Annotated in this window: 103 protein-coding genes and 1 pseudogene (2 of these 104 cut by a window edge); 53 read left to right on the plus strand and 51 right to left on the minus strand. The window is 71.9% G+C overall.

The features are described from left to right. A protein-coding gene (gene argG / locus ACIRR9_RS33190) for an argininosuccinate synthase (protein ID WP_123978681.1) crosses the window boundary here: on the minus strand, positions 1–153 show its start. It extends 1,296 nt beyond the left edge of the window; 153 of the gene's 1,449 nt are visible here — the first part of the coding sequence; the start codon lies at positions 151–153; the stop codon falls past the left edge of the window. A gap of 168 nt (positions 154–321) precedes the next feature. Here argG and ACIRR9_RS33195 point away from each other — a divergent pair, with 168 nt between their 5' ends. Next, entirely contained in the window at positions 322–957 is a 636-nt protein-coding gene (locus ACIRR9_RS33195; RefSeq protein ID WP_403759473.1) for a PadR family transcriptional regulator, read from the plus strand. Between the two features lie 67 nt (positions 958–1,024). Here the strand turns inward: ACIRR9_RS33195 and ACIRR9_RS33200 are convergent, their stop codons facing one another. Next, on the minus strand, positions 1,025–1,453 hold the full coding sequence (locus ACIRR9_RS33200; protein WP_089105600.1) for an SRPBCC family protein: 429 nt from the start codon (positions 1,451–1,453) through the stop codon (positions 1,025–1,027). Between the two features lie 260 nt (positions 1,454–1,713). On the opposite strand from ACIRR9_RS33200, the gene ACIRR9_RS33205 reads away from it, so the two are divergent. Both ACIRR9_RS33205 and ACIRR9_RS33210 read left to right on the plus strand, forming a co-directional pair. Next, a complete protein-coding gene (locus tag ACIRR9_RS33205; protein ID WP_403759477.1) occupies positions 1,714–2,289 on the plus strand; it encodes a Clp protease N-terminal domain-containing protein in 576 nt (191 codons plus the stop codon). Between the two features lie 46 nt (positions 2,290–2,335). Next, positions 2,336–3,319 (plus strand): EamA family transporter, encoded by a 984-nt coding sequence (locus tag ACIRR9_RS33210; protein WP_403759480.1) that lies wholly within the window; start codon positions 2,336–2,338, stop codon positions 3,317–3,319. 111 nt (positions 3,320–3,430) lie between these two features. Here ACIRR9_RS33210 and ACIRR9_RS33215 read toward each other — a convergent pair whose 3' ends face one another. Then, positions 3,431–4,123, minus strand: coding sequence for a pyridoxamine 5'-phosphate oxidase family protein (locus ACIRR9_RS33215; RefSeq protein WP_403759483.1), 693 nt, complete (start codon positions 4,121–4,123; stop codon positions 3,431–3,433). Between the two features lie 36 nt (positions 4,124–4,159). On the opposite strand from ACIRR9_RS33215, the gene ACIRR9_RS33220 reads away from it, so the two are divergent. Continuing rightward, complete coding sequence (locus tag ACIRR9_RS33220; protein ID WP_403759486.1) at positions 4,160–5,491, plus strand: aminotransferase class I/II-fold pyridoxal phosphate-dependent enzyme; 1,332 nt, start codon at positions 4,160–4,162, stop codon at positions 5,489–5,491. A gap of 17 nt (positions 5,492–5,508) precedes the next feature. Here the strand turns inward: ACIRR9_RS33220 and ACIRR9_RS33225 are convergent, their stop codons facing one another. Continuing rightward, positions 5,509–6,438, minus strand: a complete 930-nt coding sequence (locus ACIRR9_RS33225) for a DMT family transporter (RefSeq protein ID WP_403759489.1) — start codon at positions 6,436–6,438, stop codon at positions 5,509–5,511. A gap of 74 nt (positions 6,439–6,512) precedes the next feature. On the opposite strand from ACIRR9_RS33225, the gene ACIRR9_RS33230 reads away from it, so the two are divergent. Next, positions 6,513–7,433, plus strand: a complete 921-nt coding sequence (locus tag ACIRR9_RS33230; protein WP_403759492.1) for a LysR family transcriptional regulator — start codon at positions 6,513–6,515, stop codon at positions 7,431–7,433. A gap of 6 nt (positions 7,434–7,439) precedes the next feature. On the opposite strand, the gene ACIRR9_RS33235 is transcribed toward ACIRR9_RS33230, so the two are convergent. Beyond that, on the minus strand, positions 7,440–7,907 hold the full coding sequence (locus ACIRR9_RS33235; RefSeq protein ID WP_123978691.1) for a pyridoxamine 5'-phosphate oxidase family protein: 468 nt from the start codon (positions 7,905–7,907) through the stop codon (positions 7,440–7,442). 76 nt (positions 7,908–7,983) lie between these two features. Between ACIRR9_RS33235 and ACIRR9_RS33240 the strand changes: the two genes are divergently transcribed. Continuing rightward, positions 7,984–8,631 carry a cysteine hydrolase gene (locus ACIRR9_RS33240; RefSeq protein ID WP_403251560.1) on the plus strand — a complete coding sequence of 216 codons (648 nt, stop codon included), beginning with the start codon at positions 7,984–7,986 and terminating at the stop codon, positions 8,629–8,631. A gap of 3 nt (positions 8,632–8,634) precedes the next feature. Here the strand turns inward: ACIRR9_RS33240 and ACIRR9_RS33245 are convergent, their stop codons facing one another. The 10 genes from ACIRR9_RS33245 to ACIRR9_RS33290 form a co-directional block, all read right to left on the minus strand. Beyond that, the gene (locus ACIRR9_RS33245) at positions 8,635–9,147 is read right to left on the minus strand and encodes a Rieske (2Fe-2S) protein (RefSeq protein ID WP_365339996.1); all 513 of its coding nucleotides are present in this window, start codon (positions 9,145–9,147) and stop codon (positions 8,635–8,637) included. Positions 9,148–9,327: 180 nt separating this feature from the next. After that, positions 9,328–10,002 (minus strand): response regulator, encoded by a 675-nt coding sequence (locus tag ACIRR9_RS33250; RefSeq protein ID WP_403759496.1) that lies wholly within the window; start codon positions 10,000–10,002, stop codon positions 9,328–9,330. 134 nt (positions 10,003–10,136) lie between these two features. Then, complete coding sequence (locus ACIRR9_RS33255; RefSeq protein ID WP_403759498.1) at positions 10,137–10,889, minus strand: ABC transporter permease; 753 nt, start codon at positions 10,887–10,889, stop codon at positions 10,137–10,139. Further along, positions 10,882–11,562, minus strand: a complete 681-nt coding sequence (locus ACIRR9_RS33260; RefSeq protein WP_403759500.1) for an AAA family ATPase — start codon at positions 11,560–11,562, stop codon at positions 10,882–10,884. The genes ACIRR9_RS33255 and ACIRR9_RS33260 overlap by 8 nt, the downstream gene beginning before the upstream one ends. 259 nt (positions 11,563–11,821) lie before the next feature. Next, positions 11,822–12,067 carry a ferrous iron transport protein A gene (locus ACIRR9_RS33265; RefSeq protein WP_403759502.1) on the minus strand — a complete coding sequence of 82 codons (246 nt, stop codon included), beginning with the start codon at positions 12,065–12,067 and terminating at the stop codon, positions 11,822–11,824. Between the two features lie 107 nt (positions 12,068–12,174). Then, the gene (locus ACIRR9_RS33270) at positions 12,175–12,459 is read right to left on the minus strand and encodes a hypothetical protein (protein ID WP_403759504.1); all 285 of its coding nucleotides are present in this window, start codon (positions 12,457–12,459) and stop codon (positions 12,175–12,177) included. A gap of 48 nt (positions 12,460–12,507) precedes the next feature. Then, positions 12,508–16,089, minus strand: coding sequence for an ALF repeat-containing protein (locus ACIRR9_RS33275; RefSeq protein WP_403759507.1), 3,582 nt, complete (start codon positions 16,087–16,089; stop codon positions 12,508–12,510). A gap of 159 nt (positions 16,090–16,248) precedes the next feature. Then, positions 16,249–17,817 (minus strand): S1 family peptidase, encoded by a 1,569-nt coding sequence (locus tag ACIRR9_RS33280; RefSeq protein WP_403759510.1) that lies wholly within the window; start codon positions 17,815–17,817, stop codon positions 16,249–16,251. A 56-nt stretch (positions 17,818–17,873) separates the two neighbouring features. Then, positions 17,874–18,398: a hypothetical protein gene (locus ACIRR9_RS33285; RefSeq protein WP_403759512.1), complete on the minus strand. Its 525-nt coding sequence runs from the start codon at positions 18,396–18,398 to the stop codon at positions 17,874–17,876. A 289-nt stretch (positions 18,399–18,687) separates the two neighbouring features. Further along, on the minus strand, positions 18,688–20,580 hold the full coding sequence (locus ACIRR9_RS33290; RefSeq protein ID WP_403759515.1) for a trypsin-like serine peptidase: 1,893 nt from the start codon (positions 20,578–20,580) through the stop codon (positions 18,688–18,690). Positions 20,581–21,912: 1,332 nt separating this feature from the next. Here ACIRR9_RS33290 and ACIRR9_RS33295 point away from each other — a divergent pair. The 7 genes from ACIRR9_RS33295 (at position 21,913) to ACIRR9_RS33325 (ending at position 28,136) form a co-directional block, all read left to right on the plus strand. Next, positions 21,913–22,677, plus strand: a complete 765-nt coding sequence (locus ACIRR9_RS33295) for a HipA family kinase (protein WP_403759518.1) — start codon at positions 21,913–21,915, stop codon at positions 22,675–22,677. A gap of 17 nt (positions 22,678–22,694) precedes the next feature. Beyond that, a complete protein-coding gene (locus tag ACIRR9_RS33300) occupies positions 22,695–23,123 on the plus strand; it encodes a DUF3037 domain-containing protein (protein ID WP_403759775.1) in 429 nt (142 codons plus the stop codon). Between the two features lie 149 nt (positions 23,124–23,272). Beyond that, positions 23,273–24,034 carry a 3-oxoacyl-ACP reductase FabG gene (gene fabG, locus ACIRR9_RS33305; protein ID WP_384575631.1) on the plus strand — a complete coding sequence of 254 codons (762 nt, stop codon included), beginning with the start codon at positions 23,273–23,275 and terminating at the stop codon, positions 24,032–24,034. Between the two features lie 53 nt (positions 24,035–24,087). After that, positions 24,088–24,849, plus strand: coding sequence for an SDR family oxidoreductase (locus ACIRR9_RS33310; RefSeq protein ID WP_403759521.1), 762 nt, complete (start codon positions 24,088–24,090; stop codon positions 24,847–24,849). 229 nt (positions 24,850–25,078) lie between these two features. Then, positions 25,079–26,656, plus strand: a complete 1,578-nt coding sequence (locus ACIRR9_RS33315; RefSeq protein WP_403759524.1) for an ABC transporter substrate-binding protein — start codon at positions 25,079–25,081, stop codon at positions 26,654–26,656. A 94-nt stretch (positions 26,657–26,750) separates the two neighbouring features. Further along, a complete protein-coding gene (gene ung, locus ACIRR9_RS33320) occupies positions 26,751–27,434 on the plus strand; it encodes a uracil-DNA glycosylase (protein ID WP_365339982.1) in 684 nt (227 codons plus the stop codon). A gap of 201 nt (positions 27,435–27,635) precedes the next feature. Further along, entirely contained in the window at positions 27,636–28,136 is a 501-nt protein-coding gene (locus ACIRR9_RS33325; RefSeq protein WP_403759527.1) for a hypothetical protein, read from the plus strand. Positions 28,137–28,153: 17 nt separating this feature from the next. Here ACIRR9_RS33325 and ACIRR9_RS33330 read toward each other — a convergent pair whose 3' ends face one another. Together ACIRR9_RS33330 and ACIRR9_RS33335 are read right to left on the minus strand one after the other, a co-directional pair. After that, complete coding sequence (locus ACIRR9_RS33330; protein WP_403759530.1) at positions 28,154–28,615, minus strand: hypothetical protein; 462 nt, start codon at positions 28,613–28,615, stop codon at positions 28,154–28,156. Positions 28,616–28,727: 112 nt separating this feature from the next. Continuing rightward, the gene (locus tag ACIRR9_RS33335) at positions 28,728–29,237 is read right to left on the minus strand and encodes a DinB family protein (protein WP_403759533.1); all 510 of its coding nucleotides are present in this window, start codon (positions 29,235–29,237) and stop codon (positions 28,728–28,730) included. Between the two features lie 97 nt (positions 29,238–29,334). Here ACIRR9_RS33335 and ACIRR9_RS33340 point away from each other — a divergent pair, with 97 nt between their 5' ends. Then, positions 29,335–30,246: a Gfo/Idh/MocA family protein gene (locus ACIRR9_RS33340; RefSeq protein ID WP_403759536.1), complete on the plus strand. Its 912-nt coding sequence runs from the start codon at positions 29,335–29,337 to the stop codon at positions 30,244–30,246. Here ACIRR9_RS33340 and lnt read toward each other — a convergent pair. After that, positions 30,164–31,729: an apolipoprotein N-acyltransferase gene (gene lnt, locus ACIRR9_RS33345; protein ID WP_403759539.1), complete on the minus strand. Its 1,566-nt coding sequence runs from the start codon at positions 31,727–31,729 to the stop codon at positions 30,164–30,166. The genes ACIRR9_RS33340 and lnt overlap by 83 nt on opposite strands. A 76-nt stretch (positions 31,730–31,805) precedes the next feature. After that, a complete protein-coding gene (locus tag ACIRR9_RS33350; protein WP_403759542.1) occupies positions 31,806–32,291 on the minus strand; it encodes a nuclear transport factor 2 family protein in 486 nt (161 codons plus the stop codon). A 90-nt stretch (positions 32,292–32,381) separates the two neighbouring features. On the opposite strand from ACIRR9_RS33350, the gene ACIRR9_RS33355 reads away from it, so the two are divergent. After that, complete coding sequence (locus tag ACIRR9_RS33355) at positions 32,382–32,708, plus strand: MerR family DNA-binding protein (RefSeq protein ID WP_403759545.1); 327 nt, start codon at positions 32,382–32,384, stop codon at positions 32,706–32,708. Between the two features lie 25 nt (positions 32,709–32,733). On the opposite strand, the gene ACIRR9_RS33360 is transcribed toward ACIRR9_RS33355, so the two are convergent. Both ACIRR9_RS33360 and ACIRR9_RS33365 read right to left on the minus strand, forming a co-directional pair. Next, positions 32,734–33,075: a hypothetical protein gene (locus tag ACIRR9_RS33360; protein ID WP_403759548.1), complete on the minus strand. Its 342-nt coding sequence runs from the start codon at positions 33,073–33,075 to the stop codon at positions 32,734–32,736. Next, the gene (locus tag ACIRR9_RS33365; RefSeq protein ID WP_403759551.1) at positions 33,036–33,326 is read right to left on the minus strand and encodes a hypothetical protein; all 291 of its coding nucleotides are present in this window, start codon (positions 33,324–33,326) and stop codon (positions 33,036–33,038) included. The genes ACIRR9_RS33360 and ACIRR9_RS33365 overlap by 40 nt, the downstream gene beginning before the upstream one ends. Positions 33,327–33,465: 139 nt before the next feature. Between ACIRR9_RS33365 and ACIRR9_RS33370 the strand changes: the two genes are divergently transcribed. Together ACIRR9_RS33370 and ACIRR9_RS33375 are read left to right on the plus strand one after the other, a co-directional pair. Next, positions 33,466–33,699, plus strand: coding sequence for a hypothetical protein (locus tag ACIRR9_RS33370; RefSeq protein ID WP_403759554.1), 234 nt, complete (start codon positions 33,466–33,468; stop codon positions 33,697–33,699). 33 nt (positions 33,700–33,732) lie between these two features. Then, positions 33,733–34,473, plus strand: a complete 741-nt coding sequence (locus ACIRR9_RS33375) for an SDR family oxidoreductase (RefSeq protein WP_403759557.1) — start codon at positions 33,733–33,735, stop codon at positions 34,471–34,473. Between the two features lie 146 nt (positions 34,474–34,619). Here the strand turns inward: ACIRR9_RS33375 and ACIRR9_RS33380 are convergent, their stop codons facing one another. Further along, complete coding sequence (locus tag ACIRR9_RS33380) at positions 34,620–34,799, minus strand: hypothetical protein (RefSeq protein ID WP_123978710.1); 180 nt, start codon at positions 34,797–34,799, stop codon at positions 34,620–34,622. Positions 34,800–35,001: 202 nt separating this feature from the next. Next, entirely contained in the window at positions 35,002–35,886 is an 885-nt protein-coding gene (locus ACIRR9_RS33385) for a helix-turn-helix domain-containing protein (RefSeq protein WP_403759778.1), read from the minus strand. Positions 35,887–36,026: 140 nt separating this feature from the next. On the opposite strand from ACIRR9_RS33385, the gene ACIRR9_RS33390 reads away from it, so the two are divergent. The 3 genes and pseudogenes from ACIRR9_RS33390 to ACIRR9_RS33400 all read left to right on the plus strand — a co-directional run. Then, the gene (locus ACIRR9_RS33390; protein ID WP_403759560.1) at positions 36,027–36,734 is read left to right on the plus strand and encodes an alpha/beta fold hydrolase; all 708 of its coding nucleotides are present in this window, start codon (positions 36,027–36,029) and stop codon (positions 36,732–36,734) included. A 55-nt stretch (positions 36,735–36,789) separates the two neighbouring features. Beyond that, positions 36,790–37,182, plus strand: a complete 393-nt coding sequence (locus tag ACIRR9_RS33395; RefSeq protein ID WP_403759563.1) for a DUF4440 domain-containing protein — start codon at positions 36,790–36,792, stop codon at positions 37,180–37,182. A 43-nt stretch (positions 37,183–37,225) separates the two neighbouring features. After that, a pseudogene (locus ACIRR9_RS33400) lies at positions 37,226–37,531 on the plus strand (phosphotransferase family protein); the annotation flags it as partial. A gap of 181 nt (positions 37,532–37,712) precedes the next feature. Here ACIRR9_RS33400 and ACIRR9_RS33405 read toward each other — a convergent pair. Both ACIRR9_RS33405 and ACIRR9_RS33410 read right to left on the minus strand, forming a co-directional pair. Further along, positions 37,713–38,549, minus strand: coding sequence for a hypothetical protein (locus tag ACIRR9_RS33405; RefSeq protein WP_403759566.1), 837 nt, complete (start codon positions 38,547–38,549; stop codon positions 37,713–37,715). A 431-nt stretch (positions 38,550–38,980) separates the two neighbouring features. Then, positions 38,981–39,856, minus strand: coding sequence for an undecaprenyl-diphosphate phosphatase (locus ACIRR9_RS33410; RefSeq protein ID WP_403759569.1), 876 nt, complete (start codon positions 39,854–39,856; stop codon positions 38,981–38,983). A 283-nt stretch (positions 39,857–40,139) separates the two neighbouring features. Here ACIRR9_RS33410 and ACIRR9_RS33415 point away from each other — a divergent pair, with 283 nt between their 5' ends. The 3 genes from ACIRR9_RS33415 to ACIRR9_RS33425 are packed head-to-tail and all read left to right on the plus strand — an operon-like array spanning position 40,140 to position 42,939. After that, positions 40,140–41,297: a Gfo/Idh/MocA family protein gene (locus ACIRR9_RS33415; RefSeq protein WP_403759572.1), complete on the plus strand. Its 1,158-nt coding sequence runs from the start codon at positions 40,140–40,142 to the stop codon at positions 41,295–41,297. Next, complete coding sequence (locus ACIRR9_RS33420; RefSeq protein ID WP_403759575.1) at positions 41,294–42,223, plus strand: PmoA family protein; 930 nt, start codon at positions 41,294–41,296, stop codon at positions 42,221–42,223. The genes ACIRR9_RS33415 and ACIRR9_RS33420 overlap by 4 nt, the downstream gene beginning before the upstream one ends. Next, positions 42,217–42,939: a cupin domain-containing protein gene (locus tag ACIRR9_RS33425; protein ID WP_403759578.1), complete on the plus strand. Its 723-nt coding sequence runs from the start codon at positions 42,217–42,219 to the stop codon at positions 42,937–42,939. Before ACIRR9_RS33420 ends, ACIRR9_RS33425 begins: the two co-directional genes overlap by 7 nt. A 40-nt stretch (positions 42,940–42,979) precedes the next feature. On the opposite strand, the gene ACIRR9_RS33430 is transcribed toward ACIRR9_RS33425, so the two are convergent. Further along, the gene (locus ACIRR9_RS33430) at positions 42,980–43,450 is read right to left on the minus strand and encodes a winged helix-turn-helix transcriptional regulator (RefSeq protein ID WP_403759581.1); all 471 of its coding nucleotides are present in this window, start codon (positions 43,448–43,450) and stop codon (positions 42,980–42,982) included. Between the two features lie 114 nt (positions 43,451–43,564). Between ACIRR9_RS33430 and ACIRR9_RS33435 the strand changes: the two genes are divergently transcribed. Continuing rightward, positions 43,565–44,737 carry a thiolase family protein gene (locus ACIRR9_RS33435; RefSeq protein ID WP_403759584.1) on the plus strand — a complete coding sequence of 391 codons (1,173 nt, stop codon included), beginning with the start codon at positions 43,565–43,567 and terminating at the stop codon, positions 44,735–44,737. A gap of 118 nt (positions 44,738–44,855) precedes the next feature. On the opposite strand, the gene ACIRR9_RS33440 is transcribed toward ACIRR9_RS33435, so the two are convergent. Further along, positions 44,856–45,620, minus strand: a complete 765-nt coding sequence (locus ACIRR9_RS33440; RefSeq protein ID WP_385681954.1) for a TVP38/TMEM64 family protein — start codon at positions 45,618–45,620, stop codon at positions 44,856–44,858. A gap of 334 nt (positions 45,621–45,954) precedes the next feature. Between ACIRR9_RS33440 and tuf the strand changes: the two genes are divergently transcribed. From tuf to ACIRR9_RS33455, 3 genes are all read left to right on the plus strand, one after another. Continuing rightward, entirely contained in the window at positions 45,955–47,124 is a 1,170-nt protein-coding gene (gene tuf, locus ACIRR9_RS33445) for an elongation factor Tu (protein WP_403759587.1), read from the plus strand. Between the two features lie 82 nt (positions 47,125–47,206). After that, the gene (locus tag ACIRR9_RS33450; RefSeq protein ID WP_403759589.1) at positions 47,207–48,052 is read left to right on the plus strand and encodes a spermidine synthase; all 846 of its coding nucleotides are present in this window, start codon (positions 47,207–47,209) and stop codon (positions 48,050–48,052) included. Between the two features lie 69 nt (positions 48,053–48,121). Beyond that, positions 48,122–48,619 carry a hypothetical protein gene (locus tag ACIRR9_RS33455; RefSeq protein ID WP_403759592.1) on the plus strand — a complete coding sequence of 166 codons (498 nt, stop codon included), beginning with the start codon at positions 48,122–48,124 and terminating at the stop codon, positions 48,617–48,619. Between the two features lie 104 nt (positions 48,620–48,723). Here ACIRR9_RS33455 and ACIRR9_RS33460 read toward each other — a convergent pair whose 3' ends face one another. Both ACIRR9_RS33460 and ACIRR9_RS33465 read right to left on the minus strand, forming a co-directional pair. Next, on the minus strand, positions 48,724–49,737 hold the full coding sequence (locus tag ACIRR9_RS33460) for a hypothetical protein (protein WP_403759595.1): 1,014 nt from the start codon (positions 49,735–49,737) through the stop codon (positions 48,724–48,726). A 69-nt stretch (positions 49,738–49,806) separates the two neighbouring features. Beyond that, positions 49,807–50,694, minus strand: coding sequence for a hypothetical protein (locus ACIRR9_RS33465; protein WP_403759598.1), 888 nt, complete (start codon positions 50,692–50,694; stop codon positions 49,807–49,809). An 88-nt stretch (positions 50,695–50,782) separates the two neighbouring features. Here ACIRR9_RS33465 and ACIRR9_RS33470 point away from each other — a divergent pair, with 88 nt between their 5' ends. Then, positions 50,783–51,220, plus strand: a complete 438-nt coding sequence (locus tag ACIRR9_RS33470; RefSeq protein WP_365340028.1) for a DUF4442 domain-containing protein — start codon at positions 50,783–50,785, stop codon at positions 51,218–51,220. Positions 51,221–51,447: 227 nt separating this feature from the next. Here ACIRR9_RS33470 and galU read toward each other — a convergent pair whose 3' ends face one another. Beyond that, positions 51,448–52,407, minus strand: a complete 960-nt coding sequence (gene galU, locus ACIRR9_RS33475; RefSeq protein WP_403759601.1) for a UTP--glucose-1-phosphate uridylyltransferase GalU — start codon at positions 52,405–52,407, stop codon at positions 51,448–51,450. Positions 52,408–52,821: 414 nt separating this feature from the next. On the opposite strand from galU, the gene ACIRR9_RS33480 reads away from it, so the two are divergent. The 7 genes from ACIRR9_RS33480 to ACIRR9_RS33510 all read left to right on the plus strand — a co-directional run bounded on the left by ACIRR9_RS33480 (position 52,822) and on the right by ACIRR9_RS33510 (position 70,218). Continuing rightward, positions 52,822–54,705, plus strand: coding sequence for a ricin-type beta-trefoil lectin domain protein (locus tag ACIRR9_RS33480; RefSeq protein ID WP_403759604.1), 1,884 nt, complete (start codon positions 52,822–52,824; stop codon positions 54,703–54,705). Between the two features lie 659 nt (positions 54,706–55,364). After that, a complete protein-coding gene (locus tag ACIRR9_RS33485; RefSeq protein ID WP_403759607.1) occupies positions 55,365–62,216 on the plus strand; it encodes an SDR family NAD(P)-dependent oxidoreductase in 6,852 nt (2,283 codons plus the stop codon). A 91-nt stretch (positions 62,217–62,307) separates the two neighbouring features. Beyond that, the gene (locus tag ACIRR9_RS33490; protein WP_403759782.1) at positions 62,308–66,870 is read left to right on the plus strand and encodes a beta-ketoacyl synthase N-terminal-like domain-containing protein; all 4,563 of its coding nucleotides are present in this window, start codon (positions 62,308–62,310) and stop codon (positions 66,868–66,870) included. Further along, positions 66,867–67,184, plus strand: coding sequence for an acyl carrier protein (locus ACIRR9_RS33495; RefSeq protein ID WP_123978728.1), 318 nt, complete (start codon positions 66,867–66,869; stop codon positions 67,182–67,184). The genes ACIRR9_RS33490 and ACIRR9_RS33495 overlap by 4 nt, the downstream gene beginning before the upstream one ends. Positions 67,185–67,187: 3 nt before the next feature. After that, a complete protein-coding gene (locus tag ACIRR9_RS33500; protein ID WP_123978729.1) occupies positions 67,188–68,003 on the plus strand; it encodes an alpha/beta fold hydrolase in 816 nt (271 codons plus the stop codon). Further along, complete coding sequence (locus ACIRR9_RS33505) at positions 68,000–69,166, plus strand: glycosyltransferase (RefSeq protein ID WP_403759611.1); 1,167 nt, start codon at positions 68,000–68,002, stop codon at positions 69,164–69,166. The genes ACIRR9_RS33500 and ACIRR9_RS33505 overlap by 4 nt, the downstream gene beginning before the upstream one ends. Continuing rightward, entirely contained in the window at positions 69,163–70,218 is a 1,056-nt protein-coding gene (locus ACIRR9_RS33510; RefSeq protein ID WP_403759614.1) for a class I SAM-dependent methyltransferase, read from the plus strand. The genes ACIRR9_RS33505 and ACIRR9_RS33510 overlap by 4 nt, the downstream gene beginning before the upstream one ends. 4 nt (positions 70,219–70,222) lie before the next feature. Here the strand turns inward: ACIRR9_RS33510 and ACIRR9_RS33515 are convergent, their stop codons facing one another. Further along, positions 70,223–71,167, minus strand: a complete 945-nt coding sequence (locus tag ACIRR9_RS33515) for a YbhN family protein (RefSeq protein ID WP_403759617.1) — start codon at positions 71,165–71,167, stop codon at positions 70,223–70,225. Between the two features lie 250 nt (positions 71,168–71,417). On the opposite strand from ACIRR9_RS33515, the gene ACIRR9_RS33520 reads away from it, so the two are divergent. Next, positions 71,418–72,062 (plus strand): DedA family protein, encoded by a 645-nt coding sequence (locus ACIRR9_RS33520; protein ID WP_403759785.1) that lies wholly within the window; start codon positions 71,418–71,420, stop codon positions 72,060–72,062. A gap of 90 nt (positions 72,063–72,152) precedes the next feature. Here ACIRR9_RS33520 and ACIRR9_RS33525 read toward each other — a convergent pair whose 3' ends face one another. After that, a complete protein-coding gene (locus tag ACIRR9_RS33525; protein WP_403759620.1) occupies positions 72,153–72,680 on the minus strand; it encodes a gamma carbonic anhydrase family protein in 528 nt (175 codons plus the stop codon). A gap of 110 nt (positions 72,681–72,790) precedes the next feature. Between ACIRR9_RS33525 and ACIRR9_RS33530 the strand changes: the two genes are divergently transcribed. Next, the gene (locus ACIRR9_RS33530) at positions 72,791–73,555 is read left to right on the plus strand and encodes an acyltransferase (protein ID WP_123978732.1); all 765 of its coding nucleotides are present in this window, start codon (positions 72,791–72,793) and stop codon (positions 73,553–73,555) included. Between the two features lie 28 nt (positions 73,556–73,583). On the opposite strand, the gene ACIRR9_RS33535 is transcribed toward ACIRR9_RS33530, so the two are convergent. Then, positions 73,584–74,441, minus strand: coding sequence for an EamA family transporter (locus ACIRR9_RS33535; RefSeq protein WP_403759623.1), 858 nt, complete (start codon positions 74,439–74,441; stop codon positions 73,584–73,586). 115 nt (positions 74,442–74,556) lie between these two features. On the opposite strand from ACIRR9_RS33535, the gene ACIRR9_RS33540 reads away from it, so the two are divergent. After that, complete coding sequence (locus ACIRR9_RS33540; RefSeq protein WP_403759627.1) at positions 74,557–75,129, plus strand: XRE family transcriptional regulator; 573 nt, start codon at positions 74,557–74,559, stop codon at positions 75,127–75,129. 31 nt (positions 75,130–75,160) lie between these two features. After that, the gene (locus ACIRR9_RS33545; protein WP_403759629.1) at positions 75,161–75,715 is read left to right on the plus strand and encodes a YbaK/EbsC family protein; all 555 of its coding nucleotides are present in this window, start codon (positions 75,161–75,163) and stop codon (positions 75,713–75,715) included. A gap of 290 nt (positions 75,716–76,005) precedes the next feature. Here the strand turns inward: ACIRR9_RS33545 and ACIRR9_RS33550 are convergent, their stop codons facing one another. Beyond that, the gene (locus ACIRR9_RS33550; protein WP_403759633.1) at positions 76,006–77,190 is read right to left on the minus strand and encodes a cation diffusion facilitator family transporter; all 1,185 of its coding nucleotides are present in this window, start codon (positions 77,188–77,190) and stop codon (positions 76,006–76,008) included. 63 nt (positions 77,191–77,253) lie between these two features. Between ACIRR9_RS33550 and ACIRR9_RS33555 the strand changes: the two genes are divergently transcribed. Continuing rightward, positions 77,254–77,631: an ArsR/SmtB family transcription factor gene (locus ACIRR9_RS33555; protein ID WP_384566248.1), complete on the plus strand. Its 378-nt coding sequence runs from the start codon at positions 77,254–77,256 to the stop codon at positions 77,629–77,631. On the opposite strand, the gene ACIRR9_RS33560 is transcribed toward ACIRR9_RS33555, so the two are convergent. Beyond that, complete coding sequence (locus tag ACIRR9_RS33560; protein WP_403759636.1) at positions 77,612–78,022, minus strand: MarR family transcriptional regulator; 411 nt, start codon at positions 78,020–78,022, stop codon at positions 77,612–77,614. The two genes, ACIRR9_RS33555 and ACIRR9_RS33560, sit on opposite strands and share 20 nt — an antisense overlap. A gap of 88 nt (positions 78,023–78,110) precedes the next feature. On the opposite strand from ACIRR9_RS33560, the gene ACIRR9_RS33565 reads away from it, so the two are divergent. Next, positions 78,111–79,493, plus strand: coding sequence for a DHA2 family efflux MFS transporter permease subunit (locus ACIRR9_RS33565; protein ID WP_403759639.1), 1,383 nt, complete (start codon positions 78,111–78,113; stop codon positions 79,491–79,493). A gap of 3 nt (positions 79,494–79,496) precedes the next feature. Here ACIRR9_RS33565 and ACIRR9_RS33570 read toward each other — a convergent pair whose 3' ends face one another. The 3 genes from ACIRR9_RS33570 to ACIRR9_RS33580 form a co-directional block, all read right to left on the minus strand. Beyond that, the gene (locus ACIRR9_RS33570) at positions 79,497–80,720 is read right to left on the minus strand and encodes a 4-hydroxybenzoate 3-monooxygenase (RefSeq protein ID WP_403759641.1); all 1,224 of its coding nucleotides are present in this window, start codon (positions 80,718–80,720) and stop codon (positions 79,497–79,499) included. 75 nt (positions 80,721–80,795) lie between these two features. Continuing rightward, positions 80,796–82,433, minus strand: coding sequence for an APC family permease (locus tag ACIRR9_RS33575; RefSeq protein ID WP_403759644.1), 1,638 nt, complete (start codon positions 82,431–82,433; stop codon positions 80,796–80,798). 254 nt (positions 82,434–82,687) lie between these two features. After that, positions 82,688–83,101 carry a CoA-binding protein gene (locus ACIRR9_RS33580; protein WP_403759647.1) on the minus strand — a complete coding sequence of 138 codons (414 nt, stop codon included), beginning with the start codon at positions 83,099–83,101 and terminating at the stop codon, positions 82,688–82,690. Between the two features lie 214 nt (positions 83,102–83,315). On the opposite strand from ACIRR9_RS33580, the gene ACIRR9_RS33585 reads away from it, so the two are divergent. The 3 genes from ACIRR9_RS33585 to ACIRR9_RS33595 are packed head-to-tail and all read left to right on the plus strand — an operon-like array spanning position 83,316 to position 85,254. Then, positions 83,316–84,047 (plus strand): hypothetical protein, encoded by a 732-nt coding sequence (locus tag ACIRR9_RS33585; protein ID WP_403759650.1) that lies wholly within the window; start codon positions 83,316–83,318, stop codon positions 84,045–84,047. Further along, on the plus strand, positions 84,044–84,586 hold the full coding sequence (locus ACIRR9_RS33590) for a SixA phosphatase family protein (RefSeq protein WP_403759653.1): 543 nt from the start codon (positions 84,044–84,046) through the stop codon (positions 84,584–84,586). The genes ACIRR9_RS33585 and ACIRR9_RS33590 overlap by 4 nt, the downstream gene beginning before the upstream one ends. A 41-nt stretch (positions 84,587–84,627) precedes the next feature. Then, positions 84,628–85,254 carry a YigZ family protein gene (locus tag ACIRR9_RS33595; protein WP_403759655.1) on the plus strand — a complete coding sequence of 209 codons (627 nt, stop codon included), beginning with the start codon at positions 84,628–84,630 and terminating at the stop codon, positions 85,252–85,254. An 81-nt stretch (positions 85,255–85,335) separates the two neighbouring features. Here the strand turns inward: ACIRR9_RS33595 and ACIRR9_RS33600 are convergent, their stop codons facing one another. Continuing rightward, the gene (locus ACIRR9_RS33600) at positions 85,336–86,142 is read right to left on the minus strand and encodes a roadblock/LC7 domain-containing protein (protein WP_403759657.1); all 807 of its coding nucleotides are present in this window, start codon (positions 86,140–86,142) and stop codon (positions 85,336–85,338) included. 737 nt (positions 86,143–86,879) lie between these two features. On the opposite strand from ACIRR9_RS33600, the gene ACIRR9_RS33605 reads away from it, so the two are divergent. The 3 genes from ACIRR9_RS33605 (at position 86,880) to ACIRR9_RS33615 (ending at position 90,735) form a co-directional block, all read left to right on the plus strand. Next, complete coding sequence (locus ACIRR9_RS33605; protein WP_403759660.1) at positions 86,880–89,117, plus strand: transglycosylase domain-containing protein; 2,238 nt, start codon at positions 86,880–86,882, stop codon at positions 89,115–89,117. Between the two features lie 144 nt (positions 89,118–89,261). Beyond that, positions 89,262–89,699 (plus strand): BlaI/MecI/CopY family transcriptional regulator, encoded by a 438-nt coding sequence (locus ACIRR9_RS33610; protein ID WP_384566275.1) that lies wholly within the window; start codon positions 89,262–89,264, stop codon positions 89,697–89,699. A 4-nt stretch (positions 89,700–89,703) separates the two neighbouring features. Beyond that, positions 89,704–90,735, plus strand: a complete 1,032-nt coding sequence (locus ACIRR9_RS33615; protein WP_403759663.1) for a M56 family metallopeptidase — start codon at positions 89,704–89,706, stop codon at positions 90,733–90,735. 79 nt (positions 90,736–90,814) lie between these two features. On the opposite strand, the gene ACIRR9_RS33620 is transcribed toward ACIRR9_RS33615, so the two are convergent. After that, complete coding sequence (locus ACIRR9_RS33620) at positions 90,815–91,462, minus strand: phosphatase PAP2 family protein (protein WP_403759665.1); 648 nt, start codon at positions 91,460–91,462, stop codon at positions 90,815–90,817. A gap of 362 nt (positions 91,463–91,824) precedes the next feature. Between ACIRR9_RS33620 and ACIRR9_RS33625 the strand changes: the two genes are divergently transcribed. Beyond that, positions 91,825–92,988 carry an exonuclease SbcCD subunit D gene (locus ACIRR9_RS33625; RefSeq protein ID WP_403759668.1) on the plus strand — a complete coding sequence of 388 codons (1,164 nt, stop codon included), beginning with the start codon at positions 91,825–91,827 and terminating at the stop codon, positions 92,986–92,988. Between the two features lie 73 nt (positions 92,989–93,061). Then, positions 93,062–96,043 (plus strand): AAA family ATPase, encoded by a 2,982-nt coding sequence (locus tag ACIRR9_RS33630; RefSeq protein ID WP_403759671.1) that lies wholly within the window; start codon positions 93,062–93,064, stop codon positions 96,041–96,043. A gap of 10 nt (positions 96,044–96,053) precedes the next feature. Here ACIRR9_RS33630 and ACIRR9_RS33635 read toward each other — a convergent pair whose 3' ends face one another. After that, positions 96,054–96,500: an Lrp/AsnC family transcriptional regulator gene (locus ACIRR9_RS33635; RefSeq protein WP_123978748.1), complete on the minus strand. Its 447-nt coding sequence runs from the start codon at positions 96,498–96,500 to the stop codon at positions 96,054–96,056. A 145-nt stretch (positions 96,501–96,645) separates the two neighbouring features. Between ACIRR9_RS33635 and ACIRR9_RS33640 the strand changes: the two genes are divergently transcribed. Further along, positions 96,646–97,116 (plus strand): rhodanese-like domain-containing protein, encoded by a 471-nt coding sequence (locus ACIRR9_RS33640; RefSeq protein WP_403759675.1) that lies wholly within the window; start codon positions 96,646–96,648, stop codon positions 97,114–97,116. A gap of 47 nt (positions 97,117–97,163) precedes the next feature. Next, positions 97,164–97,679: an immunity 21 family protein gene (locus ACIRR9_RS33645; RefSeq protein ID WP_403759678.1), complete on the plus strand. Its 516-nt coding sequence runs from the start codon at positions 97,164–97,166 to the stop codon at positions 97,677–97,679. Positions 97,680–97,709: 30 nt separating this feature from the next. On the opposite strand, the gene ACIRR9_RS33650 is transcribed toward ACIRR9_RS33645, so the two are convergent. The 4 genes from ACIRR9_RS33650 to ACIRR9_RS33665 all read right to left on the minus strand — a co-directional run bounded on the left by ACIRR9_RS33650 (position 97,710) and on the right by ACIRR9_RS33665 (position 101,409). Beyond that, positions 97,710–98,939, minus strand: a complete 1,230-nt coding sequence (locus tag ACIRR9_RS33650; RefSeq protein WP_403759680.1) for a cytochrome P450 — start codon at positions 98,937–98,939, stop codon at positions 97,710–97,712. A gap of 46 nt (positions 98,940–98,985) precedes the next feature. Then, complete coding sequence (locus ACIRR9_RS33655) at positions 98,986–100,380, minus strand: NAD(P)/FAD-dependent oxidoreductase (protein WP_403759683.1); 1,395 nt, start codon at positions 100,378–100,380, stop codon at positions 98,986–98,988. After that, on the minus strand, positions 100,367–100,594 hold the full coding sequence (locus ACIRR9_RS33660) for a ferredoxin (RefSeq protein WP_316778342.1): 228 nt from the start codon (positions 100,592–100,594) through the stop codon (positions 100,367–100,369). Before ACIRR9_RS33660 ends, ACIRR9_RS33655 begins: the two co-directional genes overlap by 14 nt. Before the next feature lie 143 nt (positions 100,595–100,737). Next, positions 100,738–101,409, minus strand: a complete 672-nt coding sequence (locus ACIRR9_RS33665) for a hypothetical protein (RefSeq protein WP_403759686.1) — start codon at positions 101,407–101,409, stop codon at positions 100,738–100,740. 164 nt (positions 101,410–101,573) lie between these two features. Here ACIRR9_RS33665 and ACIRR9_RS33670 point away from each other — a divergent pair, with 164 nt between their 5' ends. Further along, entirely contained in the window at positions 101,574–102,386 is an 813-nt protein-coding gene (locus ACIRR9_RS33670) for an SDR family oxidoreductase (protein ID WP_403759688.1), read from the plus strand. Between the two features lie 15 nt (positions 102,387–102,401). On the opposite strand, the gene ACIRR9_RS33675 is transcribed toward ACIRR9_RS33670, so the two are convergent. The 3 genes from ACIRR9_RS33675 to ACIRR9_RS33685 form a co-directional block, all read right to left on the minus strand. After that, positions 102,402–104,093, minus strand: a complete 1,692-nt coding sequence (locus ACIRR9_RS33675) for a DUF885 domain-containing protein (RefSeq protein ID WP_403759691.1) — start codon at positions 104,091–104,093, stop codon at positions 102,402–102,404. A gap of 140 nt (positions 104,094–104,233) precedes the next feature. After that, entirely contained in the window at positions 104,234–105,922 is a 1,689-nt protein-coding gene (locus tag ACIRR9_RS33680; RefSeq protein ID WP_403759694.1) for a DUF885 domain-containing protein, read from the minus strand. A 33-nt stretch (positions 105,923–105,955) separates the two neighbouring features. Next, a complete protein-coding gene (locus ACIRR9_RS33685; RefSeq protein ID WP_365339856.1) occupies positions 105,956–106,447 on the minus strand; it encodes an Lrp/AsnC family transcriptional regulator in 492 nt (163 codons plus the stop codon). A 59-nt stretch (positions 106,448–106,506) separates the two neighbouring features. On the opposite strand from ACIRR9_RS33685, the gene ACIRR9_RS33690 reads away from it, so the two are divergent. Next, positions 106,507–107,664, plus strand: coding sequence for a trans-sulfuration enzyme family protein (locus ACIRR9_RS33690; protein ID WP_403759697.1), 1,158 nt, complete (start codon positions 106,507–106,509; stop codon positions 107,662–107,664). A 74-nt stretch (positions 107,665–107,738) separates the two neighbouring features. Here the strand turns inward: ACIRR9_RS33690 and ACIRR9_RS33695 are convergent, their stop codons facing one another. The 3 genes from ACIRR9_RS33695 to ACIRR9_RS33705 all read right to left on the minus strand — a co-directional run. Further along, on the minus strand, positions 107,739–109,178 hold the full coding sequence (locus ACIRR9_RS33695; protein WP_403759700.1) for a GNAT family N-acetyltransferase: 1,440 nt from the start codon (positions 109,176–109,178) through the stop codon (positions 107,739–107,741). Positions 109,179–109,322: 144 nt separating this feature from the next. Next, a complete protein-coding gene (locus ACIRR9_RS33700; protein WP_403759703.1) occupies positions 109,323–111,980 on the minus strand; it encodes a DUF6493 family protein in 2,658 nt (885 codons plus the stop codon). Beyond that, on the minus strand, positions 111,977–113,231 hold the 3' portion of the coding sequence (locus ACIRR9_RS33705; RefSeq protein WP_403759705.1) for an SWIM zinc finger domain-containing protein. It continues 167 nt past the right edge of the window; 1,255 of the gene's 1,422 nt are visible here — the last part of the coding sequence; the start codon falls outside the window, past its right edge — the gene reads right to left on this strand; its stop codon occupies positions 111,977–111,979. Before ACIRR9_RS33705 ends, ACIRR9_RS33700 begins: the two co-directional genes overlap by 4 nt.

A 113,231-nucleotide genomic window follows, 5' to 3' on the forward strand; every position in this document is an offset into this window, starting at 1 on the left:
GGGCTCGTCGTACTGGCCGATGTCGGCGGTGTAGGTGCACGGGACGGCGCCCTTGTCGCGCATCCACGCGACCGCGACCGAGGTGTCGAGCCCGCCGGAGAAGGCGATGCCGACGCGCTCGCCGGCGGGAAGGGAGGTGAGGACCTTGGACATAGGAAGATTATGCATGAGAACGCATGGTCATGCAACGCCCCTGCTGGGAGCCGTCCGGCGGGGAGTGTTCGGCGTTCGGAAGGGGGTTGTCATCCGAACGCTCCCGATATATCGTTGAGGCATCGCGAACGATACGCGACAGATCAACGATGGAATGGAGTGATTGCCATGCGTTCCCACGGATTCGAGCGTGGACATGGACAGGACGGCCCTCGCCCGCAGGGCCGGGGTGGTTTCGGTGGACGTGAAGGCCGCCGTGCGGCGTTCGGGCCCTTCGGTCCGGGTGGCCCCGGCTTCGGCCCCGGCGGGCCCGGTTTCGGACCCGGGCACTGGGGGCCGCGAGGGCGCGGAGGTCCGAGGGGAAGGGCACGGCGCGGTGATGTACGTGCCTCGATCCTGGCCCTGCTGAAGGATCGCCCGATGCACGGATACGAGATGATCCAGGAGATCGCCGAGCGCAGCGGCGGTGCGTGGAAGCCCAGCCCCGGCTCGGTCTACCCCACCCTTCAGCTGCTGGAGGACGAGGGCCTGATCATCAGTGAGAGCGAGGGCGGCAAGAAGCTGTTCTCGCTCACCGACAGCGGCCGCGGTGCCGCCGAGGAGGGTCCGGACGCCCCCTGGGAAGAGGCTTCCCGCGGGGTCGACTTCGAGGCGCTGGGCGAGATCCGCCAGGCCGGCTTCGGGCTGATGGAGGCCTTCGGGCAGGTCTGGAAGACGGGTACCAAGGAACAGCGCGAGAAGGCGCTGGCCGTCATCAACGAGACCCGCAAGAAGCTGTACCTCATCCTCGCGGACGAGGACTGACCCACGGTGCACAGGGCGCCCCTCGGATCACTCCGGGGGGCGCCTCCGCGTACCTGGAGGGACGGGCTCAGGCCACCAGCCCGCCCAGTTTGCGCAGCGACTCGTTCAGGGCCGCCGTCGCCGAGTCCTTGAGCTTGCCCGCCATCAGGGACACGGCCGCGCCCGTGAACTCGCCGTCGATCCGCACCCCGGTCGCGTCCCCGTCGGGGGTCAGGGTGTAGCGCGTCGCGACGGTCACCGCCATCGGGCCCTTGCCGCGGATCGCCAGCACCCGTGCCGGCTCCAGCTCCTCGATGGTCCACTCGACCTCCGCCGGGAAGCCCATCAGCTTCATGTTCTCCTGGAAGGTCCCGCCCACCGCCAGGGTCTCGGGGCCGCCCTTGGGGAAATTGGTGTGGGTCGCGTTCCACTCCCCGTACGCCGACCAGTCGGTGAGCTGTGCCCACACCTTCTCGGCCGGTGCCTGGATGCGTGCCTCCGCGCTGACTTCGGCCATGCGACCACCCCTTCGTGTCGGGCTACGGTGTCGCGGAACGTAGCCGCAGGGCCTCGAACATTCAATACTGATGAACCGTCAGGAAATGTGCGGGTCCAGCCGACGTGTCTCCCCCGTGTCGAACCGGTCGCGTGCGCGGGAACCGGCCTGATCTCATCCGTAGGGAGGAGATTCCGTCCGGCCGTGTCCACTCTGCGTGGGACGCGGAAATGCTTCCCCCCGGGGATGACTTGCGCCCTTGGGGTTGATGAGGTGGGGATGTGCAACCCCGTATTCCCCGCCAGCCCGCCCAGGACCAGGGCACCATCCACGCGGACGACGATGCCGGGCTCGGCGCCGAGCTGGCAGCGGTGGTCGCCGGTGCGCGCAGAAGGGCCGTGCGGGACGGAGACCGGCAGGTCGACACCGCCCATCTGCTGCACTCGCTGATCGAGTCCGACCCCGAGGTCCGCGCCGCCGTCGGCGACGCCCCGCAACTCGCCCGCCTGCTCGGCTACCTCGTGCAGCGCAGCATCGGTTACGGGCTGCGCTGGCAGGGCGCGGTCGAGGACTCCGGCGCGCTCCCCGTCGTCCGGCCCGCCGAGGGCAAGGGGGACGGCGCGTGGTCGCCGGTGGCGGCGGCCGCCCTGGAGTACGCCCGCTGCCGCGCCCGGCGCCGTGGAGCGGACCGTGCCGACGGCGCCGATCTGCTCGCGGGCCTGGTCGTCGACCCGGAGTCCAGGGCCGTCGAGGTGCTGGAGCGCGCCGGTGTGGCCGCCCGTGACCTGGCCGTCCGGATCGACGGGGACGGCGCGATGCGGGATCCCGGGGCGGGAAGCCGCACGTCCAGCGGCTGAGACAGGTGCCATTGGGGGTGACGCTCATGTCGCCCCCTGCCATCATGTGCCGGTGCGCACCACTGACAACAGCCATGGAAAGGGCCTCGGGCTCTCCCTCGCCATCGGATCGGCGCTCGCCTTCGGCGGGTCCGGCGTCGCCGCGAAACCCCTGATCGAGGCCGGGCTCGCACCGCTGCACGTGGTGTGGCTGCGGGTGGCCGGCGCCGCGCTGGTGATGCTGCCGCTCGCCGTCCGCCACCGCGACCTGCCGCGCCGCCGGCCCGCGCTGCTCGCCGGGTTCGGCCTGCTCGCCGTCGCCGGCGTCCAGGCCTGCTACTTCGCCGCGATCTCCCGAATACCGGTGGGGGTGGCGCTGCTCGTGGAGTACCTCGCCCCCGCCCTGGTGCTCGGCTGGGTCCGCTTCGTGCAGCGACGGCCGGTCACCCGCGCGGCCGCGCTCGGCGTCGTCCTCGCGGCCGGCGGCCTCGCGTGTGTCGTGGAGGTGTGGTCGGGGCTGAGCTTCGACGCGCTGGGGCTGCTGCTGGCGCTGGGGGCGGCGTGCTGCCAGGTGGGGTACTTCGTCCTGTCCGACCACGGCGGGGACGAAGGCGGCGAAGGAGTGGACCCGCTCGGGGTCATCGCCTACGGGTTGCTGGTGGGCGCGGGGCTGCTGACCGTGGTGGCGCGGCCATGGGAGATGGACTGGTCGGTGCTGGGCGGCTCCGCGCGGATGAACGGGGTTTCGGTGCCGGCGGCCGGGTTGCTGGTGTGGATCGTGCTGGTGGCGACGGTGGTCGCCTACATCACGGGGGTGTTGTCGGTGCGGCGGCTGTCTCCGCAGGTGGCGGGGGTCGTGGCCTGCCTTGAGGCGGTGGTGGCGACGGTGCTGGCCTGGGTGCTGCTGGGGGAGCACCTGTCTGCGCCGCAGGTGGTGGGCGGGGTGATTGTGCTGGTCGGGGCGTTCATCGCGCAGTCGTCTGCGCCTGGCAAGGGCTCTGCTGAGCCCTTGGCGCGTAGTGAGGGTGTTGTACGGGAGCCGGCTGTCTGAGCGTTGTCGGCTGCCGGTCCGTTGTGGCTGGTCGCGCCCGCGCGGCGGAGCCGCAGAGCAGATACTGCCCCGCGCCCCTGAAGGGGCGCGTTGCCCCTGCCGTGACTCCGATCAGACGCCGTTCTTCAGGTACGACGGCACCGGAACCTCCGCCGCCAGGTCGCCGTTGGCGATCGGGCTGTCGTATCCCTTCCGTACCGGGACCACGCCCGCCCAGTGCGGGAGGTCCATGTCCTCCGGGTCGTCGTTCGCGTCGCCCGTGCGGGTCTTGGCGGAGACCTCGTTCAGGTCGAGGCGTATCACCGCGGTCGCGGCCAGTTCCTTCTTGTTGGCCGGGCGGGAGTCGGCCGAGCGGCCCGGCACCACATGGTCGACCAGGGCGTCCAGCGCGATGCGCTTCTCCTCGGGGTCGGTGACCTGGTGGGCGATGCCGTGCACCACGACCGAGCGGTAGTTGATCGAGTGGTGGAAGGCCGAGCGGGCCAGCACCAGGCCGTCGACATGGGTGACCGTCACGCACACCGGGAGCCCGGGGTCGGTCTGCCCGCTCATCCGCAGCGGACGCGAGCCCGTCGAACCGTGCAGGTAGAGCACTTCGCCGACCCGGCCGAACAGCGTCGGCAGCACCACGGGCGCGCCGTCGCGCACGAAGGCGAGGTGGCAGACGTAGGCCTCGTCGAGGATCGAGTGGACCAGTTCCCTGTCGTACGACGCCCGGTCGGCGGCGCGGGTGGGAACGGTGCGGTCGGTCTTGGGGTAGGCGGTGGGCTGCGTCGGCACGGTCCCCTGTGTCGCCGTCTCCATTGCGGATCTCCATTGCACTAGTGCATAATCTTCTTTGTGCTAGGAGAATATCCGATCCAAGGTCAGGGCGCAGCAGAGATTGCCGCCAGCGTCGAGCGCGCGGTGGGCTCCGGGGGGCTGGAACCGGGCCAACTGCTTCCGCCCATGCGGGAGTTGGCGACCCGGCTCGGGGTGAATCCCAATACCGTCGCGGCCGCGTACCGCACCCTGCGGGAGCGCGGGGTCATCGAGACCGCCGGCCGGCGGGGCAGCCGGATCCGGCCCAAGCCGGCGACGACCGGACGCGACCAGATCCGGGTGGTGGTGCCGGAAGGGGTGCGCGACCTGTCCGACGGCAACCCCGACACCGCACTGCTCCCACCCCTGGTGGCGGCGTTCGCCGCGGCCGCGGCACAGAGCGAACGCGAGCCCGTGCTGTACGGGGACGATCCGGTGGAGCCGGAGCTGGCGCGCCTGGCCCGGGCCGCCCTGGACGCCGACGGGGTGCCGGACGGCCCCGTCGCCGTCGCCTCGGGCTCGCTCGACGCCGTGGAGCGGGTGCTCATGGCGCATCTCAAGCCCGGCGACGAGGTCGCGGTGGAGGACCCCGGCTGGGGCAGCCTGCTGGATCTGGTCCCCGCACTGGGGCTGCGCCCGGTCCCGGTCGGCGTCGACGACGAAGGGCCGCGCCCGGACGACGTGCGACGCGCACTGCGGTCCGGCGCCCGCGCCCTGATCGTCACGGACCGGGCGCAGAACCCGACGGGCGCCACGGTGACGGCTCCCCGCGCGCAGGAACTGCGGGCGGTGCTCCGGGATCACCCGGACGTGCTGCTGATCGAGGACGATCACGGTCACGACATCGTCGACGTGCCGCTGCACCCGCTGGCGGGGGTGACCCGGCACTGGGCCTTCGTGCGTTCCGTCGCCAAGGCGTGGGGGCCGGATCTGCGGCTCGCGGTGCTCACCGGGGACGCGGTCACCGTCGACCGGGTGTGCGGACGGCAGCGGCTGGGCCCGGGCTGGGTGAGCCGGATCCTCCAGCGGGCCGTGGTGCGGCTGTGGAGCGGCGGCGCGGTGGACCCCCGTGAGGTGGCCGGGTCGTACCGCGCCCGCCGGGACGCCCTGATCGGGGCGCTGGCCGAGCGTGGGGTGGCGGCGCACGGCGTCACCGGGATGAACGTGTGGGTGCCGGTTCCCGATGAGACGGGTGCGGTGGCGCGCCTGCTGCACGGGGGCTGGGCGGTCGCCCCGGGGGCCCGGTTCCGGCTGGACTCGCCTCCCGGTGTCCGCATCACGATCGCGACGCTGACCTCCGAGGAGGCGGACCGGCTGGCGGACGCGGTGACGAAGGCCGTCGGGCCGACCACGGGCCGGATCCGGGCCTAGTTCCCGGGCCCGGCCCCCTAGGGGCGCTTCATCTGGGTGAGCGCGGCGCCCGCGAGGACGATCACCGCTCCGACCGGTGTGCTCCACCGCAACGACTCGCCCAGCACGGCGACCCCCGCCGCTGTGGCGATCACCGGAATGAAGTACGTGACCATCTGGGCGGTGGTCGGCCCCACCTCGGCGACCAGCCCGTACTGGATCAGCACCGCCAGCCCCGTCCCCAACGCCCCCAGCGCGGCGATCGCCAGCAGCGGAACCCATGAGACGTGGGCCGGGAAGGAGGTGAACAGGGGTGTCACCACGGCCAGTTGGGCCGTCGCCAGCAGCAACTGTGCTCCGGTCATGGACAGATGCGACTCACCTCTGCCCGCAAGCGTCCGCCGGACGTAGATCCAGCCGACCGGATAGCTCAGCGACGCCAGCAACGCCATCAGCGTCCCCGTGACATCCAGCCCGTGGAAGCCCTCCCAGGCTCCCAGCACCGTCAGCACCCCGAGAAACCCCAGGCCGAGGCCGGCGACGCGGATCCGGGTCGGCCGGTCCTCCGACAGGGCCACCAGTGACAGCGCCATGCCCCACAGTGGCGAGGTCGCGTTGCAGATCCCGGCCAGCGTGGACGGGATCGTCAGCTCCGAGTAGGCGAAGAGCGAGAACGGCAGCGCGTTCAGCAGGAACGCGGCCACCGCCAGATGACCCCAGGTGCGGGCCCCGCGCGGCAGGCGCTCCCGCTTCCACACCATCGCCGCCGCCAGGACCGCCGTACCGAAGACCAGCCTCCCGAGCGTGACCTGGAACGGTGCGTACCCCTTTGTCCCCACCTTGATGAACAGGAAGCTGAAGCCCCAGATCAACGAGAGGACGCCGAATCGGAGGCGCCAGTCGAGGAGGGGGCGGGGACGGTCGGTGCCGAGCGTCGGGGTGCCGGTCGCGGCGGTCGTGGTGCTCATGCCCTCCACCATGCGGTAACCGATCTCGTAGCACAATCGAGAATTCTCGCCCGGTACCTCTTAGAATCGCTTACATGTTGAACCTGGAGCGCCTGCGTACCCTCGACGCCCTCGCCCGGCACGGCTCGGTCAGCGGAGCCGCCGAGGCCCTGCATGTCACGACGTCGGCGGTCTCGCAGCAGCTGGGCAAGCTGGAGCGGGAGGTGGACCAGCAACTGCTCGCCAGGAACGGCCGGGGGGTCCGGCTCACCGACGCCGGCCGGCTGCTCGCCGAGCACGCGTCCCGCATCCTCTCCCAGGTCGAGCTGGCCCAGTCCGACCTGGAGGCGCACCGGGGGCAGGTCGTCGGCGAACTCAGACTGTCGGCGTTCCCCACGGCCGCCCGCGGTCTGTTCCCGGCCGCACTGGCCGCCCTGCGCGCCCAGCACCCGGCGCTGCGCGTCCGCTCCAGCGAACTGGAACCGGAGACCGGCATCGCCGGAGTCGTCCGTGGCGACCTCGACCTCGCCGTCGTCCTCGACTGGTACAACAAGCCGATGCCGCTGCCCGACGGGCTGGTCAAGGCGCCCCTGCTGGACGACCCCGCCGAGGTGGCCCTGCCGGTCGGCCACCGGCTCGCCGAGTGCGACGAGGTGGACCTGGGGGAGTTCGCCGAGGACGAGTGGATCACCTGGGGCGAGGGCGAGTTCTGCCACGAGTGGCTGATGTTCACGCTGCGCTCGCGCGGTGTCGAACCGATCGTCGGTCACCGCGCGGCCGAGACACACACCCAACTCAACCTGGTAGCAGCCGGGTTGGGAGTCTGCATCGCCCCGCTGCTGGGCCGGCACCCGATGCCGGAGGGCGTCGTGATGGTGCCGCTGAAGCAGCGGGTGCGCCGCCATGTGTACGTCGTCTGGCGGGCCGACGCCGACCGCCGCCCTTCGATCCGGGCGGCGGTGCAGGCCCTGCGGGGCGCGGCCGAGGCGATGTCCCGACCCGGCGGAGTTTCCTGAACCGCCCTACGCCGAGCCCAGCTTGCTGAAGTCCCAGGACGCGATCTTCGTCGGGGTCAGCCGCGCCCAGGCGTGCCGCCCGTCGTGCGGCATCTCGTCCAGACCGAAGTTCTTCCGGGCGAACAGCGTCTCGACGTAGTCGAGTTCGGCGACCAGCTCCCCGGTACGCGGCACCTCGCCGACGAACTCGACGGCCCCTCTCAGCTCCACCCCGCGCAACTGGTCGTACTCCTCACCGGAGTCGACCACGACCGCCACCCGCGGATCGCGCGTGAGGTCCTTCCAGCGCTGGCTGCGGACCACCGAGTAGAGCCACAGGGACTTGCCGTCCCAGGCGAACCACAGGGCGCTCACGTGCGGGGCGCCGGACGCCGATACGGTCGCGACCCGGCAGGTGCGCTGTGTGGTGAGAAACTCGTCCAGCTCACCGGGTGTCATCATGATCTTCCGGCCCCGGCGCTGAGTGACGGTCATCCGGCCCCCTCTTCTTCCGTTCCCGCGCAATGCTGGTTAGTCTCGCCCGCCCCGCACCAAGGCGGAAGGGGGCGTCATGCCGTCGTCGTACGAACGGCTCGCGGAACTCCTCGACCCCGTGAGTACCGTGCTGCTCACCGTCGAGTGCCAGCAGGGTGTGGTGGGGCCGGAGAGCGCGCTGCCCGAACTCGCCCACGAAGCGCGGGCGTCCGGCGCGCTCGGCAACATCGCCCGCCTGGTCGCCGCCGCACACGACTCCGGTGTCCAGGTGATCCACGCGATCGCCGAACGCCGCCCCGACGGCCGGGGCGCGAACCACAACGCCCGGCTGTTCCGCGCCGCCGAACGGCTCCCCGTCCGGCAGCTGTCCGGCACGAAGGCCGTGCGCGTGGCGCCCCCGATCGAGGTCTCGGAGGAGGACCTCGTGGTACGACGGCTGCACGGCCTGTCGCCGATCCAGGGCACCGACGTCGACCCGCTGCTGCGCAACCTCGGCTGCCGCACGCTGGTCGTCACCGGTGTCTCGGCCAACGTGGCCGTACCCAATGCCGTGTTCGACGCGGTGAACCGGGGCTACACGGTCGTCGTCCCGGCCGACGCCATCGCGGGAGTGCCCTCTGAATACACCCCCGCGATGGTCCGCAACACCCTCGCGCTGGTCGCCACGGTCGCGACCACGGACGAGGTGCTCGGCTGTCTCAAACACCCGCGCCGGCGGGCCTGAGGGTCAGGCCAGGGAGATCTGGTCGCCGGAGACGCTGATGTTGGCGGCCGTGAGACCCGTGGTCGCCGGGCCCTGCTTCACGCTGCCGTCCGCGATGGCGAACTTGCTGCCGTGACAGGGGCAGACGATCTCGCCGTTGGCGACACTGCTCACCGCGCAGCCCGCGTGCGGGCACTTCGTCGAGAACGCCTTGTAGGTGCCCGACGTCGGCTGGGTGACGACCACGGCCTTGTCCTTGTAGATCGTGCCGCCGCCCTCGGGGATGTCCGAGGTCTTGGCGAGCGCGGTGCCGCCGGCCGAACCGGCCGCGGCGGTCGAGGTGTCGGTGGCACCGCCCGCGGCGTTGCTGTCCTGGGTGGTGGAGCCGGCCCCGTTGTTCGTGGTCGTCGTGTTCGACGAGCCGTCGTCGGACGACCCGCAGGCGGTCAGCGCGGCGGCGAGCCCCGCCGCGCCGGCCGCCGCCACGACGGTACGGCGGGCCGGTCCGGCAGAGGGGTTGAGCGGTGCGCTGGTCATGTGAGGGGTTCCCTTCAGCGAAGCTTCTGGTTGATCCGTCCAGGGGTACGGTCTTCGAGCACCACCTGTTCAGACGGCATCCAGATAGTGACCACCTCTGGATGAGGCTTTGGTAAAACGGCGCTGTCGGTTCGCTGTCGACCTGAATCGGCACGGCCGGCGAGGTCCCGGTCGACGGGTTCAGGCCGGCATGCCCGGCTCGGCCAGACCGCTCTCGTAGGCGATGATGACCAGCTGCGCACGGTCCCGGGCGTGCAGTTTGGCCAGGAGGCTGCCGACGTGGGTCTTCACCGTGGGCATGCTGATGACGAGGCGCTCGGAGATCTCCGTGTTGGACAGGCCGTCGGCGATCAGGACGAGGACCTCCTGCTCCCGGTTGGTCAGGCCGATGAGCCGCGGGGCGGGGCGGGTCGCCTCGCCGCGACGGGAGAAGGCGCCGATGAGCCGGCGGGTGACCGTCGGGGCCAGGACGCCCTCGCCTGTGGCGATGACCCGGATGCCGTTGACCAGTTCGGACGGTGAGGCGTCCTTGAGCATGAAGCCGCCGGCGCCCGCCTGGAGCGCCGGGTAGACGTACTCGTCCATGTCGAACATGGTCAGGGCCAGCACCCGGACAGCGGACAGCGCCTCGTCGGAACAGATCTCCCGGGTGGCCGCGATACCGTCCAGGACCGGCATACGGAGGTCCATCAGGACGACGTCCGGGGCGAGTTCGCGGGCGAGCCGCACCGCCGTGGCGCCGTCCCCCGCCTCGCCGACGACCACCATGCCGGGGGTGGAGTCGACCAGGACCCGGAAGCTCCCGCGCAGCAGCGCCTGGTCGTCCGCGATCAGTACCCGGATCGCGTCGGCCATCGCGTGATCCTCGATCCTCGTCCGCTCGTGGGGATGACCGCAGCTCCCACTTCCCCGTGCTGTCGTACCCTACGGCTCGGACAGCCGGAAGACGTCGATGAGGGGTCTCCTCGGCCTCGCTCCGATCCGTCCTGTCAGCCGTCCCACCGCCGCTGACGCGCCCAGCCCCAGCCGAGGGCGGCGACGGTCCACGCGAGCAGCACGGTGAACCCGAAGGCGGTGTGCGGGGACCGGACGGTGAGCAGTTCGTCTCCGGCCTGGTCGGGGAAGTAGCGGGCCAGTTCCCTGGTCGCCCCGACGAGGGACAGGAGGTGCGTTCCGGCGAGCACCATCGGCAGCAGCACCGCCAGCGGAACGACGGCGTTCCGGGCGATCGCCCCGACACCGGCCGAGAACAGGCACATCAGGGTCAGATGGACGACCGCCCCGGCCAGCGCGCGCGGGACACCGCTCGCGCCGAGCGAGGAACCGTGGGAGCCGAGCGCCGCCTGGGTGACCAGATGGCCGAGGACGGTCACCGGGACGGAGACGGCGACCGCCGCCAGGGCGGTGACGCTCATCTTGGCCGCGTAGAGCCGTCCGCGCCGGGGCACCGCGAGCAGTGAGACGCGCATCATGCCGGAGGTGTACTCGCTGGTGACCACGAGCACTCCGAACACGATCAGCGCCAACTGCCCGTAGAGGATGCCGTCGAGACCGGCCTGCTCCGGTGTGAAGTCGGAGCGCAGGCTCGGGCTGCCGGACGTCAGGGCGTGCCGGGCGGACCAGCCGTCGAGGGTTGCGACGAGGATGCCGACCACGGCGAACAGCAGCAGCGAGAGCCGGGTGCCGCGGATGCCGCGCAACTTGATGGTCTCGGCGCGGACGGCCGCGAGTGTCTCAGACACGGGTGTCACTGCCTTCCGCACCGATGACTCCGAGGTAGGCCTCTTCCAACGAGCCGGTGTGAGTGCTCAGTTCGTCGAGCGGGAAGCCGCCCGCCGCGGCGGAGCGGCCGATGTCCGCAGCCGGTATCCCGACGACGTCCAGCCCGCCGCCGGCGACGCGGGTCACGGTGGCGTCGTGACGCTCCAACTCCCGCCCGAGCGCGACGGGTTCGGGGGTGCGGACACGGACGTACGACCGCCCGTGGCGCTCGATGAAGTCCGCCGTGCCGGTGTCCGCGAGGAGCCGGCCCCGGCTGATGACGACCAGGTGATCGGCGACCAGGGCCGTCTCGGTCATCAGATGGCTGGAGATGAGCACGGTACGGCCCTCGGCGGCCATCGAGCGCAGCAGTTCGCGCAGCCGGCGGATGCCCTCCGTGTCCAGGCCGTTGACCGGTTCGTCGAGCACCAGCAAGGGCGGGTCGCCGAGCAGTGCGGCGGCGTGTCGTCGCGACCACGTACAGGGCGTGGGTGATGGCGAGGAAGACGGCCGGGCCCAGACCGGCGGCCAGCGCCGCGCAGGACGCGACGAGGACGACCGTGAACACCGGGACGGGCCACAGGCGCCGTACGACGAGCGGCAGCGCGGTGGCGAGCGAGAGCACCGCGACGGTGACCGCGTCGGGTGCGACACCGATGTCGGGCCGTACCGGCGTCAGTTGGGGGAGCAGGGCGAATCCGAGGGCGGCCGCCGCGTCGAGGAGGATCAGGCGTCGGCGCGAGACATCTCCCATGCGCCGAACCTAGGCGAGCGATCAATCGGACGTCCAACGCCCGGAACGCGACCATGACCGGCCGAGCCGCTGCGGCAATCACATGTGCCCGGCGAATTCCCGCATGCTCGCGGGCGTGTGGTCCGGCGTGCTGCCGGGCCACACGTCCACCCGTGCGTGCTAGCGATGCGAGGCCGGTTTCAGGTAGCGGTCCCAGATCTGGGCCTTGTAGTACGGGCCGCCGCCGTCACTGTCGTACTGAGGGCTGTCGAATACGACCCAGTAAGCCCACTCCCCGCTGCGCGCCGTATTGCCTCGAACCGGTGCCGGGGACTCGAAATCGTCGACCGTCCCCTGGAAGACGTCCCGCCATGGACCGACCCAGGCCGGATCCTGGACCACGGTGACTCGGGTACCGGGCGGCATTGCGCCTTCCGGCCACGTGACCCGGGGTGATGCGTCACGATTCACGATATTCCCCCGCTGCGGAGCCTCATTCACCTTCGGTCCTTGAACTCGGAGGGCCTCGGATTTCAGTCGGCCGGGCGGTTCGAGAATTCCTCGACAAGGTCGAGTGCCAAGTCCGCCAAATCGGCTTCCACCTCGTGGGGGATGAGGTCGATGGGCCTCTTCCCGTCGAGGATGTCGGGCACTCTGGTCGAGGCGATCACGTATGCCCAGTGGATGCTCGAACGTGTACCGAGGATCCTTTCGCAGACCCAGTCCTGAAATCCGCTCAGCGGGGATCCCCCAACAGCGGTGCTGAACCCTTCGATGAATGCCACCATCGTCGAGAAGCGGTCATCCAGGAGATACATTCGACGCCGATTCCGCAGGTGGAAGCAGAGTTCTTGGATTTCCATCATCTACCCCAGGTCAGATCGCCAGTCAAGGCGAATGTATTGCCAGTAGTCCCATTGTTGGCGATATGCGTCCAGTTCCATTCCTCCCGAACCGGTGAACGCGTCGTACGCTCGACCGTCTTTGATCACCAGGAAGTGGTTGTGCCACAGACCATTGGGGTCTCGTTTGGACGGGCCCAGCTTCGCTCCCAGGGTGTCCTTCATTTCGTAGATCTCGCCACCGACCTTGCCCTTGATCACCTCCGCGCACTCCAGACAGTTGCTGTGGGTGGCAACAGGCCAGCCGTTCGAGTCGATCTGGGGCCGTCCTGAAGCGGGCGTGCCCTCAGCCTCACGCAGGGCTTGTCCGAGGCCGTTGTCGAATCGGCTGATGCCGTCGGTGATTCCGTAGATCCCCGCGCCCGCCATCCCGGTACCGACGACGATCGCCGGTGCTCCCTCGAGACAGCCGATGACTGTCAGGCACAGGCCTCCGCCCGCGACGTCGATCGTGGCGCCTCCCTCGACGCCGAAGACGCCGACACCCGTCTCGAACAAACCCTTCCAGATGTCGGAGTTTCCGAGGATTGCCTGCCCGTAGTCGCCGATCGTGTCGGCGGTGTCCTTGAGCCAGCCCGGTACCCAGCTGCCGTCGTCGTCTTGTGGGCTGTGCTGCTTCTGCTGCTCGTACCACTGCCTCAACTGCGCCTGCGCCTGCTGTTGCTTGACGACTGCGGTGTGGTAGGCATCCGTTGCCGCCTGGTTGGCGGCGGTGGCGTCCTTGCCCGCGGCCGTGGCCGAAGCGCGTGCCTGCTGGGCGTCTGTCCAGGCCGAGTCGGCCGAGCCGCGTGCTGCGGTGGCCGAGTACTGGGCCTGGGCGGCAGAAGTGACTGCGGCGGCAGCGGCGTTCTCGGCATCGTGCTGGGCGTTGCGGGCTGTCTTGGCGGAGGCGGTGGCGTCCTTGGCGGACTGTTCGGCCTGGGTGGCGTAGCCGTCGGCCTGGGTCGCGTACTTCTGGGCGTCCTTGGCCGACTGCTGGGCCCGTTTGGTGTAGTTGGCGGCTTCGGCAGCGGCCTTGGCTGCGGTGGCTGCCGCCTTGCCCGCTTCGGCCGCGTTCTTCTGCGCGGTGGCGGCGACGCCCGCGGCCTGCGCGATGAGTTGCTGGATCTGCGCCTGGTGGGTGGCGGCGAGCTGGTCCTGCCGCTGGGCTTTGTACTGGCCGACGGTGATGAAGGAGTGGAGCAGGCCGAAGGGCCCCTCCAGGGCGATGCGAGCGGCGGCCTTCACCTCCGGGCCGTTGTCGCTGTTGTTGCTGTCGGCGAGTTGGGCGGCGCGGACGCGTTCGTCCTGGGTGCGTGCCTGGGAGTCGTCGGTGGTGATGAACCGGCGCAGGGCTTCTGGTGTGTCGGCGTTCAGTGCGGTGCGGCCCGCCTGCTGCTCGATCGGGCCGGCGCCGGCGATGGTGCGGGCGATGTACAGCCGCATGTCCTGCTTCATGGCCACGTACTGACCGGTGGCGAGGAACGCGCTCACCGCCGTGGAGTCGCCTTCCAGGGCCGTGGAGGCGGCGGCGCGTACGTCGGCGGATTCGGCGCCCTCCGCCAGCCGTTCGACGTCCTGACGGTCGTCCTGGGCGTCGGCCTCCTGGCGGCCGGTACGGATGTACGCGGTCACGTCCTGGTCGGAGCCGGCCAGGGCCACCAGGGCTGCGGACTGGCTCCAGGCGCGGCCGGTCTTCGCCGTCGCCAGGGCGACCTTGCGTGCTTCGGGAGCGATCTGCGCGGGATCCGCGCCCGCCTGGCCCGCCTGGCCGGCCAGCTCGGCCGCCTTGGCCTCGAGGTCCTTGGCCTGCTGCACCGCCGCCTGCCGGGCGGCCGTGCGCTGGTCCTCCTGCGCTTTGAGGTCCTGAGCCCGGTCGATGCCCTCGTTGGTACGGGCGGTCAGCTGCTCGGTGTCTATACGGGCCGCGAGGTCGTGGACCTTCTGGGCCTCGGTGACCGCCGCACCGGCGGCATCGGCGTCCTTCTTGGCCTCCGCGGCGTGCGTGGCGGCCTGCTGGGCGGCGGTCGCCGCCTGCCCCGCGTGGGCGGCTGCGTCGTCGGCCGCCTTGGCTGCGTTCTCCGCGTGCGTCGCCGCGTCATTGGCAGCGTCACGCGCCTCACCGGCCGCGGACGCGGCCTCCTGCGCCAGCGCCGAGGCGGCGCCGGCGGCCCGGCTCGCCTCCCGGGCGTGCCGGTGCGCGGCAGCTGCGGCGTTCTGCGCTGCGGCGGAGTGGGCTCCGGCCTTGTCGGCGTAGGAGTTCGCCTGGTCGGCCGCGTCCGCGGCGTCGTTGGCGTTACTGCCCGCACCGCCGGCCGCCTGGGCCGCGTCGGCAGCCGACGCGGCGGCTGTCCGGGCCGAGTCGGCGGCCTGGGCGGCGGCGTGAGCGCCTGCGGCGGCATCCCGCGCGTTTTGGGCCGCCTTGCGCGCGGCACCTGCCTGGCCTGCGTCGACGGCCGCATTCGCGGCGGCGTCGCGGGCCTGGGAGGCGGCCTCGGCGGCACCGTCCGCGGCCGCGGCGGCAGCCGAGGCGGCGCTGGCGGCGACATGGGCGGCGTCGGTGGCGGCGTCGGCCGCGTCGATCGCCGTCTGGGCGGCGGTGGCGGCCTGCTGGGCGGCGCTCGCCGCGCGGGCGGCGGCCGCGGCCGCGTGCTGGGTGTCCTGCTGCGCGGCCTGCGTCTCCGCGGCGGCCTTCTGGGCGGCTTCCTTGGCCAGTTTCGCCGCTGCCACCGCACGGGCGGAGGCGTCCTCGGCGGCCTGGGTCTGCTGCCCGGCGAGCTTGCCCGCCTTCGCCGCCTGATCGGCGAGTTGCGCGATCGTGGCGTGTTCCTGGTCGTGGGCGCGGGCCACGTACTGGCCGACCTGGAGGAACTCGTGGATGTCGTCCGCGGTGCCGTTGACCGCGATCCGGCCGGCCGCCTGGACGTTCGGGCCACCGGCTTCGATGATCTGGGCGGTCTGGAGCCGCTCGTCCTGTTCCCGCTCGGTGTACTGGTCGTTGTCGAGGAAGTTCTTGATGTCCTCGGGTGTGCCGGCGAGCGCGGCCCGGCCGGCACTCTGCACCTCGGGACCGCCCGCGTCGATGATCTGTGCGACCCGTACCCGCTGGTCCTGCTGCAGCGGCGCCTTCCAGCCGTCCTTCAGGAACGCCTGCAACTGGTCGGGAGAGTTGCTGTCCAGGGCGGTACGGGCGGCCTGTTGGAGGTAGGCGCCGCCGACACTGGCGAACTGGGCGAGGGCCACCCGCTCGTCCTGGACAGCGATGTCGGAGGCGGCCGCCAGGAAGTTCCTGACGTCGTCAGTACTGCCGGTCAGAGCGACCTCGGCGGCCGCTCGTACGCCGGGGCCGCCGGTCTCCCACAGCTGTACCACCTTGCCGCGGTCGGTGTCCGGGAGCGCACCGCCGATTCCGCTCCGCGGCGGTGCGCTCCCGTCGGCTCTGGCCGGGGAGGGTGCGGGTCCCAGCAGGCCCAGAGCGAGTGCGCCGGGCAGCAGGCCCAGACACAGCGCGCGGACCGCGTACCGTGGCCCTGCCGCCACGCGTTCCGGGCGTCGTAAACGTCTCACTGCGAAACTCGATTCGTCTCATGTGATTTTTTTGGGGTGTGTGCACCGGCTTGCCCGCGCTTCGGGACCGTTGGGCGCGGTTCCCTGTGCGACGGGGCGCCCGAGCGGAGGTCCGCTGGTTGTCCCGGGGTCGCTCCTCTGAGGCTGTGGCCGGGTACGTCAGTTGGCCGGTGCGAGCTGGACTTCGTCGTGCAGTCCCTTGGCGTCCGCGCCGGGGAAGAGGCTGACGTGGCCGTCACTCCAGCGGACGAGGATGTCGTCGGCGGTGGTGTTGGTGGTGAAGGCTCCGGCGGTGACCACGGTGGCGCCGGCCCAGTTCGACTTGGCGGGGCGGATCTTGATCTCGCCGGGCAGGGCTTTGCCGGTCAGACCCGGGTAGATCGTGGTCTCGCCGTCGATCCAGCGCACCAGCAGGTCGTCGGTGCCGCTGCCGGTGAACGAGCCCGTGCTGAGCTGGTCGGCGTCGGGCCATACCGCGTTCTTGGCAACGATCTGCGTCTGCTTGTTCAGCCCGTTGGCCGCCAGGTCGCCGAAGAGGGAGACATGGCCGTCCTTCCAGACGACCAGCAGGTCGTCGCGGTGACCTGTGGGGGTGAAACGGCCGCCGGTCAGCAGCCGCGCGTCGTTCTTCCAGATGGCGGTGTTCGGCGGGGCGAGCTGCTTCTCACCGTGGAAGCCCTTGGCATCGACGCTCGTGTACTGCGTCATCTCGCCGTCGATCCAGCGCACCACCAACCCGTCCGTACCGCCCCCGGTGTTGACAGCGGTCAGCGAGAGAGCGGCGGTCCAGATGCTCTTCGGGACCGCCAACTGGTACTCGGCGCTGAAGGGATGAGCCGGGTCGTCGCCGTCGCCGCCCTGGTAGAGGGTGACCTCGCCGTCGTCCCAGCGGACGATCAGATCCATGCGGCGTGTGCCGCCCGCTGAACCGCCGGTGTAGTAGCCCGCGGTCATCTGCACGGCGTGCTTCCACGGGGCGCTTGCGAAGGTGGTGCTGTAGACGATCTGCTGCACCCAGCCCGCGAGGTCGTCGACCCGGGCGGCCACCGCCCCGGTCCGGGTCTCGGCCGCGTCGGTCCCCAGGCAACCACCCTGCCAGGAAAGGCTGTTGACGCCCAGGATCGACGTGTGTCCGCCTGCGGCGCTCACCGCGGGACCGCCGGTGTCGCCCTTGCAGATCGCGGCGCCGTCGGACTTCGCCGCCAGGTCCACGGTGGTGGCGCCCACGTTCTGGACGGTGAACGCGGCCGCGTGCACCTGGTCGGGGACCCACTCGTCATGGGTGCGCCCGTATCCGGCGTCCTGGACCTCGTCCCCGGCGGCGGGTGCGGCGCCGGCCACCGGGACGGGGGTCACGCCGCTGACGGGCTTGGCCAGTTGGGCCATGACCACGTCGCGATCGGTGCGGGGAACGAGATTCACCACCTGCTGGGCACCGCCGCCGAGGGTGGCGGTCGTCTTCAGTTTCGGCGTACCGGACGCGACGGTTCCGCCCGGGGTGTCGGCGAAGCAGCTCGCCGCCGTCAGTACCCACTGCGGGGCGACCAGCGTGGCCGAGCAGCCGCGCTGCCCGCCGATGTCGAGCCGGGCGACGGCCGTGGCCAGGGCGGCGGAGGCCTGCGGGCCCGAGACGGCTGTCGTGGGTGTGGCGGACAGGCCGGCGGCGGTGAGCGTCGCGGCGGCGATCAGGCCGCTGGTCCACCGGGTACGCGGACGGGAGCCAGACATGAAAGATCCTCGTGATGGTGTGGAAGGGGAGGTGAGAAGGGGGGCGGCGGGGCCGGTCAGCCGGTGATGCGCAGTTCCAGCAGGACGGTGGGTGCGCCACCGGCAGTCCCCTCGCCTACGCTCTGGTAGCCGTTCTTGGCCACGTTCACCGTCGTCGCCGGTGCCGTGGGGTCACTCTGCGGCCTGAGGTCGGCGCTGATCGGGTGCTCGGCGGTCTCCAGCGCGAAGACATGCGGGAGTTCGAGGGCGAGGTAGCCGGCCTTGGCGGTCGCCTTGAAGCAGTAGGCGCCCTGCTGGTCGCCGCCCTGGCCCTGCACGGTGAGGACCTTGATCTGCTGAGCGGTGTCATCGCACGAAGCCAGGGTGATGTGCCCGTCACCCTTGATCAGCTTGATGCCCTGATCCCGCTGGATCCGGTCGGCGTCGGGGTAGGAGAAGTCCTCCACCGCGGATGGCGGTGCGGCCCCTGTCGAGCCCCCCGTCGGCTGCGGGTCGGCAGAGGCCAGCACCGGTGCGCCCACAAGCGCCGCGAGTACCACAGCCCCCACGACGGAGAGCATTCTGCGTATACGAGGAGTCACCCGTAATCCTTTCCAGGCATGGGTGACGGCATAACGGAACATCTGCAGCCCCCCACGCACAGATGAAAAACAGAAATAAATGGTCGGCCGTGAGCCTAAAACGGTGTCAGCCGCAAAACAACGTGACCGTACTCACAGGTAATTCACAGAAACGGCCGGTATTCGGGGCACGCCAAAAAGCCGCATGGCAGACGCCTCGGTGTGCGGTGCGCGATCCGGTTATTCGCCTGGTGGTGCTGAATTATCGGTTCGAGAGAAAAGCAAGGGCCCGTGTCCGGTGGGCGTGTGGTCAGGGTGCAGGTGCGACGAGGACGTGTTCCGTTCCGAATTCGGTGGAGCTGGTGTCCGAATACAGGGTCAGTCCGCCGTCGGTCCGGCGGACAACGAGGTCGTCGGTCCGGCCATCGGGGGTGAAGTCCCCTGCGGTCACCGCCATTTCGCCCGTCCATGAGGTGTTGGGGCCCTGAAGGCGCGTGGCGCCACCCAGGCCGGAGGTGGTGATGCCCGGGTACATGTCGATTGTGCCGCCGGACCAGCGGACCATGAGATTCCGCCTTCCGTTCCCTGAGGAATCAACGCCGGCAAGACTGGCCGCGTCCTGCCAGCCGGCGTTGGGCGCCTTCAGCTGGTTCTCCTTGCCGAAAGTACCGGCACGCACCTTTGTGTAGAGGGTCAGTTCACCGTCGGACCAGCGCACGACGAGATCCCCGGCATCCGCGTCCGCGGTGAAACGGCCGGCCGTTATCTGCGTGGCATGGGTCCATGTCGAGTTGGGGCCGATCATCCGGGTGCCGTCGGTGTCCAGCCCGTTCTTTCCGACATCGCCGTAGAGGGTGACCTCGCCGTCCGACCAGCGCACCATCAGGTCGGACTGGCTGGAGCCGGTGAAGTCTCCCGCGGTGAGGACCTGCGCATGAGTCCACGTTCCGTTGGGAGCCAGCAGCTGCCGCTCGGAGACGAAACCTCCCTTGCCGTCCCCCAGGTACAAAGTGGCCCGGCCGTCACTCCACACCGCGATCATGTCGCTGTGTCCGCTGCCCAGGAAGTCTCCGGAAGCCAGCAGCCGCGCGTTCCGCCAGGTGTCCCAGGTGCCCATGGAGTACGGAAGCACGGGCTGTTGGTAGGGGCCGTGATCGGTGTGGTCGCCGCGCTGGGCATCGCTGTACAACTGGAAGAAACGGTCCCCGTACACGGGGCTGTACGTGATCCGGCTGTACACCGGATCACTTGCCGGAGTATCCGGACCGCCGCCGTTCCAGCCGCCCACGTTGCCCACGATCTCCCCGGTACCCGAGCCGCTCAGGTCGACCCTGGAAAACCACGGGCCGCCCGAGACGCCTCCCCACATACCGGCACAGTCGATGCGCAGCTGATCGAACCCCGCCAGCGCACCGGTCCCCGTCGGGCAGCTCACCGCCTGGTCCGCCTTGTCGTACTTGCTCATCGGATAGCCGACGACAGTGACGTTGCCGGTGAACCCCGGCGTACGGGCCACCGTGTTCGCCCCCACCACGTCCTGGACCTCCTTGCCCTGGTAGGAGCCCACTCGCGCAAAAGCGAAGTCCAGGTCGGAGCCGGCACTCTTGTCCGCCGCCCACCGGGAGTCGCGGAACCACTCCTGGACGGGAAAGACACCGAACGGCTGAGCATCGGCGGCCTTTCCACTGTCGTACCGGGGAACGAACATGCCATGGGCGCTCTTGCAGTGCCCCGCGGTCAGGATCAGGTCGTGCCCAGGACTGTCGACCACGCTGGCAGTGCAGGAATGCGTCTCAGGGCCGCTACCGCTGTAGAGAACGCCGACGGACCTGATCCCGGCGAAGTGCTGACCGACGTCGGCCGCCGGCTTGACGGCCGGACCGCCCCGAGCCGGCACGCGGCCCACCGGCTCGGCACGGCGCCCGGAGGGATCGGTGGCCGCCGCCGTACGCTCATGTGTCCAGAACCGGATGGCGTCCTCTGCCGTCCACCCCGGATCCGCATCCGGATCGGCGGGTCGCGTCGCCCCGGACGACGCCGACGGCACCGGCACAGGACCCGAGGAGCGCTGGACGGCCGCCGGGACAGGGACGAGAACGCGTCCCGTCTGCGCGGTGAAGGAAGAGGACGCGCTCGCCACGCCAGGGGCGCCGGCCAGGAACAGGCCGCACAGCAGGGCGGCGAGCGCACTCAGAGTGCGCAATCGGTGCACAGCAGGACTCCACTCGACGGCATGTGGAAACAGTGCGCCTGCGGCGTCCCGCAACTGCCCGGCCGGACACGGCAGACGGGAAGGCGGACGGGGAGGCGTACCGGAAGGGGGAAGGAAGCAACGGTGTCGGCCACAGTGCCCGGGGCAGTGGCCGCAGCAGAGGTGCGGACGGTCAGCAGTCGGCGCTGACGCGGCTCACGGTCACCTGATGGGCACGTTGAGCCCTTGTTGCCACCACAGGTGGAAGGCCGTCGTTTCCGTTGCAGCCGAGGTGCGGTGATGCCTTCGCGAACCGATATGCGCGCAGACTCTCATTGATGGACAAGTCGTTCCCCCCAGCGGCGTCCGCCGCTCGTTCGCCGCCATGGGCGACTCACGAGTCCGGAAACGGCTGCTCCCGGACTGTGTTCAACAAGGCCCTGGTCAGAGGCCGTTCGAACATATACGTCAACGTTACAAGGCCGTAGATCGCGAAGCCGGTGCCGCGTTGATCCCCGCCGCACATTCCCGAGCGGGCCGTCAACCGCTTTGTGAACTGCGCGGACAACGCGTCCACCACCGCCCGGGAGCTGTCCACCGCATACGGGACCGCACCAGATCCTTAACTTCTCATTACCCACGCACACCGAAATCTCAACAATGGCCTCGTCCGGCCCATGGAACCCCTCGACAACGCGTTCCCGTCGTGTGTGGTCCAGCGACCACCCATCGACCTCGGCCGTAGGACCGCCCGCCCGGGCTGTGGTGAGCGGTGATCGCGGGTAGGAGCGGCGCACCCTGATGAGATCGGGGGTCCTGCGTGCCGCGACCTCGAACCGGTCTGGCCTGTTTCCGGGGCGACCGCGGCGAGCTCCCGCTCGCGCGGCGGTCGACGACAGGCGGCTTGCCTGAAAACCCCATGCGCGCGAAGTCCGTACGGCGGCCGGAAGCGGCGACTTGGCAATGCCGTCGCGGTGAACACTCGGAACACCTGTACCTGGAAGACCGCGTTGGCCGAAGCCGGTGTCATCCCGCCGTGTGCCGAGGGTGCGAGGCCCCGGCAGTGGGCGGCGGCTCCCCGGAGAGTCCGTTGTGACCTTGACGCGGTGGCTGGGGTGCGCCTCGCCCGTGATCACCCTCGGTTACTATGCTCACTTCATGCCGGAGGTCGGCGGCAAGGGGCGCGCGACGCCATCGACGGACCGCTTGGTGGAATGGGGAGACCGGCATGCTGGCCGAAACTCCCCAGATTCTCCCCGGGCCGGTCGGCGGGTGGTTTCTGTCGTCGTCCCCTTCGGGGTCGGCCGTGGACTGCAAGGTCGAAGAGATGGGTGGCCCGGGAAAGTGCTGAAAGAGGTCACCGCGACCCGCTACATCACGCCGCTGCGTGAGGGCGGGTCGCTGCCGGGGCTCGTCGAGGCCGACGACTTCGGGACGTACGTCATGAAGTTCACCGGCGCCGGTCAGGGCCGCAAGACGCTGGTCGCCGAGGTCGTCTGCGGTGAACTCGCCCGGCGGCTCGGGTTCCGGATGCCCCGCCTCGTCGCCGTCGAACTCGACACCGTGCTAGGACTCGGCGAACCCGAGCAGCAGGTGCAGGACCTGCTGCGGGGGAGCGGTGGCACCAACCTCGGCATGGCCTTCCTCTCCGGCGCCCTCGGCTTCGACCCGCTCGCCTTCTCCGTGGGTCCCGAGGAGGCCGGCCGTATCGTCTGGTTCGACGCGCTGATCAACAACGTCGACCGCTCCTGGCGCAACCCCAACCTGCTGATGCACCAGGGCGACCTGTGGCTCATCGACCACGGCGCCACGATGATCTGGCAGCACAACTGGCCGTCCGCGGAGACCTCCGCCGCCCGGCCGTACGACGCCTCGGACCACGCGCTGAGCCGCTTCGCCCCCGATGTCCGCGCGGCCGCGGTCGAGTTGGCGCCCAGGGTCACCGAAGACCTGCTGGCCGAGGTCACCGCCGAGATCCCGGATGTCTGGCTCGCCGGCGAACCCGGCTTCGACACGCCCGACGACCTCCGCCGCGCCTACGCCCGGCCGCTGCTCGCCAGGGCCGCCGTCATCCACGAGCGCATCACCGGTATCGAGGGGGCCAAGTGAGCGACACCCACATCCATATGGCCGGACATGTGACCGAGCGCCACATCACCCGGGCCGGCCAGGGCGGCGACCGGCATGTCTTCGAGTACGCCCTGCTGCGCGTCGTACCCCGCGTGGAGCGCGGCGAGTGCATCAACGCCGGCGTGATCGTGTACTGCCGGGCCAAGGCCTTCGTCGGTGCCCGCACCCATCTCGACGAGGCCCGGCTGCTGGCCCTGGACCCGGCCGCGGACGCCGCCGGGGTGCGGGCCGCGCTCGGGGCGGTGGAGAGCGTCTGCGCGGGCGGCGAGGCGGCGGGACACGCGGCCGGCGACGACCCGGGACGGCGCTTCCGCTGGCTGGTCGCGCCCCGGTCCACCGTCGTACAGCCCGGTCCTGTGCACACCGGGCTCACTCTCGATCCGGCCGCCGAGACGGAGCGGTTGCTGGACCTTCTGGTGAGGTAATGGATCACACCGCGCGGTAGGACGTTGACACCGCGTGCCAGGGCTTCTAGCGTCACGTCTGTCGAAGGTACTAAGCGGTCGCTCACCGCGGAGGAGCTCCAGGAGCGGGCTTCTCGATCAGGTTCTCTCAAGGGCGAGGAGACATACGAATGTCCACCACTGAGCAGCGGGTAGCCGTCGTCACCGGAGCCGCGCGCGGTATCGGCGCCGCCACCGCCGTACGACTGGCCGCCGAGGGCCGTGCGGTCGCCGTGGTCGACCTCGACGAGGCCGCCTGCAAGGACACCGTCGAGAAGATCACCGCGGCCGGCGGCAAGGCGATCGCGGTCGGCGCCGACGTCTCCGACGAGGCCCAGGTGGGCGCCGCCATCGCGCGGATCGTCGAGGAGCTCGGCGCCCCGACCATCCTGGTCAACAACGCGGGCGTGCTCCGCGACAACCTGCTGTTCAAGATGTCCGCGTCCGACTGGGACACGGTCCTGAACGTGCACCTGCGCGGCTCCTTCCTGATGACCAAGGCCGTCCAGCAGCACATGGTCGAGGCCGGCTGGGGCCGGGTCGTCAACCTGTCCTCCTCCTCGGCGCTCGGCAACCGCGGCCAGGCCAACTACTCCGCCGCCAAGGCCGGTCTGCAGGGCTTCACCAAGACCCTCGCCATCGAGCTCGGCAAGTTCGGCATCACCGCCAACGCCGTCGCCCCCGGCTTCATCGCCACCGAGATGACCAAGGCCACCGCGGAGCGCGTCAAGATGGGCTTCGAGGAGTTCAAGGCCGCGGCCGCGACCCAGATCCCCGTGCAGCGCGTCGGCGAGCCCGAGGACATCGCCAACGCCATCGCCTTCTTCACGAACGAGGCCGCCGGCTTCGTCTCCGGCCAGGTCCTGTACGTGGCCGGCGGGCCGCTGGACTAGCGGGCACCAGGCACTCGCCAGGGACTCATCAGGGACTATCGAGGATCACCGACATGACTGAACTGCCCGAGCTGTCCGGCAAGGTCGCCGTCGTCACCGGCGCCAGCCGGGGCATCGGCTACGGCGTCGCCGAGGCGCTGATCGCCCGCGGCGACCGGGTCGCCATAACCGGCCGCAACGAGGACGCCCTCAAGGAGGCCGTCGAGAGCCTCGGTTCCGAGCGGGTCATCGGCATCGCCGGCAAGGCGCACGACCTCGCCCACCAGACCGAGGTCGTCGAGCGCACCATGGAGGCCTTCGGCCGCGTCGACTACCTGGTCAACAACGCCGGAACCAACCCGGTGTTCGGCCCGATCGCCGACGTCGACCTGGACGTGGCCCGCAAGGTGTTCGAGACCAACGTGATCTCGGCCCTCGGCTTCGCCCAGAAGACCTGGCACGCCTGGCAGAAGGACAACGGCGGCGCGATCGTCAACATCGCCTCCGTCGCGGGTCTTTCGGCCTCGCCGTTCATCGGCGCGTACGGCATCAGCAAGGCCGCGATGATCAACCTGACCCAGCAGCTGGCGCACGAGTTCGCGCCCCGGGTGCGGGTCAACGCGATCGCCCCCGCCGTCGTCAAGACCAAGTTCGCGGAGGCGCTCTACGAGGGCCGGGAGGCGGAGGCCGCCGCGGCCTACCCGCTGAAGCGGCTCGGCGTGCCCTCCGACATCGGCGGCACCGCCGCCTTCCTCACCTCGGAGCAGTCCGACTGGATCACCGGCCAGACGCTCGTCGTCGACGGCGGCATCTTCCTCAACGCCGGCGTGGCCTGACCCGTCTCACGGCCCGCCGCGACTCCGGGCGTCGTCTTCGTCACAGACATTTCGTCATGAGAACGACGGAAACGACGCCCGGACAGCCGTACACGATCCGCACAGGAGAATGACAACGTCGTCATAGCACACTCGATCAACGCCCGTGTTTCCGGGAGGGTTCCAGGCGCTCAACGCTGCGGTATGGTCTGCCGCCGACCCCTGGTACGGCGGATCGAGGAGCGTGCGCGTGTTCAGTCGGAACCGAGGCCTGCGAAGAGCGGCCGCGGTCGCGTCCATGTCCCTGGTGGCCGGATGCGGCGTGCTCTCCGGCAGCAGCGCGGGTGACAGCGGGCCGATCGTCGTCGGGACGACCAGCGCCCCCAGCACCCTCGACCCCGCCGGGTCCTGGGACGGCTCCTGGGAGCTGTTCCGCAACATCTACCAGACACTCCTCGCCTACCCGGACGGCGCCACCACCCCCCGGCCCGACGCCGCCCAGCACTGCGCCTTCACGGACTCCGGCAGCCGCACCTACCGCTGCGAACTGCGCTCCGGCCTGAAGTTCGCCGACGGCGACGCGCTCGACGCACACGCCGTCAAGTACTCCATCGACCGGATCCGGACCATCGACGCGCCCAGCGGCCCGGCCGGTCTGCTCGGCAGCCTCGACCGGGTGCAGGTGCTCGGCGACCGCGAGGTGGTCTTCCATCTCAACAAGGCCGACGCCACCTTCCCGTTCGTGCTCGCCACCCCGGCCATGTCGATCGTCGACCCCGACGACTACCCCGCCAGATCGCTGCGCAAGGACGAGTCGGTGCACGGCTCCGGGCCGTACACACTGAAGTCCTACGAGGACGGCAAGAAGGCCGAACTCGTCCGCAACGACAACTACCGGGGCTTCGCGGACCGGCAGAACGACGCGGTGACCATCCGCTACTTCCAGGACTCGGCCACCATGGTCAAGGCCCTGCGGTCCGGCGACATCGACGTCACCTACCGCGGTCTCGCCGCCTCCGACATCGTCGCCCTCCAGGCCCACTCCGACAGTGACCTGCAACTGGTCGACGGCGCCGGCACCGACATCAGCTACCTGGTGTTCAACCCCAAGGACCCGTGGGCCAGACTGCCCGCCGTGCGCAAGGCCGTCGCCCAGCTCGTCGACCGCTCCGCGATCGTCCACACGGTCTACAAGGACACCGTCGACCCGCTGTACTCCATGGTCCCGGCGGGCCTCACCGGCCACACCACCGGCTTCTTCGACGACTTCGGCGACCCCAGCACCTCCAAGGCCCGCAAGATGCTCGCCGACGCGGGCATCACCCAGCGCGTCCCGCTCACCTTCTGGTACACCACCGACCGCTACGGCTCCGAGACCGCCAGGATGTTCCAGCTGCTCAAGCAGCAGCTGGACGACTCCGGGCTGTTCACCATCACCCTCAAGAGCCGCCCCTGGAAGACCTACGTCGTCGGCTACCAGAAGGGCGAGTACCCGGTGTTCGGGCGCGGCTGGTTCCCGGACTTCCCCGACGCCGACAACTTCATCGCCCCCTTCGTCGGCGACCAGAACGCCCTCGGCACGCCCTACCCGTCCCCCGTGATCACCGGCAAGCTGCTGCCGGACTCCCGACGCCAGAGCGACCGCGGCAAGGTCGTGAAGGACTTCGAGGACGCCCAGCAGATCCTCGTCAACGACACCCGGCTGATCCCGCTGTGGCAGGGGCGGCAGTACGTCGCGGCCAGCGACGACATCTCCGGGGGCGAACAGGCGCTCGACCCGTCGACGATCATGATGATGTGGGAGCTGCACCGCAAGACCAGCTGGTGAATCGGCCGTCCGGCACCGGTTGTCAGTGGTCGCCTGTAGGTTCTTGGGGCATCGGCAGGAACTGCAAGAGACCGCAATTCGTGAGGACGTTGACGTGACCGACATCGCCATGCTGCCCGAGTCCTGGCGCGGGGTTCTGGGTGACGAGCTGCAGCAGCCCTACTTCAAGGAGCTGACCGAGTTCGTCGAGGAGGAGCGGGCGAACGGCCCCGTCTACCCGCCCCGCGAGGAGGTCTTCGCCGCGCTCGACGCCACGCCGTACGACCAGGTGAAGGTGCTGATCCTCGGCCAGGACCCGTACCACGGCGAGGGCCAGGGGCACGGCCTCTGCTTCTCCGTCCGGCCCGGCGTGAAGACCCCGCCGTCGCTGCGGAACATCTACAAGGAGATGAAGGAGGAGCTGGGCCTGGAGGTGCCGGACAACGGCTATCTGATGCCGTGGGCCCAGCAGGGCGTGCTGCTGCTCAACGCGGTGCTCACGGTCCGTGCCGGCGAGGCCAACTCGCACAAGGGCAAGGGCTGGGAGAAGTTCACCGACGCGGTGATCCGCGCGGTCGCCGAGCGTCCCGACCCGGCGGTCTTCGTCCTGTGGGGCAACTACGCCCAGAAGAAGCTCCGGCTGATCGACGAGACCCGGCACATCGTGGTCCAGGGCGCGCACCCGTCCCCGCTCTCCGCGAAGAAGTTCTTCGGCTCCCGCCCGTTCACCCAGATCAACGAGGCCGTCGCGGCACAGGGGCACGAGGCGATCGACTGGCGCATCCCCGACCTGGGCTGAGCAGAGACAGAGGAGTAACGCGCCCCGTAAGGGCGCTGGGGGTACCCCCGGCCGAAGGCTGGGGAGGTACTGCGCGATCAGCCCCCACCGGGCCCGCAGCTGCCCACCGGCCTGTGCCCCGACGGCGCCGCCTGACCGCAAAAGCAGGCGGCTCCGCTTAACGTCGGCAACACACAACAGGCCTACAGCCCGGAGGGCCCCGTGGCGGAGCGACAGGAGCGGACGGCACCCGATGCCGTGCTCACGCGGATCGGGCAGGTCGTGATGTTGCACCACGCCGGGGACCGTGAGGAGGCCCGCCGGCGCCTGCTCGACCTGTGGACGGAACTCGGCGAGCACGGCGCCCCGCTGCACCGCTGCACCCTGGCCCACTACCTCGCCGACACGCAGGACGACCCGGCCGACGAACTCGCCTGGGACCTGAGGGCGTTGTCGGCGGCGGACGAGGCGGAGGCGTCGGCGGGCCTGCGCGGCTTCTACCCCTCCCTCCATCTCAATCTCGCCGCCGACTATGTGAAGCTCGGCCGCACCGAGGCCGCCCGCAGCCATCTGCACCGGGCGCGCGGGGCGGCCGGGGCCCTGGGCGAAGACGGCTACGGCGACGGGGTGCGGGCGGCGATCAGCAGACTGGAACTGCGGCTCGGGGACGACGACACCCCGGGCGGTGAGCCCTGGGGGCCGCCTCGGCAGCGGCCGAACTAGACGGGGGACCAGGGGCTTCAACGCCCGTACGACTGCTCGCAGATCTGCGCCTGCGGGCTGTCCGCGCTCCAGCCGCCGTACTGCTTGCCGAGGGCGCACACGTCCGGGGCCTTGGGGACGGACCGGGCGACTTCGGGGCTGCCGGCCCGCTGGTCGTGCGACCGGTGCGGGTGGGGGTGCGCAGGGGCGGCGGCGCGCGGGGCCGGTGGCCGTCGGGCGGCCGGGGGAGGCGGTGCCGGGGTGTGCGGGGCGGTGGGTGCGGGGGGCCGGGACGGGCCGACCATCTCCAGGGCCTCCTTGACCGGCGCCTGCACCACCCGGGGTTCGGTGCTGCCGTCCGGGCGGGGCACCGACGGCAGCGAGGGTGCCGTACCCGGCGGCGGGCCGGGCGCCGCCGGACGCTGGACCGTCACGCAGCCGGAGAGGGCCGAGACGGTCACGGTGACCAGGAGCGCTGCGGTGGTCGTCGTTCGATGCACCCGCGCAACTCTGCTGGGTCCGCGTGAAGGTTGACACCGCCGACGGGAGTTTGGTCCCCCGCGCGGGTGATCTCGCGCCCCGTACGGGGGGTGGGCGGGTCCGAGGCTGACGTCAGGAGCCGGTCGCGCCGTCGATGCGTTCCCGGATCAGATCGGCATGGCCGTTGTGCCGGGCGTACTCCTCGATCATATGGGTGTGGATCCAGCGCAGGTTGATCCGCTCACCGTGACGGGTGAGGCCCTTGGAGAGCTCGTCCAGGCCGACGTCGGCCGCGTTGCGCCGGGCGGTCGCGATCTCCGACTGCCAGATCTCGTACGTCTCCTGCCAGGTGTCCGCCTCGGTGAGATGGAAGTCGCCGTCCGGATCCTCGTCGGTCCAGTAGCGGAACGGCACCTTCTCGCCGGTGAGGACCCTGCTGTACCAGTTCCGTTCCACGTCGGCCATGTGCCGCACGAGTCCCATGAGGGACAGCGGGGACGGCTCCACCGAGGCGGTCCTGAGCTGGGCGTCGGTCAGACCCTCGCACTTCGTCGCGAGGGTCTGCCGGTGGAACTCCAACCAGCCCTCCAGCATGGAGCGTTCGTCGGCGTCGATCGCGGGCACACGGCGTTCGGTCGTCATGGGCGCATCCTGGCCCACCCCCGCCCGATCCCACCACGGATTATCGGCCCGTATGCTTCCGGACAGGCACGCGTAGGCAACCGCGAGGGGAGCGCCAGTGAAGGTCGGCTGCATCGGACTCGGCGACATCGCGCAGAAGGCGTACCTGCCGGTGCTGGGCGCGCAGCCGGGGCTCGAACTCCACCTGCAGACCCGCACCCCCGCCACCCTCGACCGGGTCGCCGACAGCCTCCGGCTGCCCGCCGGCCACCGGCACGCGACCCTCGACGACCTGCTCGCCCAGGAACTGGACGCCGCCTTCGTGCACGCGCCGACGGGCGCCCACCCGGAGATCGTCACCCGGCTCCTGGAGGCGGGCGTACCGACGTACGTCGACAAGCCCCTCGGCTACCGGCTCGCCGACTCCGAGCGGCTCGTGACCCTGGCCGAGACGCGGAACGTCTCCCTGTCCGTCGGCTTCAACCGGCGCCACGCCCCCGGTGTCGTCCAGTGCGCCGACCACCCCCGCGACCTGATCCTGATGCAGAAGAACCGCATCGGACTGCCCGAGGAACCCCGCACCATGATCCTCGACGACTTCATCCATGTCGTCGACACCCTGCGCTTCCTCGCCCCCGGACCGGTCGACGACGTGACCGTGCGCGCCCGCGTCGTCGACGGCCTGCTGCACCACGTGGTGCTCCAGCTCGCCGGGGACGGCTTCACCGCGCTCGGCGTGATGAACAGGCTCAGCGGCTCGGCGGAGGAGATCCTGGAGATCTCCGGGCAGGACACCAAACGCCAGGTCGTCAACCTCTCCGAGGTGATCGACCACAAGGGACAGCCGACGGTCCGGCGGCGCGGCGACTGGGTGCCGGTCGCCCGGCAGCGCGGCATAGAACAGGCCGTGCTCGCCTTCCTCGACGCCGTGCGCGCCGGCAAGGTGCTCAGTGCCCGTGACGCACTGGCGACTCACGAACTCTGCGAGCGGGTGATACGAGCGGTTCACCGGCGCTCCGGCGCAGCCTGACCGCCCGCAGCCCCTCGCCCAGGCAGTAGGCCGCCAGCACCAGCAGCGCGCCGTCCACCGCCCAGTCGCCGTACCGCACGAACGGGGTGACACCGCGGGCGATCGGCACCTCGTAGAGCCGCGCGGTGTCCGCGTCCGTGCCCAGCCAGGGGCCGATGCGCTCCCCGCTCGGCCCGTACACGGCGGAGACACCGGTCAGCGTGGCGTGGACCATCGTGCGGCCGGTCTCGGCGGCCCGCAGGGCGGCCAGTGAGGCATGCTGCTCGGGGGCCCAGCTGTGCTGGAACGTCGAGGTCGCGGACTGCCCGACCAGCACCTGCGCGCCGTCCTGCGCGAGATGCCGGCTCATGTCGGGGAACGCCGTCTCGAAGCAGATCATCGGGCCGACCAGCAGCCCGTGGCCGACGTTCATCACCACCTGCTCGGTGCCGCGCCGCCGGTCCTCGCCGGCCGCCTTGCCGACCGAGGTGGCCCAGCCGAACAGGGAGCGGGCCGGTATGTACTCGCCGAAGGGGACCAGCCGCATCTTGTCGTACCGCTCACCGGTCGGCCCGTCGGGGCCCACCAGGATGGAGCTCTTGTAGATACCCGGCCGGTCGGAGCGCCGGGCGTCGACGTTGACCAGGATGTCCGCCCCGGTCTGCCGGGACAGCGCGGCGATGCGCTTCGCCAGATCGGGCCGGTCCCCGAGGTCGAAGCCGACACTGCTCTCGCCCCAGACGATCAGGTCGGGATGCTGCCCCGCCAGCTGCCGGGTCAGCCGCTCCTCCCGGTCGAAGCGCCGGTCGCCGCCGTCGAGGACGCCGGGCTGTACGACGGCGATCCGGACGTGCCCGTCGACGTCCGGGCGCGGCGACCACACCCAGGCGGCGGAGGTCGCTGCGGCCGTGGCCACCAGCGAGGCCACCGCGGGCACCCGCGCCTCGCGCACCGCGACCAGCACGGCGACGGCCACGTTCACGGCCACCACCAGGAAGCTCAGCAGCCACACCCCGCCGACCGAGGCCAGCCGCAGCGCCGGCGCCACCTGCCACTGGGTCGCGCCGAGCATGCCCCACGGCCCGCCCAGCCCCTGCCAGGACCGCACCAGCTCCACCACCAGCCACCCCGAGGGCAGCACCAGCACCGCGATCGCGGCCCGCACCGGCGACGGCGTCCCGCCCAGCAGCCGGCGGGTCAGCCAGCCCCAGGGCACCCAGAGCAGGCTGAGCAGCCCGGCGATCAGGAAGATGAAGACGTGCAGGCTCGGCAGCAGCCAGTGATGCACGGCGACCATGAACCCGAACCCGCCGCACCAGCCGTCGTACGCCGCCCGCCGTCCGGTCGGCGCCGAGCGCGCCAGCAGCAGCCACGGGACCAGCGCGACATAGGCGAACCACCACAGCGACGGTGCCGGAAAGGCGAGCACGGGCAGCGCGCCCGCCAGCGCCCCGACGCAGGAACGCCGCCACGGGGAGGTCAGCCAGCGCTCGACGGTCCTCATCCATCGCCTCCTGCCTGCGAGTCCTTCCAGTGTGCGCGACCGGGAGGGATCTCCGACAGGGGGCATGGGCGCGGGCTCAGTCGGACCCTGCCACCGCGCGCGCGTCCGGCAGCCGGCGCCACTTCTCCTCGACGACCACCCGGCGCAGCCGCCAGCCGTCCCCGGTACGCAGCAGCGTGAAGGCGTAGCGGCCGCCGCACACGAAGTCCGGGGCGGTGGCGGTGCCGTCGCCGCCGGCGAGACGCATGGGGTTGATGTAGTCGGCCTGGAGGCGGGCGGTGTCCCCGGTGTCGTGGTCCAGGGTCCCGAACCGCACCCGGCGGTTGACGATCAGATGCTGCCGCATCGAGAACAGGGTCAGACTCTCCGCGAGCCACCCGGCCACCTGCCCGGCATCCCCCTCGATCCCGCCGGCGGAACGGTAGTCGGCCCGCCCGTCCGTGGTGAACAGTCCGCGGTACGCCGCCCAGTCACCGTCGTCGACGGCCACGGCGTACTCGGTGACCAACTCGTCCACGGCCAGCCGGTCCATCACGGTCGCGAGCTCCACACGCTGCGTCATCGGCACAGTTTTGGGCACGGGACCGGCGGAGCCAAGGGGCGCGGGCGATATTCGGCGGTGTTCGTACCGGGCACCCCCGGATCTGGTCATGTGAGCGACCGGCCGGTCGAACAGGGGTCCACGTTCCGCATCCGTGCCCGACATGCGTTTCCGCCCGAGACGGTGGCCTGGCTCCAGTACGTCCGCACCGCGCAGGCACTCGGCTTCTCCCTGGCGGAGATCGCGCGCAACGGCGAGACATTGCGCGAAGCGCCGGACACCGCGGAGGCGCTGTCCCTGCTCTTCGAGGAGAAGCTCCAGGCCATCGACACCCGTATCGCCGAACTGACCACCCTGCGGGCCGATCTGGCCCTGCGCGTCGGCACCGGGTGCCCACTGGGGCCGACCGGCGGCGTCCTGTCGGGACGCACTTCCTGAGAAGGGTGGTGACCGTGCCGAGGTGTCAGTTCTGGTTCACCGGCCACACCGCCGCCGGGTCGCAGTGGTCCGGGCACGCCAGCAGGTAGACCTCATTGCCCAGGAGCAGGTTGTAGGTGTCGACACCGACGCTGTACGGCTGCTCCGGCAGGCCGGGGTGGACAGCGAATTCCATGCCCTCCGGTACCTGGCAGATGTACACCAGGTCGGAGCCGCATGCGCACCGGTAGTACTCGGGATCCTGCGCCCAGGACGGCGTGCCTCCGACCTTGAACGTCTGGGCCCCGAGCCCGCGTGGGCCGGGGGTGTCGACAAGGGGCCGCAGCGTCAGCGGCCGGGGGCACAGGGACGGTTCGGCCTCCGCCACGGGGAGAGCCGCGTGGCGCTGGAGCAGTACGCGCCAGAACGGGCGATCTGCCGCTCGACGTCCAGGCGAACGAGGACGCCGGGGCCGGAAGTACCTTTGACCTCGACTCCGGTCAGGGCGTTGCCGCCCGGCGAAGGGGGCCGGCTGAGCAGCCCCTGGCCCTGGGCCACCGCGCTCGCCAACCACGTCAGCTCCTCCGCGGATGCGGAGAGATCCACTTCGCCGTACCCGGGGTCGGAGACCAGTCTCACGAGCGTTACTCCTTCAGCCTCGGACTCCGATGATGCCTGCCTGCCGAGACCGCCGGTCATGTCGCCCAGGCAGCGAGGACGGCCGGAACGGTCGCGGTGGCACGGTACATCTTCGGCGACGACCGGATGCGGACTTCCGGTGCAGTGGCATCCCCGGCGGGATCCGCACCCCGGCGCGCTGTCCCCACCGGTCACCGCAGCCGGCTTTTCGGGTGCGGCGGGCGCCCGGTGCGCCGACGAGCGGCTCGTCGGGATCACGGACGTGATCCCGCTGGCGGCCCGGATCCAGGGGCCGGAACGGGCGGCCGGGCTGCCGCCCGGGGAGGGGCCGGATCCGGTGGGTGACGAGGTGCTCGCGCGGCCGGGGTCGTAGGATCTTGGTCCCGTCCGGCTTCAGGAGGTTCGTATGACACGTCCCGTCACGGTCGTCACCGGGGGCAGCGGGGGTATCGGCGCCGCGACCTGTCTGCGGCTCGCGGCCGACGGACACGATCTGGTGATCGGATACCGGCGGGACGCGGACGCCGCCGAGGCGGTCGCGGAGGGGGTGCGGAAGGCGGGGGCGCGCGGTGTCGTCGTAGCGGTGGACACCGCCGTGGAGGCCGATGTGGAGCGGCTGTTCGACACGGCGGAGGAGCGGCTGGGGCCGGTCACCGGTCTGGTCAACAATGCTGCCGTGACCGGGCCGTTCGGGCGGCTGGCCGATACGGAGACCGCCGACCTGCGTCGGGTCGTGGAGGTCAACCTGCTGGGTGTGCTGCTGTGTTCACGCCGGGCGGCCCGGCTGATGGCGGCGCGGGGGAGCGGGGTGATCGTGAACGTGTCCTCCGCGGCGGCCACGCTCGGCAGCCCCGGGGAGTACGTCCACTACGCGGCGACCAAGGCCGCGGTCGACACCCTCACCGTGGGCCTGGCCAAGGAACTCGGCCCGGACGGCGTGCGGGTCAACGCCGTGGCGCCAGGCGTCATCGAGACCGGGATCCACGCGGCCATGGGCGACCCCGGCCGGGCCGAACGGGTCGGTGCCACCACGCCGTTGGGCCGCGCCGGCCGGCCGGAGGAGATCGCCGCCGCGATCGCCTGGCTGCTCTCAGCGGAGGCCTCCTACACGACGGGCGCGGTGCTGCGGGTCTCCGGCGGACGCTGAACCCCTGGGGGCCGTCCGGCGGGTCAGGCCGCAGACGCCGGGTCTGCCGCGGCCACCTGCGGAGTTGTCGTCCCTCGCCGATGTCCCTCAGCGGGTGGCGCCGCTTCGCGGAGCCGATCTGATCTGTCGGACACCTGTCGGCCGGGTCATGCCGCCTCGATGATCTGCTCGCGGATCGCCTCGGCCCACTCGACCACCAACAGCTCGTACTCCGACCGCTCCTGGGCCGACAGCGAACCGCCCGCACGCAGCCACAGCGCCCGGATGTGCTCGTTGACCTCGGCAGCAGAACGCACGGAACCAAGGATTCGGGAATCGGGGGACATACGAAACAGCGTAGGGGCAAGAACTGACCGTGCGCTACCGGGCCGCTACGCACACCGTATGGGGTTGGTCACGGGCGACACGGCCAGCAGCGGGTCAATCCTCGGCATGGCCTTGGCATTTGCCGGACCGGACGCTGTGACGCGAACAGGGCCGTACGCTCCCGCCCCGGCCTTCACCTTCGCCGGAGCAGGTCCGACGGACTCAAACCCCCGGAACGCGGGGGTCGTTGGGGGTTGGCCGAGATGAGGTGCCCGGCCGGGTCCACGGCGCGGGCAGCGTCGAGGCGAGCAGCGCCAGTTTCTCGGCGCTGTCGCTGTCCGGGTCCGGGTGGTAGACCACGAGCGTCTGGCCCGTCGTGCCGCTGACACCCAGCCGCTCCCGGTTCAGCCGCAGGAGTCCCAGTTGGGGGTGGTCGATGTGCTTGGCCGCGCCCTCGCACGCTGCCACGTCGTGACGGGCCCAGAGCCTGCTGAACTCCGGGCTGGCCAGGGAGAGTTCGCCGACGAGGTCGATGACCCGGGGGTCGTCCGTCTCGGCGCCGACGGACCGGCGGAAACCGGCGACCATGCCCGCGCCCGCGTCCGGCCAGTCCGGGTACAGGGCCTGCTCGGCGGGGTCGAGGAAGGCGTCCCGCAGCCGGTTGGCGCCCACCGCCAGGCGCGGTGACAGTGCGGTCGCCAGGGCGTTGACGGCGAGGACGTCGAGGTAGCGGCCCTCGACCAGGGCGGGGAGCGGGAGGGCGGAGACGAGCCCGGCGATCCCGGGCGGGACCGTCTCCTTGCGGGGCCGTCGCCGGCGCCGTCGCGGCCGGCCGGCGCCGAGGCTCAGGAGATACGCCGTCGCGTCCTCGTCGAGGCGCAGGACACGGGCCAGGGACTCCAGGACCTGCACGGAGGGGTTCCGGTCTCGGCCCTGCTCCAGGCGCAGGTAGTAGTCGGCGCTGATGCCGGCCAGCATCGCGACCTCCTCCCGGCGCAGGCCCGGCACCCGCCGCACCCCGAGCACGGGGATACCGGCCTGCTCGGGCGTGACGAGCTCACGGCGGGCCCGCACATACGCGCCCAGCAGGTTCGGTTCGTCGGTCACGGTCACCCGGCCACCGTAATGCGGCCCAGTGTGCCCGTGCCTGGCCCTGTCACCCCCAGGATCGCCGGGGTCCTGCCGCGGCCGGCCCGGGCGCGGAAGCGTGCTCGGTGACCGTCATGAGCACAGCGAGGAGCACAGTCATGTCGACGTATCTGCTGGTACACGGAGCCTGGCACAGCGGTGAGGCCTGGAAGCGGGTGGTCCCGCTGCTGGCGGCGGCGGGACACCGGGTGTACGCACCCTCCCTGACCGGCTGCGGCGACAAGGCGCACCTGCTCGGCCCCGATGTCGGCCTCGACACGCACGTCGACGACGTGATCCGGCTCATCATGGACGAGGACCTCACCGAGGTCGTCCTGGTGGGACACAGCTACGCGGGGCTGATCGTCTCGTCCGCCGCCAACCAAGTACCCGACCGCATCGCCCGGTTGGTCTACCTCGACGCGATGGTTCCCGCCCACGGCGAGACCGCGGCCGATGTCCTGCCCGTGACCCGGGCCATGATCGACGGTGCGCTGGCGTCCGAGAGCGGCTGGCGGGTCCCGCCGATGCCCGAACTGCCGCCGCCGCACGGCCTGTTCGGGGTCACCGATCCGGCGGACACGGCCTGGCTGCGCACACAGCTGTCCGACCTGCCGGTGCGCTGCCTCCAGCAGCCGGTACGGCTGGACAACGCGGCCGTAGGCACGATTCCCCGCACCCACATCCACTGCGTGGCCGACCGGCCGAAGGGTGTCGTCCGCCGCCCGGTCCCCGCGACCGAGCAGGTGTGGGAACTGCCCACCGGCCACGACTGCATGATCACCATGCCGGCCGAGCTCACCGAACTCCTGCTCGAACTCGCCTGATCCCGACGGCGATATTCGCTGTGCCCGGACGGCGGTGTCTCCGTACGCTCGCAACATGACGCACGTGGCGGATGTGACGGACGAGGACCAGCGGGCGGTACAGGCGGCGATCGACGGGGAGCTGCGGCTTCTCGAACCCGAGGTGCGCGCCGTCCCGGCCCTCGTCCTGGAGCTGCTCGACCCGGAGTTCACCGAGATCGGGGCGTCCGGCCGGCGCTGGGACACGACGTCGATCCTGACGGTGACCAGCGGCGGCTCGGTGTCCCCGGAGTCCCCGGTCGAGGTGAGCGAGATGTCCGGGACCGTCCTGGCCCCGGGCGTCGTCCATCTCACCTACTTCGCGGACAACCAGGGGCGCCGGGTCTGGCGCAGCTCGCTGTGGCGGCTCACGGAGACGGGCTGGCGGATGTACTTCCACCAGGGCACGCCGGCCGCCCCGGGCGACTAGCCATGGAGTTGTCAGAGGCCACGCGGGCGGTGGCCTCGGCGAGCGTGGCAGCGCCGAGCAGCTGCTGCACGGCGAGCCGCACCCCGGCAACATCCTCACCACGAAGAACGGGCTGCTGATCGTCGACCTCGAGACGTGTTGCCGTGGGCCCGTCGAGTTCGACCTCGCCCATGCGCCCGAAGAAGTCGCCGAGCGGTATCCGGGTGTCGACGAGGATCTGCTGCGCGAGTGCCGGATCCTGGTGCCGGCGATGATCACGACATGGCGCTGGGACCGGGACGACCGACTCCCGAACGGGCGCCGGCTGGGCACGGAGTGGCTCGACCGGATCCGAACGGAGCTTGCCCGCCCCGCACTCGGCCATGGAGAAGGAGACCGGAAGCGGTCACCTGGTCGGCGTCGCCGACCGGTCTCGGCGCTGCCGGTGACAGGGGCCAGGCCGATGAGCGGCAGGGCCGTCGGCCCGTGACCCGTGCGTCGCCGGCGAACCCGCGCAGGCTGCCGTGACGCACGGGCGACGCGGTCCGCGGTTACCTGACGTCGACGTAGTCGCCGGGCGCCGTGGCGGCGGCGGTGGTGGTGTTGGTGGCGAAGGAGAAGCGGTAGTACCCGTCGGCCGTGGCCGTGGTGGTGGCCTTGAGCGCGCCCCCGGTGCCGCTCGTGACCTTCTTGAGGGTGGTGTAGGTGCTGCTGCCCTTCTTGCGGTACTGGAGCAGCACCCCCTGCCCCGCGTAGCCGACGTTCTTGCCGGTGTTCCAGTCGGCACGCTTCAGGCTTCCCCTGACCGTGATGGTCCTGCCCTTCTTCACCGGCTCCGGGGTGGCGTCGGCGGTCAGCTGGGACGCCTTCTTGATCCGGGTGGTGGAGACGTCGTCGTCGAAACTGGCGTTGGCGTAGAGGTCCCACCCGCCGAGGATCAGCTTCCAGGTGCCTGCGACGCCGTTGTTCTTCAGGTCGGACGCGGCGCTGATGTGGAAGACGGCCGTGCAGGCGTAGACGCCGGTCTGGGTCGTCGACTCCGTGCAGACCGGGTCGTCGTCGGTGCCCAGGGATCCGGTGATGGTGTCCGGGCTCGAACTGTCCGTGCCCTGCCAGAGAAAGGCTTCCGTGACGGCGACCCCGCTGGAACTGGTCGCCGTGTACGTCACGGTGACGGACTTCTTGGTGGTGGTGCCCAGGACGATGTCCTTGCCGCCGTTGATGACCACCTTGGAGAACCTCATGCTGCCCAGCGTGGTGGCGGGGTGGGCGGAGCGGGCGGCGAGGGAGCCGAGTTCCGCCGCCGCACCCGGACGCTCCGCGGCCTGAGCGGCTGCCGGAAGGCAGAGGGTGGACAGGGCGACGGCGCCGGGAAGGACTACCGACATGGCACGTATACGCATGTGAATCCCGTGAGGTCGAACGTAACCCGCCGGCGGTTTCCGGGCGGGCGTGCTGAGTGCCTGCGGCACACAGATCTCACGCGCACCGTACGTCGGGCGGCCCGGGGTTCCGCATCCGTGAAATTACGCAGTTCGCCACCGGTGCCCCCGCCGGCACCCGCCCCGGGGTCGGCGTCGACGAACGTCCGGGACGGATACGCGCAGGGGTGCCGGGCGCCGGGCGGATGCCGATCTCACGGGGGTGTCGCTCACACGGAGGCCTCCCACCGGAGAGCCGGGCCCGGGCCGAGAACCCCGGTGTACCGCAAGCCTGCCCTCGGGGTCGACGGTCACGACACGGGTACGCCGCCCGCCAGGACGGGCAGGGACACCACGGCCGGGTATCGTCGCGCCCCGCGGCCGTGCGGGACAGCCCCCTAGCTCGCCGATTCCGCCGCGTGCGGGCTCAGGACGTCCGCCGAGACCAGGGCGATGATGACGATGCCGAGGGCGACGCGGTACCAGACGAACGGCATGAAGCTCTTGTTGGAGATCCACTTCATGAACCAGGCGATCACCGCGTAGCCGGACGCGAACGCGATCACCGTCGCGAACAGGGTCGGGCCCCAGGCCACATGGCCCTCGCTCACCGAGTCCTTGACCTCGAAGGCGCCGGAGGCCAGCACCGCCGGGACGGCGAGGAGGAAGGAGTAGCGGGCCGCCGCCTCGCGCTTGTAGCCCATGAACAGGCCGCCGCTGATCGTGGCGCCGGACCGGGAGACACCCGGGATCAGGGCGCAGGCCTGGCAGAGGCCGAAGATCAGGCCGTCCTTGACCCCGAGGTTCTCCAGCGTCTTGCGCTGCTTGGGCGCGCGGTGCTTGCCGCCCGTCTCGTCGCGGGCGGCGAGCCGGTCGGCGATGCCGATGACGACGCCGACGACTATGAGCATGGTCGCGGTGATGCGCAGATCCCGGAACGGACCCTCGATCTGGTCCTTGAGCGTCACGCCCAGCAGGCCGATCGGAATCGAGCCGACGATCACCAGCCAGCCCATCTGGGCGTTGTGGTCGTGCCGCATCGCCTTGTCGAACAGCGACCGGAACCAGGCCGAGATGATCCGCCCGATGTCCTTGCGGAAGTAGATCAGCACCGCCGCCTCCGTGCCGATCTGGGTGATCGCAGTGAAGGCCGCACCCGGGTCCTCCCAGCCGGAGAAGGCCGCCGTCAGCCGCAGATGCGCGCTGGAGGAGACGGGCAGGAACTCGGTCAGCCCCTGGACGAGTCCGAGGATCAGCGATTCGAACCAAGACATGAAAGTACGGCGTCCCAGGGGTGAGGGGGCGGCCGGCGGTCGCGGCGGCGCGCATGATCATGCGTGTGCAACGGCAGCCTAGCGGGCCCGGACGACAGCCCGGGCACAGGGGTTCGGCAGGCGGCCGTGGGCGAGGGGGTGTTGACCGGTCGAGGCACCGCCGCTTACGTTTCCCCAGGAGAAAGCGCTTGCTCCCGCACATCGGGGTGCGTGTGCGGCGCACGTCGGGCGGTGGTTCGCGCCCATCGACCGGTACACGCCCCGAGGAGTGCTGATCACGTCCATGCCCCGCTCGCCCCAGTCCAGTGCCCCCTTCACCGGCCGGCGCATCCGGGCCGCCGTCGTCGGCGCCGGCGCCATCGGGCGCGGCTCCCATCTGCCCGCGCTCGCCCAGCTGGCCGCGGAGGGCGAGACCGAGGTCGTCGCCGCCGTCGACATCGATGCCAACGCCGTCGAGGCGATGTGCGCCGAGGCCGGCATTCCGCACGCCTACACCGACCTGGACCGGATGCTCGCCGAGCAGCGCCCCGACCTGGTCACCATCGGCACCCCGCCGACCCTGCACAAGGCGCAGACGACGGCCGCGCTGCGGGCCGGGGCCTGGGTGTGGTGCGAGAAGCCGCCCGTGCCGTCCCTCGCCGACTTCGACGCGGTCGAGGCGGAGGAAGGCGCCGACGGTGGGCCGTACGCCTCGATCGTCTTCCAGCACCGGTTCGGCTCCGGCTCCACCCATGTGCGCCGGCTGCTGGCCGAGGGGGCGCTGGGCCGTCCGCTGGTCGCCCACTGCCAGACCACCTGGTACCGCGACACCGCCTACTACGCCGTGCCCTGGCGGGGCCGCTGGGCGACCGAGGGCGGCGGCCCCGCCATGGGCCACGGCATCCATCAGATGGACCTGCTGCTGGACCTGCTCGGGCCGTGGAGCGAGGTGCGCGGGATGGCCGGCCGGCTGGTGCACGACGTGGAGACCGAGGACGTCTCCACCGCCCTGGTCCGGTTCGCGAACGGCGCCCTGGCGACCGTCGTGAACAGCGTGCTGAGCCCCGACGAGATCAGCCGCATCCGCATCGACTGCGAGCGTGCCACCGTCGAACTGACCCACCTGTACGGCCACAGCAACGAGAACTGGCACATCACCCCGGCCCCCGGCGTCCCCGCCGACGAAGTGGCGGCCTGGCAGGACTTCGGCCCCGACGTGCCCAGCTCGCACCTGGCCCAGCTGCGCGAGCTGGTCGCCTCCATGCGCGCCGGGGAGCGGCCGCGCAGCAGCGGCGCCGACGGGCGCACCAGCCTGGAGCTGATCACCGCGCTGTACAAGTCGGCGTTCACCGACACGACCGTCCGTGCGGGCGGGATCGGTCCGGGTGATCCTTATTACACGGCCCTGCACGGAGGTGCCCCGGGCTGGGCGCCGGCCGACCGCGAGGAGGTGTCCGCGTGAGCGGCGAGCTGCGGATCACGCACGCCCACGGCGACCGGGTCACGGTGACCGAGCCGGTCACCGGGGTGCAACTCTTCGCGTACGTCTACCGCCCCGAGGCGGCCTGGGAGGCCCCGCGGCCCTACCTCCACCCGATCCGCACCCTCACCGGGGACGTCGTCACCGACTACCGGCCCAACGACCACCGCTGGCACAAGGGACTCTCCCTGACCGCCTCCCACCTCTCCGGCGCGAACCTGTGGGGCGGCAACTCCTACATCCACGACCAGGGTTACCTCGCCATCCCGGAGCGCGTCGGCTCGATGCGGCACCTCGGCTTCGAGGAACTGTCGTCGGCGGAAGGCCGGTTGGTCATCGCGGAACGGCTGACCTGGCACCCGTACGACGGCACGCTGTGGGCGGAGGAGCAGCGGCGGATCGAGGTCCACGACGTCGCCCCCGACTCCGGTTCCTGGGCGCTGACCTGGACCAGCGCGATCACCAACCGCCGTGACGAGCCTCTCCTGTTCGGCAGCCCGACCACCGCGGGGCGTGAACAGGCGGGCTACACCGGCCTGTTCTGGCGCGGCCCACGTGCCTTCCGGGACGGCCGCATCATCGGCCCGGAAGGGGAGGGGCCGGAGCTGATGGGCTCCCAGTCCCCCTGGCTGGCCCTCTCCGGCGAGCACGACGGCGCCGACGGCCACGCCACCGTCCTGTTCGAACACGCCCCGGAGAACGATCACTCGGGCGCGGGCGGTACCCATCCCGCTCACTGGTTCGTGCGCAACGACCCGTTCGCCGGCATCGCCCCCTCCTGGGCCTTCTACGACGAACTCGAACTGGCCCCCGGCGACACCCTCCGGCGCCGCTACCGGGTCGTCATCGCGAACGGGGCCTGGGAGCGGGCGGACATCGCCAAGTACCTGGAGGCGCATCCGTGGTGAGCGACGGGGAGTCGGTATTCGCCGGGCTGCCGGGCGGGGTCGCCGTCTCGCGCCTGTGCGTGTACGACTGGCCCGCCGCCGACGGCGTGCGCGGCGGAACTCCCCATCTGCACCTGACCTGTTCGGAGGCGTACGTCGTCACCGGCGGCCGGGGCGCGGTGCAGACGCTCACCACCTCCGGGTACGAGGTCACACCCCTCGCGCCCGGCACGGTCGCCTGGTTCACACCGGGCACGATCCACCGCCTCGTCAACGAGGACGACCTCCGGATCACCGTCCTGATGCAGAACGGCGGACTCCCGGAGGCCGGGGACGCGGTGCTGACGCTGCCGCCGGAGTACCTGACCGACCCGCAGACGTATGCGGCCGCCACCGCCGTCCCGGCCGACGCGCCGGAGGCCGAACGCGAGCGGATCGCCCGCGCCCGCCGTGACCTGGCCCTGGAGGGCTACCGGGCGCTGCGCGAGGCCACCGGCCCGGAGCCGCTCGCCGCCTTCCACCGGGCCGCCGCCGCGCTGGTACGGCCCCGGCTCGCCGAGTGGCGCGAGCGCTGGCGGCGCGGTGCGCATGCCGCCGCCGCGGCCACGGGGGAGCAGCTCGACCGTCTGGAACGGGGTGACGCGACGCACCTCGCCGAGGCCGTCGTACGGTCCGAACAGCCTTGTGAGCAGGGCAGGTTCGGGATGTGCGGGCGGCTGGACGTGTACCGGCAGTAGCGGATCTCCGAGGCTTTCGCCTCGCGGATTCCCGGGGCTCTCACCTCGCGGACGGGCCGGCAACCGTCCAGCCCGGAGCCTGCGGGTGGGCCGTCAGGTCCTTGCGGTGCACCGGGTCGCCGCAGGCCGTGCAGGTGACGACCGGGACGAGGTCGTTGCCGCAGCTGTGCTCGATCAGCATGGGGCGGTCGCCGTCCTGGTGGAGGTGGCGGTCGCCCCATGCCATGAGGGTCCACAGGACCGGCTCCAGATCGAGGCCGGCCTCCGTCGGCCGGTACTCGAAGCGCTGCGGGCGCTCGCTGTAGACGCGCTTGGTGAGGATCCCGGCGTCCACGAGCCGGCGCAGCCGGGTGGCCAGGATGTCGCGCGGGGCGCCGATGTTGCGGACCAGCTGGTCGAACCGGCCGTTGCCCAGGCACACCTCCCGCAGGACCAGCAGGGAGTACTTCTCGCCGACGAGTGCCAGGGTGTCGGCGATCGAGCAGGGTCGGGGGTCCTTCGGGGTGGCCATACCCGCCAGTCTAAGGCCGATCCCCGGGAGGGTTTGGTTTTCCAACTCATCGAGTTATGGTGGGTTCGGATTTCCTACTCACCGGTAATCAAGACCGGGAATCGAGGCCCCGTGATGCGTGACGCAGTCATTGTCGAAGCCGTACGTACCCCCGTGGGGAAGGGCAAGCCGAACGGCGCCCTCGCGCACGTCCACCCCGTCGAACTCCTCGCCCACACCCTGCGCACCCTCGTCGAGCGCTCCGGTGTCGATCCGGCCCTCATCGACGACGTGATCGGCGGCACCGTCGACCAGGTCGGCGAGCAGGCCATGAACACCACCCGGTACGCCGTCCTGTCCGCCGGCCTCCCCGAGACGGTCCCCGCGACCACCGTCGACCGCCAGTGCGGCTCCTCCCAGCAGGCCGTGCACTTCGCGGCGCAGGGCGTCATGTCCGGCGCCTACGACATCGTCGTGGCCTGCGGCGTGGAGTCGATGAGCCGGGTGCCGATGTGGTCCAACGTGCCGCCCGGCAAGGACCCCTTCGGCCCCGGGGTCGCGGCCCGCTACCCGGAGGGCCTGGTGCCGCAGGGCATCAGCGCCGAACTCATCGCGGCGAAGTGGTCGATCTCGCGGGCGGAGATGGACTCCTTCGCGATCTCCTCGCACCAGAAGGCGGCGGCCGCGTGGGAGGCGGGACTGTTCGACGCGCAGGTCGCTCCGCTGGAGGGGGTGAGCCGGGACGAGTCCGTGCGGCCCGGTACCACCGCCGAGGTCCTCGCCGGGCTCAAGCCCGCCTACTACGACCCCGGGTTCGCCGAGCGGTTCCCGCAGATCGAGTGGAACGTCACGGCGGGCAACGCGAGCCCGGTCAACGACGGCGCGTCCGCGGTGCTGATCATGGCCGGTGAGACCGCGGCACGGCTCGGGCTGCGGCCGCTGGCCCGGCTGCACGAGTTCGCCGTGATCGGCTCCGACCCGCTGCTCATGCTGACCGGCGTGATCCCGGCGACGGAGAAGGTGCTGCGGCGGGCCGGGCTGGGCATCGGGGACATCGACCTGTTCGAGGTGAACGAGGCGTTCTCCAGCGTGGTGCTGGCCTGGCGGCAGGAGACCGGGGCGGATCTGGCCAAGGTGAACGTGCACGGTGGGGCCATCGCGCTGGGGCATCCGCTGGGGGCGAGCGGTACTCGGCTGACCACGACGCTTGTGCATGCGATGCGGGAGCGCGGCGCTCGCTTCGGTCTGCAGACCATGTGTGAGGCGGGCGGGCTGGCGAACGCGATGATTCTGGAGGCGGTTCGGTAGCGGGGTGGGCGTGCGCCTGATGGGGTGCCGCGCTGTGTCGCTGGGCGTCTGCGGGTCCGTCGTGGCTGGTCGCGCCCACGCGGCGGTGGCCGCACATCGAAGTACAGCCCCGCGCCCCTTACGGGGCTCTGCGCAGGTGGTGGCGTTTGCGCCATGCCACCACCGCGCCGGCCACCGCCGGGACGACGATCGCCGCCACCGAGATCAGGAACACCGGGGACGTCGGGGTGGAGGCCCGGGCGCCGGCGACGACGTACGCGGCGACGTTGGGGATCGAGCCCAGTGCCGTGGCGACCAGGAACGGGGTGCAGCGCATCCGGGAGACGGCCGCCGCGTAGTTCGCCGCCCAGAACGGCACACCGGGGAACAGGCGTACCGCCAGCATCGAACGGAAGCCGTGCCTGCTGAACTGGTTGTCCGCCGCCTTCAGCAGCCTGCCGCGCAGCAGTGGGCGCAGCGCGTCCTGGCCGAGCATCCTGCCGAGGACGAAGGAGAGCCACGCCCCCAGCACCGTACCGACCATGGCCACGCCCATGCCCGGCGCCGAGCCGAACAACGCGCCGGCCGCGAGGTTCAGGATCGGGCGGGGTACGAACGCCACGGTGATCACGCCGTACGCCACCGCGAAGATCACCAACGCGGCGGTGCCCTGGACCTGAGGCGGCCAGCCCTGCGTCATCAGCTTCTGTGGCTCGAACAGCAGCACCGACGCCCCGGCCGCCGCGAGCAGCGCGACGAGCAGGGACAGCCGGGACCACGGCGACAGCAGCACACGTGTGCAGCGCGCGGTGAGACTCACCGGAGCGGGTACGGCAACGGTCAGCTCCTCGGCGGCGGCCCGGGGCGGAGCCGTGGCGGTGCCAGAGCGGTTGGCATCGAGCATTCGGTGACAGTAACCGAAGCGGATGTGTGATCGCCGTATGGACGCTGTCCATTGGGCGAACCGGTGTCGCCGAAAACCGTTCGACGTGGCGCGAGGCGTCGGCGATGATCTGAGGCATGTTCCGGTTCGCCTTCCTCGTCGCAGCATCCGCAGTCGCGGATGCGCCGAAGGCTGCCGTTCCCGTTCTCACGGCCGCTGTCGACGGCGCCCGAAGCTGACCCTCTCCGGACAGTCCGGCGGACCCCGCAGGGGGAGGGTCGGCCGGTTCCCCCGGGGTCCCCGCGTCTCGCCCTGACGAGACGCATCACCGCAGCTCAGGCTTCGAGGTAGAGCCATGCCCAAGACGGCATACGTCCGCACCAAACCGCATCTCAACATCGGCACGATGGGTCACGTCGACCACGGCAAGACCACCCTGACCGCCGCCATCACCAAGGTCCTCGCCGAGCGCGGCACCGGCACCTTCGTGCCGTTCGACCGCATCGACCGGGCCCCCGAGGAGGCCGCCCGCGGCATCACCATCAACATCGCGCACGTCGAGTACGAGACCGACACCCGGCACTACGCGCACGTGGACATGCCGGGGCATGCCGACTACGTCAAGAACATGGTCACCGGCGCCGCCCAGCTGGACGGGGCGATCCTCGTCGTCTCCGCACTCGACGGGATCATGCCGCAGACCGCCGAACACGTGCTGCTCGCCCGGCAGGTGGGTGTCGACCACATCGTCGTCGCGCTCACCATGGCAGACCGGGCCGACGAGGAGCTCGCGGAACTCGTGGAGTTGGAGGTCCGGGAACTGCTCACCGCGCAGGGGTACGGCGGTGACTCCGTACCCGTCGTACGGGTCTCCGGGCTCAAGGCCCTGGAGGGGGACCCGCGTTGGACGGCGTCGGTCGAGGCGCTGCTCGACGCGGTGGACACGTATGTGCCGATGCCGGAGCGGTATCTGGACGCGCCGTTCCTGCTGCCGGTGGAGAACGTGCTCACCATCACCGGGCGCGGCACGGTCGTGACCGGGGCCGTGGAGCGGGGGACCGTGCGGGTCGGGGACCGGGTCGAGGTGCTCGGCGCGGACGTCGACACCGTCGTCACCGGCCTGGAGACCTTCGGGAAGCCGATGGCCGAGGCGCAGGCCGGGGACAACGTGGCGCTGCTGCTGCGCGGGGTGCCGCGGGACGCGGTGCGGCGGGGGCATGTGGTGGCGGCGCCGGGGAGCGTGGTGCCGTCCCGGCGGTTCTCGGCGCGGGTGTACGTGCTGTCGGGGCGCGAAGGGGGTCGTACGACCCCGGTCGCGACGGGGTACCGGCCGCAGTTCTACATCCGTACCGCGGACGTGGTCGGGGACGTCGACCTCGGCGCGGTGGCGGTGGCCCGGCCCGGGGACACGGTGGAGATGACCGTGGAGCTGGGGCGGGAGGTGCCGCTGGAGGCGGGGCTCGGGTTCGCCATTCGTGAGGGTGGCAGGACCGTGGGGGCGGGGACCGTGACCGCCGTGGAGTGAGGTCGCGGTGAGCGGGGGACTGCGGGCCGGTCGCGCAGTCCCCCGCGCCCCTGGGCCGGCATGGGCATCGCACAATGGAGGAGTGAACGAAGCCATACCCGTCGTCCGTGTCACCGAGCACGGCACCGTCAAGCTCATGCCCGACGTCGATCGGGAGCGGGCCTGGTTGCTGACCGTCGACGGGGCGCCGCAGTCGTATGTCGATCTCGACGAACCGACGTATCTGGAGTTCGAGTACGCGCGGCGGCTGGGGTACGTGCTGGATGCCGTCGCGGAGGCCGAGGCTCCCCTCGACGTACTGCATCTCGGCGGAGGCGCGCTGACCCTGCCCCGGTATGTCGCGGCCACCCGGCCCGGGTCCCGGCAGGATGTCGTGGACGCCGACGGCGGGCTGCTGGAGCTGGTCACCGAGCAGCTGCCGCTGGCGGACGGCACCGGGATCACCCTGCACGCCGCCGACGCCCGCGACTGGCTGGAAAAGGCTCCCGGGAACTCCGCCGACGTGTTGATCGCCGATGTCTTCGGCGGATCCCGGATCCCCGCGCATCTGACCTCGCTGGGCTATGCGCGGGAGGCCGAACGGGTGCTGCGGGACGACGGGGTGTATCTCGCCAACCTCGCGGACTCCGCCCCCTTCGACTTCCTGCGCTCCCAACTCGCCACGTTCGCCGTCGTGTTCGAGGAGCTCGCGCTCATCGCCGAGCCGGGCGTGCTGCGCGGGCGCCGGTTCGGCAACGCCGTGCTCATCGCCTCGCACCGGCCGCTCGACGCGGGCGCGCTGGCCCGGCGCACGGCCGCCGACGCCTTTCCCGCGCGAGTCGAACACGGGCCCGCGCTACGGGACTTCGTCGGCGGCGCCCGACCGGTCGGGGACACGGACGCGGTTCCGTCACCCGTGCCCCCCGGCGGAGCGTTCGGCATCGGGTGAGCCGGCCGGTGACAGGACTGGCCGACTTCGGTTGTGGGGTGATGTCTTGATGATGACGAGGAGGCGGGCATGTTCGATGAGGCCGGTGAGGACGAGCTTCTGCTCGCCGCGATGATGCAACTCGGTGCGAAGGGCGGCTCGATAGGCGCTGCCGCCGGAGGAGCGGCCACCGGATTCCACGGACTGGGCAGAGCTGGGGCGCGGGGCGGTGCCCGTGGCGCCGCGCGAGGCTTCACATGGACGAAGAAGGACGTCAGCAGCACCGTTGTCGAGTTGCCCGGAACGGTGACGGCGATGTCCCAGCTGGTCCACGGGACTCTGGCCGGCGTGGGGAAGCTGATCGGCGCGGAGGCCCGGGACGACGGGGGCCTCGCCGTACGAGCGATGCTGGGTGTGGGCATCGGCGGCCTGAACCCCGTGGTGGTGACGGCTGTTGTGGCCGCAGGACCCCAAGGCGTCGCGGTGGTGGAGCTGCGCGCCGCAGGCCGTGAGGGGCTCATCAGACAGCGCCCTGCCGACAAGGCTCTGGCGAGGATCACCGCTCAGCTCAAGACCGCCTCGCGGTAGCGGCGGCCGCGCGGGCCCGGAGCCGGTGAACTCCCGCTGGAAGGCGCGGGCGGCGACCGCCGGGCCGAAGGCCCCGCCGGCGCCGCCCGCGCCCGGTGCCGCGGTCAGCCTCCGGTCGGGGTGCCGTGCAGCCGGACCGTGCTCAGGATCTTCATGATCGTCGCCGTGGGGACCTCGCCGTTCACGCCCTCGGCGCCGTAGAAGTCCCACGACACCACGTCGCCAGCCGAGTTCTCGAAGCCGAACGTGATCGCCTTGCCGTCGCTCGCGCACTTGCCCTGCTGCGGGGTGTGCGTCGAACGCGCCCAGGCGTAGGCGCCCTTGAGGCCCGAGGCGGTGGTGTAGGCGGTGGCCTTCTTGTCGTAGGAGATGGTCTTCTTGTCAGGCTGCGTGTAGCCGCCGTACACCCACCAGGGGACCTCCCTGACAGCCGCGTCGCCGCCGCTCTTCGCGCCGCTCTCGCCCTTGGTGCCGACCGCGGCCAGGGCCGTGTCCTCGGTGGTGCCGTTCTTGTCGTCGTCGCTCGTGCACCACTTCGACTTGTACTGGGCGGGCGCCGACATCGTGATGATCGGCTTGCCGTCCTTGTCCTCGAAGCCGACGGACGTGCCGGCGGTCAGGACCTCCCAGTCGGCCGGCACGTCGAAAGCCGTGCCCCACTTGGGGTTCACGACCGTCTTCCAGCCCGCGATCGTCGGCTTCTCGGTCGTTCCGTCACCGCGTGTGTCGTCGTTCGCCGAGGCGGAGGGGGAGGCGGTCGGGGAGGTCGTCGGCGACCGGGTCGACCGCTGGTTCTTGCCGCTGTCCGCCTTGTCGTCCTTCCTCCCGCCGAGCACCAGGAACCCGGTCACCCCGGCCGCCACCACGACGGCCGCGGCCGCGACGATCGCGACCAGCTTGGTCCGGTTGCCGCCGCCCCCGCCCCCGCCCTGCGGTGCCTGTGGCATGCCGACGGGGCCCGGTGGACCCCACTGCGGCTGCTGCCCGTACCCGCCCGGCTGCGGATACTGCTGGTAGCCGGGCTGCTGATACGGATTCGGCTGTTGGTAACCCGGTTGCTGATACGGGTTGTTCTGCGGGTTCTGCTCGCCCCCTGGCGGCTGCTGTTCTGGCCACATGGCTGGTAACCCTAGTGCCGTACGGGACACCTTTCGGTCACCTGTCCGTGGCGGGTGTGTACCGGAAGGTCAGCCGACCGGGACGTCGTACAGCCGGACCGTGGAGAGGATTCTGCGGACGGTGGCGTCCGGGACCTCGCCCTCGACGCCCTTGGCGCCGACGAACGACCACGACACCAGGTCGCCGTCCGGGTCCTTGAAGGCGAAGGTCGTGGCCTTGCCGTCGGAGTCGCATCTGTCCTTCCTGACGACCCCGGAGGACTGCGAGGTGGCCACACTGCCGGTGATGCCGGAGGCGGTGGTGTACGAGGTGACGGCACCGATCTCGATCTTCTTCAGATCGGGCTGGGTGTAGAAGCCGAAGACCCACTCCGCCGAGTCGTTGCGGGCGATCTGCCGGGGGCTCCTGGCGCCGTCGTTCTCGCGCGAGCCGGTGTCGGCCAGCGGGACGTAGTCCACCGTGCCGTCCCGGTCCGTGTCCGAAGCGCACCACTTCTCCTTGAGGACGGCCGGCGCCTTCATGGCGATCAGTACGTCGTCCTCGTTTCCGTCCCGGACGGCGTAGGTGACCCAGCCGGTGGACTTCGGGGCCCACTCGGGCGGGACGTCGAAGGCGATCCCGGTGTCGGGGTTCGCCACCACCCGCCAGCCGCTGACGGTCGGCTCCGGTCCGCCGCCCGAGCGCGGGGCGGCGGACGCCGACGTGGTCGGCGAGGTGGTGGGCGCGGGGGTGGGGCCGTCGGCGCCGCCGATGAGCAGGGCCCCGGTCACGCCGGCCGCCACGACCACGGTGACCGCGGCAGTGATCGCGACCGCCTTCGTACGGCCGCCGCCACCCGTCGGCGGCTGCGGCTGCTGCTGCGTGAGGTACGGGTTCGGCTGGTGGTAACCCGGTTGTCGGTAAGGGTTGTTCGGTGCGTTCTGCCCGCTCGTCGGCGGCTGTTCCCCTGGCCACATGGGCGGTCACCATAACAACGATCATCACATCGGCTCTGGTCAGGCTCTGCTACTCATGAGTAACATGCCCGTCATGAGCACAGACCAGATGTCGATCGGCGAGATGCTCGCCGCCACGGTCCCGATGGTGCGGACCCTCAACCTGGAGTACCTGGAGACGACTCCGGAGCGGGCCGTGCTGGCCCTGCCGGACCAGGGGGAGTTCCACAACCACATCGGTGGGCCGCACGCGGGGGCGATGTTCACCCTCGCCGAGTCCGCGAGCGGCGCGATCGTCCTCGCCGCCTTCGGCGACCAGCTCTCCCGGGCCGTGCCGCTCGCCGTGAGCGCCGAGATCGCCTACAAGAAGGTCGCCCTCGGCCCGGTGAAGGCGACCGCGACCCTGGGCCGCCCGGTCGCCGACGTCGTCGCCGAACTCGACGAGGGCAACCGCCCGGAGTTCCCGGTCACCGTCGCCATTACGCGCGAGGACGGCGCGGTGACGGGCGAGATGACGGTGGTGTGGACACTGCGTCCCAACAGCTGATCGGGTGGGGGACGGTTGTCCGGCGACCTGTCCCGGCGGCTGACGGGGCGGGGCGACTGTTGTCAGATCGCGTGCGCCGGCGGCTGATCGGGTGGGGTGACGGTCCGGCCTCCGCGTCCCTGCGGTCGGTCGTGTGCGGCGACGGTCGGCCACGTGCTGTGCCCGCCGGCTGACCGCATGGGGTGAGGGTCTGTCGGACCTTCACCCCATCCCTCGCCGGGGGCCGCTCAGGCGGCTCGGCTCTCCTCCGGCGCCGCCTCGGTCCCCTCCAGGCCCGCCACGAAGTCCTTGAGCCATGCCGTGAACTCGGGTCCCAGGTCCGGGCGTTCGCAGGCGAGCCGGACCACCGTGCGCAGGTAGTCGCCCTTGTCGCCGGTGTCGTAGCGCAGTCCGTCGAAGACGACCCCGTGCACCGTGCCGCCCGCGGCCAGTTCCTGCAGCGCGTCGGTCAGTTGGATCTCGCCGCCGCGGCCGGGCGCGGTCCGCTCCAGGACCTCGAACACCTCCGGGTCGAGGACATAGCGGCCGATGACCGCGTAGTTGCTGGGCGCGTCCTGCGGGGACGGCTTCTCCACCAGGCCGGTCACCCTGACCACGCCGTCCTCGCCGGCCGGTTCGACCGCGGCGCAGCCGTAGAGGTGGACCTGGGACGGGTCGACCTCCATCAGCGCGACGACACTGCCCTGGAAGCGGTCGCGGACGTCCAGCATCTGGCTGAGCAGCGTCTCGCGGGCGTCGATCAGGTCGTCGCCGAGGAGCACCGCGAAGGGCTGGTCGCCCACATGGTGCTTGGCGCACAGCACCGCGTGGCCGAGGCCGAGCGGGTCGCCCTGGCGGATGTGGTGGATGTCGGCGAGCCGCGCGGGATCGCGTACGGCGTCCAGGCGCACGGTGTCGCCCTTGGCGGCCAGTGCCTGCTCCAGTTCGAAGGCGTTGTCGAAGTGGTCCTCGATGGCCCGCTTGTGCCGGCCGGTGACCATAAGGATGTCGTCGAGCCCGGCCTTCGCGGCCTCCTCGACGACGTACTGGATGGCCGGCTTGTCGACGACCGGCAGCATCTCCTTCGGGGTCGCCTTGGTGGCGGGCAGGAACCGGGTGCCGAGCCCGGCGGCCGGGACGACTGCCTTGCGCACCGACCGGGGGGATGTGCGGGCGGCGGAGGTGTGCGGAGCGTGGGGGGCGATCATGCGGCCCATGCTGGCCCGCCCGTATGAGAGCACACCGAGAGAAACATGGGAGACGGCTGTGGAACACCGGCTTCCACCCGCCCCGTCCGGTACCTCCGGTGAGTTGGAGATTTCGTGCACCACCGGGTCCATGGTGCACACAAGTTGAACCTGTGCCGCCGCTGATTAAGGCCGGGGTGTGGATACCGCCGGTAACTTATCTGAATTCCTCAGTCTTTGAACTCAAGTCACCCCAACTTCTTGTTTCCTGTGAGTCGCGTGTGTCAAGGTGAGCCACCTCGCGGGAGGGTCCAGAGGTCGTGCGGCCGTAAGGCCGGCCCTTATGGGCTCCAAAAGGTACGCACCAATCCGGCACTGTATTCCGTCAGGGCGCCATTTCTAGTGCCGTCCTGCGGCTCGGAAGGAAATGGCCCAGTGCAATCCCCCTACCCCCCACGCCCGCCTTACCCGCCTCGCCCCGGTTCGACCCCGGGGGAGTCCGACCGCAATCTCATCGCCCACCTCACCGGCACCCCCGAGGCCAGGCATCACGCCACCGCCCTGCTGCTCGCCCGGCACTGGCGCGCCACCTGCGACTATGCGATCGTCTGCCTCGCCTCCGCCACGCCGGCCGCCCAGTTGGTGGCCAGCGCCGCCTTCGAGCGCGTCCTCGGCCGGCTGAGCGGCGGCGCGGTCGGCGGTGCTCTTCGTCCGCAACTGCTCGTGGCCGTACGGGAGACGGTCCGCGCGTGGGCCGCGGATGAAGCCATTTCCGTGGTCGTACCGGAACTGCGCAAAACCACCGGCGGCCGCGGACTCAGTGCCGCGAGACCCGGAACCCCCGAAAGACGGCAACTCGCCGAACGTGCTTTCCAGGCACTTCCGGGCGCCTCGCAATGCCTTCTCTGGCACACCGAGGTCGAAGCCGAACCCATAAACATACCAGCTGGTCTGCTGGGTGTCGAGACCGGTACCGCCACCGCCGCTCTGGAGCAGGCCCGCGAACAATTCCGGACCGGCTTGGTGCGCGCCCACCGGGAACTCGCGCCCTCCAGGGAATGCCGCTTCTACAACCGTCTCCTCGACGTCCCCATTCGCCGCGGCGGTTCTCTGCTCCCCGATGTGCAACGGCACCTGGCGGAGTGCCGGTACTGCCGGCAGGCCGCCGAACAGCTCAGTCATTTCGACGGCGGCCTGGAGGTCCTGCTCGCCGAGACCGTGCTCGGCTGGGGCGCCCGCCGCTATCTCGACTCGCGGCCCGGCCGTGGCGCGGTCGTCGAGGCGTGGCCGGCCGACGGCGAGCCCGTCCGTGCGGCGGCCTCCGGCGGCCGGCACCGCTTCGCGTCCGTGGGCGGGCGGCGCAAGGCCCTGGTGGCCGGTGCCGGCCTGGTCTCCCTCGTGCTGCTCGCCACCGTCCTCGTGGTCAGGAGCTGGTCCGACGACAGCGGCGTCCCGCATCCCGGCGCCACCACCTGGGGAGCCCCCAGCGGCAGCCGTACCCGGCCTGGCCCCGAGGAGAAGCCGCCGGCGGCCTCCCCGTCCCCGGCCTCCGCGGGCGAGCCCGTCGAGATCGCCCACGGCAGACTGCGCAGCCTCGACGCCGGGCTCTGTGTCGACGTACGCGGCGACCTGGTGCGGGCCGGTGCGGACCTGCGGCTCGGGCCGTGTTCCGATGCCGGCTCCCAGCAGTGGTCGTACCAGGACGACGGCATGCTGCGCAGTGCGCTCGACCCCACCCTCTGTCTCGCCGCCGACCCCGGGGCGCGCAGTGTCGTCGTCTCCGGCTGCCTGGTGCACGCGGGCGAGGTGTCCTACGACCTGACGGTGGCCGGTGAACTGCTGCTGCGCTGGGACAAGGGGCTCGCCCTGTCCGAGGACGGAACGAAGGTGGTCGTGGCCGGGCGGGACGGGTCGGTGCGGCAGCGGTGGGCGCTGGACACGGGGAGCGGTGCCGCGGCGGCGCCCGCGGCCGGGCCCTCGACATCGCCCGAGTCGAAGAAGGACGAGCGGACGGAGTCCCCGGGGCCGTCCCGACAGGCCGTCCCTGACCAGGAGTTCGGCAAGCCGCAGGACCCGTCGTACGGCACCCGGGTCGCGCAGGTCGGATCCCATGACCGTCCCGTACCGGTCGTACCGCCCGGGCTTCCCGGGCCCGCGGAGCCCGTCGGCGCCCTCGCGGAGGCCGCGGGACCGGTGCTGGACTCCGTGGGACCGGTGCTGGACTCCGTGCCGGACGTGGTGAGCGGGGTCGGAACCCTGCTGGGCCGGCCGTCTCCGGTCGGCGAGGACGGGGCGACGCGCGGAGGCCGTACCAGCTGATGGAGATCCCCGGCTCCCCGGTGGGGAGCCGGACCCACCTCCACTGCCGCCTGCCCGGCCGGCGGCCACGGATGAGCGCTGCCCGCCGATCCGGCTTCACACCTGACCGGATCGGCATGGGTTCGTGGTGCTGTCGCCGACCGCGCGCACCGTCCGGAGCGGGCTCTCCGGTCGGTTTACTTCAAGGGTTTACGAGAATTTTCCCCACCGTGTGTTTCATTTGCAGTAATACAGTTGGCGACAGGTTTTTGTCAGGCTTGGGTCAGGGTTGCCGCGGCAGCGTTCGCCACGCGTTTCCGATGTGCCACGATCGAGCCAGCGGGTCGAAGTCATCCGGAATTTACAGAGCTCGGCGGGGTCGCACGGGGCGTTGCGGCGGGGTGAGTGCCGGGTGAATGGCCGGGGTGCTTTGACGGGCTTGTGACGGTGTGGCGCCAGTGGTCCGCGGCCCCGACGGCCGCTGATCCGTAGTGGATTGCTCTGATTTTCGGCTCTTGCGGTGAATTTCCCCGGCTGGCCGAATCAATGCTGTCGGGCGTGATAGCGCAGCGCCGTTATTGACCCGCGAGTAATGAACTCGCTAGTTTCCGGTGGCCTCACCCCGAGCTTTTCGCCGCACATGCCCCCACCGTGCTGTCCTCCCGATTATTCGGAGCATCATGACGTCCCCTGTGCGTGCCGTCGACCTGATCATCTGCATCACCCCTTTCGGAGAACCCGATGCCAGGCTCGCCACAGCGGTCTGCGCCGCCGGCGGACTCGGCGTCCTCGATCTGGGACGCGGGGACCGAAGATCCCGGGAGGCGCTGGCCCGGCTGAAACGGGCCGCGCCGGGCCCGTACGGCGTGCGAGTGGCCGCAGGCTGCGCACTCACCCCGGAGGACCTCGGCCCCGCACCCGACACGGTGGTCCTGGCCGCCGACGCGCCCTGGACGGTCGGGCAACTCGCCACCCAAAGCAGGGTGTTGGTCGAGGTGACCGATCTGGTGGGTGCGCGTGAGGCGGTCGCGGCCGGAGCGCACGGGCTGATCGCCCGGGGCGCCGAGAGCGGCGGCCGGGTCGGCGGACTGAACACCTTCGTCCTCCTCCAGCAACTCCTCGCCGCACCGGAGCTGGACCTCCCGGTCTGGGCCTGCGGCGGCATCGGACCGCGTACGGCGGCGGCCGCGGTGGCCGGCGGCGCGGCCGGCGTCGTCCTGGACAGCCAGCTCGCCCTGCTCGCCGAGTCCCGGCTGCCCGAGGCCACGGCGGCCGCACTGCGCTCCCTGGACGGCTCGGAGACCATCGTGGTGGCCGGTCACCGGGTGCTGCACCGCCGCGGCCCCGACGCCGTGCACCCGCCCGCCGACGACCCGGCCGCGGTCGCCGCGCTGCTGGGCGCCGAGGACCTGCGCACCCAGCTGCTGCCGGTGGGCCAGGACGGTTTCCTGGCCGCACGGTTCGCCGAGCAGTGGGGTGATGTACGCCGGACGGTACGGGAGTTGACGGCGGCGATAGACGGGGACGGGGCCGTCGCCGGTGACGCTCTGCGGCCCGGAACCTCCCCCATGAGCCGCGCCCTCGGGACCCGGCTGCCCGTCGCCCAGGGCCCGATGACCCGGGTCAGCGACCGGGCCGCCTTCGCCGCGGCCGTCGCCGCCGACGGCGCGCTGCCCTTCCTCGCCCTCGCCCTCGCCGACGGCGACCGCACCCGGGAGATGCTCACCGAGGCCAAGGCCGCGCTCGACGGCCGGCCCTGGGGCGTCGGCGTACTGGGCTTCGCTCCCGAGGAACTCAGAAACGCCCAGCTCGAAGCCGTACGGGAACTGCGGCCCACCCACGCTGTCGTCGCGGGCGGCCGGCCCGCCCAGGCGGAGGCGCTGGAGCAGGCCGGGATCAGCACCTTCCTGCACGTGCCCTCGCCGGGACTGCTGCGGCAGTTCCTGGAGGCCGGCGCCAGGAAGTTCGTGTTCGAAGGCTCCGAGTGCGGCGGCCATGTCGGACCCCGCGCGAGCTTCCCGCTCTGGGAGGCCCAACTCGCCGTACTGGAGGACTTCCCGGACGCCCAAGGCCTGGAGGTGTTCTTCGCGGGCGGCATCCACGACGAACGCTCGGCGGCGATGGTCGCCACGCTCGCCGCGCCGCTGACCGCCCGGGGCGCGGCCGTCGGCCTCCTGATGGGCACCGCCTACCTGTTCACCGAGGAGGCGGTGGACCGGGGCGCCATCCAGCCCCTCTTCCAGCGCCAGGTCATGGCGGCCGCCGCCACCGCCCTGCTGGAGACCGCGCCCGGCCACGCCACCCGCTGTGTACCCAGCCCCTTCACCCTCAACTACCACCAGCGCGAAGCGGAGTTGAGGGCGAACGGGGTGCCGGACCGCCGACTGTGGGAGGAGCTGGAGCGGCTCAACGTCGGCCGGCTGCGCATCGCCAGCAAGGGCGTCGACCGCACCGACGGCGGCGAGTTGGCGCATGTCGACGAGGAACGCCAGCTCAACGACGGGATGTTCATGGCCGGCGAGGTCGTCGTGCTGCGCTCGGCGACCACCACCGTGACGGCCCTGCACCACGCCGTGACGGACGGCGCGGCCGACTTCCTGGCGGCCCGGCCCGCGGCGGAGCAGCCTGCGGAACCTCCGGCCCCCGCCCCGCTCGACATCGCCATCGTCGGTATGGCCTGTATGTTCCCGCAGGCACCCGACCTGGCCACCTTCTGGGCGAACGTGGTCGCCGGACACGACGCGGTCACCGAGGTCCCGCCCGAACGCTGGGACCCGGCCGTCCACCACGCCGACGGCAGCACCACCTCCAAGTGGGGCGGCTTCCTGCCCCGCATCCCCTTCGACGCGCTGGGCTACGGCATCCCGCCCGCCTCCCTCGGCCATATCGAGCCCGTCCAGCTGCTCGCCCTGGAGGCCGCCCGACGCGCCCTCGACGACGCCGGGTACGGCGAACGGGGACGGGAGTTCGACCGCTCGCGCACGTCCGTCGTCTTCGGCGCCGAGGCCGGCAGCGACCTCTCCAACGCGGGCACCCTGCGCGCCGTACTGCCCTCCTACTACGGCAAGGTCCCCGAGGGACTGGAGGAGCAGCTGCCCCGGCTCACCGAGGACTCCTTCCCGGGGATGCTCGCCAACGTCATCTCGGGCCGGATCGCCAACCGTCTCGACCTCGGCGGCGCCAACTACACCGTCGACGCCGCCTGCGCCTCCTCGCTCGCCGCCGTCGACGTCGCCTGCAAGGAACTCGGCGCCGGGACCAGCGACGTCGTGCTGTGCGGCGGCGCCGACCTGCACAACGGCATCAACGACTACGTCCTCTTCTCCTCGGTGCACGCCCTCTCGCCGACCGGCCGCTCCCGAGCCTTCGACGGCTCCGCCGACGGCATCGCACTCGGCGAGGGCGTCGCGTGCGTGGTCCTGAAGCGGCTCGCGGATGCCGAGCGCGACGGCGACCGCATCTACGGTGTGGTCAAGGGCCTCGGGTCGTCGAGTGACGGCCGTTCCCTGGGGCTGACCGCCCCCCGCCCCGAAGGCCAGCGGGCCGCGCTGCTCCGTGCCTACCGCAACGCCGGCATCTCCCCGGCACAGATCGGCCTGGTCGAGGCGCACGGCACCGGGACCGTCGTCGGTGACCGCACCGAACTCACCATCCTCAGCGAGGTGTTCGCCGAGGCCGGCGCGGTGAACGGCGGTTGTGCGCTGGGGTCGGTCAAGTCCCAGATCGGGCACACCAAGTGCGCCGCCGGGCTCGCCGGGCTGATCAAGACCACCCTCGCCCTGCACACCGGTGTCAAGCCGCCCACCCTGCACATCGACCGGCCCAACCCGGCCTGGAAGGAGGACGACAGCCCGTTCGCCTTCCACGCCGAGGCCCGGCCCTGGGCCGCTCCGGCCGCCGAACGGGTCGCGGGAGTGAGCGCGTTCGGCTTCGGCGGCACCAACTTCCATGTGGTGGTGGGTGCGTACGACAGCGCCGTGCCGCCGGAGCAGGGGCTGGACGCCTGGCCCGCCGAGCTGTTCCTGTTCCGGGGGCGGGACGAGAAGGCCGCCCACCGGGGCGTCGAGGAGATTCTGAAGGCCGCTGAGACCGGCTCCTGGCGGCTGCGTGACCTTGCGCTGGCAGCAGCCCGCCGGGCGGACGCCTCGCACGAGCCGGTTCGGGCCGCGGTGGTCGCGGACGACGTGGCCGGGCTGGCCGGACAGCTGCGCCGGGTCCTCTCGGGGGAGCACGATCCGCGCACCGGGATCCACCTGGCCGACGGGCCTCAAGGCGACGAGGGGAAGGTCGCCTTTCTCTTCCCCGGCCAGGGCAGCCAGCGTCCCGGCATGCTCGCCGACGTCCTCATCGCCTTCCCGGAGCTGCAGCACTACCTCCAGCTCGGCCGGGCCCACGCCGACACCCTCTACCCGCCCACCGCCTTCGACGACACCACCCGTGAGCGCCGCCGGACCGCCCTCACCGACACCAGGGCCGCCCAGCCCGCCCTCGGCATCACCGGCCTCGCCGCCCACGCCCTCCTGACGGCGGCAGGGGTCCGCCCCGACATGGCCGCCGGACACAGCTACGGCGAACTCGTCGCCCTCAGCGCGGCCGGCGCCCTGACCCCCGAGACGCTCCTGGAGCTGAGCGCCGAACGCGCCGCCGCGATCCTGGCCGCCGCCGGTGACGAACCCGGCACGATGGCCGCCGTGTCCGCCGGGGCGCAGGACGTGGAGCGCGCGCTGCGTACCACCGGAGCTCCGGGACAGGTCGTGCTCGCCAACCACAACTCGCCCCAGCAGACGGTGATCTCGGGCCCGACGGAGGAAGTGACCGAGGCGGTACGGCTGTTGCGCGAGTCGGGATTCGGGGCGAAACGCATTCCGGTCGCCTGCGCCTTCCACAGCCCGGTCGTGGCGAACGCGGGGGAGCGGTTCGCCGAGGTCCTCGCCGAACGGGCGGTACTGCCGCCCGAGTTCCCGGTGTGGTCCAACCGCACCGCGGCGCCCTACCCGCCGGACGCCGACGCCGTACGCGCCGAACTCGCCGCCCAGATCGGTTCGCCGGTCGCCTTCGCCGCCCAGATCGAGGCGATGTACGAGGCCGGGGCCCGCGTCTTCGTCGAGGCCGGGCCCGGGACCGTCCTCACCCGGCTCGTCGGGCAGATCCTCGGCGACCGTCCGTACACCACCGTGGCCTGCGAACCCCGCGCCGGCAGCGGACTGCGCGGCTGGCTCGACGCATTCGCCCAGCTGGCCGTGGCCGGAGTCCCGGTGCGCACCGCCTGGCTGCTGCGCGGCCGGGACGCCGTGGACGCCGTCCGCACCCCGGCGCCGAAGCGGCCCGGCTGGACCGTCGACGGACAACTCGTGCGCACCGCCGCCGGAGACCTCCTGCCCGGTGCCCTCGCACCGGCCCGACGAGTCGTGGAGACGACGACTGTGACGACGAACCAGCCGCACGGCACACCGGCCGACCGGGACGCCCTGATCTCCGAATTCCTGCGCACCAGCCGGGAGATGATCGCCGCGCAGCGCGATGTGCTGCTCACCTACTTCGGGGCGGCACCGGGGGCGGTGCCCGCGGCACCCACCGCACCGGTGGCTCCGCAGCCGCAGCCGCAGCCGCAGCAGTGGCAACCGCAGGCGCAATGGCAGCCGCAGCCGGTCGCCGAAACCGCCGTACCGCAGCCGGAGGCGGCGGCCGCACCGGTCGTCGAGCAGTCCGCTGGGACCGACGTCGAGCGGGTCGTCCTGGAGATCATCAGTGAGCGCACCGGCTACCCCGTCGACATGATCGAGCCCGACCTCGATCTGGAGGCGGACCTGAGCATCGACTCGATCAAACGGGCCGAGATCGCGGGGGAGCTGGCGAAGAGGCTCGGGATCGCGGGCGGCGCCGAGACCCTGGACGACGGCGAGTTGGAGGAGCTGGCCAAGGCGCGTACGGCGGCCGCGGTGACGGGATGGCTCACTGCTCGCGTCGGAGGGGGCGCCCAGACGGAGACCGCCGTCGCGGCGGAACCGGTGGCTGCCGTCGCGGCGGAACCGCCGGCCGCCGTAGGGTCCGAGGAGCCCGTCCCGGGTGAGGCCCCGAAGCGGTTCGAGATGCGGCCCGTCGTGCTGGCACAGCCGGCTGCGGTGGCCGACCCGGCCGCCCTGCTCGCGGGCAGGCGGTTCTTCGTCCTCGGGGACGGCGCGCAGGTGGCGCAACGGCTCTCCGCGCACGGCGCCGAGGCGGTGACCGTCGCGCCGGATCATCTGCTCGGGGAGTCGGACGGGACCGTGGACGGCGTGCTGTACCTGGGCGCGCTGCCCGGCAACGGCGACTCGCCGGTGCTGCCGGACGCCTTCCCGGTGCTGCGGGCGGCCCTCGCGCGCGGCCCGCGCTGGCTGCTGGCCGCCCGGCCCGCCGACGGCGAGGAGGCGGCGCGCTCGGCCGGACTTCATGGGCTGTTCCGCACCATGGCCCGGGAGTACCCGGACACCGTCGTCAGGGTCGTGACCCTCGCGGACACCGCACCCGACGCCGTCGCCGACGCGCTGCTCGCCGAGCTGTCCGCCCCGGAACCGGCCCCTGTCGTACTGCGCACGGCCGCCGGCCGGCAGGGCCTTGAGCTGGTCGAGGTGCCGTTGGGCGCGCTCGGCAGCACCGGGGCCGGACCGGCGGGGGAGGGGGCCGCCGAAGCCGCCGCGCTCGGCCTGGACCGGGACTCGGTGGTGCTGCTCGTCGGCGGGGCCCGGGGCATCACCGCGAAGTTCGCGGCCACCCTCGCCGCCGCCTGCCGCTGCCGCATCGAGCTGCTCGGCCGGACACCCGCGCCCACCGGCCCCGAGGGCCCGGACACCGTCGGAGCGCGCACCCCGGCCGAACTCCGCGCGGCGCTCGCCGCCCGAGGGGGACGCAAGCCCGCCGAGGTAAACCGCGAGGCCGAACTGCTCCTCGCCCAGCGGGAGATCACCGCCACCCTGGGCGAACTCGCGGCGCTCGGCAGCGAGGCCCGCTACCGTGCCGTCGACTTCCGCGACCGGGACGCCGCACTCCAGGCCGTCAAGGAGATCCACGCCGACCACGGACGCCTGGACGGGGTCGTCTTCGCCGCCGGGGTGATCGAGGACCGGCTCATCGCCGAGAAGACCCCGGAGTCCTTCCAGCGGGTGTACGGGACCAAGACGGCCGGCGCCGCCACCCTCCTCGCCGCCCTGGAGGAACTGCCCAACGGGCCAGGTTTCGCGGTGCTGTTCGGCAGCATCTCCGCCGTCCTCGGCAACCGCGGCCAGTCCGACTACGCGGCGGCCAACGACGCCCTGGAGAGCCTGGGCGCGGGCTGGGCGGAGCGGACCGGGAACCGTGCGCTGACCGTGCACTGGGGGCCGTGGGCGCCCACCGGCGGGCACACCGGAATGGTCAGCCCGGAACTCGGGCGCGAGTACGCGCGGCGCGGGGTGCGGCTGATCGATCCCGAGGAGGGCACCGCCGCCCTGCTGCGGGAGCTCGCCTGGGGCGAGGAGTCCGCGCGAGCCGTCGTCTACACCGCCTCGGGCTGGTGAGATGAGCGACGACCGCCGGACACCGGCCGGCATGGATGACGGCCCTCGGACACCGGTCGGCTCGGGCGACGGCCCTCGGGCACCGGTCGGCATGGAGGGCGCGCCTCGCACACCGGTCGCGATCGTGGGGATGGCGGTGCTGCTGCCCGGTGCCGCCGGCCTCGACGCGTACTGGAGGAACCTGCGCGACGGCGTGGACTCGATCGGCGAGGTGCCGGACGGTCGCTGGGACGCGGACTACTACCGGCCCGGCTCGGCGACCGGGCCCGCCGTCCCCGACCAGGTGTACTGCCGGCGCGGCGGCTTCGTGGACGGGCTGGCCGAGGTGGAGGTCACCCGGTACGGGATCATGCCGAACTCCGTGGACGGCACCGAGCCCGACCAGCTGATCGCCCTCGACGTGGCCGCCGCGGCGATCGCCGACGCCGGTGGCGAGGACCGGCTGCCCGACCGGCACCGGATCGGTGTGGTGCTGGGCCGGGGCGGCTATCTCACGCCCGGGCTGGTCCGGCTCGACCAACGGGTCCGGACGGCGGGACAACTCGTCCGCACCCTGGGCGAGTTGGTGCCGGACCTCACGCCCGGTCAACTGGCCCGGGTGCGCGAGGCGTTCACCGAGCGGCTCGGCCCGGCCAGCCCCGAGTCGGCGATCGGCCTGGTGCCGAACCTCGCCGCCTCCCGGATCGCGAACCGCCTGGACCTGCGCGGCCCCGCCTACACCGTGGACGCGGCCTGTGCCTCCTCGCTGGTCGCGGTCGACCAGGCGGTCACCGAACTCGCCGCCGGGCGCTGCGACGTGATGCTCGCCGGGGGAGTGCACCACTGCCACGACATCACCCTGTGGAGCGTCTTCTCCCAGCTCCGCGCCCTCTCCCCCAGCGAGCGCATCCGCCCCTTCCACCGCGAGGCGGACGGCATCCTCATCGGTGAGGGCACCGGAGTGGTCGTCCTCAAACGGCTCGCGGATGCCGAGCGCGACGGCGACCGCGTCTATGCCGTGATCCGCGGCACCGGCGTGGCCAGCGACGGCCGTACCGCCGGACTCGTCAACCCCGACCCCGGCGGCCAGGCCCACGCCGTACGCCAGGCCTGGCGGGTCGCGGGCCTGGACCCCACCGCCCCCCGCTCGGTCGGCCTCCTGGAGGCGCACGGCACCGCGACCCCGGCGGGCGACGCGGCCGAACTCACCACCCTCGCCGAGGTGTTCGGGCCCGGCGGCCCCGGCGGCGAGCGAGCGGTGCTCGGCTCCGTGAAGTCGATGATCGGCCACACCATGCCGGCCGCCGGAGTGGCAGGGCTGGTGAAGGCGGCACTCGCCCTCCACCACGCCACCCTGCTGCCCACCCTGCACTGCGACGACCCGCACCCGGCCCTCGCGGCCACCCGCTTCCGCACCCTGGACCGGGCCGAGCCCTGGGAGACCACCCGGGAGCAGCCGGTGCGCCGGGCCGGGGTCAACGCCTTCGGGTTCGGCGGGATCAACGCGCACGTGGTGCTGGAGGAGGCACCGCGGCGCACCCCCGGCCGGGCCCGCGCCCAGGTGACCGAACCCGAGCGAGTCCTCCTCCTCGCCGCCCGCACCCCCGAACAGCTCGACGCCACCCTTGCCGCCGACGACTCGGCCGTGCTCGTCGCCGGTCTCGACCCCGCGCACCCGCACCCGCAGGCCGGACCGGTACGCCTCGGCATCGTCGACCCCACCGCCAAACGGCTCGCCCTCGCCCGCCGCGCCGTCGGCAGGGGCCGGGCCTGGCAGGGCCGCAACGACGTCTGGTTCCGGCCCGCCCCGCTGCTGCACACCGGCAGACTCGTCTTCGTCTTCCCGGGCCTGGAGGGCGAGTTCACTCCCCGCGTCGACGACATCGCCACGCATTTCGGCCTCCCCACCGTCACCGGAGGTCCCGCCGCACAGGACGTGCGGGTCGGTGACGTAGGCCGTCATGGGTTCGGTGTCGTCGGCGTGGGGCGGCTCCTCGACTCGGCGTTGCGCCGGATGGGCGTGACCCCGGACGCGGTCGCCGGGCACAGCGTCGGTGAGTGGACGGCGATGGTGGCCGCCGGGCTCTACTCCGGTGAGCAGGTGGACGCGTTCATGGCCGGGTTCGACCCCGACACGGTCACCGTGCCGGGCCTCGCCTTCGGTGCCATCGGCGCCTCCGCCGGTCACGTCGAAGCCGCACTGCGCGACGACTGGGCGGGCGCCGGGATCGTCCTCTCCCACGACAACGCCCCCCAGCAGTCCATGATCTGCGGTCCGGACCGAGCGGTGGCGGAGTTCGTCCGTGCCTTCCGCGCCGACGGCGTGCTCTGCCAGGTGCTGCCGTTCCGGTCCGGCTTCCACACGCCGATGCTGGAGCCGTACCTGACCCCCATCAAGGAGGCCGCCGAACGCTTCCGGCTGCACCGGCCCACCGTCCCGGTCTGGTCCGGCACCACCGCGGCACCCTTCCCCGAGGCCGAGGCGGAGGTGCGCGCGCTGTTCGTCCGGCACCTGCTGGAACCCGTCCGCTTCCGGCAGCTGGTCGAGGCCCTCTACGCCGCCGGGCACCGCACCTTCGTCCAGATGGGCCCCGGCCAACTGGCCTCGCTCATCGGCGACACCCTCGGCGACCGCGACCACCTCGCCGTCGCCGCCAACTCCGCGCACCGAACGGGCATGGCCCAACTGCGCAGAGTGGCAACGGCGTTGTGGACGGCGGGGGCGGCCGTGGCTCCCGCGGTGCCGGGAACGGAGGCGGCGAGCGTCGCTCCGACGGTCCCGGGAACGAACGGCGCGACCACGGCCGTACGACACCGCCCACCCGTCCGCCTCGACCTCGGCGGCGCTCTGGTCTCCCTCGACGGCGAGGTCCTCCACCAGCTCCGTGCCGAGCTGGGGAGAGCGCGGCCCCCCGCGCCCACCGGCCCGTCCCCGCTGGACGACCTCGCCGTACGTATCCCGGCCGCCGCCGAACTGAGTGCGCTGCTGCGCGACACCGCCGACACGGCTGCCGCCGTACTCGGGGCGCGCCGTACGACGGCGGCCCCGGCCCCGGCCGTACCGACACCCCGCACTCCCGCGCCCACCGGACCCCGCGCCCCGGCCGCGCCCGCCCCGGCCCCCCGCACCACCACCCTCAGGGTGTCCCCGGACACCATGCCCCACCTCCTCGATCACTGCTTCTTCCCGCAACGGCCCAACTGGCCGGACGTCGAGGACCGTTGGCCGGTGGTGCCCGCCACCACGATCGTCCGGCACCTGATGGACGCGGCGGAGGAGGCCACCGGACTGCGCGCGGTCGCCGTGCACGGAGCCCGCTTCGACCGCTGGCTCACCGCCACACCCGCCGTCGACGTCCCGGTCACCGTCAGCCCGCAGGGCCCCGGCCGCGTTCTGGTCACCTTCGGCCCCACCGCCCGCGCGGTCGTCGAACTCGCCCCCGGCCACCAGCCACCACCGTCGGCCCCCGCCCGTCCTCCCGCTCCCGAACGCACCCCCGACCACACCGCCGCCCAGCTCTACAGCGAGCGCTGGATGTTCCACGGCCCGGCGTTCCAGGGCGTCACCGAGCTCACCGCGATCGGCGACCGGCACGTCCGTGGAGTGATCACCACGCCCGCCGCCCCGGGCGCCCTGCTCGACAACGTGGGGCAGATCCTCGGCTACTGGATCATGGCCACCCGCACCGAGCGGACCGTCGTCTTCCCGGTGCAGATGCGGGAGATGCGCTTCCACGGCCCGCACCTCGTGCCCGGCACCGAGGTCGGGTGCCTGGTGCGGATCACCTCGCTCACCGACACCGTTCTCGAGGCGGATGTGGAGCTCACCGTCGACGACCGGGTCTGGGCGAGTATCGGCGGCTGGCAGGACCGGCGCTTCGACAACGACCCGCAGACCCGCCCGGTGGAGCGCTTCCCCGAGCGCAACACCCTCTCCGAGGCGCGGCCCGGCGGCTGGGCGCTGGTCCACGAGCGCTGGCCGGACCTCGCCTCCCGCGAGCTGATCATGCGCAACTCGCTGGGCGGAGCGGAACGTTCGGAGTACGCCGAGCGCGCACCGCGCGGCCGCCGGCAGTGGCTGCTCGGCCGGATCGCCGCCAAGGACGCGGTACGGCAGTGGCTCTGGCAGCACGGCGAGGGCCCGGTCTTCCCGGCCGAACTCCGCGTACGCAACGACGAGTTGGGGCGTCCGTACCTGGTCGGCGTGCACGGCCGCACGCTGCCGGCACTGGACGTCTCCCTCGCCCACCGGGCCGAGGCGGCGGTGGCCATCGTGCGCCCGCACACCCCCGGACCCGGCCCGGGCATCGACCTCGAAGAGGTCACCGAACGCGACCCGGCCGCCATGGAGGCCGCGCTCGGCGCGGACGAACTCCGGCTGCTGCGCACGCTCTCCGCAAGCGGCTCCGGCGCGGTGTGGTTCACCCGGTTCTGGGCCGCCAAGGAGGCCGTCGCCAAGGCGGAGGGCACCGGATTCGGGGGCCGGCCAAGGGACTTCACCGTCCTGGAGGCGGCCCCGGACGGCAGCCGGCTGCTGGTCTCGGGCCGGCTGGAGCGCGCCTATCCGGTGCACTGCGCGCCGGTCCGCAATCCCCCCGCACTGCCGGACCGCGACTACGTCGTGGCCTGGACGACCGGACCGGCAACCGCAGACCCAGAGGAGGACCCGCGATGAACCCCATCGAGCCCGAAGTCCGCGCCGACGAGGAGGCGGTGCTCGCCGACCTCACGCGGATGCTCCGCACCCTCCTGGAGGAGTACGGCGACGACGACGCCGTGATCGGCATGAGCACCACCTTCAACCGCGACCTGGAACTGGAGTCCATCGACCTGGTCACGCTCGCCGGGCTCCTGGAGGAGCGGTACGGCAAGCGGGTCAACTTCGCCGAGTTCCTGGCCGGGATGGAGTTCGACGAGATCATCGGGCTGACCGTCGGCCGGCTCGTCGAGTACGTGGTGTGGAGCCTGAAGGCCACGGAGGCGGGCTGAGCCATGGCGATCGTCGACACCGGAGACATCCGGCTGCACGTGCAGAGAATGGGCCCGGGAGAGGGCCGTACCCCCGTCGCCACCGTGGTCCTCGTACACGGGCTGCTCACCGACAGCCTGGCCAGCTACTACTTCACCGTGGCCCCCGCCTTCGCCGCCTCCGGCCTCGACGTGGTCATGTACGACCTGCGCGGCCACGGCCGCAGCGGCCGCCCGCCCGGCGGCTACACCCTCGACCACAACATCGACGACCTGGAGGCACTGCTCGACCACCTGTCGATCACCGGCCCGGTCCATCTCGTCGGCAACTCCTACGGCGGCACGATCGCCTTCGGTTACGCGGCCCGCCACCCCGAACGCGCCGCCAGCCTCACCCTGATCGAGTCCGAACCCGCCACCGCCGCCTGGGCGGACAAGCTCGGCGGCATCCTGCACCGGGTCGTCACCGAGCTCGCCCACAACGAGCCGGACGCGATCGCCTGGATCACCGCCAACCGCAGCCACAACACCGCCCGCCTGGCCAGAGGCGCGGCCCGCCTGGCCCGCGAGACCAGCCTCGGCCGGGACATCCCCGCCAGCCGGGTCCTCACCGAGGAGCAGATCAGCGCCGTACGCTGCCCGGTCCTCGGTGTCTACGGCGGAGACTCGGACCTGGTGGAGGTGGTCCCGCTGAAGGAGACCCTGCTGGCGGACTACCGCTCTGTGGTGCTGCCAGGGCACGAGCACTCCGTGCTGGTCGAGGCGGCCGGCACGGTCGGCGGACACATCCTGGAGCTGATCCACTCGGTCAGCGGGGCGCGGACGGCCGGGGTCCGGTGAGCGGCTTCCTGTTCGTCGTACCGCCGCTGGTCGGGCACATCAACCCGGCCGTCGGAGTGGCGGCCGAACTCACCGCGCGCGGCCACCGGGTGGCCTGGGTCAGCGCGGACGCCGGGCTGGTGCGCCGACTGGCGGGAGCAGAGGCCGAGGTGTTCCCGTGCGCGGGGACGATCGAGGGCGAGCGCCCCGCCGACCTGCGGGGCGCGGAGGCGCTGAAGTTCCTGTGGGAGTGGTTCCTGGTGCCGCTCGCGGACGCGATGGCACCCGGAGTCCGGGCGGCCGTCGACGACTTCCGCCCGGACGTGGTCGTCGCCGACCAGCAGGCCTTCGCCGGTGCCCTGGTGGCCGAGCGGCTCGGCCTGCTCTGGGCGACCTCGGCGACCACCTCCGCCGAGTTCGGCGGCGCCTACGACGGCATCCCCAAGGTCGCCGACTGGCTCCGGGCCCGCCTCGCCGAACTGCGCGAGCGCATCGGCGACCCGGACGGCACGGCCGACCCGCGCTTCTCACCGCACCTCGTGCTGGCCTTCACCACCCCCGAACTCGCGGGCCCGTCCGACCGGTCGAGGGTGCGCTACATCGGGCCGTCCGTGTCCGAGCGGCCGGTGGACCACGGTTTCCCCTGGGAGTGGCTGGACCCGGGCCGCCGCAAGGTCCTCGTCTCCCTCGGCACCGCCAACGCGGACGTCGGCGGACGGTTCCTGGCCGAGTGCGTAGCCGCGGTACGCGAACGGGCGGACCGGATACAGGCGTTGATCGCCGACCCCGGCGGCACGCTGCCGCCCGCGGCCGACGACAAGGACATCCTGGTCCGCCCCTCCCTGCCCCAACTCCCGCTCCTGGAAAGGGTCGACGCGGTCGTCTGCCACGCCGGGCACAACACCGTGTGCGAGGCGCTGTGGCACGGCGTCCCGCTGGTCGTCGCACCGATCCGCGACGACCAGCCCGTGATCGCCGGACAGGTCGTCGCCGCGGGCGCGGGCATTCGGGTCCGGTTCGGGCGGGTCACCGCCCCGAGGCTGGGCGAGGCCCTCGACACCGTCCTGTACGAGGGCGCGCACCGCACCGCGGCGGCCCGGATCCGTACCGCGTTCCGCGCGGCGGGCGGTGCGCCGGTCGCCGCCACCCACCTGGAAGCCCTGGCAGCCGAGGAGACCCGATGAGCAAGCAGAGTGAGATCGAGGCGCTGCGCTCCGCCTACCAGCGGGACCTGGCCGAGGGCACCGACCGCTTCTTCGAACCTCCGCGGACCACCTGCCCCTGGTGCCGCTCCGACCGGCTCACCACCCGCCTGCGCACCACCGACCTGCTCCAGCACAAGCCCGGGAGCTTCGTCCTCGACCGCTGCCAGGACTGCGGGCACACCTTCCAGAACCCGCGCCTGAACGAGAGCGGCCTGGAGTTCTACTACCGCGACTTCTACGACGGCCTCGGCGAGCAGAAGATGAGCGGCACCTTCGGCGGCCGCACCAAGATGTACCAGGGCCGAGCCGAGTCCATGGTCCCGCACGATCCGACCCCCAAGAACTGGCTGGACGTCGGCACCGGCCACGGCCACTTCTGCGAGGCCGCCCGCGAGGTGCTGCCCGGCACCGCCTTCGACGGCCTCGACTTCACCGACGGCGTCGAACTCGCCGCCCGCGAGGGCCGCGTCGAGCACGCCTACCGGGGCGCCTTCCCCGACCTGGCCCCCGAGCTCACGGCCCGCTACGACGTCGTCAGCATGTTCCACTACCTGGAGCACAGCACCGACCCCGACCGCGAACTGCGCGCCGCCCATGAGACGGTACGCCCCGGCGGTCACCTCCTCATCGAGGTCCCCGATCCCGAGAGCCGCTACGCCCGCCTGCTGGGCCGCTGGTGGCTGCCCTGGCTCCAGCCGCAGCACCTGCACTTCATCCCCGTCGCCAACCTCCGCGAACGCCTCACCGACCTGGGCTTCACCGTCGTCGACGAACAGCACGCCGAGGCCCACGACCCCGTCGACCTGCTGGCCGCCTGCTGGCTCGCCCTGGACCACACCGCCCCGCGCGAGGACGCCCCCTGGCTGCCGAAACCGCCCGGCGCCCTCCGGAAGACGCTCCGCGCCACCCTGCTCATCGCGGGCATCCCGGCCCTGATCGCGAGCACCCTCCTGGACCGCTTCGCCGTACGACCGCTCTCACACCGTCTCCGCGTCTCCAACGCCTACCGGATCGTCGCCCGCCGCGACTGATGCCTCACAGCACCTTCGCGCGGATCATCGCCGACAGCACCAGGGCGCCCGGCAGCAGCGGCACCCAGTCGGTCAGGACGCGGTAGCCGATCACGGTGGCGGTGGCCACCGCCATCGGGGAGCCGAACGCGGCCAGCGTGAACACCAGCGCCGCGTCCACCGCGACGCTGCCGGGCACCGGCACGGCACCCCCTGCGGTGCCCGCCGCCAGATACGCCAGGATCACATCCGTCCACGACAGCCCGAGCCCCAGCGCCTCCCCGGTACAGGCCAGCACACTCGCCTGCACCAGCGGCATCGCGGTCGCCCCGCCCCACAGGGCGAGCACCCGGGAGGGCCGCGCATGCACCGTCCGGGCGTCGGTCAGCGCACAGCGCACCAGTCCGGTGAGCGGCCGCCGCAGCGGTCGTACGACGGCCATCGCCACGCCCGCCAGGGTGAGCACGGCGGCGACCGGGATCAGCACCGTGCCGTCCGGGACCAGCTCGGCCAGCCGCCGCCAGGCGGACGACGACAGCAGGAACACCACGAGCACGACCGTCTTCGCCCCCGACTTGGCCACCGAGTACAGCGCGATCGAGGCGGTGGCCCGGTCCAGGGGGACACCCCGGGTACGCAGGAAGCGGACGGTGACGGCGTGCGCGCCCAGCCCGGCGGGCAGCACGTGGTTGGCGGCCCCGGCGGCGAACTGCGAGGCCAGCAGCAGCCCCGGCGGCAGCCGGTCGGGCACGGCGCCCTGCCGCACACAGGCGGCCACCACCCAGGTGAGGCAGGTGAGACCGCCTCCGGCCAGCAGCCATGCCGGTTCGGCGTGGGCGAGCCGGGTGACCCCCTCGTACAACAGCGACCGGTTGGTCAGCCCCCAGACCGCCGCGATGAGCAGCGGGGACAGGCACAGGGCGAGCCGGAGCGGCCGGCCCGCCGTGGAGGGGGCCGGCAGGGCAGGCACGGCTGGTGCGTCGGGGCGGGCCGATGACAGTGAGGACAGTGAGGACACGGGGACGTTGTCCTTCCACAGCGGGCCCGAGGTGGGGAGCCACGGGCGAGCGAGACCGCCGGGGAGCCTTCCCGTCCCGTATGACACCCGGATGTCCGAAAACCGAAGGCGGGAGGGCGGGCGGGTGCCGCGGGCGCTGCCGTACCCCGCCGACCCGGTAGCCTTCCTGGGGAAGGAGCACGCGACAGGGGAGGAACCGGCGGTGCACGTCCAGGAATGGCTCGACTCGGTGCCTGCGGTCGCCGTCTATGCAGTGGTGGCGCTGGTCATCGGACTGGAGAGCCTGGGCATCCCGCTGCCGGGCGAGATCGTCCTGGTCTCCGCGGCGCTGCTCTCCTCCCAGCACTCGGGCATCAACCCGATCGTCCTCGGCGCCTGCGCGACGGCCGGCGCGGTCATCGGCGACTCGATCGGCTACGCCATCGGCCGCAAGGGCGGCCGTCCGCTGCTGGCCTGGCTGGGCAGGAAGTTCCCGAGACACTTCAGCGAGGGCCATGTGGCCACCGCCGAGCGCTCCTTCGAGAAGTGGGGCATGTGGGCGGTCTTCTTCGGTCGCTTCATCGCCCTCCTCCGCATCTTCGCGGGCCCGCTGGCCGGCGTCCTGCACATGCCGTACTGGAAGTTCCTGATCGCCAACCTGCTCGGCGGCATCTGCTGGGCGGGCGGCACGACGGCGGTCGTCTACTACGTCGGGATCGTCGCCGAGGACTGGCTGAAGAGGTTCTCGTACGTGGGCCTGGCGGCGGCCGTACTGGTCGGCCTGGCATCGATGCTGATCGTCCAGCGCAGGGCGAAGAAGGTCCAGATCACGGAGAAGGAAGCCGAACCGGTAAACGCCGGCGACTGAAGCGCCCCGAAGGGGCGCGGGGCGTAGTCGATTTGAGGCTCCGCCGCGTGGGCGCGACAAGCCCCCACGCACCCGCACCCGCCCGACGACCTACTCATGCACCCCGCGATGCGCCTTGGCCAACTCGGCATACAAGGTTCCGTTGAGGGTGACCCCCTGCCTTTCCTCCTCCGACAACACCCGCCGCACCTTGGCCGGCACCCCCGCCACCAACGACCCCGGCGGCACCTCCATCCCCTGCGGCACCAACGCCTGCGCGGCCACCAACGACCCCGCTCCGATCACCGCCCCGTTCAGCACCGTCGCCCCCATCCCGATGAGGCAGTCGTCCCCGACGGTCGCCCCGTGCACGACCGCGTTGTGCCCGATGGACACCCGCTCGCCGATACTCACGGGAAACCCCGGATCCGCATGCAGCGTCACGTTGTCCTGGACATTCGCCTGAGCCCCCACGGTGATCTTCTCGGTGTCCCCCCGCACCACCGCGCCGTACCAGACGCTCGCCCCGGCCTTCAGCGTCACGTCCCCGATCACCGAGGCCGTAGGGGCCACGAACACATCGCCCTCGATGCTCGGCTCCCGCCCCCCGATCCCCACGATCAGCGCCTTCTGAGTCATCGCCGTCTCCCGTCGTCATCGATGTCCAGGGCAACCTAGCCCACGCCCTGGGGCGAAGATCACAGCAGCCCGCCCTCTTGCCGACGGCCCCCGCTGAGTACCGTGAGCCCGTGCCCAAGCCCAAGAACACGTTCTCATCCTGGCGCCGCCACCTCGGCCAACGCGCTGTCCACGCGGCCTGGGCCTGGGCGCAGCGCACCGGTTCCGTCAGCGCCGAGCACCCCGGCCGCTTCCGTTTCGGCGCGCTCGGCGAAGCCACCCGCCTCGCCTTCCCGCTCGGCACGGTCTTCGGCGAGCCGTGGATCCACCTCGGCTCGTACTGCATCGTCGCCGAACAGGTCACCCTCACCGCGGGCCTGATGCCCGACCTCGACCTCGGCCCGGACCCGATCCTGCGCATCGGCGACGGCGTGGTCCTCGGCCGCGGCAGCCATGTGATCGCCGACACGACGGTCACCATCGGCAGCGACTGCTACTTCGGTCCGTACGTCTACGTCACCTCCACCAACCACTCCTACGACGACCCGCACGAGCCCATCGGCAAGCAGTGGCCCCGGATGGAGCCCGTGGAGATCGGTCCGGGCTGCTGGATCGGCACGGGCGCGGTGATCCTGCCGGGCGCGCGGATCGGCCGGAACGTGGTGGTGGCGGCCGGCGCGGTGGTGCGGGGCACGGTGCCCGACCATGCCGTGGTGGCGGGCGCCCCGGCCCGGGTCGTACGACGCTGGACCCCCGAGACCGGCTGGCAGCCGCCGCTGCGCACGCCCGCCCCGGTGCCGATCCCGGAGGGCATGACACCGGAGCAGCTGCGGGCGCTCGCGGAGCTGGACGACGAGGACGTGGCGAGGCTCGCCGAACTGGAGACGGAGGGCTGAGCCGCCCGCCGAGCCGACCGGCGTCGGTTCAGCCGGTGGCCAGCAGCAGCGTCCCCACCAGCGCCAGCCCCGCCCCCGCCGCCTGGACGGCCCGCAGGCGTTCGCTGAGGAAGCCGCGGGCCGCGAGCGCGGTGACCACCGGGTAGAGCGAGGCGAGCACCGCGGCGACGGTGACCGGGCCGTGCTGGGCGGCGACCGAGTAGGTGCCGTTGGCCGCGACGTCCGCGAGACCGACGAAGCCCAGCGCCGGGAGCGTGGACCAGGCGAAGCCGCCCTCCGGCAGCGCGGGCGAGCCCCTCCGTACGGACAGCCACAGGGCCGCGCCGCCCCCGGCGACGTTCGTCAGCCGTTGCACGAACAGGGCCAGGAACAGGCCGGTGACATTGGTGGACGCCTCCGTGATCAGTGCGAACACCGTGCCGAAGCCGCCCGCCGCGACCAGGGTGAGCAGGATCGCCCGGCGCTGGACGGGCGCGCCGCGCAGTTGCGGGCCGCCCGCCAGGACGACGCCGGTGACGGCGACCGCGATGCCCGCGACCTGGACCAGCCCCGGACGCTCGCCGAGGAACAGCCCGACGCCGACCGGGACGGCGACGCTCAGCGTGGCCAGCGGGGAGACGACGCCCATCGGGCCCAGGGCGAGCGCCTTGTAGAAGGAGAAGAGCGCGACCGGCCCGACCAGGCCCGCCGCGAACGCGAACCAGAGCCGGGGCCCGGCCTCGCTCCAGCCGCCCGTGGCGACCACGATCACACCGAGCACCGCCGCGGCGATGCCCTGTGAGACGACGACCACCGTGAGCGCCGGGGCGCGTCGTGTCAGCAGCCCGCCGCCGAAGTCGGCCAGTCCCCACAGGAGACTGGTGGTCAGGGCGAAGAATGCTGTCACGGCCCGCCTCGCAGTACAGTTCGGTGAACGATCAGGTACACCCCACCGTAGTTCATTCAGTTGAACTCTGTCATTCAGGATACTGGACCGCGATGACCTCGACGATGGACGGAACGTGTCGGACCTCGACCTGCTGACCCAGTCCCTGGCCCGCAACGTCAAGCACTGGCGCTCGGTGCGCGGCTTCACCCTCGACGTGCTCGCGGCCCGTGCCGCGGTCAGTCGCGGCATGCTCATCCAGATCGAGCAGGCCCGCACCAACCCGAGCATCGGCACGGTCGTCAAGATCGGTGACGCCCTCGGTGTGAGCATCACCACGCTGCTCGACTACGAACAGGGCCCGAAGGTCAGGCTCGTCCCCGCCGACAAGGCCGTACGGCTGTGGCACAGCGAGGGCGGCAGCTACAACCGCCTGCTCGCCGGCACCGAGGCGCCCGGCCCGCTGGAGATGTGGGACTGGCATCTGATGCCGGGCGAGAGCAGCCCGTCGGAGCCGCACCCCGCCGGCACCGTGGAGATCGTCCATGTCACCGCCGGTGAACTGACCCTCACGGTCGACGGGGTCGAGTACCGCGTGCCGACGGGCGCGAGTGCCTCCTTCGAGGCCAACACGCCCCATGTGTACGGCAATACGGGGGACGTGCCGATGGACATGGTGATGACGGTCTCCGTCCCGCCGGTGTCCTGAGAGCCCGCCGGCGGGCTGTTAGCGTGCGGACATGCGTGCACCCATCGGAGACTTCGACGCCGCCACCCCCGCCCCCGACTGCCTCGACGAGCTGACCGCCCCGGTCGCCGACGCCGTACGCCACTGGAGCGGTGCCGTACCCGCGGACCAGATCCTCTACGTCGAGACCGACCCGCTGTGGGCGGACACCGCCGTCTTCGTCGAGCACTACGGGCGCGAACTGCTGGAGCAGTCGGCCAACTGCGTGGTCGTGGCGGGCAAGCGCGGCGGCGAGACGACGCTGGCGGCCTGCCTGGTCCTGTCCACCACCAAGGTCGACGTCAACGGCGTCGTACGACGCCAACTCGGCTCCCGCAAGGCGTCGTTCGCCTCGATGGACACCGCGATCGGCGAGACCGGCATGGAGTACGGCGGCATCACCCCGATCGGACTCCCGCGCGACTGGCCCCTGTTGGTGGACTCGGCCGTCGCCGACCTGCCCTGGGTCCTGGTCGGCAGCGGCCGCCGCCGCGGCAAACTCCTGCTCCCCGGCAAGGCGTTCGCCCAGATGCCGGGCACGGTGGTGCTGGACGGGCTCGGCGTCTAGGGGGTGTCTGGCGGATCAAGTCGCAGGAAAGCAGCGGTGCCTGATCGGCCGAGGTGAGCGGGGTCGTGGGAGTCCCTCCCGCGCGAGGTTGTTCGAGCGTGGGGAGCGTCCGACTGCAAGGCGGAGGAGGCGTAGACATCAGCCGCTGCCGCGGCGGGCGACGCGGTGGGGGCACCTCCCGGCCGAAGGCTGGGGGACGTCGGCGAGTGACGACAACGCCGCTGGGGGTACCCCCTCTGGGGGAGGGCGTGCCAGACCCCGCGTCTGCGGCATGATCCGCCGGACACCCCCTAGGAGGGGGCGTGGGCGTGGTGTGCCAGTGCCAGGTGGGGGTCCGCCTCGCCCGGCGCCGGTGCCGGGTCCGCGTGCACCAGGGCTGCCGTCAGCCGCGGTACGGCGTGCAGCAGCGCGTGCTCGGCCCCGACCGCGATCGCGTGCGCCTGCCGTACGGTCGCCTCGCCGTCCACGACGACCGCGACCTCGGCGCGCAGCCGGTGCCCGATCCACCGCAGTCGCAGCTCACCCACCTCGCGCACCCCCGGCACCGCGCTCAGCGCCCGCTCGGCCCGGTCCACCAGCTCCGGGTCCACGGCGTCCATCACGCGCCGGAACACCTCGCGCGCCGCGTCCCGCAGCACCAGTGCGATCGCGGCGGTGATCGCCAACCCCACGATCGGGTCGGCGAGTTGCCAGCCGAGCGCCGAACCGCCGGCCCCCAGCAGCACGGCCAGTGAGGTGAATCCGTCGGTGCGGGCGTGCAGCCCGTCGGCCACCAGCGCGGCCGAGCCGATGTCCCGGCCCACCCGGATCCGGTACCGGGCCACCCACTCGTTCCCGGCGAAGCCGACCAGCGCGGCCACCGCGACCGCCGGGACATGGGTGACGGGCCGCGGATCCAGCAGCCGGTCCACCGCGGTCCACGCGGCGAACGCGGCCGACGCCGTGATCGTCAGTACGATCGCGATCCCCGCGAGATCCTCGGCCCGCCCGTAGCCGTAGGTGAAGCGGCGGTTCGCGGCGCGGCGTCCCAGGACGAAGGCGATTCCCAGCGGTACGGCGGTCAGCGCGTCGGCGGCGTTGTGCACCGTGTCGCCGAGCAGCGCGACGGAGCCGGACAGGACCACGACGACCGCCTGGACGAGCGCCGTCACGCCGAGCACGGCCAGCGAGACCCACAGCGCCCGCATGCCCCGCGCCGAGGACTCCAGGGCGGAGTCGAGCTTGTCGGCGGTCTCGTGGGAGTGGGGTGTGAGGAGGTGGGTGAGGCGGTGGCGGAGCCCACCGGCCGGGGAGTGGGAGTGGGAGTGGCCATGGTCATGACCGTGCGGGTGCTCGCCGTGCTCGCCGTGCTCGCCGTGCTCGCCGTGCCGGCCGTCGGAGTGCACGTGTTCGCCGCGCCGGTCTTCCGCGCGTGCGTGCTCATGACGGTGGTCGTCCGCGTGTGCGTGTTCATGGTGGTGGTGCCGGTCGCTCATGCGGCTCCCCTCTCCGGTGCGCGGGACGTGGACATGCGGCGCCCACGACGCCATTATGTGCGTATGAGCGCACGCATGCACCTATCAACTGCGCATCATGCGCATCCGCGCAGCCCCGGCGAGGAACAGTTCGCGCTCGCGGCCGAGCTCCTCGCCCTGCTCGGCGACCGCACGCGGCTCACCCTGCTGCACGCCCTGACGGCGGGGGAGGCCGATGTCACCACGCTCACCGAGGCGTGCGGCGCGGCGCGGCCCGCAGTCAGCCAGCACCTGGCCCGGCTGCGGCTCGCGGGTCTGGTGGGCACGCGCAAGGAGGGGCGCCGGGTGGTGTACTCGCTGCGCCACGGCCATCTGCGCCGACTGGTCGGCGAGGCGCTGAAGGTGGCCGACCACCGGCTCGCCGAGACCGCGGCCGACGGCGCTACCGCAGCAGAGAGCTGAGCCGCTCCAGCAGGGCGAGCGCCTCGTCCGGATCGGTGGTCGCCGCAGCGAGCGCCGGGCCCAGCGGGGCTTCCTGCACCACCTTCATGCGGTCGGACGGCTCGGCGGGCGGGCTGAGCAGCGTACGACGGCCGTCGCGCGGGTCGGGTTCGGTCGTGACCGCCCCGGCACCGCGCAGCCGGGCCACGCAGTTGGAGACCTGGCTCTGTGCCAGACCGGTGCGCCTGGCGATCTCCGTGACCGTGGTCCGGGGGTGGTCACGCAGGTCGGCGGCCACGATGAGCACCGTGCCCGTACTGGTGGGGTGCTCGCCGATGCCGTCGGTGGGGACGGCGGACTCCGCGAGCCTCTGGAGGCGGTGGCCCAGCAGGTAGAGGTCGGTGACGTTCACGCACCGCAGGCTACATCCGCGACAGATGCATCTCAAGTAGATGCATTGCATCTTGATGCATCTCCATCTGATGGATATGTTTCTCTGCATGCCGAAGACGACGAAGCTCCGTGGCAACCCCTGGGCCGTCCTGGTCACGCTGTCCCTCGGGTTCTTCATGACCCTGCTCGACATGACGATCGTCAACATCGCGATCCCGAACGTGATGAGCGACCTGCACACCGGACTCGACCAGGTGATGTGGACCGTCAGTGGCTACACCCTCGTCCTGGCCGGCCTGCTCGTGACGGCCGCGCGCCTCGGCGACATGAGGGGGCAGCGGGCGCTGTTCGCGGCCGGCGTCGCGGTGTTCACCGCGGCCAGCGCGGTCTGCGGACTCGCCGGCGGGATCGAGGTCCTCGTCGCGGCACGGCTGGTCCAGGGGCTGGGGGCGGCGCTGCTCACCCCGCAGACCATGGCCCTGATCATGGCGGTCTTCCCGGCCGGGCGGCGCGGCACCGCGCTCGGTGTATGGGGCTCGGTCGCCGGGGTGGCGACGCTGTCCGGGCCGACGCTCGGCGGACTGCTGGTCAGTACGGTCGGCTGGCGCTGGGTGTTCTTCGTCAACGTCCCGATCGGACTGCTGGTCCTCGCCCTGACCTTCCTCTTCGTGCCCGACCTGCGCACCGGCCGCGCCCACCGGCTCGACCTGCCCGGCGCCCTGCTCTCCACCACCTCCCTGACCTGCGTGACCTTCGCCCTGATGGAAGGCGACCGGTACTCCTGGAACGCCGGAATCCTCGCGCTCGGCGCCGCCGGGCTCGCCTTCGCCGCCCTGTTCCTGCGCGGGCAGGCGCGGCGTCAGGAGTCCGAACCGCTGGTGCCGTTCCGGCTGTTCGCCGACCGCGGCTTCACCGTGATGACCGGGCTGGTCGGTGCGATCGGGGCCGCGCTGATCGCCGCTGTGCTGCCGCTCGGCCTCTACTTCCAGCAGCAGCTCGGCTTCAGCGCCGTGCACGCCGGACTGGCCCTGGCGCCCTCCCCGTTGGTGTCCCTCTTCGTCTCCCCGCTCGCCGGACGGCTCAGCGACGGGGTCGGAGGCCGCCGGGTGCTGCTGGCCGGGCTGGTGTCCTTCTGCGCGGGACTGCTCGTCGTGATCCTGCTCGCCCAGGCCTCGGCCTCCGCGCTCGTCTTCACGCTGCCGCTGATGTTCATGGGCCTCGGCACCGGCTGCATGATCGCCCCGCTCTCCACCGAGGCGATGCGGCAGGTGCCGGCACAGCTGGCCGGGGCGGCCTCCGGGGTCAACAACACGGTCCGGCAACTGGGGTCGGTCCTCGGTTCGGCCGCGGCCACCGCTCTGATGGCCGCGGGGGCCACCCCGCTGGCCGGCATCCACCTGGCCATGGCCCTCGCGGTCGTCCTGCTCGCCCTCGCCGGTACCGCGCTGTTCGCGACCCGCGCGGGAAACCCGGCGGCCGTCCCGGCGTAGCGCTCAGAACGCGGCGGCCGAACCGAGATACTGCTCGGCGAAGGCCGTCGCCGCCGCGCGTGACGTGAACAGCCTGCGCATCCGGGCCAGCGTGGTGCCCGCGAGGAACGGATCACCGGAAGAGGTGCCGTGGTAGATGCCGGACAGGAACTGCGAGAACTCCTGGTAGTCCCAGACCCTGCGCAGACAGGCGTGCGAGTAGCCGTCCAGTCCGGAGTCGTCGCCCTCGATGATGTGCGCGGTGAGCGCGTCGCCCAGCAGGAAGGCGTCGTGCAGGGCGAGGTTCATGCCCTTGGCGGCGATCGGCGCGGTCAGATGACCGGCGTCGCCGGCCAGGAAGAGACGGCCGAACACCATCGGTTCGACGACGTAGTTGTGCATGTCCAGCACGCGCTTCTCGATCAGCCGCCCCTCGTTGAGCGGTGGCGCGTCGGCCGCGCCGAGGCGTTCGTGCAGCTCCGTCCAGACCCGGTCGTGGGTCCAGTTCTCCGGATCGTCGCCGGGCGGGCACTGGAGGTAGTAGCGGGTGACCTCGGGACTGCGGGCCATGTGCCCGGCGAACCCGTTCGGATGGACGCCGAACAGTACACAGTCCGAGGACGGCGGCGCCTCGGCGAGCAGCGCCAGCCACGCTATGCCGTAGTCCTGCCGCCCGATCCGCACCCGCCCGGCCGGAATCGCGTCCCGGCTCACCCCGCGTGCGCCGTCGCAGCCCGCGACGAACTCGCAGCGCAGGACGTGCCGCCGACCGGTCTCCGGGTCGGCGTACGACACGGCGGGCCGGTCGGTCTCCAGGTCGTGCAGCGTGACGTCCCGCACCCCGAACCTGATGTCCCCGCCGCGGATGTCGGCGTACTCCCGCACCAGGTCCGTCACCAGCAACGGCTGCGGATAGACGTAATGGTGATGGCCCGTCAGGTCGCCGTAGTCGAAGCGGAAGCGCTCGCCGGCGAAGCGGAACTCGCACTCGGAGTGCAACTGCGCCCGGCCCAGCAGGTTGTCGGCCAGCCCGCGTTGTCGCAGACCGTGTACCGCCCATTCCTCGATGACCCCGGCCCGCGGCCGCGTCTCTATGAACTGTCTGCTCTCGGTCTCCAGGACCACACAGTCGATGCCGGCGGCCTGAAGGACGTTCCCGACGGTCAGGCCGGCGGGCCCGGCGCCCACGACGACGACCGTACGGCGTTCCTCGGGCCCGGAGTTGGAGTGGGGGGAGGGGTGAGTCACCCCCGCATTATGACGGTGTCCCGTCAGCCGCGGCAGAGCCGAGGGGGCTGACGGGACACCGTCCGACGAGCGGGTTCAGTGCGCCGGGGCGTCCGTGACCACGACCTCGTCGATGCTGCGCTCGATGTCCTGGGCCGTGGACGCGGTCGCCTTGGCCCAGTAGTAGATGCCGACCGAGAAGACGGCGATGACCACGATGTCCCACCACAGGGCGATGTGGCCCTGGCCGCCGAAGCCGCCCTGCCAGGAGATCAGGCCCATGCCCAGCAGATAGACGGGCAGCCACTGCGCGGCCTTGAAGTCCAGCCGGGGCGCGTCCGGCAGGTTCTTGCTGTGGGCGTAGAAGGCGTAGCCGCCCAGCAGCAGGTAGCCGAGCACGATCGCGATGCCGAGCCGCCACAGGATGTCCCAGCCGGACCAGTAGATGATCAGGTTGGCGACCACGAACGACAGCGGGGAGAGCACCTTGCCGAAGGGCAGCCGGTACGGCCGCTCGAGGTGCGGCAGCTTGTCGGCGAAGACGCCGTACGCCAGCGGCGCACCGGCGTACATCAGCACGCTCGCGGAGGTGATGAAGCCGACCAGCTGCTGCCAGCTCGGGAACGGCAGGAAGCAGATCACGCCGGTCACGAAGGACATGATGAGACCGAACCACGGCACACCGCGGGCGTCGGTCCGGGTGAAGAGCTTCGGCGCGTAGCCGTTCTTCGCCAGACCGTAGGAGACGCGGGAGGTGGCGGTGGTGTAGATGAGGCCGGTGCCGCCGGGGGAGATCACCGCGTCGATGTACAGCACCACGGCCAGCCAGCCGAGACCCACCAGGGTGGCGAGGCCCGCCCACGGTCCGCTGATGCCCGCGTACTTCAGGTTGGCCCAGCCGTGCGCGAAGGTGCTGTGCGGCAGCGCGGCGATGAACACGACCTGGAGCGCGACGTAGATCACGGCGCCGATCGCGACCGAGCCGAGCGTGGCGCGCGGCAGGTCCTTCTTCGGGTTGCGGCTCTCACCGGCCAGCTGGATGGCCTGCTCGAAGCCGAGCAGCGCGAAGATGATGCCGCTGGTGCTGATCGCGGTCAGCACACCCTTGGCGCCGAAGGGGGCGAAGCCCTCGGAGTGGAAGTTCGCCGGGTGGAAGTTGCCGATGGCGATGATGAAGATCGCGGCCAGTGGCACGGCGATCTTCCACCAGGTCGCGGCGCTGTTGGTGTGCGCCAGTACCCGTACGCCGAAGAAGTTGACCCCGACGAACAGGGCCATGAGCACGACGGCCACCAGCAGGCCGCTCGCGGTCAGGGTGCCGTCCGCGTGCTGGAGGTGCTGGGCCCACTTCCAGTGACCGGCGTAACCGATCATGGCCTCGACCTCGATCGGGGCCACGGTCGCCGCCTGCAGCCAGGAGAACCAGCCGAACGACATGCCGGCCAGGCCGCCGAACGCGTAGTGCGGGTAACGGGCCGTACCGCCCGCCACCGGGAACATCCCGCCGAGCTCGGCGTGGACAAGGGCCAGCAGTACGATCGCGACGGCGCCGATCACCCACGAGATGATCGCCGCGGGACCGGCCATGCCGACCGCCTTCTCGGCGCCGTACAACCAGCCCGAGCCGATGATCGAGCCCACAGAGGCCCACATCAGGCCGATCAGGCCGACGTCCCGCCTCAGGCCGCCGGAAGGCCTGGTGTCCTCCGGTGCGGCATTCTCGACACTCACCATGTCAAGTGGCCTCTCATTTTCTGAACGCAGATTTAACGAGCAAGAGGGCACAACTTAAGGGCGGGTTCCGGAAGGGCAGAAGACCCTTGCCAAAGATTTGACCCTCGATCTTGCCTGTCTTGGCCAAAGCTTTTGCGCAGGTGAGCGAGGGTCACGGAATGTCCGTATTCAGTTATGATATGTGAGAAGAGGGTAAGACAGGCAAGCTCAGATCAAGCTCAAATCCGGGCTCGGATCCGGGCTTAGAGTCAGGCTCAGATCCGGCTCAGCCGCGGAATTTCGATGGCCGGGCAGCGGTCCATGACCATGTCCGGACCCGCGGCCCGCACGCGCTCGTACGCGGCCTCGTCGACGACCCCGAGCTGGAACCACACCGCCTTCGCGCCCTTCGCCAGCGCCTCGTCCGCGACCGGCCCGGCCAGGTCGCTGTTGACGAAGACGTCCACCACGTCGACGTCGAAGGGGATGTCCGCCAGTGACGCGTAGCCCTGCTCACCGTGCACCGTCTCCGCCTTGGGGTGGACCGGCACGATCCGCTTGCCGAACCGCTGCAGTACCTGTGCCACTCCGTATGCCGCGCGCTCCCGGTTGGCGGACAGGCCCACCACCGCCCAGGTGTCACCCGTCTCGGTCAGGATCCTGCGGATCGTCGCTTCGTCGCCGTACACCGGCGGCCTCCTCGGTTCAGGGTTCAGGGGAAGACTCGCCGTCGGCAACAGCGTCCGCCGGACCGGGATTCCCCGGCCCGGGCCGGGGACGGCGCAGTACAGGCGGGACAGTCCGCGCGGTAGGGGGTGTCCCATGTCCCGCATGTCCCGCCACGGTGACCTGAATCGTCGCAAGGTGCCTGCGTACTCCCCTCCGCACGCCTACGCTCGGGCCGTGCTGCGCATTCTCGACGCCAAGACCGGTGAGACCGTCCCCGCCGCCCCCGCCCGCCGCGCTCTGACCCGGGTCGAGGCGCATGCCTCCGGGTACGACCTGACGGCGCTGCGGGTCCTGCTCACCACCGACCTGCTCCTGCGCGCCCTGGAGATCGGCGGCACCCCGGTCCTGCCCCTGCTCACCGCCGAGCGCCACCAGGCCGAGCTGCACGCCGCGGCCACCACCCTGGGGATCCGCCCATTCGAGGACGGCCGGGACCTGTCGTCGGGACTGGGCGAGGCCCAGGTCGTCCACGTGGCGGCGGACGGCGTGACCGTGCCCGGCCCTGACGTGACCGTCACCGTCGCTCCCGCGAGCGGCCCGGACGCCGACGTACTCAACCAGCTCGCCGACCCCGCCGTGCTCCGGCTCGCCCTTCTCGATGCCCCGCGCGGCACGGCCGTCCACCTCGGTGCCGGTGCCCTCGACGCGGCCGGGCGGCGGCTCGGCCGGCTGCGGCAGTCGGTGGCCCACTGGGCGCACAGCCCCTCGCGGCCGGTGCCGGAGAAAATAAGGGGACGCCTGCGGGACGCCTGGGAGGACGACCTCGACGTACCCGGGGTGCTCGCCGTGCTGCGCTGGATGGAGAACCAGCCCGAGATCCCGGACGGCGCCCGCTTCGAGACCTGCGCCCACGCCGACCGGCTGCTCGCCCTCGACCTCACCCGCGACCTGGGCAGGTTCGCGTGATCGCCCGGGCGGGTGCGGGCCCGCTGCGCCGCCTGGTCGTCCTGCGGCACGCCAAGTCCGCCTGGCCCGAGGGGGTCTCCGACCCGCTGCGTCCGCTCGCGGCCCGCGGCCGCCGCGACGGCCCCGCGGCGGGCCGCTCCCTCGCCGAGTCCGACTGCCTGCCCGACCTCGCGATCTGCTCCACCGCCGTACGCGCCCGGCAGACCTGGGAACTCGCCTCCGGGCAGTGGGGCACGCCACCCCCGGTCCGCTACGACCGGCGGGTGTACGCGGCCGGCGTCCCCGAACTCCTGGAGGTCGTGCGCGAGGTCCCGGACGAGGTGGAGACCCTGCTGCTGGTCGGGCACAACCCGGGGCTGGAGGAACTGGTCCTCGAACTCGCCGGCGACGGCCTGGACGACACGCTGGAGCAGGTGCGCAAGAAGTTCCCGACGTCCGCGATCGCCGTACTGGCCTGGCACGGCACCGGGTGGGCGGCGCTGGGGCCGGGGACGGCCCTGCTGACGGAGGTGACGGTGGCGCGGGGGAGGAAGGAGTAGCCGCGCCTCGACGGCCTCGGGCCTGCGCATAGGGTGGGCGGATGCAGGACGAGTACCGCACAGTCGCCCGCGCGGGCACGCACGAGACCGAGGTCAACCGCTCCCGCTTCCTGTGCGCCCTCGCCCCGGCGGCCACCGAACGGGAGGCCCAGGACTTCGTCGCGGCGATCCGCAAGGAGCACGCCGACGCCACGCACAACTGCTGGGCGTACGTCATCGGCGCCGACGCCTCCACCCAGAAGGCCAGCGACGACGGCGAACCGGGCGGCACCGCCGGCGTCCCCATGCTCCAGATGCTGCTGCGCCGCGACATGCGCTACGTCGTCGCCGTCGTCACCCGCTACTACGGCGGCGTCAAGCTCGGCGCGGGCGGACTCATCCGCGCGTACGGCGGCGCGGTCGGCGAGGCCCTCGACGTCCTCGGCACGATCACCCGCCGCCGCTTCCGGCTCGCCACGGTGACCGTCGACCACCAGCGCGCCGGCAAGGTCCAGAACGACCTGCGGGCCACCGGCCGCGAGGTCCGCGACGTCCGCTACGGCGAGGCGGTCACCATCGAGATCGGGCTGCCGGACGCCGACGTGGACGCCTTCCGCGCCTGGCTCGCCGACGCGACGGCGGGCACGGCCGGTCTCGAACTGGGCGGGGAGGCCTACGGCGACGCGTGACACCCCGCTCGATGGCACGGAACCGCGAGACCCGGGCCCTGACGGGGCCCGGGGACGGGGCGGGACCGCGGGGTCCGGGGATCAGCGCATGACCGGGGTCTGACGGAGTTCGCTGACGAGCTGCGGGGTGAGGAGTGCGCCGGCGCGGTCCGCGAGGACGGCCATCTCGTAGCCGATGAGGCCGATGTCGCAGCCCTCCTCGGCGAGGATGCCGAGGCAGGAGCCGTCCCGCATGTGGGTGACCATCATGAAGCCGTCGTACATCTCGATCATGACGAGCTTCATGCCGCGGAAGCCGTGCGTCTGGGCGGCGTTCTGCGTGAGGGACACGATGCCGGAGACCACCGCGGACAGGTGGTCGGCGAGGTCGCGGGTCATCCCGTCCGACGCGGCGATGAGCAGACCGTCGGACGAGACGGCGATCTCCTGGGTGTCGCCGCGCGACCGGCGCCTGCCGCCCTGTCCCTGTTCGGCCGTGACCAGTTCGCCGGACTGGATGCGGGCCACGGTGTCGGGCAGGCGGCGCTGGGCGACGTCGTCCGCCTCGCCGGCCAGCGCGTCGAGGGGCCGGGTGATGGAGCGGCCGGCCAGCACGGCACCCACGACCAGGGCGGCGATCACCAGCAGGCCGAGGGCGAGGTAGCCGGTCAGGGCGGTGGCGGCGGCGTCGCGGAGGTCCTTGGCACGGGCCTGGACGTCGGCGTCGACGCTGAGCTGTGCCTCGTACACGGTGCGGTCGGCGCGGATCATGTCGCTGGTGAACCCGGCGGCGTCGGCGTCGATCTTCGAGCCGTCGGCGGCCTTGAGGGCCGTGCGCCCGCGGATGGTGCGCCAGCTGAGCGCGTTGCGTATGGACCGCGCCGAGCCACGCGGGACCAAGGACCGCATCGGTGGCTCCCTCCCCATTTGCCTCACCGGACTGTGACGATCTTCATGAAGCAATCACATGTTTCTGTCGCATATCCGTACATTTCAGGTGACACGGTGTGTTTGTCAATTAGCGATCCCGGTAAGGGGAATGGCCACTTCCAGCGCTGAAACGGAACAGAACTGGACCGTCGGCTGCTTCGCGCGCAAGGGGGAGGGGGTGCCCACTATTGGCCAGTCCACCCCCGGCGCCCAGCCCCTGCGGCATCCGAGTCTCGGATCACGCCTATCCACGCGGTGGATATCTCTCGCTGTTGCGAGCCTCCGGTCGGGGGTGGTTGCGTGCGCGTTGCGCGTGCGACTTACTCTTACAACTTGTAGGAGTCGCCGGGGAGGGTGTCAGCGCGCCCCGGTCAGGTCCCCCACGGGGCACCCGGCGGGCGGTCTCGCGGCGATTGCGGGGCCGTGTCCTTGGCTGAGGAGTGGCGAGAATGAGCGAACACCGGCGCCGATCGTCGGGAAGGGCCGTACCGTCCGGCTCTGACGGCACGCCGGGCGGCGGCCGGGCCGCGGCGCGGAGGGCTGCCCAGGCCCAGGCGCAGGCCCAGTCCCAGTCCCGGGGCGGGCGTGCCCGCCGTGCCGGGGGCACGCGACGTACGGACTCCGGACGCTCCGGACGATCCGGACGTGGCCGACTGATCGACTACCCGCGGGCGGACAGACGCGGCCTCCGGCGGTGGCTGCCTTCGTGGAAGCTGGTGTCCGGCACCTTCCTGCTGTTCGTCGGCTGCCTGATGGGCCTGTTCGGCTATGCCTACGCCACGACGACGATCCCCGGTGCGAACCCCAGTACGCAGGCGCAGAGCAACACCTACTACTGGTCGGACGGCTCGGTGATGGCCACCCAGGGGTCGACCAACCGGCAGAACGTCGATCTCGCCCAGGTCCCGAAGCTGGTGCAGTGGGACTTCCTCGCCGCGGAGAACGCCACCTTCTACACCGACCCGGGCGTCGACACGCAGGGCATGCTCCGTGCCGTCTACCACATGGCCACGGGCGGTGAGGTGCAGTCGGGGTCGACCATCACCCAGCAGTTCGTGAAGAACACCTACCTCAGCCAGGACCAGTCGGTCACCCGCAAGCTGAGGGAGATCATGATCTCCCTGAAGATCGGGGACCAGCTGTCCAAGCAGCAGATCCTCCAGGGCTATCTCAACAGCTGCTACTACGGCCGGGACGCCTACGGCATCGAGGCCGCGGCCCGCACCTACTACCACGTGCACGCCTTCCAGCTGAGCGTCAGCCAGGGCGCCTTCATCGCCGCCACGGTCAACGAGCCGAGCCTGCTGATGCATGCCGACACCGACCCTCAGGCCAAGGCCCAGGCCGAGGCGCGCTGGAAGTACGTGCTGGACCGCATGGTCAAGATCAACAAGATCACCGCCGCCCAGGAACAGCAGTACCTCGCCGCCGGGTTCCCCACGCCCAAGTCCTACGCGCCCTCCGCGGGGATGTCCGGGCAGACCGGTTATCTGGTGCAGGTCGCGACGAAGTACGTGGAGGCCCACGCCTCCCTCACGGACCAGCAGCTGGGGCGCGGCGGCTACCAGATCTACACGACCTTCGACAAGAAGAAGGTCAACGCGCTGTCGGCGTCCGTCGCGGCGATGGAGCGCAAGCACCTCGACCCGAAGCACCGCTCGGCCGACAAGGACGTCCAGGTCGGCGCGGCGTCGATCGACCCGTCCACCGGCGCGATCGTGGCGCTGTACGGCGGGGCCGGCTGGAACAAGGGGCACTGGACGGACAACGCGGACGCGGCCGGCGTGCCGGTCGGCTCCACCTTCAAGCCCATCGACCTGGCCGCCGCTCTCGACCACGGCGCCGTCCTCTCTCCCGGGCAGCCGGCCGCACCGATCACCCCGGACTCGAAGTTCAACGGCGACGACGGCATCACCATCAAGAACCAGCAGGGCCAGGAGCTGCCGGACTCGGGCGACCCCACAGGGCTCCTGCACCAGCGCAACGACGTGACCACGAAGTGGGGTTACATATCCCTGCGCAAGGCGATGGAACAGTCGGTCAACACCCCCTACGTCCAGCTCGGCGAGTACGTCGGCTACGACAACGTGGAGGGCGAGGCCCTGAAGGCGGGGCTCCTGCGCACGAGCCTGCAGTACGACACCCCGGGCTTCTACATCGGTACCTCCACACCGTCGGCGATCCGGATGGCGGACGCGTACGCCACCTTCGACGACAGCGGGGTCCAGCACGAGCCGTACTCGGTGACCAAGGTCGACGCCGACGGCCGGCAGCTGACCGGCTTCGACAAGCCCAAGGGTGCCCAGGCGATGCCCTCCTCGACCGCCGACACCGTCACCGACGTCCTGCGGGACGTGGTCAAGAACGGCACCGGAACCAACGCCCAGGCGCTGGGCCGCCCGGCGGCCGGAAAGACCGGTACGACCGACGACTACAAGTCCGCCTGGTTCATCGGCTACACCCCGCAACTGACCACGGCCGTGAGCATGTTCAAGGAGAACCCGAAGAACGCCGGCCTCCAGTCGATGCAGGGTGTCGGCGGCTACGCCAAGGTCTTCGGTGCCGACATGCCCACCGAGGTGTGGACCGGCTACATGACCGCCGCCCTCCAGGGGCAACCCGTCCAGCAGTTCCCGCCCGCGCCCCAGCTGGGCCAGGGCACGGACGAATACGGCGCACCCTCGCCCACACCCTCCGCCACCGTGACCCAGAGCACGCCCACGGCCACCCCGACCGCACCGTCCACCTCGAATCCCACCACCGGAACCTGCCAGCGGCACCGGCACCGGAGGCAGTGCGTCAGCCCGAGTCCGACCGACACCACCGGTACCACCACCGGCACCACCGGCGGCGGGCTGCTCGGCGGTACGACCGGCGGCACGACCGGTGGTGGCACCTCACCCTCACCGACGACCGGCTCGCCGACCCCGGCCGGCGTCCGCGGAGGGCCTTGAGCCGCGTCATGACGGCCGGTCGGGTGCCAGGACTGCGAAAGGCGGTCGCCGGACGGTTCCTGGTCCGGAACACACGTCCCACGGCAAGTGGAAGACGGACGGGTAGCCTGTCCGCAAAGACGGCGAAGGAAGGCGGACGGCGAGGTGGCGGGCCGAGGAGACGAGGAAGCCCAGGAGGCCCAGGAGGCATCCGGCAGGCGGGCGCGCGGCGCACTCGAGAGCGACGTGCTCGCCGCGCTCTGGGCCGCGGACGGTCCGCAGACCGCGCGTGAGGTCAGGGAGCGGCTGCCGGGCGACCTCGCCTACACGACCGTGCTGACGATCCTGTCCCGGCTGCACGACAAGGGCATGCTCGTCCGGCACCGAGAGGGCCGCGGATACGCCTACGAACCGGCCCGCGACGAGGCGTCGCACACCGCTCAGCGCATGCACTCCCTGCTGGAGGGCGGTTCCGACCGCGAGGCCGTGCTGGCCCGTTTCGTCTCGGAACTGTCCGCGCAGGACGAGCACCTGCTGCACCAGTTGCTGTCCGGGCACGGCGACGCACCCCCCGAGGGCAAGCGCTCCGACAGGAAGCGGTGAGCCGGTGCTGGTCAGCGTCTACATCCCGTTCCTCGTCACCGCGACACTCGCGGTGCTCGCGCCGCCCGCGGCACGTCGGCTGCCCCCGCGCCCGGCCGCCTGGGCGTTGGCCTGTGCCGCGCTGGTGACGGCGGCCGGATGGGCGGGGTCGCTCGCTCTGCTGGCCTTCACCGGCCTGGCGCAGATTCCGCAGATCGCGGCGGAGGGCCGCTGGTCCGTGTCCGCCCTGCGCTCCGAGGACCCGGTCTATTTCGTGGTCGCGGCGGGCAGCACGCTGGCGCTGGCGGCGGGCCTTGTCGCACTGGGCGTGGCCGCCGTCCGGCAGGGGCGCCATCTGGTCCGGGCCCGGCGGGAGTGCGCCGAGCTGCCCGGGCGGACGGAGCTGGCCGTACTCGACGACGACGCCCCGCTGGCCTTCGCGCTGCCCGGGGCGCCGGGACGGATCGTCGTCTCCCGGGGGATGCTGCGCTGCCTCGGCGCCGACGAGCGCGAGGCCCTGCTCGCCCACGAGCGGGCACATCTGCGCGGCCGTCACCATGTCTTCCAGAGCGTGTGGCGGCTCACGGCCGCTCTGAACCCGTTGCTGAGGCCCGTTGCTGTGGCCGGCAACTTCGTCCTGGAGCGCTGGGCCGACGAGGAGGCCGCGGAACGGGTCGGTGACCGCACGGTCGTCGCCCACGCCGTCGGACGAGCGGCCCTGGCGTCCGTCGGCGCGCCCCGTTCCGCCGCGCTGGCCGTGACCGGCGGGGCGGTGCCCCAGCGGGTACGGGCTCTGCTGGCCCCGCCGCCCGTCCGCCGCAGCCTGCCCCTGCTGGCCGGGGGCCTGCTGCTGGTGGTCTGCTGCGCGAGCCTGGCCAATGCGGCATCCGACAGCGACCGGATGCTGGACAGTGCGCAGTGGGCGCTGTGCACGACACGGACCGGTACCGCCACCCCGGCGCCGACCGGCCAAGACCAAGGCCAGGGCCGTGACCATGGGCCGGACGGTTGTTGCGGCGGCCACGATCGACCGGAACGCGGAGAGCAGCGCTTCTGACCGGTCGGGAGGAGCTGACGTCCCGATCGCCTGTCCTGCCCCTGAAGGGGCAGGACGAGTGGCCGCTTCCTCGCCGGTGTCAGCGGGCGGACCGCGCCACGGCGGGTTCGGCCGTCAGCAACGGGCGCAGCGCCCCATGGCTCAGGGAGCCGACCAGCGGGGTGGCCCAGCGGCGCGCGGCGAGGCTGACCAGGAGGGCGACGGGCAGGGCGAGGACCGCGGAACCGAGGACGTCGTGCGGGTAGTGGGCGCCGACGTACACCCGGCTGAAGCCCTCCACCACGGCGAACACGGCGGCGATGGCGCTCAGGCGGCGGTCCAGCAGGAACAGCGCGGCCACCGAGGCTGCGGCCACCGTGCTGTGCCCGCTGGGGAAGGCGTAGTCGGAGGGCGCGGGGCAGGCGTCGACGACATAGGCGTGGGGCATCGACCGGCAGGGCCGTACCTCGGCCACGATCCGCTTGACGACCTCGGCGGCGGCGAAGGCGGTCAGGACGGCCACCGGTGCGGTCAGCGCCAGGGCCATCGCCCGGGTGCCGCGGCGCCGGGCGCGCCACCAGCCCGTGATCATGAGGATCGCGAAGACGCCAAGCCCGAAGTTGGTCCACACCTCCATCGGGGTGTTGAGCCACGGGGTGGCGCGTGCGAAGTCGGTGACCGAGCTGAACAGCGAGCCGTCGATGCCGGACCCGTCGAATGCCAGCTGCGCGGTGGCGGCCGCGGTCATGGCGAGGCGTCCTTCCCTTATGAGTACGCCGACGGAGGGGGCGTGAAGGAAGGTGGCGCGAGCCCGCGCAACCGGTCGCACCCGCCCGCGTGGTGGCGCGTTGGAGACAGTGCAGTGACGTGAAGATGACTGCCCGGTAAATCTACTACATCTTGTAGAGGGGTGGCCGTCGATGCCCCGTGAGTCGGATTACAGGAGGATATTCCCGGCAATTCGGTACCGGAGGCAGGTGATGAACTGAGTTCCGTGGTGGAGCAGGGCCCCACAGGGGTTAGCGTGGTGGGCGCCGATCGTCAGCCTGCGCTGGCCGGTGCTGGTTCTTGAGGTGACGGAGGGGGAAACATGCAGGTCGGAGCGTTTTTGTGAGATTGCTGCACACATCCGACTGGCATCTGGGCCGGGCGTTCCACCGAGTGAACATGCTCGGGGCCCAGGCCGACTTCATCGGTCACCTGGTGACGACCGTGCGCGAGCACGCCGTCGACGCCGTGGTCGTCTCGGGAGACGTGTACGACCGCGCGGTGCCGTCCCTCGCCGCGGTCGAGCTCTTCGACGACGCCCTGCACCGGCTCGCCGGCCTCGGCGTGCCCACGGTGATGATCTCCGGCAACCATGACTCGGCCCGCCGCCTGGGCGTCGGCGCCGGTCTCATCGACCGCGCGGGCATCCATCTGCGCACCGAACCGGCGGCCGTCGGCACGCCCGTCGTCCTCGCCGACGCCTTCGGCGACGTCGCCTTCTACGGCCTGCCGTATCTCGAACCCGCCCTGGTGAAGGACGAGTTCGGGGTCGAGAAGGCCGGGCACGAGGCAGTGCTGGCCGCCGCCATGGACCGGGTCCGCGCCGACCTCGCCGTCCGTGCGCCCGGCACCCGCTCCGTCGTCCTCGCGCACGCCTTCGTCACCGGCGGCGAGGCCAGCGACAGCGAGCGGGACATCACCGTCGGCGGAGTCGCCGCCGTCCCGGCCGGTGTCTTCGACGGCGTGGACTACGCGGCCCTGGGGCATCTGCACGGCTGCCAGACCATCACCGAGCGCGTCCGCTACTCCGGCTCCCCGCTGGCCTACTCCTTCTCCGAGACCGACCACCGCAAGAGCATGTGGCTCGTCGACCTGGCCGCCGACGGCGCCGTCACCGCCGAGCGCCTCGACTGCCCGGTCCCGCGCCCGCTGGCCCGCATCCGCGGCACCCTGGACGACCTGCTCGCCGACCCCGCCCTGACCCGGCACGAGGACGCCTGGATCGAGGCCACCCTCACCGACCCGGTCCGCCCCGCCGACCCCATGGCCCGCCTCACCGACCGTTTCCCGCACACCCTCAGCCTGGTCTTCGCCCCCGACCGGGCCCCGGACGACCCCGACGTCTCCTACGCCCGCCGCCTCGCCGGCCGCACCGACCGGCAGATCGCCGAGGACTTCGTCGCCCATGTCCGCGGCGCGGGCCCCGACGAGCGCGAGCTGACCGTGCTGGACGAGGCGTTCGACGCGGTACGCGCCGACGACGCGGTGCGGGAGGTGGCGCGGTGATCGGCGTACCGGCCGGCGACCGGCGCACGGGCGGGGCGACGAGGTACCCGCGACGGACCGCGGAGGCCGCCCCGTGAGGCTCCACCGGCTCGACATCACCGCCTTCGGCCCCTTCGGCGGCACCCAGAGCGTCGACTTCGACGAACTCTCCGCCGCCGGGCTCTTCCTCCTGCACGGCCCGACCGGCGCCGGGAAGACCTCCGTCCTGGACGCCGTCTGCTACGCGCTCTACGGCACCGTCCCCGGCGCCCGCCAGAGCGGCCAGGGCCTCACCCTGCGCAGCGACCACGCCGACCCGGCCACCCGCACCGAGGCCCGCCTCGAACTCACCGTCGCCGGACGCCGGCTGGAGATCACCCGGCAGCCGCCCTGGGAGCGCCCCAAGAAACGCGGCTCCGGTACGACTCTGGACAAGGCCCAGACCTGGCTGCGCGAGTACGACGCCACAGCCGGCGCCTGGCAGGACCTCAGCCGCTCCCACCAGGAGATCGGCGAGGAGATCACCCAACTGCTCGGCATGAGCCGCGAGCAGTTCTGCCAGGTCGTGCTGTTGCCCCAGGGCGACTTCGCCCGCTTCCTGCGCGCCGACGCCGGTGCGCGCGGTCAGCTGCTCGGCCGACTCTTCGACACGCGGCGTTTCGCCGACGTCGAGAAGCGCCTCGCCGAGCGCCGGAAGGCGACCGAGGCCCGGGTCCGCGACGGCGACTCCGCGCTGCTGGCCGACGCGCACCGTATGCAGCAGGAGGCCGGCGACGCGATGGAGCTGGAGCCGGGTGAGCCCGGTCTGGCCGAGGCCGTCCTCGCCGCCGCGGCCGTCGCCCGCAGCACCGTGCGTGAGCGCCTCACCGTCGCCCACTGCCGCCTCACCGCCGCCGAGTCCGCCCAGTTCGCCGCCGACCGCGCGCTGACCGAGGTACGCGAACTGGCCCGGTTGCAGGGCCGGTTCGCCGAGGCACGGCAGCGCGCGGTACGGCTGGAGGAGCGGGCCGGGGCGCACCATGAGGCGCAGGCGCGGATGGAGCGGGCGCGGAAGGCGGAGGCGGTGGCGCCGGCGCTGGAGTTGCGGGAGGCCGCCGAGGCCGGGCACCGCAGGGCGGCCGCCGCCGAGGCACGCGCGCGTGCGTTGCTGCCGGAGACGTTCGCCGGAGCCGGTGCGGCCGGGCTCGCGGCCGCAGCCCGCCGGGCGGCCGAGGAACTGGGCGGCCTGGAGTCCGCCCGCCGGGCCGAGCGCCGGCTCACCGAGGTCGTCGAGGAACGTGGGCGGCTGGACCGGCAGGAGCGGGACGACGAGGACGTCCTGCGCGAGGCCGAGGGCTGGCTCGCCGACTGGGACACCAGGCGTGCGGAGCTGCAGTCCCGTATCGACTCCGCCCAGCAGGCCGCGACCCGCGCCGAGCAGCTCGCCGTGCAGCGCGAACCCGCGCGCCGGCGGCTGGAGGCGGCGCGGCTGCGGGACGAGCTGGGCCGTGACACGGACGAGGCCCAGCGTGCGGCCCTCGACTCCGCACAGCGGGCCGCCGACGCCCGGACACACTGGCTGGACCTCAAGGAACAGCGGCTGACCGGCATCGCCGCCGAGCTGGCCGCGCACCTCGTCGACGGTGAGCCCTGTGCGGTCTGCGGAGCCACCGAACACCCGGTACCTGCACGGAAGTTCGCCGGTCATGTCGACGCCGAGGCCGAACGACGGGCGGAGGCCGCCTACCAGCGCGCCGACGAGCAGCGGGCCGAGGGCGAGCGGCGCCTCGGCGTCGTACGAGAGGCGCTCGCCGCCGCCTCCGCCGAGGCGGGTGACACGCCCACTGCCCGACTGGCCTCGGAGACGAGCGAGTTGGAACAGGAGTACGCACGGGCCCGGCGTGCCGCCTCGGCCCTGCACCCGGCGCACGAGGAACTGCGGCTGGCCGAGCAGGAGCGCGAACGGCGGCTGGCGGACCGGCAACAGGCCGAGATCCGGGCCGCCTCACGGCTGACCCGGCGCGACACGCTCGACACCGAACAGACCGCCCTGGAAGAGGAGTTGGCGAAGGCTCGGGGGAGTGCCGGGAGCGTGGCCGCGCGGGCAGCGCAGCTGGAGCGGCAGGTGGCTCAGCTCACCGACGCCGCCGACACCGCACGCGTCGCCGAGGACACCGCCCAGCATCTGAAGGACGCCGACGCCCGGCTCGCCGACGCCGCCTACCGCGCGGGCTTCGACACCCCGCAGGCCGCGGCCGCCGCCCTCCTTGACGACACCGCCCACCGTGAACTCCAACGACGCCTGGACGAACGGCAGTCCGAGGAGGCCGCGGTGCGCTCGGTGCTGGCGGAGGCCGACACCGCGGCCGCCGCCCAGCAGCCGCCCGCCGATCTCGACGCGGCGGAACGCACCGCCACCGCTGCGGCCCAGCGCCTGCGCGACGCCGCCTCCGCCCGTGACCGGGCCGCCCGCTGCTGCGGCGAACTCGACCGGCTGTCCGCCCGTGCGACTGCCGGTGTACGCCAACTCGCCCCGCTGCGCGAGGAGTACGACCGGGTCGCCCGGCTCGCCTTCCTCACCGCGGGCACCGCCGCCGAGAACGAGCGCAAGATGCGCCTGGAGTCGTACGTCCTGGCGGCCCGTCTGGAACAGGTCGCCGCCGCCGCGACCGTACGACTGCAGCGCATGTCGTCCGGCCGTTACACCCTCGTCCACTCCGACGACCGCACCGGACGCGGCCGCAGCGGTCTCGGGCTGCATGTCGTCGACGCCTGGACGGGACGTGAACGGGACACCGCCACCCTGTCCGGCGGCGAGACCTTCTTCGCCTCCCTCGCGCTCGCCCTCGGCCTCGCGGACGTCGTCACCGACGAGGCCGGCGGGGTCCGGCTCGACACCCTCTTCATCGACGAGGGCTTCGGCAGCCTCGACGACCAGACCCTGGACGAGGTCCTCGACGTCCTCGACTCGCTGCGCGAACGTGACCGCAGCGTCGGCATCGTCAGCCATGTCGCCGACCTGCGCCGCCGGATCCACGCCCAACTGGAGGTGGTGAAGGGCAGATCGGGCTCGACGCTGCGGCAGCGCGGGGTCTGACTCCCGGTTTCTAGGTGCCGATGGCGCGGCGGGGGAGGGGCGAGGAGTAGACGACACTCGTCGTCACCGAGCCGAGTGTGCCGATCTTGCCGGAGATCTCCTCCAGATGGCGCATCGAGCGGGCGGTGACCTTGATGACGAAGCAGTCGTCACCCGTGACATGGTGCGCCTCCAGGATCTCCGGGGTGGCGGCGACCAGGTCGTGGAACGGCTTGTAGTTGCCGTTCGGGTAGCGCAGGCGGACGAAGGCGAGGATCGGCAGGCCCAGCCGCTCCGGGTCGACCACCGCCGCGTACCCCTGGATCACGCCGGCCTCCTCCAGCCTGCGCACCCGCTCGGTCACCGCGCTCGGGGACATCGCGACGGCACGCGCCAGCTCGGCGAAGCTGGCCCGGCCCTCGCGCTGGAGGACGTCGAGGATGTGCCAGTCGGTGGCATCCGGGGAAAACGCGGTCATGGGGGATGAATAACAGGGAATCCCCGGCGGGACAAGGTCCGGGCCGGGGATCGCACCTTCAGGGCGGCCGGTCACCGGCCGTAGATTTCCCGTCATGGAGTTCCGCCGCACCGGCGGCCGAAGTGAAGGGCCCGATATGGTCGACATGAGTGCCACCACCGTCAACCCCGTGCTGCGGGTCGCCCCGGCCGCCCCCGCCGAGGCCGCCGCCCACTTCCGGGCGAGCCTCGCCTTCCATGCCGACGTCTCCGACGTGGCCGCCGCTCTCGCCGCCGGCGACCCCGGCTTCGCCGTCCTCGACTCCCGCTCCACCGAGTCCTGGGACCAGGGCCACATCCCCGGTGCCGTCCACCTGCCCACCGCGCTCATCCCGGAGCAGGCGGCCGAACTCCTCGACAGGGACCGGCCCGTGGTGACGTACTGCTGGGGTCCCGGTTGCAACGGCGGCACCCGCGCCGCCCTCGCGCTCGCCGAACTCGGCTATCAGGTGAAGGAGATGCTCGGCGGATTCGAGTACTGGGTGCGCGAGGGCTTCGAGTTCGAGACCTGGCAGGGTCGTGAGCGCCGGGCCCCGGACCCGTTGACCGCCCCCGTCGCGGGCGACTGCGGTTGCTGATTCCCGAAGGCGAAGCTGTGCCGTCGCTGTACGTGTAGGTTCACCCCATGACTCGTTATGCGGAACCGGGCGCGGTGGAGTGGGTGGAGTCGGGCGGCGGCCCGCTGGTGGCGGTTCCGGAGACGGTCCTGCCGTTCTGGGCCGGCGCCGACAGCGAGGAGCTGGCCACCGACTACGACCGCGCCTGCGAGGTCGACGGCTATGTCGGACTGCTCCCGGTCGGGGACAGCGCCGCCCTGGTCTTCGGCGACGAACCCGCCTCGACGTCCTTCCTGCCGGACCACGGTACGTTCGTACGCTGGTCCGCCGCCAACTCCGAGGACGAGCTCCTGGCCCAGGTCCCCGCCGCCCTGGACAGCGCCGTGTGGGAGAACGAGATCCGCTGGCAGGTACCGGGCCCCGTGGTCCTGTTCGACTCCGCCTGGCCGGGCGGCGAGGCGGAGGGCGGGGACCATCTGCGGGTCCCGCTGGAGCCCGGCACCTACGCGGTGCGCGCCGCCTACACCAGACCCGGCCCGGAAACCTGGCTGGGACTGGTGCAGTTGCGCAGGCTCACGTCCTGAATCGGCATCTCCGGATACGCTGACCGGTCGTCACTTCACGCCGTCGAGCGCGATGTCGAGATGGCGCGGGCCGCGCAGCACCGCGTTCTCACGGTACGGCGGCGGGTCCTCGACCAGCCGCGGGTTGTCGAGTCGGCGGGCCAGCTGGGCCAGCGCGATCTGCGCCTCCAGGCGGGCCAGCGGGGCACCGAAGCAGCTGTGGATGCCGCTGCCGAAGCCTAGGTGCTGGATGTCCTGGCGGTCCGGGTCGAAGCGGTCGGGGTCGGTGAACCGGTGCGGGTCGCGGTTGCCCGCGCCCAGGACGAGCCAGATCCGCGAACCCTTCGGAATGGTCACCCCGTGCACCTCGATGTCGGTGATGCAGGTGCGCTGCGGCAGAAGCTGCACCGGCGGCTCGTAGCGCAGCAGTTCCTCCACGATCCGCACCGACAGCCCCGGGTCGTGGCGCAGCCGCTCCAGGACCTCCGGGTGCCGCAGCAGCGTGAGCATGCCGTTGGTGATGAGGTTGACGGTCGTCTCATGACCGGCGATGAGCAGCAGCACCGCCGTGCTGAGCACCTCCATGTTCGTCATCGGGCCGTCCGAGCCCCTGCTGTGCACCAGGTCCGAGAGCATGTCGTCACGGGGTTCCCTGGCCCGCTGCTCCACCAGCCCGTTCAGGTACATGCCGAGCTGCAGCCGGGCCTCCTGCGCGGTGCGCTGGGAGTCGGCGGCCGTACGCGTGTCGGGGTCCAGGCCCGCCACGATCGGGTCGACCCAGGCCCGGAAGCGCGGCTCGTCCTCGCGCGGCACGCCGAGCAGCCGGCAGATCGCGGTGACCGGGAAGGGGTACGCGACCTGGTCGACCAGGTCGATCTCCCGCGCGTCACCGAGACCGTCGATCAACCCGGTGACGATCTCCTCCAGTTGGGGCCGCATGTCGTCGATCCGGCGTGGCCGGTGCGGCGGCCCGAAGGAGCTGTTGGCGATCCTGCGCAGCCGGTCGTGCTCCGGCGGGTCGAGCCGGATGAAGCTCGGCGGCAGCCCCGTCGCCTCCGGTCCGGACAGCTCGTCGTCCGCGCCGAAGGCCACGTTGGACTCGTCGGAACTGATCCGCGGATCATGGAGCAGGGCCTCGATGTCGTGATAGGCGCTGATGAGATAGGGGCCGTCCTCCTCCTCGTGCAGCACCGGCGTCTTGCGGAGTTCCTCGTACAGCGGGTACGGGTTGGCGCGGTTGGCGAAGTCGGTGATCTGGCGCAACATCGAGGTCTGCGTCATGACAGGTCCTTGGAAAGCGTCGGGGCCGGGCGGAGGTCGGCGGCGGTCAGTGGCGGGCGGGGTGGAAGACCAGCTGCTGGTCGGTCGGCGAGTAGCCGCTGAGGGTCACCAAGGGCCCGTGCGTCGGCAGCGCCGGATCCGGGAAGTCGGCGTCGACCGGCGCCCGCCCCTCGGGACGGCGGTCCACCGTCGCGAACTCCACCGGGAACGGCGCGGCCTTCTCGATCTGCCGCTGGTAGAACTCCAGCCACCGAGTGTTGTCGAAGCTCACCGCGGCGATCGTCCGGCCCTGGAAGCCGTACACCCCGACGAACCGGCGCTCGGCCAGCGAACCCTGAGTGATCATGATCTGCTCGCCCATCGGCGGCACCCCGACCGACTTGATGTTCACCCCGAACTGCGAGGACCAGAACGCCGGAACCCACAGGTGCGGCCTGCGTTCGGCGCTCGGGCTGATCATGTTGTGCGCGGCGATCTCGGCCTGGGCGACCGCGTTTCCCCAGTGCTCCAGCGACAGGAACTGGTAGCCGAACAGCGCGTGCGGGGACCGGGCGACATCGCCGGCGACGAAGATGTCGTCGGTCACGATGCCCCGGAAGTCGAAGGCACGGCAGCCCGCGTCACAGGCGATGCCCCGCGGGCCCGCGCCCAGCCCGGACCCGGCCAGCCAGTCGGTGTTGCGGACCGCGCCGAGCCCCACGACCACCACGTCCGCCTCGACGATGCTCTCGTCGGACAGATGGACCGCCCGTACCCGGCCGGCCGGATCGCCTTCCAGCGCGGTGACCATGACCCCGGTGCGCAGGTCCACCCCGTTCTCGCGGTGCATCTCGGCGGCGACCGCGCCGATCACCCCGCCCAGGGCGCCCACCAGCGGAGCGCCCGCGCGTTCCGCCACGGTGACGGGGATGCCCTGTTCCCGGCAGGCCGAGGCGATCTCCGAGCCGGTGAACCCGGCGCCGATCACGAACACCCGGCGCGGCCCGGCCTTCATCCGGCGCAGCAGCCTGGCCGCGTCGTCCCGGGTGCGCAGCGTGAAGACGCCGTCCAGCCGGGCCTCGTCCTCCTTCGGCCAGGGCCGGGCGTGCACACCGGTGGTGATCAGCAGCCGGTCGTACTCGACCTCGTCGCCGTCGGCCAGCCGCACCCGCTTGGCCTCCACGTCGAGACCGGTCGCCGCGACACCGAGGCGCCACTTCGCGTCGATCTCCAGGCGGTGCGGCAACTCGGTGTGGTTCGGGGCCGCCCTGCCGAGCAGCACCCCCTTGGACAGCGGCGGTCGGTCGTAGGGTTCGTACGGCTCGTCGCCGATCATGGTGAGCTCCCCGGCGAAGCCCTCGGCCCGCAGCGTCTCGGCACCGCGCAGACCGGCCAGCGAGGCTCCCACGACCACGATCCGGCCCTCGCGCCTGAGCCATTCGAGATAGTCAGTGGGCGGCATCGGAGGCCCCTCCCGCCACCCCGTCCAGGCCGTCGGCCATGATCGCCTGCACCGGGCAGGCGGCTACGGCGCGCGCCAGCCGCTCCCGCTGCTCCTCCTCGGCCCGTGGGCTGTAGACGAGCGACTCCTCGCCGTGCATGGCGAAGACGTCCGGAGCGAGGAACGCGCACTGCGCGTATCCCTGACATCTGTTCAGATCGACGACAAGGCGCATCATGGCTTCGCCCTTCCGGTGGCCAGGTCCCGTGCGTACCGCCGGTCCGGCACTTCGGGCGCGGACGGCGGGAACACCCCGGACGCCAGCATGGAAGCCGGCACCCGCCACCGCGCGCCGGGAACTTCCGACCGGGTGAGCCGTCAGGACGCCGGGGCCGCGGCGGCGCGGCGGAAACTCACCACGACGATGTGCACGCTGAGCAGCAGCGACCAGGCCGGGAACACCAGCTCGGCCCAGGGCACGGAGGGCGACACGAACAGCAGCACCAGCGCGACGAGCAGGCCCAGCACCGTGAGCCAGCGGGGCATGATGCCCAGGCGGTACCCGATGACCGACGTGGAGGAGGCGAAGACGGCGGCCATCCGCATCGCGTACCCGATCAACAGGGTGTACGCCAGATGCTGACCGAAGTCCCAGGTGGGCCGGGAGGGCGAGGTGCCCGCGGGATGTGCGGTGTCGAGCACGGCCGCGGCCGCCGCGGCGCCGCCGAACATCATGGCGATGAAGATCAGGCCGCTGCCGAGGAACACGGTGGCGAGGAAGCGGTCCTCGCCCTCACCGACATGGGCGCGCACCGCACCGGCGAACCACAGGAAGAAGATGCCGGCGAACGGCACGAGCGCGAGGGCTGCACGGAGGGCGCTGCGCCGGGTGGGATCCACTGCCTGGTCGGAGACCGCCTCGGCCCCCTGCGGGATTCCCAACCGGATCAGCACCATGGCGGCGGCGAGCAGCAGCGCGAAGACGATTCCGGCCGCACCGGCGGCCCGTGGGGTCTCCAACGGCTCCCGTGGCGGCGTGGAGGTCTGCATACGCGGCTCGCTTCCTCTGTCCGGTGCCCCCGGCACCAGCAAGCCGCCACCACCCCGACCACCGCCACCGGAACACCCCCGAACGGCAGAACGGCTGCGGGGGCACGCGGGGGCGGCCGTAATTGTGTCGCCGGCCGGGCGCGTCCGGCCTAGCATGATCCGCCATGCCGCCGTCCCCCGAAGAGCTCCGCCGTGACCCGCTGCCCCTGCGCGGTCGTACCGCTCTCGTCACCGGCGCGAGCCGGCGGGCCGGTATCGGTCATGCCGTCGCCCGGCGGCTCGCCGCGTACGGGGCGAGCGTCCATCTGCACCACCACGTCCCGCACGACTCCGCGATGCCCTGGGGCGCCGACCGGATCGAGGACGTCGTGGCGTCCGTGCGCGAGGCCCTCGCCGATCCGGACGCGCGTGTCGTCGCCACCCCCGGTGACCTGGCCGAGCCGGCCGAGCCCGCCCGGCTCGTCGACACCGTGGTCCGTGAGTTCGGCGGCCTCGACATCCTCGTCGCCAACCACGCCCTCAGCGGCTCCGACGGCACCCTCGACTCGATCGACGCCGCCATGCTGGACGCCCACTGGGCCGTGGACACCCGCTCGGTGCTGCTGCTCGTCCAGGCGTACGCCCGGCAGGCGAAGCCCGGCGGCCGCGTCGTGATGATGACCTCCGGCCAGGACCTCGGCGGCGGGATGCCCGGCGAACTCGCCTACGCCCTCCAGAAGGGCGCCCTCGCCTCGATCACCCGGTCCCTCGCGACCACCCTCGCCGAGCGGGGAGTCACGGTGAACACCGTCAACCCCGGCCCCGTGGACACCGGTTACGCGACCGGCGAGGTCCACGCGGCCGTGGCCGCACGGTTCCCCGCCGGGCACTGGGGGCGGCCCGACGACCCGGCGCGGCTCATCGCGTGGCTGGCCACGGACGAGGCGCGCTGGGTCACCGGGCAGGTCGTCGACTCGGAAGGCGGCTTCCGGCGCTGACGTACCGTCGGACCGTCAGAGCTGTGACAGTTCGTCCACCAGGTCGTCCAGGCCGAGCGACCCCTGGGAGAGGGCCGCCATGTGCCAGGCCTTGAGGTCGAAGGCGTCGCCGTGCCGCTCGCGGGCCTTCTCCCGGCCCAGCAGCCAGGCCCGCTCGCCCAGTTTGTAGCCGATCGCCTGGCCGGGGATGGTCAGATAGCGGGTCAGCTCGCTCTCCACGAACTCCGCGGACAGGCCGTTGTGCAGGCCGAAGAACTCCTGCGCCAGCTCCACCGTCCACCGCTCACCCGGGTGGAACGGCGAGTGTGCCGGAATCTCCAGCTCCAGGTGCATTCCGATGTCCACGATCACCCGGACCGCCCGCATCATCTGCAGGTCCAGATAGCCGAGCCGCTGCTCGGCGTCGGTGAGATAGCCCAGTTCGTCCATCAGCCGCTCCGCGTACAGCGCCCAGCCCTCGGCGTTGGCGCTGACCTCGCCCACCGTGGCCTGGTAGCGGGACAGGTTCTGGGCCACGTGCGTCCACTGCGCGAGCTGGAGATGGTGGCCGGGCACGCCCTCGTGGTACCAGGTGGAGACCAGGTTGTACACCGGGAACCGGGTCCGCCCCAGCGTCGGCAGCCAGGTGCGGCCGGGGCGGGAGAAGTCCTCCGAGGGGGACGTGTAGTAGGGGGCCGCCGCACTGCCGGGCGGGGCGATGTGGCTCTCCACCCTCCGTACCCGTTCGGCGAGTTCGAAGTGTGTGCCGTCCAGGTCCGCGATCGCCCGCTCCATCAGGCCCTGCAGCCACTCACGGACCTCTTCGACGCCCTCGATGTGCCGGCCGTGTGCGTCGAGGTGCGCCAGCGCCACCCACGGGGTCTCGGCACCGGGCAGGATCTTCTCGGCCTCCTCGCGCATCTCGCCGAGGAGGCGGTGGTACTCGGACCAGCCGTACGCGTACGCGTCGTCCAGGTCGAGGTCGGCGCCGTTGTAGTAGCGCACCCAGCGCGCGTACCGCTCGCGGCCCACCGTGTTCGGGGCGCCCTCGACGGCCGGCGCGTACACGTCCCGCAGCCAGTTCCGCAGTTCCACCAGCGCGGCCGTCGCCGTCCGCGCCGATTCGGCCAGCTCCGGGCGCAGCTTCTCCGGTCCGGCCGCCGTGAACTCCTCGAACCAGCCGCGGCCCGTGCCGTCCACGTCGATCCACTCCGTGAGCTGACCGATGCACGTGGCCGTCGGACGCGGGCCCGCGTACAGCTTCCGCTCCAGGCCCAGCGCCAGCGACTCGCGGTAGCCGGCGAGCGAGGCCGGCACCGCCCGCAGCCGCTCGGCGATCGCCGCCCAGTCCTCGTCCGTCCGGTTCGGCGTCACGGTGAACGCCTCGCGCACCCAGTGCGGCGCTGTGTACATGTTGCCGACCGCGCGCAGGCCCTCCTCGGCCTCGTGCACGGCGAGTTGGGCGGTCAGCCGCTCGCGCAGCAGCCGTCCGCAGCGCCGCTCCTCGGCACGGTCCGCACCGGGCCGGCGCTCGGCCGCGTCCAGCTTGGCGAGCGTGGCACGCGCCAGCTCCGCCAGGGCCTCCTGACCCGCGGGCGAGAAGTCGGGGAGCCTGCTCGAACTCTCTTTGACGCCGAGGAACGTACCGGTCACCGGATCGAGGGCGATGAGGTCGTCGACGTACGCGTCGGCGACCTGCCGGGGCAGCGGGTTCGTGGTGTCAGACATGCGGTCAATCCTCGTGCGACGCCGTGTTCGCGTCACCCGCACGAGCCCGGATTTTGCCGTGTGCGTGACCGGACCCGCCCGGCCGATCGGTACCGGGCGGGTCGTCAACTCCTGGAGGAACGAATGACTCTGATACGCAGTCAGAGCTGTGACAGTTCGTCCACCAGGTCGTCCAGGCCGAGCGACCCCTGGGAGAGGGCCGCCATGTGCCAGGCCTTGAGGTCGAAGGCGTCGCCGTGCCGCTCGCGGGCCTTCTCCCGGCCCAGCAGCCAGGCCCGTTCCCCCAGTTTGTAGCCGATGGCCTGCCCCGGCATGGACAGATAGCGGGTCAGCTCGCTCTCCACGAAGTCCGCCGGGCGGCTGCTGTGCGCGCCGAAGAACTCCTGCGCCAGCGCCGGTGTCCAGCGCTCCCCGGGGTGGAAGGGGGAGTCTTCGGGGATCGTCAGCTCCAGGTGCATACCGATGTCGATGATGACCCGGGCGGCCCGCATCATCTGCGCGTCCAGGTAGCCCAGGCGGCGCTCCGGGTCGGTGAGGAAGCCCAGTTCGTCCATCAGCCGCTCCGCGTACAGCGCCCAGCCCTCGGCGTTGGCGCTGACCATGCCCACGCTCGCCTGGTAGCGGGAGAGGTTCTCGGCGATGTGCTTCCACTGCGCCAGCTGGAGGTGATGGCCGGGCACGCCCTCGTGGTACCAGGTCGAGACCAGGTCGTACACCGGGAACCGGGTCTGGCCCATGGTCGGCAGCCAGGTGCAGCCCGGCCGGGAGAAATCGTCCGACGGGGGCGTGTAGTACGGCGCCGCCGCGCTGCCGGGCGGAGCGATCCGCGATTCGACCCGGCGCACCCGCTCGGCCAGGTCGAAGTGGATGCCGTCCAGCTTCTCGATGGCCTCGTCCATCACGGACTGCAGCCAGCGCTGCACCTCGTCGACGCCCTCGATGTGGGTGCCGTGCTCGTCCAGGTGCGCCAGCGCCACCCACGGGGTCTCGGCGCCCGGCAGGATCTTCTCGGCCTCGGTCTTCATCTCGCCGAGGAGGCGGTGGTACTCGGACCAGCCGTACGCGTACGCCTCGTCCAGATCCAGGTCCGTACCGTTGAAGTAGCGGACCCAGCGGGCGTACCGCTCGCGGCCCACCACGTCCGGCGCGCCCTCGACGGCCGGCGCGTACACATCCCGCATCCAGTCCCGCAGCGCCACGACCGCCTGCGTGGCCGCGCGTGCCGCCTCGTCCAGTTCGGCGCGCAGCGCCTCGGGTCCGGCCGCGGCGAACTGCTCGAACCAGCCCCGGCCGTCGCCCGTGTCGGACCACTCGCCGAGCTGGCCGACGAAGGTGATGGTGGCCCGCGGGCCCGCGTACAGCTTCCGCTCCAGGCCGAGTTCGAGGGACTGCCGGTAGCCCTCCAGCGCGGCCGGCACCGCGCGCAGCCGCTCGGCGACCGCCGCCCAGTCCTCCTCGGTGGCCGTGGGCGTCACGGTGAACACCTGACGCACGGCGTGGGCGACCGAGCTCAGGTTGCTGACGGAACGCAGACTCTCGTCCGCCTCGTGCACGGCGAGGGAGGCGGTGAGCCGCTCGCGCAGCAGGCGTGCGCAGCGACGCTCGATGTCACTGTCCGCACCGGGCTGCCGCTCGGCCTCGGCGAGCCTGGCGAGCGTGTCGCGCTGGAGCCGCGCGACCGCTTCGTCACCCGCAGGCGAGGTGTCGGGCAGCCGGCTCGAACTCTCTTTGACGCCGAGGAACGTACCGGTGATCGGATCGAGGGCGATGAGTTCGTCGACGAAGGTGTCGGCGACCTGACGGGGCAGCGGGCTGTTGGTCTGTGACATGCGGTCCATCCTCGTACGACGGGCCGCCGCGCGTCACTGGGATTGAGCCGACGGCGTAGGCGGCAGCAGCGGTCCGCAGTCCCACTGCTGGAAGATCAACCGGGTCTCCACCCGGGCCACTTCCCGCCGGGACGTGAACTCGTCCAGGACCAGCCGTTGCAGGTCCGTCATGTCGGCCACGGCCACATGAACGAGGTAGTCGTCGGGACCGGTCAGATGGAAGACCGTCCGCGACTCCGGCAGCGCCCGGATCCGCTCCACGAACGGCCCCACCAGCTCCCGTCGGTGCGGTCTGACCTGCACCGACAGCAGCGCCTCCAGACCGCGCCCGAGCTTGGCCGGATCGAGCTCCAGCCGGTGTCCGAGGATCACTCCGGACCGCCGCAGCCGGGTCACCCGGTCCAGACACGTCGACGGCGCCACACCCACCTGGGCGGCGAGATCGCGGTAGGTGGTCCGGGCATCGTTCTGCAGCAGCCGCAGCAGATGGAGATCCACCGGATCCAGTACGACAGATTCGGCCATGCATCGAACGTAACACGGCATTCACACCGCACACCCCGCGCAGTGTTCACCCTGCGCCCATGGACTCAGTCAGCATCCGTGACCACGTCTCCGACGCCCCGCGCGCCCTGGCCACCGAGGCCGTGCACGCCGGCCGCGACGATCTCGCCCGCCAGGGCCTGCACGCCCCGCCGATCGACCTGTCCACCACCTACCCGTCGTACGACAGCCGGGCCGAGGCCGCCCGTATCGACGCCTTCGCCACCGACGGCGCGGACCCGACGGGACCTCCGGTCTACGGACGCCTCGGCAACCCGACGGTCGCCCGCTTCGAGACCGCCCTGGCCCGCCTCGAAGGCACCGAGTCCGCCGTCGCCTTCGCCAGCGGCATGGCCGCCCTGTCCGCCGTCCTCCTCGCCCGCGCCTCGACGGGGCTGCGCCATGTCGTCGCCGTACGGCCCCTGTACGGCTGCAGCGACCACCTCCTCACCGCCGGTCTCCTCGGCACCGAGGTCACCTGGACCGATCCGGCCGGCATCACCGACGCGCTGCGCCCCGACACCGGCCTGGTGCTGGTCGAGTCCCCGGCCAACCCGACCCTGGCCGAACTCGACCTGCGGGCCGTCGCCCACGCCTGCGGCACGGTCCCGCTGCTGGCCGACAACACCTTCGCCACCCCCGTGCTCCAGCGCCCCGCCGAACACGGCGCCAGGCTGGTACTGCACAGCGCCACCAAGTACCTCGGCGGCCACGGCGATGTGCTGGGCGGTGTGGTCGCCTGCGACGAGGAACTCGCCGGGCAGCTCAGGAAGATACGTTTCGCGACCGGCGGCGTCCTGCACCCGCTGGCCGGCTACCTGCTGCTGCGCGGCCTGGCCACGCTCCCGGTCAGGATCCGCGCCGCCTCCGCCACCGCCGCCGAACTCGCCCGCCGCCTCACCGCCGACCCGCGCGTCGCCCGCGTCCGCTACCCGCGCCTGGGCGGCGCGATGATCGCCTTCGAGGTGTACGGCGACCCGCACGAGGTCGTCTCCCGGGTACGGCTGATCACCCCGGCCGTCAGCCTCGGCAGCGTCGACACCCTCATCCAGCACCCGGCGTCGATCAGCCACCGCATCGTCGACGCCGACGACCGCCGGGGCGCCGGCGTCAGTGACCGGCTGTTGCGTCTGTCGGTGGGCCTGGAGGACGCGGACGACCTGTGGTCCGACCTGGACCGGGCGCTGGGGCCGCACTAGCGCCCCGCCAGGGGTGCGGAGAACTGCGCGACCGGCCACGGATTCACCCGCGGCCGCCGCGCAGTCCGCAACCTCTACGGCGCTTCGGTCCTCCCCGACTCACCCGCACCGGAAAGCCGCCCCACGGCAGTCACGGCACTGTTCGGTTCCGCCGCCAGCCGCGCCGTGATGACCAGCGTGCCCTCCTCGATCTGGTAGTCGAGCGGCAACCCCAGCCCCCGCATCGCGGCCACCATCCCCGTGTTGGACGCCTGCGTCACCGCGTACACGCTCTCGCAGCCCGCCTCGACGGCCATGCCCACCAGCCGGCCCAGCAGCTCCGCACCGATGCCGCGCTGCTGCCACTCGTCCTCGACGAGCAGCGCGACCTCCGTCTCGTCCCCGTCCCACAGCAGATGCCCGAGGCCGACGATCCGGCCCGACGCGGTCTGCACCGCCAGCGTCCGGCCGAAGCGCGGGCTGAGCAGGTGGTTCAGATAGCGGTCCGCGTCGGTGACCGGACCGTGGTAGCGCAGTCCCAGGGTCCGCGCCGAGCACCGCTCGTGCATCGCCTTCGCCGCCTCCAGGTCACCGGTGTCGGCCCGGCGCACGGTGATCGCGTTGCCCTCGGGCAGCGTGAGCACGTCCTGGCTGCGCGGGATGCGCGGCCCGAGCCGGGTGTCCAGCTCCACCAGCGCCCGCGCCCGCGCGAACTCGGTCGGGGTGAACGGCAGATACGGCCGCTCCACGGTGATCACTCCGCCTTCCGGTGCGCGCAGCCGCATCACGGTGTCCTCCAGTGCCCCTTCGACGGGGACCGCCTCGGGGCTCCGGGCCCCGCCGACCGGATGGGCGGGGAGTGAGCGGATCGTGCACCTCCCCAACAACTGCCGGAGTGCCAGCGGAAGTTCCGCCGCGTCCAAAGCGGTTCGGGTGGCGAGGCCCAGGACCCGGGTCGGGGCGTCCACCAGATCGTGCGCATCGGCCCGCTCGATCCAGGTGTCCGTGCCCCCGGCCAGGGCGACCGCCCGGGTGATCTCGCCGGCCGTCAGCTCACCGGGGGCCCGCAGCAGGAACTCGTCCACCGTGCCGTCGCCCAGCGGATGCGTCTGCAGGCTCAGGATGTCCACCCGGTGCCCGGCGAGCGCGGTGCACAGGGCCGCCAGCGAACCGGGCTCGTCCCGCACGGTCGTCCGCAACCGCCACAGCGTGGCGGTCGTGCCTTCGGGTGCCGGGGCGTTTGCACCGGGCCCGGCCTGCCCCGTCCGGGCGACGGTCGGCCGGGCGCCGGTATCGGTATCCGTCACCGGAGGTGCGTGACCTGGGCGCCTCGCCCACCAGACGTGGAACCCGGCCGTGGCCGCCAGCACCAGCGCCGAGACCACCAGCAGGGCCGGACCGTCGGGCCCGTGTCCGACCAGGTTGGCCACCCCGTCCGCCACCGCGACGGCGGTGAACAGGGCGGCGAGTTCGACGACGTCCCGTCGCCAGTGGTGCACGGGGCGTCCGTGCCGTGCGCGTGTCACATCAGACATGTCTCGATTCATGCAGCCACTGTGAAGGAAGGGTGTTGCGTGATCACGAACGCTCTGTGACCGATGGGTAAAGCGTGCTTATGTTGTTTTTGCGCCATTTTTTGATGCGGTTGGTGCCTGTGGATTGACCGATTCCGACACCCGTCAGGCGGCCGCCTCCTCGGCCAGTGCGGCCCGCAGCCGCCGCGCCTGGACCACCAGCCGGGACGAGCCGCGCCGGGCCGCCGCCTGGGCGAGATGGGGTATATCGCCGCGGGCCCCCGACCGCTCGGCGCACTCGGCGGCGATCGAGAGCAGTTCCCCGAGCCCATGGACCGACCCCGAGGTGCCGGTGCCCGCTGTCGCCATGTCGGCGAGCAGCACGGGCAGGGTGTGCCGGAGCATCTCCCATATCGTGGTGTTCGCCCCGGTGGCCACCGCCGTCCGTGCCGACTCGGCCAGCCGCGACGGCTTCACCGCGCCGCGCTGGACCAGCTGACCCAGGTCGGCGCCCAGCCGCTCCGCGTCGAGCTGTCCGCGCGCGGCCAGCACCAGCAGCGCGTCCACCGCGGCCAGCCGGTCCTCCGGATGCCGGGCGCCCAGGCCGTACGCCACGCACAGCTGCGTGCTCTCGCCCGCCGCTCCGCCGGACTCGGCGAGCAGCGGGAGGGCGGCGGCCACGCCCCGCTGGTCGTCCAGGGCGGCCTCGGAGAGGTCGTGCACCAGCCGCACGGCGACCAGTTCGCGCAACTCCGGGAGCGTGGCCAGCCAGTGCTGATGGTCCTCCTGGCCCCAGTGGTAGCAGTACCGGACGGCGTCGGACACCGTGAACGGCCGGCCGAGTCGCCGGAACGCCTCGGGGAAGTCCGCCTGGAGGTCCAGGACCTCACCGGACTCGATCAGGATGCGCGGACCCGATGTCCGACGGTCGGACGTGGGCAGGGCGGGCTCCCCGGCGGACAACCAGCGGGCCAGCCGCTCGCCTTCCGGCGTGCCGAGTTCGCTCGCGCGCCGGGCTGCGGCCAGGGCCGCGGTGCGGTCCTCGCGCCGGACCCGCAACAGTGCCTGTGCGAAGTCGACGTCACCCACCCGGGCGCCGAGACGACGGTAGGCGTCGAGCCGGTCGACCAGATCGCCCGGCTCCAGAAGTCCTGTGCTCCACGACGGCGTGGCCAGCAGCAGCGGCTGCGGATCCGTACGTATCCGGTAGGCGAGTTCACGGAACCGGACGTCGATGACCCGGGAGAACCCGTGGCGCGCGCAATCGTGGTCGGCCGGACCGTGCTGCAGTGCGGCGAACAGGGCGGACGTGCTCACCTCCCCGTACAGCGTGGCCAGGATCAGGTCGAGGCCGTTCTCGGTGTTGAGAAGGCCACGCCGGTGATGGTCGAAGTGCTCCTCGGCGTACCGTCGGCCGCTCGAATCGGGCTGCCACCAGCGGGTGGCCGCCACCGGTTCGAGCGCCTTACGCAGCGCGTCCTGGTCGCGGTGGGCGTGCCGGGCCAGGCCGTCCAGAGCCCGCTCGAACGCGGCCACGTCCCCGGCGGACGCCAGCAGGGCCGAGACCTCCTCGGCGAGTTCCACGGCCGAGTCCGGCGCGGGTGCGAGCCGGAACGGCTCCGGGGCGGGTGGCAGCACCTCCTCGTACACCTCGGGAGCCGATGCGGGCGCGATCCCCAGGGCGGCGGCACGGGCGCGCAGGGCGGGGCTCAACTGCTCGGCCGCGTCCGCGATGCCGGCCCGGGCCGCCGAGTCCTCGGTGAGCCGCTTCACATGCCGCTCCACCAGCTTCAGCGCCCGCTCCTGCACCTGGGTGTCCTCGTGCCCGAACGCCTGGGCCACGGCCGGCAGCAGCTCCGCCGTCGAGGCGGCCTCGCGGGTGAGCACCTTGCCGAGCAGCACCAGCTGGGCATGCACCAGCTTCTTCTCGGCGCGGAACAGCAGCCCTTCGGAGGCCTCCGCCAGTTGCCGCGCGGTGAGCTCGCCGTCGAGCGCGAGGGCGGCCAGCACCGACTGGGCGTGGGCGGCCACGGGGGAGACGGCGTCCCGGGCCAGGGCCGTCCAGTCGGCGACGCGCTCGAGCTCCTCGCCCCGGGTGAGGGTGAGCTGGACCAGCAGCGGCAGGAAGACCCGGTGGTCGGTCGGGCCGCCACCGCGCAGCAGACGGGCGAGACAGGCGTCCACGATCACCTTGCGGTCCAGGGTGCCCGTGCGGGCGAGCTCGGCGAGGGCGCTCTGCCACGAACCGGGCCCGTCGCCGAACAGCCACCTCACGTCACCGAGGTCGGAGAGCTCGAACAGGCCGTTCACCAGCGGCGCCAGGTCCGGTTCCGCGCGCAGCCGGTCGACGAGGGGGACGCGCCCCCAGGTGCGGCCGATGTGCCTGACCCAGCCGACCACATAGGCGTCCGTCACCGGCACCTCACACCCCGAGCGGCGCACCAGCCCCGCCATCAGCTCGAACGACACGTCCGCGGAGACCGGCCGCGCGGACAGCCGCCGGGCCACGTCGGCCTGCCAGCCGGTGTCCCGGTCCGCCAGCGCCTTCAGCAGCGTCTCCGCCGGTGCCTGCCGCCAGCGCATGTCGGCTCCGGCGATCCAGGTCGCGGCGGCCGCGGCCCCCGAGTGGCACATCGCCCCGGCCACCTGGAGCGCCGGATAGCTGCGCTGGGCGGGGGTCTCCCACGGAGCGGCCCGCAGATCCTTGCGCAGGTCCTGCAACTCGGGCAGCAGCGCCCGCCGTTCGGCATCCGTCAACTTCTTCACCAGCAGAGCCGTCTCCCCGGCGTGCCCCGCCCGTACCGCTTCCAGCACCGCACTCATCGCGCACCCCCGCCGATCTCCGCCATGTCCTGCCCGGCGTCCTGTCCCGACGCGACGCCCCGCCGCGCCATCCGCACCGCCAGCGCGTGCTTGCACGGTCCGCGCCCGCCCCGGTACTTCGCCCACCACAGACAACTGCAGCTCAGCACCCCCGCCGTGTCCCGCACCCGGTGCACATGACCGTCCTCGGCCGTCACCGTGCCCAGATCGCCGTCCAGGGCCACCGCGCCCGCGGCCACCAGCATCCGGGCCGAACGCAGCCTGGGGTTGTGCCGCTCCACGCGCCCGGCGTCGTAGGGCAGTTCGCGGTGGAAGTAGGCGGCCTCCGCCGTGTCGTAGCCGACGCGTCCCGAGGTGCCGAGGCGGACCAGGGCCGCGCGGACCCGCTCCGGGGTGAGGCCCGCCGAGGCCGCCAGGTCGGCGACGTCGACGCGGGGCTCCCAGGCCAGCAGCACCGCGATCAGCTCCGCGTCCTCGGCCGCCTCGTCGGTGGCGAGTGCGTCCAGCACACCGCCCTCACCGGAGAACCCGCGCGCCGCGTCGGGCGACAGGGTCAGCGTGAGCCGCATGCCCGGCAGCACGACCTCCCAGGCGGCGGCCGTACCGGAGGCGGCGAGGGCACCCTGCGGGCCGTAGACCCGCAACGCCGTCGCATGGCGCAGCACCCGCTGCAGCGCGGCCAGCCGCTCCGGCCCCGGCAGGCACACCGCGCCCGGCACCGGACGGGTCGTCGGCCGCAGCCCCCGGCCCGCCGGCACCACCCAGCGCGGTCCCGCCGAGCCCCGGCGCGCCGTGCCCGCGCGTGGGAGCGAGCGCAGGAACCGCACCGCCTCGTCCGCCGGGAGCTCGGCCCGCAGATCGAACCCCGCCGCTATGACCTGGGCCTCCGCGAAGCCGCGCAGCCACCGGTCCGGGAGGGGGACCTTCTTCTCCACCACCGGGCCGTCGAGTGTGGTGACCGCCAGCTCCTCGGGCCCGACCCGCAGATGGAGCGGATCGTCCGTGCCGATCCGGGAAAGCGCCTCGCGCAGCGGGTTGTTGACGTCCACGTTCGTCGTGCCGTGGCCCACCTCGCCGCCGTCCAGGCCCGGGCCGAGGACGTCCAGCCGGGCGTACACCCCGCCGCAGCCGGAGAAGGACTCGAAGCGCAGCCGGTCGCCGTTGCCCGTCACCACCGGGTCCAGCGAGGCGCGCAGCTGTGGCTGGTAGTACCGCGCGGCCGCCACGTCGGCCACCGCGAGCAGCCCGGCC

Origin of the sequence: Streptomyces sp. NPDC101234, assembly GCF_044767525.1 — a bacterium.
Classification (GTDB): Bacteria; Actinomycetota; Actinomycetes; order Streptomycetales; family Streptomycetaceae; genus Streptomyces; species Streptomyces sasae.

Excerpts from the sequence above, each read along its gene's own strand:
- ACIRR9_RS33195 (WP_403759473.1), top strand. The coding sequence starts at position 322 with ATGCGTTCCCACGGATTCGAGCGTGGACATGGACAGGACGGCCCTCGC.
- ACIRR9_RS33200 (WP_089105600.1), bottom strand. The coding sequence starts at position 1,453 with ATGGCCGAAGTCAGCGCGGAGGCACGCATCCAGGCACCGGCCGAGAAG.
- ACIRR9_RS33215 (WP_403759483.1), bottom strand. The coding sequence starts at position 4,123 with ATGGAGACGGCGACACAGGGGACCGTGCCGACGCAGCCCACCGCCTAC.
- ACIRR9_RS33225 (WP_403759489.1), bottom strand. The coding sequence starts at position 6,438 with ATGAGCACCACGACCGCCGCGACCGGCACCCCGACGCTCGGCACCGAC.
- ACIRR9_RS33230 (WP_403759492.1), top strand. The coding sequence starts at position 6,513 with ATGTTGAACCTGGAGCGCCTGCGTACCCTCGACGCCCTCGCCCGGCAC.
- ACIRR9_RS33235 (WP_123978691.1), bottom strand. The coding sequence starts at position 7,907 with ATGACCGTCACTCAGCGCCGGGGCCGGAAGATCATGATGACACCCGGT.
- ACIRR9_RS33240 (WP_403251560.1), top strand. The coding sequence starts at position 7,984 with ATGCCGTCGTCGTACGAACGGCTCGCGGAACTCCTCGACCCCGTGAGT.
- ACIRR9_RS33245 (WP_365339996.1), bottom strand. The coding sequence starts at position 9,147 with ATGACCAGCGCACCGCTCAACCCCTCTGCCGGACCGGCCCGCCGTACC.
- ACIRR9_RS33250 (WP_403759496.1), bottom strand. The coding sequence starts at position 10,002 with ATGGCCGACGCGATCCGGGTACTGATCGCGGACGACCAGGCGCTGCTG.
- ACIRR9_RS33265 (WP_403759502.1), bottom strand. The coding sequence starts at position 12,067 with ATGCCGCCCGGTACCCGAGTCACCGTGGTCCAGGATCCGGCCTGGGTC.
- ACIRR9_RS33270 (WP_403759504.1), bottom strand. The coding sequence starts at position 12,459 with ATGTATCTCCTGGATGACCGCTTCTCGACGATGGTGGCATTCATCGAA.
- ACIRR9_RS33280 (WP_403759510.1), bottom strand. The coding sequence starts at position 17,817 with ATGTCTGGCTCCCGTCCGCGTACCCGGTGGACCAGCGGCCTGATCGCC.
- ACIRR9_RS33300 (WP_403759775.1), top strand. The coding sequence starts at position 22,695 with ATGGCCGGACATGTGACCGAGCGCCACATCACCCGGGCCGGCCAGGGC.
- fabG (WP_384575631.1), top strand. The coding sequence starts at position 23,273 with ATGTCCACCACTGAGCAGCGGGTAGCCGTCGTCACCGGAGCCGCGCGC.
- ACIRR9_RS33310 (WP_403759521.1), top strand. The coding sequence starts at position 24,088 with ATGACTGAACTGCCCGAGCTGTCCGGCAAGGTCGCCGTCGTCACCGGC.
- ACIRR9_RS33335 (WP_403759533.1), bottom strand. The coding sequence starts at position 29,237 with ATGACGACCGAACGCCGTGTGCCCGCGATCGACGCCGACGAACGCTCC.
- lnt (WP_403759539.1), bottom strand. The coding sequence starts at position 31,729 with ATGAGGACCGTCGAGCGCTGGCTGACCTCCCCGTGGCGGCGTTCCTGC.
- ACIRR9_RS33350 (WP_403759542.1), bottom strand. The coding sequence starts at position 32,291 with ATGACGCAGCGTGTGGAGCTCGCGACCGTGATGGACCGGCTGGCCGTG.
- ACIRR9_RS33375 (WP_403759557.1), top strand. The coding sequence starts at position 33,733 with ATGACACGTCCCGTCACGGTCGTCACCGGGGGCAGCGGGGGTATCGGC.
- ACIRR9_RS33380 (WP_123978710.1), bottom strand. The coding sequence starts at position 34,799 with ATGTCCCCCGATTCCCGAATCCTTGGTTCCGTGCGTTCTGCTGCCGAG.
- ACIRR9_RS33390 (WP_403759560.1), top strand. The coding sequence starts at position 36,027 with ATGTCGACGTATCTGCTGGTACACGGAGCCTGGCACAGCGGTGAGGCC.
- ACIRR9_RS33395 (WP_403759563.1), top strand. The coding sequence starts at position 36,790 with ATGACGCACGTGGCGGATGTGACGGACGAGGACCAGCGGGCGGTACAG.
- ACIRR9_RS33405 (WP_403759566.1), bottom strand. The coding sequence starts at position 38,549 with ATGTCGGTAGTCCTTCCCGGCGCCGTCGCCCTGTCCACCCTCTGCCTT.
- ACIRR9_RS33410 (WP_403759569.1), bottom strand. The coding sequence starts at position 39,856 with ATGTCTTGGTTCGAATCGCTGATCCTCGGACTCGTCCAGGGGCTGACC.
- ACIRR9_RS33415 (WP_403759572.1), top strand. The coding sequence starts at position 40,140 with ATGCCCCGCTCGCCCCAGTCCAGTGCCCCCTTCACCGGCCGGCGCATC.
- ACIRR9_RS33430 (WP_403759581.1), bottom strand. The coding sequence starts at position 43,450 with ATGGCCACCCCGAAGGACCCCCGACCCTGCTCGATCGCCGACACCCTG.
- ACIRR9_RS33435 (WP_403759584.1), top strand. The coding sequence starts at position 43,565 with ATGCGTGACGCAGTCATTGTCGAAGCCGTACGTACCCCCGTGGGGAAG.
- ACIRR9_RS33440 (WP_385681954.1), bottom strand. The coding sequence starts at position 45,620 with ATGCTCGATGCCAACCGCTCTGGCACCGCCACGGCTCCGCCCCGGGCC.
- tuf (WP_403759587.1), top strand. The coding sequence starts at position 45,955 with ATGCCCAAGACGGCATACGTCCGCACCAAACCGCATCTCAACATCGGC.
- ACIRR9_RS33455 (WP_403759592.1), top strand. The coding sequence starts at position 48,122 with ATGTTCGATGAGGCCGGTGAGGACGAGCTTCTGCTCGCCGCGATGATG.
- ACIRR9_RS33460 (WP_403759595.1), bottom strand. The coding sequence starts at position 49,737 with ATGTGGCCAGAACAGCAGCCGCCAGGGGGCGAGCAGAACCCGCAGAAC.
- ACIRR9_RS33465 (WP_403759598.1), bottom strand. The coding sequence starts at position 50,694 with ATGTGGCCAGGGGAACAGCCGCCGACGAGCGGGCAGAACGCACCGAAC.
- ACIRR9_RS33470 (WP_365340028.1), top strand. The coding sequence starts at position 50,783 with ATGTCGATCGGCGAGATGCTCGCCGCCACGGTCCCGATGGTGCGGACC.
- galU (WP_403759601.1), bottom strand. The coding sequence starts at position 52,407 with ATGATCGCCCCCCACGCTCCGCACACCTCCGCCGCCCGCACATCCCCC.
- ACIRR9_RS33485 (WP_403759607.1), top strand. The coding sequence starts at position 55,365 with ATGACGTCCCCTGTGCGTGCCGTCGACCTGATCATCTGCATCACCCCT.
- ACIRR9_RS33490 (WP_403759782.1), top strand. The coding sequence starts at position 62,308 with ATGGAGGGCGCGCCTCGCACACCGGTCGCGATCGTGGGGATGGCGGTG.
- ACIRR9_RS33495 (WP_123978728.1), top strand. The coding sequence starts at position 66,867 with ATGAACCCCATCGAGCCCGAAGTCCGCGCCGACGAGGAGGCGGTGCTC.
- ACIRR9_RS33500 (WP_123978729.1), top strand. The coding sequence starts at position 67,188 with ATGGCGATCGTCGACACCGGAGACATCCGGCTGCACGTGCAGAGAATG.
- ACIRR9_RS33510 (WP_403759614.1), top strand. The coding sequence starts at position 69,163 with ATGAGCAAGCAGAGTGAGATCGAGGCGCTGCGCTCCGCCTACCAGCGG.
- ACIRR9_RS33525 (WP_403759620.1), bottom strand. The coding sequence starts at position 72,680 with ATGACTCAGAAGGCGCTGATCGTGGGGATCGGGGGGCGGGAGCCGAGC.
- ACIRR9_RS33545 (WP_403759629.1), top strand. The coding sequence starts at position 75,161 with ATGCGTGCACCCATCGGAGACTTCGACGCCGCCACCCCCGCCCCCGAC.
- ACIRR9_RS33550 (WP_403759633.1), bottom strand. The coding sequence starts at position 77,190 with ATGAGCGACCGGCACCACCACCATGAACACGCACACGCGGACGACCAC.
- ACIRR9_RS33555 (WP_384566248.1), top strand. The coding sequence starts at position 77,254 with ATGAGCGCACGCATGCACCTATCAACTGCGCATCATGCGCATCCGCGC.
- ACIRR9_RS33565 (WP_403759639.1), top strand. The coding sequence starts at position 78,111 with ATGCCGAAGACGACGAAGCTCCGTGGCAACCCCTGGGCCGTCCTGGTC.
- ACIRR9_RS33575 (WP_403759644.1), bottom strand. The coding sequence starts at position 82,433 with ATGGTGAGTGTCGAGAATGCCGCACCGGAGGACACCAGGCCTTCCGGC.
- ACIRR9_RS33595 (WP_403759655.1), top strand. The coding sequence starts at position 84,628 with ATGCAGGACGAGTACCGCACAGTCGCCCGCGCGGGCACGCACGAGACC.
- ACIRR9_RS33600 (WP_403759657.1), bottom strand. The coding sequence starts at position 86,142 with ATGCGGTCCTTGGTCCCGCGTGGCTCGGCGCGGTCCATACGCAACGCG.
- ACIRR9_RS33620 (WP_403759665.1), bottom strand. The coding sequence starts at position 91,462 with ATGACCGCGGCCGCCACCGCGCAGCTGGCATTCGACGGGTCCGGCATC.
- ACIRR9_RS33635 (WP_123978748.1), bottom strand. The coding sequence starts at position 96,500 with ATGACCGCGTTTTCCCCGGATGCCACCGACTGGCACATCCTCGACGTC.
- ACIRR9_RS33640 (WP_403759675.1), top strand. The coding sequence starts at position 96,646 with ATGAGTGCCACCACCGTCAACCCCGTGCTGCGGGTCGCCCCGGCCGCC.
- ACIRR9_RS33645 (WP_403759678.1), top strand. The coding sequence starts at position 97,164 with ATGACTCGTTATGCGGAACCGGGCGCGGTGGAGTGGGTGGAGTCGGGC.
- ACIRR9_RS33650 (WP_403759680.1), bottom strand. The coding sequence starts at position 98,939 with ATGACGCAGACCTCGATGTTGCGCCAGATCACCGACTTCGCCAACCGC.
- ACIRR9_RS33655 (WP_403759683.1), bottom strand. The coding sequence starts at position 100,380 with ATGCCGCCCACTGACTATCTCGAATGGCTCAGGCGCGAGGGCCGGATC.
- ACIRR9_RS33660 (WP_316778342.1), bottom strand. The coding sequence starts at position 100,594 with ATGCGCCTTGTCGTCGATCTGAACAGATGTCAGGGATACGCGCAGTGC.
- ACIRR9_RS33665 (WP_403759686.1), bottom strand. The coding sequence starts at position 101,409 with ATGCAGACCTCCACGCCGCCACGGGAGCCGTTGGAGACCCCACGGGCC.
- ACIRR9_RS33670 (WP_403759688.1), top strand. The coding sequence starts at position 101,574 with ATGCCGCCGTCCCCCGAAGAGCTCCGCCGTGACCCGCTGCCCCTGCGC.
- ACIRR9_RS33675 (WP_403759691.1), bottom strand. The coding sequence starts at position 104,093 with ATGTCTGACACCACGAACCCGCTGCCCCGGCAGGTCGCCGACGCGTAC.
- ACIRR9_RS33680 (WP_403759694.1), bottom strand. The coding sequence starts at position 105,922 with ATGTCACAGACCAACAGCCCGCTGCCCCGTCAGGTCGCCGACACCTTC.
- ACIRR9_RS33685 (WP_365339856.1), bottom strand. The coding sequence starts at position 106,447 with ATGGCCGAATCTGTCGTACTGGATCCGGTGGATCTCCATCTGCTGCGG.
- ACIRR9_RS33690 (WP_403759697.1), top strand. The coding sequence starts at position 106,507 with ATGGACTCAGTCAGCATCCGTGACCACGTCTCCGACGCCCCGCGCGCC.
- ACIRR9_RS33695 (WP_403759700.1), bottom strand. The coding sequence starts at position 109,178 with ATGTCTGATGTGACACGCGCACGGCACGGACGCCCCGTGCACCACTGG.
- ACIRR9_RS33700 (WP_403759703.1), bottom strand. The coding sequence starts at position 111,980 with ATGAGTGCGGTGCTGGAAGCGGTACGGGCGGGGCACGCCGGGGAGACG.